Annotated in this window: 98 protein-coding genes, 2 tRNA genes and 2 pseudogenes; 50 read left to right on the top strand and 52 right to left on the bottom strand. The window is 66.1% G+C overall.

Going from position 1 to position 115,010, the window contains the following annotated elements:
* Nucleotides 1-226: 226 nt before the first annotated feature.
* The 6 genes from ACFVJ3_RS29210 to ACFVJ3_RS29185 all read left to right on the top strand — a co-directional run bounded on the left by ACFVJ3_RS29210 (nt 227) and on the right by ACFVJ3_RS29185 (nt 7,040).
* Nucleotides 227-1,522, top strand: coding sequence for a PucR family transcriptional regulator (locus ACFVJ3_RS29210; RefSeq protein ID WP_378455376.1), 1,296 nt, complete (start codon nt 227-229; stop codon nt 1,520-1,522).
* 342 nt (nt 1,523-1,864) lie between these two features.
* The gene (locus tag ACFVJ3_RS29205) at nt 1,865-3,073 is read left to right on the top strand and encodes an NAD(P)/FAD-dependent oxidoreductase (protein WP_378455375.1); all 1,209 of its coding nucleotides are present in this window, start codon (nt 1,865-1,867) and stop codon (nt 3,071-3,073) included.
* Between the two features lie 36 nt (nt 3,074-3,109).
* Nucleotides 3,110-3,430: a 2Fe-2S iron-sulfur cluster-binding protein gene (locus tag ACFVJ3_RS29200; RefSeq protein ID WP_378455374.1), complete on the top strand. Its 321-nt coding sequence runs from the start codon at nt 3,110-3,112 to the stop codon at nt 3,428-3,430.
* Between the two features lie 34 nt (nt 3,431-3,464).
* The gene (locus tag ACFVJ3_RS29195) at nt 3,465-4,670 is read left to right on the top strand and encodes a cytochrome P450 (protein WP_378455373.1); all 1,206 of its coding nucleotides are present in this window, start codon (nt 3,465-3,467) and stop codon (nt 4,668-4,670) included.
* Between the two features lie 49 nt (nt 4,671-4,719).
* Complete coding sequence (locus ACFVJ3_RS29190; protein ID WP_378455372.1) at nt 4,720-5,460, top strand: SDR family oxidoreductase; 741 nt, start codon at nt 4,720-4,722, stop codon at nt 5,458-5,460.
* A gap of 500 nt (nt 5,461-5,960) precedes the next feature.
* Nucleotides 5,961-7,040, top strand: a complete 1,080-nt coding sequence (locus ACFVJ3_RS29185) for an IS110 family transposase (RefSeq protein ID WP_378455371.1) — start codon at nt 5,961-5,963, stop codon at nt 7,038-7,040.
* A 462-nt stretch (nt 7,041-7,502) separates the two neighbouring features.
* Here the strand turns inward: ACFVJ3_RS29185 and ACFVJ3_RS29180 are convergent.
* From ACFVJ3_RS29180 to ACFVJ3_RS29155, 6 genes are all read right to left on the bottom strand, one after another.
* Nucleotides 7,503-7,579: transfer RNA gene (locus ACFVJ3_RS29180), tRNA-Leu, on the bottom strand.
* Between the two features lie 50 nt (nt 7,580-7,629).
* On the bottom strand, nt 7,630-8,574 hold the full coding sequence (locus tag ACFVJ3_RS29175; RefSeq protein WP_378455370.1) for an exopolyphosphatase: 945 nt from the start codon (nt 8,572-8,574) through the stop codon (nt 7,630-7,632).
* Complete coding sequence (locus tag ACFVJ3_RS29170) at nt 8,571-9,125, bottom strand: DUF501 domain-containing protein (RefSeq protein ID WP_378455369.1); 555 nt, start codon at nt 9,123-9,125, stop codon at nt 8,571-8,573. The genes ACFVJ3_RS29175 and ACFVJ3_RS29170 overlap by 4 nt, the downstream gene beginning before the upstream one ends.
* Nucleotides 9,122-9,847, bottom strand: coding sequence for a septum formation initiator family protein (locus ACFVJ3_RS29165; RefSeq protein WP_378455368.1), 726 nt, complete (start codon nt 9,845-9,847; stop codon nt 9,122-9,124). Before ACFVJ3_RS29165 ends, ACFVJ3_RS29170 begins: the two co-directional genes overlap by 4 nt.
* A gap of 33 nt (nt 9,848-9,880) precedes the next feature.
* Nucleotides 9,881-11,167 (bottom strand): phosphopyruvate hydratase, encoded by a 1,287-nt coding sequence (gene eno, locus ACFVJ3_RS29160; protein ID WP_378455367.1) that lies wholly within the window; start codon nt 11,165-11,167, stop codon nt 9,881-9,883.
* 197 nt (nt 11,168-11,364) lie between these two features.
* A complete protein-coding gene (locus ACFVJ3_RS29155) occupies nt 11,365-12,135 on the bottom strand; it encodes a lytic transglycosylase domain-containing protein (RefSeq protein WP_378455366.1) in 771 nt (256 codons plus the stop codon).
* 243 nt (nt 12,136-12,378) lie between these two features.
* On the opposite strand from ACFVJ3_RS29155, the gene efeU reads away from it, so the two are divergent.
* Genes efeU through efeB form a run of 3 tightly spaced genes read left to right on the top strand, consistent with a single transcriptional unit; the run spans nt 12,379 to nt 15,726 of the window.
* On the top strand, nt 12,379-13,287 hold the full coding sequence (gene efeU / locus ACFVJ3_RS29150) for an iron uptake transporter permease EfeU (protein ID WP_378455365.1): 909 nt from the start codon (nt 12,379-12,381) through the stop codon (nt 13,285-13,287).
* Between the two features lie 16 nt (nt 13,288-13,303).
* The gene (gene efeO, locus ACFVJ3_RS29145; RefSeq protein WP_378455364.1) at nt 13,304-14,443 is read left to right on the top strand and encodes an iron uptake system protein EfeO; all 1,140 of its coding nucleotides are present in this window, start codon (nt 13,304-13,306) and stop codon (nt 14,441-14,443) included.
* Between the two features lie 2 nt (nt 14,444-14,445).
* Nucleotides 14,446-15,726: an iron uptake transporter deferrochelatase/peroxidase subunit gene (gene efeB, locus ACFVJ3_RS29140; RefSeq protein ID WP_378455363.1), complete on the top strand. Its 1,281-nt coding sequence runs from the start codon at nt 14,446-14,448 to the stop codon at nt 15,724-15,726.
* Here efeB and ACFVJ3_RS29135 read toward each other — a convergent pair.
* The 24 genes from ACFVJ3_RS29135 to ACFVJ3_RS29020 all read right to left on the bottom strand — a co-directional run bounded on the left by ACFVJ3_RS29135 (nt 15,719) and on the right by ACFVJ3_RS29020 (nt 49,319).
* The gene (locus ACFVJ3_RS29135; RefSeq protein ID WP_378455362.1) at nt 15,719-19,699 is read right to left on the bottom strand and encodes a diguanylate cyclase domain-containing protein; all 3,981 of its coding nucleotides are present in this window, start codon (nt 19,697-19,699) and stop codon (nt 15,719-15,721) included. The genes efeB and ACFVJ3_RS29135 overlap by 8 nt on opposite strands.
* A 362-nt stretch (nt 19,700-20,061) precedes the next feature.
* Nucleotides 20,062-20,895 carry a glycoside hydrolase family 16 protein gene (locus ACFVJ3_RS29130; RefSeq protein WP_378455361.1) on the bottom strand — a complete coding sequence of 278 codons (834 nt, stop codon included), beginning with the start codon at nt 20,893-20,895 and terminating at the stop codon, nt 20,062-20,064.
* 56 nt (nt 20,896-20,951) lie between these two features.
* A complete protein-coding gene (locus ACFVJ3_RS29125) occupies nt 20,952-23,060 on the bottom strand; it encodes a hypothetical protein (protein WP_378455360.1) in 2,109 nt (702 codons plus the stop codon).
* A complete protein-coding gene (locus tag ACFVJ3_RS29120; RefSeq protein WP_378455359.1) occupies nt 23,053-23,850 on the bottom strand; it encodes a glycoside hydrolase family 16 protein in 798 nt (265 codons plus the stop codon). Before ACFVJ3_RS29120 ends, ACFVJ3_RS29125 begins: the two co-directional genes overlap by 8 nt.
* Before the next feature lie 31 nt (nt 23,851-23,881).
* Complete coding sequence (locus ACFVJ3_RS29115; RefSeq protein ID WP_378455358.1) at nt 23,882-24,553, bottom strand: DUF998 domain-containing protein; 672 nt, start codon at nt 24,551-24,553, stop codon at nt 23,882-23,884.
* A gap of 2 nt (nt 24,554-24,555) precedes the next feature.
* A complete protein-coding gene (locus ACFVJ3_RS29110) occupies nt 24,556-25,800 on the bottom strand; it encodes a hypothetical protein (RefSeq protein ID WP_378455357.1) in 1,245 nt (414 codons plus the stop codon).
* A complete protein-coding gene (locus ACFVJ3_RS29105; RefSeq protein ID WP_378455356.1) occupies nt 25,787-27,160 on the bottom strand; it encodes a lipopolysaccharide biosynthesis protein in 1,374 nt (457 codons plus the stop codon). Before ACFVJ3_RS29105 ends, ACFVJ3_RS29110 begins: the two co-directional genes overlap by 14 nt.
* A 2-nt stretch (nt 27,161-27,162) precedes the next feature.
* Nucleotides 27,163-28,956, bottom strand: a complete 1,794-nt coding sequence (locus tag ACFVJ3_RS29100; RefSeq protein ID WP_378455355.1) for an alpha/beta fold hydrolase — start codon at nt 28,954-28,956, stop codon at nt 27,163-27,165.
* On the bottom strand, nt 28,940-30,250 hold the full coding sequence (locus ACFVJ3_RS29095) for a glycosyltransferase family 2 protein (RefSeq protein WP_378455354.1): 1,311 nt from the start codon (nt 30,248-30,250) through the stop codon (nt 28,940-28,942). The genes ACFVJ3_RS29100 and ACFVJ3_RS29095 overlap by 17 nt, the downstream gene beginning before the upstream one ends.
* A complete protein-coding gene (locus tag ACFVJ3_RS29090; RefSeq protein ID WP_378455353.1) occupies nt 30,247-31,197 on the bottom strand; it encodes a glycosyltransferase family 2 protein in 951 nt (316 codons plus the stop codon). Before ACFVJ3_RS29090 ends, ACFVJ3_RS29095 begins: the two co-directional genes overlap by 4 nt.
* Before the next feature lie 6 nt (nt 31,198-31,203).
* On the bottom strand, nt 31,204-32,049 hold the full coding sequence (locus ACFVJ3_RS29085; RefSeq protein WP_378455352.1) for a glycosyltransferase family 2 protein: 846 nt from the start codon (nt 32,047-32,049) through the stop codon (nt 31,204-31,206).
* Between the two features lie 290 nt (nt 32,050-32,339).
* Nucleotides 32,340-33,206: a MazG family protein gene (locus ACFVJ3_RS29080; RefSeq protein WP_378455351.1), complete on the bottom strand. Its 867-nt coding sequence runs from the start codon at nt 33,204-33,206 to the stop codon at nt 32,340-32,342.
* 4 nt (nt 33,207-33,210) lie between these two features.
* Nucleotides 33,211-36,858, bottom strand: coding sequence for a transcription-repair coupling factor (mfd, locus tag ACFVJ3_RS29075; protein WP_378455350.1), 3,648 nt, complete (start codon nt 36,856-36,858; stop codon nt 33,211-33,213).
* Between the two features lie 119 nt (nt 36,859-36,977).
* Nucleotides 36,978-39,413: a glycosyl hydrolase gene (locus tag ACFVJ3_RS29070; RefSeq protein WP_378455349.1), complete on the bottom strand. Its 2,436-nt coding sequence runs from the start codon at nt 39,411-39,413 to the stop codon at nt 36,978-36,980.
* Between the two features lie 32 nt (nt 39,414-39,445).
* Nucleotides 39,446-40,411 carry a DUF1839 family protein gene (locus ACFVJ3_RS29065; RefSeq protein ID WP_378455348.1) on the bottom strand — a complete coding sequence of 322 codons (966 nt, stop codon included), beginning with the start codon at nt 40,409-40,411 and terminating at the stop codon, nt 39,446-39,448.
* Entirely contained in the window at nt 40,408-41,358 is a 951-nt protein-coding gene (locus ACFVJ3_RS29060) for an amino acid--[acyl-carrier-protein] ligase (protein ID WP_378455347.1), read from the bottom strand. The genes ACFVJ3_RS29065 and ACFVJ3_RS29060 overlap by 4 nt, the downstream gene beginning before the upstream one ends.
* Nucleotides 41,355-42,563 (bottom strand): acyl-CoA dehydrogenase family protein, encoded by a 1,209-nt coding sequence (locus ACFVJ3_RS29055; RefSeq protein WP_378455346.1) that lies wholly within the window; start codon nt 42,561-42,563, stop codon nt 41,355-41,357. The genes ACFVJ3_RS29060 and ACFVJ3_RS29055 overlap by 4 nt, the downstream gene beginning before the upstream one ends.
* Entirely contained in the window at nt 42,560-42,802 is a 243-nt protein-coding gene (locus tag ACFVJ3_RS29050; RefSeq protein WP_378455345.1) for an acyl carrier protein, read from the bottom strand. Before ACFVJ3_RS29050 ends, ACFVJ3_RS29055 begins: the two co-directional genes overlap by 4 nt.
* Nucleotides 42,799-43,236 (bottom strand): holo-ACP synthase, encoded by a 438-nt coding sequence (gene acpS / locus ACFVJ3_RS29045; protein WP_378455344.1) that lies wholly within the window; start codon nt 43,234-43,236, stop codon nt 42,799-42,801. Before acpS ends, ACFVJ3_RS29050 begins: the two co-directional genes overlap by 4 nt.
* Before the next feature lie 242 nt (nt 43,237-43,478).
* The gene (locus tag ACFVJ3_RS29040; RefSeq protein WP_378455343.1) at nt 43,479-45,323 is read right to left on the bottom strand and encodes a putative bifunctional diguanylate cyclase/phosphodiesterase; all 1,845 of its coding nucleotides are present in this window, start codon (nt 45,321-45,323) and stop codon (nt 43,479-43,481) included.
* 14 nt (nt 45,324-45,337) lie between these two features.
* Entirely contained in the window at nt 45,338-47,467 is a 2,130-nt protein-coding gene (locus ACFVJ3_RS29035) for an Rv1355c family protein (RefSeq protein ID WP_378455342.1), read from the bottom strand.
* Nucleotides 47,464-48,240 (bottom strand): hypothetical protein, encoded by a 777-nt coding sequence (locus tag ACFVJ3_RS29030; protein WP_378455341.1) that lies wholly within the window; start codon nt 48,238-48,240, stop codon nt 47,464-47,466. The genes ACFVJ3_RS29035 and ACFVJ3_RS29030 overlap by 4 nt, the downstream gene beginning before the upstream one ends.
* A 192-nt stretch (nt 48,241-48,432) precedes the next feature.
* Nucleotides 48,433-48,858, bottom strand: a complete 426-nt coding sequence (locus ACFVJ3_RS29025; RefSeq protein ID WP_378455340.1) for a hypothetical protein — start codon at nt 48,856-48,858, stop codon at nt 48,433-48,435.
* Nucleotides 48,859-48,866: 8 nt separating this feature from the next.
* Nucleotides 48,867-49,319, bottom strand: coding sequence for a GyrI-like domain-containing protein (locus ACFVJ3_RS29020; protein WP_105413235.1), 453 nt, complete (start codon nt 49,317-49,319; stop codon nt 48,867-48,869).
* A 349-nt stretch (nt 49,320-49,668) separates the two neighbouring features.
* On the opposite strand from ACFVJ3_RS29020, the gene ACFVJ3_RS29015 reads away from it, so the two are divergent.
* Genes ACFVJ3_RS29015 through ACFVJ3_RS29000 form a run of 4 tightly spaced genes read left to right on the top strand, consistent with a single transcriptional unit; the run spans nt 49,669 to nt 53,411 of the window.
* Nucleotides 49,669-50,928 carry a methyltransferase domain-containing protein gene (locus ACFVJ3_RS29015; RefSeq protein WP_378455339.1) on the top strand — a complete coding sequence of 420 codons (1,260 nt, stop codon included), beginning with the start codon at nt 49,669-49,671 and terminating at the stop codon, nt 50,926-50,928.
* The gene (locus ACFVJ3_RS29010) at nt 50,925-51,719 is read left to right on the top strand and encodes a glucose-1-phosphate cytidylyltransferase (RefSeq protein WP_005238822.1); all 795 of its coding nucleotides are present in this window, start codon (nt 50,925-50,927) and stop codon (nt 51,717-51,719) included. Before ACFVJ3_RS29015 ends, ACFVJ3_RS29010 begins: the two co-directional genes overlap by 4 nt.
* Nucleotides 51,719-52,369 carry a PIG-L deacetylase family protein gene (locus tag ACFVJ3_RS29005; RefSeq protein ID WP_378455338.1) on the top strand — a complete coding sequence of 217 codons (651 nt, stop codon included), beginning with the start codon at nt 51,719-51,721 and terminating at the stop codon, nt 52,367-52,369. The genes ACFVJ3_RS29010 and ACFVJ3_RS29005 overlap by 1 nt, the downstream gene beginning before the upstream one ends.
* A 1-nt stretch (nt 52,370) precedes the next feature.
* A complete protein-coding gene (locus ACFVJ3_RS29000) occupies nt 52,371-53,411 on the top strand; it encodes an NAD-dependent epimerase/dehydratase family protein (protein WP_378455337.1) in 1,041 nt (346 codons plus the stop codon).
* A gap of 19 nt (nt 53,412-53,430) precedes the next feature.
* Here ACFVJ3_RS29000 and ACFVJ3_RS28995 read toward each other — a convergent pair whose 3' ends face one another.
* Nucleotides 53,431-54,030, bottom strand: coding sequence for a dTDP-4-dehydrorhamnose 3,5-epimerase family protein (locus tag ACFVJ3_RS28995; protein WP_378455336.1), 600 nt, complete (start codon nt 54,028-54,030; stop codon nt 53,431-53,433).
* Between the two features lie 17 nt (nt 54,031-54,047).
* Here ACFVJ3_RS28995 and ACFVJ3_RS28990 point away from each other — a divergent pair, with 17 nt between their 5' ends.
* Together ACFVJ3_RS28990 and ACFVJ3_RS28985 are read left to right on the top strand one after the other, a co-directional pair.
* The gene (locus tag ACFVJ3_RS28990) at nt 54,048-55,286 is read left to right on the top strand and encodes a transferase (RefSeq protein ID WP_378455335.1); all 1,239 of its coding nucleotides are present in this window, start codon (nt 54,048-54,050) and stop codon (nt 55,284-55,286) included.
* Nucleotides 55,283-56,731: a sugar transferase gene (locus ACFVJ3_RS28985; RefSeq protein WP_378455334.1), complete on the top strand. Its 1,449-nt coding sequence runs from the start codon at nt 55,283-55,285 to the stop codon at nt 56,729-56,731. Before ACFVJ3_RS28990 ends, ACFVJ3_RS28985 begins: the two co-directional genes overlap by 4 nt.
* Before the next feature lie 74 nt (nt 56,732-56,805).
* On the opposite strand, the gene ACFVJ3_RS28980 is transcribed toward ACFVJ3_RS28985, so the two are convergent.
* Nucleotides 56,806-57,654, bottom strand: coding sequence for a glycosyltransferase family 2 protein (locus ACFVJ3_RS28980; protein ID WP_378455333.1), 849 nt, complete (start codon nt 57,652-57,654; stop codon nt 56,806-56,808).
* Nucleotides 57,655-57,955: 301 nt separating this feature from the next.
* On the opposite strand from ACFVJ3_RS28980, the gene ACFVJ3_RS28975 reads away from it, so the two are divergent.
* From ACFVJ3_RS28975 to ACFVJ3_RS28940, 8 genes are read left to right on the top strand one after another with little or no spacing between them, the layout of a single operon-like run.
* A complete protein-coding gene (locus ACFVJ3_RS28975) occupies nt 57,956-59,017 on the top strand; it encodes a glycosyltransferase family 4 protein (protein ID WP_378455379.1) in 1,062 nt (353 codons plus the stop codon).
* Nucleotides 59,014-60,198 carry a glycosyltransferase family 4 protein gene (locus ACFVJ3_RS28970; protein ID WP_378455332.1) on the top strand — a complete coding sequence of 395 codons (1,185 nt, stop codon included), beginning with the start codon at nt 59,014-59,016 and terminating at the stop codon, nt 60,196-60,198. Before ACFVJ3_RS28975 ends, ACFVJ3_RS28970 begins: the two co-directional genes overlap by 4 nt.
* Complete coding sequence (locus tag ACFVJ3_RS28965) at nt 60,191-61,480, top strand: lipopolysaccharide biosynthesis protein (protein WP_378455331.1); 1,290 nt, start codon at nt 60,191-60,193, stop codon at nt 61,478-61,480. Before ACFVJ3_RS28970 ends, ACFVJ3_RS28965 begins: the two co-directional genes overlap by 8 nt.
* Nucleotides 61,477-62,481: a glycosyltransferase gene (locus tag ACFVJ3_RS28960; RefSeq protein WP_378455330.1), complete on the top strand. Its 1,005-nt coding sequence runs from the start codon at nt 61,477-61,479 to the stop codon at nt 62,479-62,481. Before ACFVJ3_RS28965 ends, ACFVJ3_RS28960 begins: the two co-directional genes overlap by 4 nt.
* Nucleotides 62,482-62,505: 24 nt before the next feature.
* Nucleotides 62,506-64,179, top strand: a complete 1,674-nt coding sequence (locus ACFVJ3_RS28955) for a hypothetical protein (RefSeq protein WP_378455329.1) — start codon at nt 62,506-62,508, stop codon at nt 64,177-64,179.
* 5 nt (nt 64,180-64,184) lie between these two features.
* Nucleotides 64,185-65,579: a Wzz/FepE/Etk N-terminal domain-containing protein gene (locus ACFVJ3_RS28950; RefSeq protein WP_378455328.1), complete on the top strand. Its 1,395-nt coding sequence runs from the start codon at nt 64,185-64,187 to the stop codon at nt 65,577-65,579.
* Nucleotides 65,576-66,940, top strand: coding sequence for a glycosyl hydrolase family 28-related protein (locus ACFVJ3_RS28945; protein WP_378455327.1), 1,365 nt, complete (start codon nt 65,576-65,578; stop codon nt 66,938-66,940). The genes ACFVJ3_RS28950 and ACFVJ3_RS28945 overlap by 4 nt, the downstream gene beginning before the upstream one ends.
* 2 nt (nt 66,941-66,942) lie before the next feature.
* A complete protein-coding gene (locus tag ACFVJ3_RS28940; RefSeq protein ID WP_378455326.1) occupies nt 66,943-67,560 on the top strand; it encodes a YdcF family protein in 618 nt (205 codons plus the stop codon).
* Nucleotides 67,561-67,583: 23 nt separating this feature from the next.
* On the opposite strand, the gene ACFVJ3_RS28935 is transcribed toward ACFVJ3_RS28940, so the two are convergent.
* Nucleotides 67,584-68,696, bottom strand: coding sequence for a glycosyltransferase (locus ACFVJ3_RS28935; protein WP_378455325.1), 1,113 nt, complete (start codon nt 68,694-68,696; stop codon nt 67,584-67,586).
* 277 nt (nt 68,697-68,973) lie between these two features.
* Between ACFVJ3_RS28935 and ACFVJ3_RS28930 the strand changes: the two genes are divergently transcribed.
* Nucleotides 68,974-69,672 (top strand): GNAT family N-acetyltransferase, encoded by a 699-nt coding sequence (locus tag ACFVJ3_RS28930; protein ID WP_378455324.1) that lies wholly within the window; start codon nt 68,974-68,976, stop codon nt 69,670-69,672.
* On the opposite strand, the gene ACFVJ3_RS28925 is transcribed toward ACFVJ3_RS28930, so the two are convergent.
* Nucleotides 69,614-71,038, bottom strand: a complete 1,425-nt coding sequence (locus tag ACFVJ3_RS28925; protein WP_378455323.1) for a polysaccharide pyruvyl transferase family protein — start codon at nt 71,036-71,038, stop codon at nt 69,614-69,616. The two genes, ACFVJ3_RS28930 and ACFVJ3_RS28925, sit on opposite strands and share 59 nt — an antisense overlap.
* A 247-nt stretch (nt 71,039-71,285) precedes the next feature.
* On the opposite strand from ACFVJ3_RS28925, the gene ACFVJ3_RS28920 reads away from it, so the two are divergent.
* A complete protein-coding gene (locus ACFVJ3_RS28920) occupies nt 71,286-72,662 on the top strand; it encodes a glutamate-1-semialdehyde 2,1-aminomutase (RefSeq protein ID WP_378455378.1) in 1,377 nt (458 codons plus the stop codon).
* 21 nt (nt 72,663-72,683) lie between these two features.
* On the opposite strand, the gene ACFVJ3_RS28915 is transcribed toward ACFVJ3_RS28920, so the two are convergent.
* The gene (locus ACFVJ3_RS28915) at nt 72,684-73,325 is read right to left on the bottom strand and encodes a ScbR family autoregulator-binding transcription factor (protein ID WP_378455322.1); all 642 of its coding nucleotides are present in this window, start codon (nt 73,323-73,325) and stop codon (nt 72,684-72,686) included.
* Nucleotides 73,326-73,439: 114 nt separating this feature from the next.
* A complete protein-coding gene (locus ACFVJ3_RS28910; RefSeq protein WP_378455377.1) occupies nt 73,440-74,054 on the bottom strand; it encodes a TetR/AcrR family transcriptional regulator in 615 nt (204 codons plus the stop codon).
* A 238-nt stretch (nt 74,055-74,292) separates the two neighbouring features.
* Here ACFVJ3_RS28910 and ACFVJ3_RS28905 point away from each other — a divergent pair.
* The 8 genes from ACFVJ3_RS28905 (at nt 74,293) to ACFVJ3_RS28870 (ending at nt 80,732) form a co-directional block, all read left to right on the top strand.
* Nucleotides 74,293-74,363 (top strand) — tRNA-Gln (locus ACFVJ3_RS28905).
* A 75-nt stretch (nt 74,364-74,438) separates the two neighbouring features.
* Entirely contained in the window at nt 74,439-75,941 is a 1,503-nt protein-coding gene (gene glmU / locus ACFVJ3_RS28900) for a bifunctional UDP-N-acetylglucosamine diphosphorylase/glucosamine-1-phosphate N-acetyltransferase GlmU (protein WP_378455321.1), read from the top strand.
* Nucleotides 75,938-76,918, top strand: a complete 981-nt coding sequence (locus tag ACFVJ3_RS28895) for a ribose-phosphate diphosphokinase (RefSeq protein WP_378455320.1) — start codon at nt 75,938-75,940, stop codon at nt 76,916-76,918. The genes glmU and ACFVJ3_RS28895 overlap by 4 nt, the downstream gene beginning before the upstream one ends.
* Nucleotides 76,919-76,988: 70 nt before the next feature.
* Entirely contained in the window at nt 76,989-77,624 is a 636-nt protein-coding gene (locus ACFVJ3_RS28890; RefSeq protein ID WP_378455319.1) for a DUF2461 domain-containing protein, read from the top strand.
* Between the two features lie 153 nt (nt 77,625-77,777).
* Entirely contained in the window at nt 77,778-78,452 is a 675-nt protein-coding gene (locus ACFVJ3_RS28885) for a hypothetical protein (RefSeq protein WP_378455318.1), read from the top strand.
* A gap of 43 nt (nt 78,453-78,495) precedes the next feature.
* A complete protein-coding gene (locus tag ACFVJ3_RS28880; protein WP_378455317.1) occupies nt 78,496-78,882 on the top strand; it encodes a hypothetical protein in 387 nt (128 codons plus the stop codon).
* Between the two features lie 54 nt (nt 78,883-78,936).
* Entirely contained in the window at nt 78,937-80,157 is a 1,221-nt protein-coding gene (locus ACFVJ3_RS28875; RefSeq protein WP_378455316.1) for a cytochrome P450, read from the top strand.
* Complete coding sequence (locus ACFVJ3_RS28870; RefSeq protein WP_378455315.1) at nt 80,154-80,732, top strand: TetR/AcrR family transcriptional regulator; 579 nt, start codon at nt 80,154-80,156, stop codon at nt 80,730-80,732. Before ACFVJ3_RS28875 ends, ACFVJ3_RS28870 begins: the two co-directional genes overlap by 4 nt.
* A gap of 100 nt (nt 80,733-80,832) precedes the next feature.
* Here ACFVJ3_RS28870 and ACFVJ3_RS28865 read toward each other — a convergent pair whose 3' ends face one another.
* Nucleotides 80,833-81,318 (bottom strand): hypothetical protein, encoded by a 486-nt coding sequence (locus tag ACFVJ3_RS28865; RefSeq protein WP_378455314.1) that lies wholly within the window; start codon nt 81,316-81,318, stop codon nt 80,833-80,835.
* A 144-nt stretch (nt 81,319-81,462) separates the two neighbouring features.
* Between ACFVJ3_RS28865 and ACFVJ3_RS28860 the strand changes: the two genes are divergently transcribed.
* Nucleotides 81,463-82,338 (top strand): cyclase family protein, encoded by an 876-nt coding sequence (locus ACFVJ3_RS28860; RefSeq protein WP_378455313.1) that lies wholly within the window; start codon nt 81,463-81,465, stop codon nt 82,336-82,338.
* A 10-nt stretch (nt 82,339-82,348) separates the two neighbouring features.
* Here the strand turns inward: ACFVJ3_RS28860 and ACFVJ3_RS28855 are convergent, their stop codons facing one another.
* From ACFVJ3_RS28855 to egtA, 5 genes are all read right to left on the bottom strand, one after another.
* On the bottom strand, nt 82,349-83,542 hold the full coding sequence (locus ACFVJ3_RS28855; RefSeq protein ID WP_378455312.1) for a PQQ-dependent sugar dehydrogenase: 1,194 nt from the start codon (nt 83,540-83,542) through the stop codon (nt 82,349-82,351).
* A 73-nt stretch (nt 83,543-83,615) separates the two neighbouring features.
* Complete coding sequence (gene egtD / locus ACFVJ3_RS28850; RefSeq protein WP_378455311.1) at nt 83,616-84,590, bottom strand: L-histidine N(alpha)-methyltransferase; 975 nt, start codon at nt 84,588-84,590, stop codon at nt 83,616-83,618.
* Nucleotides 84,587-85,333 (bottom strand): ergothioneine biosynthesis protein EgtC, encoded by a 747-nt coding sequence (gene egtC, locus ACFVJ3_RS28845; protein WP_378455310.1) that lies wholly within the window; start codon nt 85,331-85,333, stop codon nt 84,587-84,589. The genes egtD and egtC overlap by 4 nt, the downstream gene beginning before the upstream one ends.
* A 1-nt stretch (nt 85,334) precedes the next feature.
* A complete protein-coding gene (gene egtB / locus ACFVJ3_RS28840; protein ID WP_378455309.1) occupies nt 85,335-86,639 on the bottom strand; it encodes an ergothioneine biosynthesis protein EgtB in 1,305 nt (434 codons plus the stop codon).
* Nucleotides 86,639-87,853: an ergothioneine biosynthesis glutamate--cysteine ligase EgtA gene (gene egtA, locus ACFVJ3_RS28835; protein WP_378455308.1), complete on the bottom strand. Its 1,215-nt coding sequence runs from the start codon at nt 87,851-87,853 to the stop codon at nt 86,639-86,641. Before egtA ends, egtB begins: the two co-directional genes overlap by 1 nt.
* A 145-nt stretch (nt 87,854-87,998) precedes the next feature.
* Here egtA and ACFVJ3_RS28830 point away from each other — a divergent pair, with 145 nt between their 5' ends.
* The 3 genes from ACFVJ3_RS28830 (at nt 87,999) to ACFVJ3_RS28820 (ending at nt 91,227) form a co-directional block, all read left to right on the top strand.
* Nucleotides 87,999-89,174 carry an aminotransferase class V-fold PLP-dependent enzyme gene (locus ACFVJ3_RS28830; protein WP_378455307.1) on the top strand — a complete coding sequence of 392 codons (1,176 nt, stop codon included), beginning with the start codon at nt 87,999-88,001 and terminating at the stop codon, nt 89,172-89,174.
* 40 nt (nt 89,175-89,214) lie between these two features.
* Nucleotides 89,215-89,619, top strand: a complete 405-nt coding sequence (locus ACFVJ3_RS28825) for a PPOX class F420-dependent oxidoreductase (RefSeq protein ID WP_378455306.1) — start codon at nt 89,215-89,217, stop codon at nt 89,617-89,619.
* Between the two features lie 135 nt (nt 89,620-89,754).
* Complete coding sequence (locus tag ACFVJ3_RS28820; RefSeq protein WP_378455305.1) at nt 89,755-91,227, top strand: FAD-dependent oxidoreductase; 1,473 nt, start codon at nt 89,755-89,757, stop codon at nt 91,225-91,227.
* 6 nt (nt 91,228-91,233) lie between these two features.
* Here ACFVJ3_RS28820 and ACFVJ3_RS28815 read toward each other — a convergent pair whose 3' ends face one another.
* The 3 genes and pseudogenes from ACFVJ3_RS28815 to ACFVJ3_RS28805 form a co-directional block, all read right to left on the bottom strand.
* Nucleotides 91,234-92,484, bottom strand: coding sequence for a GAF domain-containing protein (locus ACFVJ3_RS28815; protein WP_378455304.1), 1,251 nt, complete (start codon nt 92,482-92,484; stop codon nt 91,234-91,236).
* Nucleotides 92,481-93,401: pseudogene (locus ACFVJ3_RS28810) on the bottom strand (NAD(P)-binding domain-containing protein); the annotation flags it as partial. The pseudogene ACFVJ3_RS28810 and the gene ACFVJ3_RS28815, both read right to left, overlap by 4 nt.
* A gap of 18 nt (nt 93,402-93,419) precedes the next feature.
* A complete protein-coding gene (locus ACFVJ3_RS28805) occupies nt 93,420-94,268 on the bottom strand; it encodes an NAD(P)-binding protein (protein WP_378455303.1) in 849 nt (282 codons plus the stop codon).
* A 334-nt stretch (nt 94,269-94,602) separates the two neighbouring features.
* Between ACFVJ3_RS28805 and ACFVJ3_RS28800 the strand changes: the two genes are divergently transcribed.
* Both ACFVJ3_RS28800 and pth read left to right on the top strand, forming a co-directional pair.
* Nucleotides 94,603-95,229, top strand: coding sequence for a 50S ribosomal protein L25/general stress protein Ctc (locus ACFVJ3_RS28800; protein WP_378455302.1), 627 nt, complete (start codon nt 94,603-94,605; stop codon nt 95,227-95,229).
* A 107-nt stretch (nt 95,230-95,336) separates the two neighbouring features.
* Nucleotides 95,337-95,909, top strand: a complete 573-nt coding sequence (pth, locus tag ACFVJ3_RS28795) for an aminoacyl-tRNA hydrolase (RefSeq protein WP_378455301.1) — start codon at nt 95,337-95,339, stop codon at nt 95,907-95,909.
* Between the two features lie 67 nt (nt 95,910-95,976).
* Here the strand turns inward: pth and ACFVJ3_RS28790 are convergent, their stop codons facing one another.
* Complete coding sequence (locus ACFVJ3_RS28790) at nt 95,977-97,608, bottom strand: fatty acyl-AMP ligase (protein WP_378455300.1); 1,632 nt, start codon at nt 97,606-97,608, stop codon at nt 95,977-95,979.
* A gap of 212 nt (nt 97,609-97,820) precedes the next feature.
* On the opposite strand from ACFVJ3_RS28790, the gene ACFVJ3_RS28785 reads away from it, so the two are divergent.
* Nucleotides 97,821-99,524: a peptide chain release factor 3 gene (locus tag ACFVJ3_RS28785; RefSeq protein ID WP_378455299.1), complete on the top strand. Its 1,704-nt coding sequence runs from the start codon at nt 97,821-97,823 to the stop codon at nt 99,522-99,524.
* Between the two features lie 77 nt (nt 99,525-99,601).
* On the opposite strand, the gene ACFVJ3_RS28780 is transcribed toward ACFVJ3_RS28785, so the two are convergent.
* On the bottom strand, nt 99,602-100,507 hold the full coding sequence (locus ACFVJ3_RS28780; RefSeq protein WP_378455298.1) for a 5-dehydro-4-deoxyglucarate dehydratase: 906 nt from the start codon (nt 100,505-100,507) through the stop codon (nt 99,602-99,604).
* 51 nt (nt 100,508-100,558) lie between these two features.
* Nucleotides 100,559-101,638 carry an ABC transporter ATP-binding protein gene (locus ACFVJ3_RS28775; protein ID WP_378455297.1) on the bottom strand — a complete coding sequence of 360 codons (1,080 nt, stop codon included), beginning with the start codon at nt 101,636-101,638 and terminating at the stop codon, nt 100,559-100,561.
* Nucleotides 101,639-101,811: 173 nt separating this feature from the next.
* Here ACFVJ3_RS28775 and ACFVJ3_RS28770 point away from each other — a divergent pair, with 173 nt between their 5' ends.
* The gene (locus ACFVJ3_RS28770; RefSeq protein WP_378455296.1) at nt 101,812-102,636 is read left to right on the top strand and encodes an NAD-dependent epimerase/dehydratase family protein; all 825 of its coding nucleotides are present in this window, start codon (nt 101,812-101,814) and stop codon (nt 102,634-102,636) included.
* 46 nt (nt 102,637-102,682) lie between these two features.
* Here ACFVJ3_RS28770 and ACFVJ3_RS28765 read toward each other — a convergent pair whose 3' ends face one another.
* Nucleotides 102,683-103,864: a hypothetical protein gene (locus tag ACFVJ3_RS28765; RefSeq protein ID WP_378455295.1), complete on the bottom strand. Its 1,182-nt coding sequence runs from the start codon at nt 103,862-103,864 to the stop codon at nt 102,683-102,685.
* Between the two features lie 56 nt (nt 103,865-103,920).
* On the opposite strand from ACFVJ3_RS28765, the gene ACFVJ3_RS28760 reads away from it, so the two are divergent.
* From ACFVJ3_RS28760 to ACFVJ3_RS28730, 7 genes are all read left to right on the top strand, one after another.
* Nucleotides 103,921-105,006 carry a hypothetical protein gene (locus ACFVJ3_RS28760; protein ID WP_378455294.1) on the top strand — a complete coding sequence of 362 codons (1,086 nt, stop codon included), beginning with the start codon at nt 103,921-103,923 and terminating at the stop codon, nt 105,004-105,006.
* Nucleotides 105,007-105,401: 395 nt separating this feature from the next.
* On the top strand, nt 105,402-106,235 hold the full coding sequence (locus tag ACFVJ3_RS28755; protein ID WP_378455293.1) for a carbohydrate ABC transporter permease: 834 nt from the start codon (nt 105,402-105,404) through the stop codon (nt 106,233-106,235).
* Nucleotides 106,236-106,240: 5 nt separating this feature from the next.
* Nucleotides 106,241-107,122: a carbohydrate ABC transporter permease gene (locus tag ACFVJ3_RS28750; RefSeq protein WP_378455292.1), complete on the top strand. Its 882-nt coding sequence runs from the start codon at nt 106,241-106,243 to the stop codon at nt 107,120-107,122.
* A gap of 26 nt (nt 107,123-107,148) precedes the next feature.
* A complete protein-coding gene (locus ACFVJ3_RS28745; RefSeq protein ID WP_378455291.1) occupies nt 107,149-108,471 on the top strand; it encodes an ABC transporter substrate-binding protein in 1,323 nt (440 codons plus the stop codon).
* Between the two features lie 27 nt (nt 108,472-108,498).
* Nucleotides 108,499-109,659, top strand: coding sequence for an enolase C-terminal domain-like protein (locus ACFVJ3_RS28740; RefSeq protein WP_378455290.1), 1,161 nt, complete (start codon nt 108,499-108,501; stop codon nt 109,657-109,659).
* A 72-nt stretch (nt 109,660-109,731) separates the two neighbouring features.
* Nucleotides 109,732-110,529, top strand: coding sequence for an IclR family transcriptional regulator (locus ACFVJ3_RS28735; protein ID WP_378455289.1), 798 nt, complete (start codon nt 109,732-109,734; stop codon nt 110,527-110,529).
* 156 nt (nt 110,530-110,685) lie between these two features.
* Nucleotides 110,686-111,192 (top strand): hypothetical protein, encoded by a 507-nt coding sequence (locus ACFVJ3_RS28730; protein WP_378455288.1) that lies wholly within the window; start codon nt 110,686-110,688, stop codon nt 111,190-111,192.
* A gap of 19 nt (nt 111,193-111,211) precedes the next feature.
* On the opposite strand, the gene ACFVJ3_RS28725 is transcribed toward ACFVJ3_RS28730, so the two are convergent.
* Genes ACFVJ3_RS28725 through ACFVJ3_RS28715 form a run of 3 tightly spaced genes read right to left on the bottom strand, consistent with a single transcriptional unit; the run spans nt 111,212 to nt 112,854 of the window.
* The gene (locus tag ACFVJ3_RS28725; RefSeq protein ID WP_378455287.1) at nt 111,212-111,889 is read right to left on the bottom strand and encodes a pyridoxal 5'-phosphate synthase; all 678 of its coding nucleotides are present in this window, start codon (nt 111,887-111,889) and stop codon (nt 111,212-111,214) included.
* Nucleotides 111,890-111,917: 28 nt separating this feature from the next.
* Nucleotides 111,918-112,331 carry a VOC family protein gene (locus tag ACFVJ3_RS28720; protein WP_378455286.1) on the bottom strand — a complete coding sequence of 138 codons (414 nt, stop codon included), beginning with the start codon at nt 112,329-112,331 and terminating at the stop codon, nt 111,918-111,920.
* A 46-nt stretch (nt 112,332-112,377) separates the two neighbouring features.
* Nucleotides 112,378-112,854, bottom strand: a complete 477-nt coding sequence (locus ACFVJ3_RS28715) for a nuclear transport factor 2 family protein (RefSeq protein WP_009478940.1) — start codon at nt 112,852-112,854, stop codon at nt 112,378-112,380.
* 429 nt (nt 112,855-113,283) lie between these two features.
* Here ACFVJ3_RS28715 and ACFVJ3_RS28710 point away from each other — a divergent pair.
* Both ACFVJ3_RS28710 and ACFVJ3_RS28705 read left to right on the top strand, forming a co-directional pair.
* Nucleotides 113,284-114,564: pseudogene (locus ACFVJ3_RS28710) on the top strand (acetyl-CoA acetyltransferase); the annotation flags it as partial.
* A gap of 68 nt (nt 114,565-114,632) precedes the next feature.
* Nucleotides 114,633-114,932 carry a transposase domain-containing protein gene (locus ACFVJ3_RS28705; RefSeq protein ID WP_378455285.1) on the top strand — a complete coding sequence of 100 codons (300 nt, stop codon included), beginning with the start codon at nt 114,633-114,635 and terminating at the stop codon, nt 114,930-114,932.
* Nucleotides 114,933-115,010 lie beyond the last annotated feature (78 nt).

Here is a 115,010-nt window from a genome sequence, read left to right as displayed (position 1 = left end):
TGCTTCTCGGTCAACACCTGATATCGATCCATCACCTCTGTCACAGCAAACATGTTGCCGCACGACACCCCAAATCATTGGGAGACACGCCCTAGGGTCGTACTGTGCCGTGCGTCACGTCGAAGAAGTCTTGTTCCACTTCCTTCGTCCTAGCCCGGATTGTGAATCACAGCGGCAAGTGTGCAAATCGCATCGACCTCCGCTGGACCGACAAGAGGTGACAACGTTGGCTGACGGCAGCAAACAGGTTCTTGCGATCGACCTCGAATCGCGAGTAATAGACGTGATCGCACAAATCACATCGACGGCCGACGCACGTCTCGACGAAATCGCCGGAGCGATCGTCAGCCGTCTCATCAGCGAGATCGATTATTTTGCCGCGGACCAGCCAATTCTCGATCAATTGAGCGCCGGAGCGATACACAACTTCGCCATAACGATGAAGATCCTGCGCCATGATGTCGACATCGAGCAGGTCGGACCATCGGCGCCTGCGATCGAAATCGCCAAACTACTCGCACAACGAGACATCCCGATCACAGCCCTCGAGCATGCCTACCGGCTCTACCAGGAGAGCGTCGTTCGGTGGTGCCTGGAAGAGCTCTCCGAAAGAAGCAACAGTGCCGCGGTCACCGCCCGTGCCGCACTCGAAATCAGTACGCTCGTCTCGGCCCACGTGAATCTGATTGCGCAGCAGCTACTGTCGACCTACGAATCCGAGCGCGATGCATGGCGCCTCCGTCGTACCGCGTCTCGGTCTGCTCGCATCCATGACGTTCTGGCCGGACGGACCGTGGATGTCCCTCCCACCGAGAACATCCTTGGCTATCGATTCGGTCAGTACCACCTCGGGGTCATCATATGGACCGACAATTCGCACAGTACCGAGGGCGAGGTAGCGAATCTCGAAGCTGCTGCCACCACAATGGCGGAAGTACTCAGTGCCTGCGCGCAACCTTTGTTCGAGACGCGCAACGGGCACATGGCGCGGGCCTGGATACCATTGGGACGCACAGGGAGTGTAACTCCTGAATGCCTCGAAACACTCACGGACGGGCGGCTAGGGGCAGTCGCAGTGTCAATGGGGAATCCCCGCTACGGCCTCGAGGGTTTTATCCGTACCCACGACGAAGCCAACGCCACGAGGCGCGTCATGCAAGCGTCGCGGATGGCCGGGCTCAAGTTTGTTCAAACAGGAGAATTGGGGGCCGTGGCTCTCATGTGTTCGGATTTGACTGCTACAAGCGCCTGGGTATCCGACCTTCTCGGCCCGCTGGCAGTCGACGATGCCGCCACCGAGCAATCACGGGCAACCCTGCGCGAGTTCTTTCGGGCAGGCGGAAGCTACACCGCTACGGCTGAGGCACTGCACATGCACAAGAACTCGGTTCTTTATCGGATCCGCAAGATCGAGGACGAACTCGGGCGGTCGGTACGTGACCATTGCCTGGATCTCGAGAACGCACTCGAACTCAGCTTCTGGCTCGGCGCAGCCGTACTGAACAAGCCAGAAACTCCCTGAAGCAGCCGATGCAGGTCGATCGAGTAGCGACACATCGCCCATTCCAAAGCTGTGCACCCGTCCGTTGCCACCACGTCCAGTCCGACTGTGCGCTCAGGCCAAAGGCCGGCTCAGAGCCTGTGTCGCACGACCGATGTAATCCACGTCACGTCCGAATAGGCTGAGTGAAGACCGCCGCAGTGCCGCCGGGCCGGTCGAAACACACTGAGACGAAACACTCTTCGGTTTCCAAAGACGTTCGGCGGTCGGCCGGAGAGCAATAATCCCGCCGACGTCACACGATCTCGTCGACACGAATACCCAGCCGTGTGAGTGCATCGACTACAGAAACGGAGGTAAAGGATGAATATTGCCGAACGCTTTTGTGCGCCGCCCCGACTCGTCGTCATCGGCGGGGGAACTGCTGGTGCCGAGGTGGCATTCGCAAGCCGCAGCGCAGGATGGGAGGGCGAGATCGTCATCCTCAGCGATGAACTGTACCCCCCTTACCATCGCCCCCCGCTTTCCAAGGACTTGCTTAGCGCAGAAGCGGCGTTCACCACTCCGGATCCGCTGAAAGGCGAGTCCTTGTATGCGAGAAAAAATATCGATCTGCTTTTGGACACATCCGTCGAGGGTATCGATCGACGAAATCGAACAATAGGCCTGAACGCCGGCCGCAGCCTTTCCTACGACCGTGTCGTGCTGGCGGTCGGTGGCTGCGCACGCGATCTACCGATACTCGCAAGCGCGGGCCGTCGACCGAGCAACGTACACACGCTCCGCACACTGGACGACTGCGCGCGTCTGCGCACCTCGTTCCAAACAGGGCGAGTATTGATGATCGTAGGAGCGGGATACATCGGTTTGGAGGTGGCGGCAGCGGCCGTCAAAGCAGGTCAGCGGGTTATCGTGCTCGAAGCGGCCCCACGTGTATTGGCGCGAGTCACCGCCCCCGTTGTCTCTCAATTCTTCGAACGCGAACACGCCCGACGAGGAGTCGACATTTGCACGTCGACGACGATCGACCGAGTGACATTGGGCTCCGATAACAGAGTCGCTTGCGTCTGGACATCGGACGGGGCCCAACACACCATCGACAATATGGTGATCGGTATAGGACTCGAACCCAACATCGCGATCGCTCAGAACGCCGGACTGAAAGTCGGTAACGGGATCATCGTCGACGGCGCCATGGCGACAAGCGATCCCGACATCCTGGCCGTCGGTGATTGTGTGGACTTCCACAGCGAAATTTACGGTCGGCGCGTGAGGATCGAGTCAGTGGCGAATGCGGTCGAACACGCACGACGAGCGGCCGCCACGCTGACCGGTGGGGTACCGAAACCCCAACAAGTTCCGTGGTTTTGGTCGAACCAGTATGAGCACGGCCTGAAAATCGTAGGACTCTCCACCGGCTACGACGACACCCGTGTCGTCGATGATCCGGACAGTAGCTCATTTGCTGTCGAGTATCTGCGAGAAGGTCGGCTCATCGCCGTCGACGCGATCAATCATCCCGCGGCGTTCCAGTCAGGCAAACGCAGGCTTACCGAGGCCATCTTTGCCTGAGACGTTACCGCTTTGGCGACCATCGAAAGGACGATTATGCCCATTGTGACCTATATATGCCCGGATGGCGAAGTGGAAGCGATCGAGGTGCCAGCGGGGACTTCGATCATGAAAGCTGCAGTGGCCAATGGTATCGAATCCATTGTCGGCGACTGCGGAGGTAGCGCGGCGTGCGCTACGTGCCATGTCTATGTCGAGAGCCCGCTCGAAGAGTTGTCAGCCAAGAGCGACGACGAAGTAGAGATGCTTGCAGACGCAGCATCCGAGGTTCTCCCCAACAGCCGCCTCGGATGCCGAGTGATCATGAGCGACGAATTATCGCCGCTGGTTGTCCGTGTCGCACCCGAGCAATGGTGAACCAGTTCGCTCAACCGAACCCGAAAGGTATGAAATGACTGCAACTATCGATCTCGAGAACGTTCCGACCAACGTGCCGCTGGACCGCATCGTAGATTTCGACATCTTCGCACCGCCCGGAATCGACAACGGTCTCCAGGAGTCGTGGGCGGAACTGCAGAAATCAGATCACAGCTTGATGTGGACGCCGCGCAACGGCGGACATTGGATCGCCATCTCCGGGCAGCTGCTCAAGGAGGTGTTCGAGAACCATGAATCATTCTCGAGCAAGTGCCCCTTCTTGCCGAGGGAAGCAGGTGAGCAGTACAGTTTCATCCCCACGTCCTTGGACCCGCCTGAGCACAAGCCTTATCGGAAGGTGTTGAACGCGGCGGTGGGCACCGCGTCCGTCCGAAGGATCGAAGGCGAAATCCAAACGATCGCAGCAGACTTGATCGACACGCTCGCGGCGAAGGGAGGATGCAACTTCACGAAGGACTTCGCCGAAATCTTCCCGATCGAGGTGTTCCTGCGGTTGGTCGATCTGCCCAGCACAGACGCCGCGCGGTTAAAGTATATCGGTGACCAGATGACTCGTCCCGACGGCACGATGACCATGGCGGAAGCAACCGACCAGTTCTTCGAGTACCTCGGTCCGTTCATCGATGAACGTCGCGCGAATCCGGGGCCCGACGCCATCAGCGCAGTTGTTCAGAGTTCGGTCAACGGAAAGCCTCTTTCACAGGACGAGTGCCTAAAGATCTGCGGGCTGTTGCTGCTTGCAGGCCTGGACACCGTCGTGAACTTTCTCAGCTTCATGATGCAACACTTGGCGGAAAATCCTGCCAATCGTCAAAGGTTGGTGGACAACCCGGAGCTGATCGATCAGGCAACGGAGGAGTTGTTGCGGCGGTATGGCGTTGTGTCCGATGCGCGAATCGTCAACGGAGACACGACTCTCGACGGGGCTTCGCTTCTCGACGGAGACATGGTCGCGGTACCGACAATGCTTTTCGGTATCGATCCGAAGCGAGCGGGGTGCCCGATGGACGTGGATTTCGACCGTAAGGACACCGAACATCTCACGTTCGGACACGGAGTTCATCACTGCGCGGGCTCATACCTGGCACGGTACGAGATCACTACGACGCTTCGCGCGTGGCTTGCTCGTATCCCGAACTTCGAGGTGGTACCAGGCGAGAAGGTCCGGCATCAGTCGGGCATCGTGGGTGCTGTTGTCGGACTTCCACTGCAGTGGTGATGATCTCGGTCATGTGTGGCATGGGCAAGTCATTGAAGAAGGAGTCGAAATGAGAATGCAGGACAAAGTCGCCCTGATTTCCGGCGGGGCACGCGGTATGGGCGCGTCACACGCGCGTGCAATCGTGGCCGCCGGCGGCAAGGTTGTCCTCGGCGACATACTTGCCGATCTCGGAGAAAAGCTCGCTGAGGAATTGGGGCCCGAGAACGCCGCATTTTCGAGGCTGGATGTGACGAAGTACAGTGACTGGGTCGATGCGGTTGAGTTGGCGACGCAGAAGTTCGGAAGACTGAACGTGTTGATCAACAATGCGGGGATTGTCAATATGGGCTCTTTACAGGAGTATCCGACCAAGTCGTGGGACGAGATCATTGCGGTAAACCTGACAGGACAGTTCCTCGGCGTCAAGGCCTCGACGGATGCCCTGATTTCGTCAGCCCCGTCTGCGATCGTGAACATTTCGTCGACTGCAGGTTTTCAAGGTATTGCCGAACTGCACGGGTATACCGCATCGAAGTTCGGAGTGCGCGGACTGACGAAATCTGTGGCGCTGGAGCTGGCACACCAAGGCGTCCGAGCCAACTCGGTGCACCCCGGCACAGTGTCGACGCCGATGAATGCAGACCTCGACGTTGCGGACTTCAATCCGATGAAGAGGATGGGCGATGTAAGCGAAGTGTCCAATCTGATCATCTACCTGGCCAGTGACGAATCCAGTTTCGTGACCGGTGCCGAGTTCGTGATCGACGGTGGTGAGCTGGCAGGCACAGGCCCGCTTGTCGCGAAGTAGGCAACTTCGATAACACATCTACAGCACCGGTGCTGTCGTGAAGACGATCGGTTGGATGGATACTTACCTAATCCGTTGAAATAGATGTGCACCATCGACGCTTGCAGACTGGTTGATTGCCGAGGCACAACACGAATATCTGCGATTATTGCCTTCGCTCCAGCTGCAGAGTCAGACCCCCAGGACGCATGCAGTGGACGCCTATTCAGTCCGCCATGCCCACCTCACCCCACGACGCTCCAGGGCGGGCAGATCAGTCCGCCAGACCACTCCGGTCCAGGTGGTCCCACCGGCGTGTTCGGAGGGCAGTTATTTCGAGTTGTGACATTCTGTGACACCGAAGCGGGTGTTCGAACGTCCACGCACGATCAGCACCACCTCTGACCTGCGGCTTAGACGGTATGAGGGTATGGCTGGGGCCCACGCCACATGTGAACGTGGGTTGCCGACAGGAAACGGGTCCTGGCCGGTAGAGCCACAAGATGTGGAAGGCCCCAGCAATGAATCAGCGTACGAGCGTCGGATTGGATGTGCACGCACGATCGGTCGTCGCGTGCGGCCTCGACGGGCGGACCGGTGAGCTGTTCGAGCGCCGATTGACGCCCGATCATCGCGAGATACTCGAGTGGATCCGGTCGTTGCCGGATCCGGTGAAGGCGACGTACGAGGCCGGGCCCACCGGGTTCGGGCTGGCCCGTTTCCTGGACACGGTTGGCATCGAGTGTCTGGTGGCCGCGCCCTCGAAGCTGCAGCGCCCGTCCGGAGATCGGGTCAAAACCGACGCGCGCGATGCGCGGCATCTGGCGAGATTGCTGCACCTCGATCAGATCACCTCGGTCACGGTGCCGAGCGTGGCGCAGGAGGCCGCCCGGGATCTGGTGCGCGCCCGTGAGGACGTGCGCCGGGATCTGATGTCGGCCCGGCATCGGGTGTCGAAACTTCCTCTGCGGCAGGGGATCGTCTACTACGGCGGGCATGCGTGGACGCACGTGCACGACACCTGGCTGCGCACCCAGCATTTCGATGCACCCGGTCTGCAACTGGCCTACGAGACCGCCTACGACACCATGCTCGCCGCCCTCGACCGGCGCAACCGCTTGGATGCCGCGATCACCCGGATGGCCGCCGACAGCGCCTACACCCCGGTGGTGACCCGGCTCGGGTGCCTGCGCGGGGTGTCCACGTTGACCGCGTTCGGGCTGACGGTCGAGATCGGGGACTGGCACCGGCTGACCGGCCGCTCGATCGGCGCCTACCTGGGACTGGTGCCCACCGAACACTCCTCGGGCACCTCCCGCTCGCAGGGCGCGATCACCAAGACCGGCAACGTGCACGCGCGCCGGTTGCTGATCGAGGCCGCCTGGCACCACCGGCAGCCCTATCGTCCCGGGGTGGATCTGCGGCGCCGCTGGGACAAGGCCTCACCGGCGGCCCGGGCCCGCGGCCAACGGGGCAACCGGCGCCTGCACGAGCGGTGGTCCGGGTTCGACGCCCGCCGCAAGCGTCCCGTACTGGCGAACACCGCCATCGCCCGCGAGCTCGCCGGGTGGTGCTGGTCGTTGGCCGTGCTCGACGACTGACCCACGGGGCCTTCCCCCGTCGCGGCCATTCTGGTCGTTGCTCGTCGGGCGGCAAGGTCGGTTCTCCTCGCTCGCGCTGCGGGGACTCCACCTTGCCCCCGCTCCTCGACGACGACCGATGGGGGCACGGACCAGGGGGACGGCAGGACCCCACGAACGTCCCGGATGATCACACGGTTGGTGACAACAGCGCCTGGGAGTGACCCGCGAGACCACTATGAGTAATCCTCAACTGCGCGTTGGGATCACGCTCGAGCTTAGACCAGCGGTCCACTCCAGCCGAACAACCGTCTTTGCGGCAACCAACCCGCGTATATCAGACTTCGACAACGCGTCGACAACCGACACGCTCGCCACCAAACCACCAGGAGTCATCCGGGGCCACCCGAGGCGGAAGTCCACGACGACGGTCCTGGACGTCCGCCTCCTGCTGCCCTCTTGACAAATCTGCGTCCATATCAGTGGTGCCCCCAGTCGGACTCGAACCGACACTGTGCGGATTTTAAGTCCGCTGCCTCTGCCAATTGGGCTATAGGGGCTACCGGTCGCCGAGGGTGTCGCTCGGCGACCGTGCGCAGATCACCCTAGCTCAGGCGATCGACAATGCGATTCCGTCGAGGATGTCGTGTTCGCTGACGACGAGTTGGTCGATGCCCGCCTTCTTCTCGAATGCGTCGGCCAGCGCCAGGGTCACGATCGCGCCGCCGCCGATGACGTCGACGCGCCCTGGGTGCATCGGGCCGAGCGCGGCCCGCTCGGTGTGGGTCATGGCGATCAGCGAGTTGCAGACCTCCCGCAGCCGGGGCATCGGGATGCGCGACAGATGTACCTGTTCGGCGTCGTATTCGGGCAGTTCTTTGGCGAGCGCGGCGATCGTGGTCATCGTTCCGGCGACACCCACCCAGGTGTGGGCCTGTTCGACGGGGACACGCGCGAACGCCTCGTCCAGACGTTCTTGCGCGAAGGCGCGGGCCTCCTCGACCTGTGCCGGTGTCGGCGGATCGTCGTGGAGGCAGCGCTCCGTGATGCGCACGCATCCGATGTCGGTGGAGAAGGCGGCGTGGACGCCGGATTCGTCGCCCAGCACCACTTCGGTGGAACCGCCTCCGAGGTCCACGACCACGAACGGTCCCTGCGACGGATCGAGTTCCCCGACTGCCCCGTTGAACGACAGCCGTGCTTCCTCGTCGCCGGTGATGACCTCGGCCCCGGCGCCGGGGATGACGGCGCCCAGCACCTCACGGGTCATCGAGAAGAAGTCTTCCCGATTGGACGCGTCGCGGGTGGCGGACGTGGCCACCATGCGGACGGCCGTGGCGCCGGCGTCCGCGATCATTCCGGCATACTCGCTCAACGCAACTCGGGTGCGTTCGATGGCCTCGGGCGCCAGACGTCCGGTGGCGTCCACGCCCTGTCCCAGCCGGACGACGCGCATCTCGCGACGGACGTCGTGCAGTACGCCGTGCTCGTCGACGTCGGCGACGAGCAGACGGATGGAGTTCGTGCCGCAGTCGACGGCGGCGACGCGGGTCACTGCTCGGGACTTTCGATGTCGTCGATGCCGGGCCAGTCCGCGGGAATCGCGGTGCCCCTCAGCTTTCCGCCTGCCGCGGACGCGGCGAGCGCCACCGATTCGTCGCCCAGCGGGTTGACGCCCGGTCCCTTCGCCAGCGAGTGGGCCATCAGCACGTGCAGGCACTTGACGCGCTCGGGCATTCCGCCGCCGGTGAAGTCCGTTCCCAGGGGCTCGATGGCGTCGCGCTCGGCGAGATACGACTGGTGGGCGCGCAGGTACGCGGCCGCGAGTTCCGGGTCCTGCCCGAGACGCTCGGTCATGTCACGCATCACCCCCGCGGACTCCTGCCGGCTGGCCTCCGCGGTCAGTCGCGGATCGGTCAGGTAGTACAGCGTCGGGAACGGTGTTCCGTCCGGAAGTTTGGGCGCGGTCTTCACGACGCCGGGCTTGCCGTCGGGACTGCGGTACGCGATCTCGAGCACTCCACGCGGTTCGCGGCCCAACTGGGCGGCGACGGCGTCGAGGTCTTCCTGCGGCACGGGGCTGGACGGGTCGGACGAAGTGGTCACCCGGTGGGTTCTCCTGGTTCTGGCGGTACGGGCGGCGGCACCACGGGGGGCGCCGGAGCCGGTGCCGGCTGCACCTCGGGCGCGGCCGGCGGTTCTGAAATGGTCTTCCACAGGTCGGAGTACCAGGGGCCTGCCATCTCGGCGTCCTTCTCCTCCGGCTTCTCCGGTTCCTTGTAGTCGCCGGGCAGCTGCACCTGGAACGGGGTGTCGCCGGGCTTCACCCACCGGAGCCGGCCGCGTGCCTGCGCCTCGATGTAGGCGGGGTCGGAGTAGCGCTCCTCGAGTATCCGCAGTTCCTGCAGATCCTTCTCGAGCTGAACCTGCTCCGCCGCAATACGATCCGCTTCACCACGCTGGGTGAGGTAGTTGCGCAGCGGAACTGCGAGGGTGAGCGCGAGAAGCAGCACGACCATCACGAGGACGAGCGCCTGGCCCGTCGACAGCCCGAGGATCGTGTGGTCGGAGCGTGTAATCCGGGCGGCCCCGGTCGCGCCCACCCGTCTCGGGCGGGCGCGACCGGGGAGCACCTTGCCGGTGTCGGCGCCGTCGACGGCGTCCGGCTTGCCGTCGGCCTGGCCCGGCGTCGTCGACTTGGTGGTGCGGGGGCGCCGCGCTCCGCCGGGAGTGCCGTCCGCCCGGTTTCCGCGGGCCCGTTCACCACGCCCGGAGCCCCGGCCGCCCGGACTTGCTCCGGACGACCGCGGCCTGCCGCGCTGTGCCACCTACCCCAACACCCCTTACTCGACTGTCGAACGTCAGCCTTCGAACGCGAACCGCGGGAACGCGACCTCGCCGGCGTAGCGCGCGGCGTCGCCCAGGTTCTCCTCGATGCGCAGCAGCTGGTTGTACTTGGCGACGCGCTCGCTGCGTGCGGGGGCACCGGTCTTGATCTGACCGCTGCCGACGGCGACCGCGAGGTCGGCGATGGTGGTGTCCTCGGTCTCACCGGACCGGTGGCTCATCATCGTCTTGTAGCCGTTGCGGTGCGCGAGGTCGACGGCGTCGAGGGTCTCGGTCAGCGTGCCGATCTGATTGACCTTCACCAGCAGCGCGTTCGCGGCGCCCTTGACGATGCCCTCTTCCAGACGCTCCGGGTTGGTGACGAACAGGTCGTCGCCGACGAGCTGGACCTTGTTGCCGATCTGATCGGTCAGGGCGACCCAGCCGTCCCAGTCGTCCTCGTCCAGCGGGTCTTCGATGGACACGATCGGGTAGGCATCGACCAGCTCGGCGTAGAACGCCGACATCTCGGCCGCGGTCCGGTTGCTGCCCTCGAACTTGTAGCCGGTGCCGTCGGTGTAGAACTCGGTGGCGGCGACGTCGAGTGCGAGCGCCACGTCGGTGCCCAGGACCAGGCCAGTCTTGCCGATCGCGACGCTGATCAGATCCAGTGCTTCCTTGGTGCCCGCGACGTCGGGGGCGAAGCCGCCCTCGTCACCGAGACCGGTGGCCAGGCCCTTCTCCTTCAGCACCGACTTGAGGGCGTGGTAGACCTCGGCGCCCCAGCGCAGCGACTCCTTGAACGTGGCGGCACCGATCGGGGCGACCATGAACTCCTGGACGTCGACACCGGTGTCGGCGTGCGCACCTCCGTTGAGGATGTTCATCATCGGGACGGGAAGGACGTGGGCGTTGGGGCCGCCGACGTAACGGAAGAGTTCCAGACCGGACGACTCGGCGGCCGCGCGGGCCACTGCCAGCGACGCACCCAGGAGCGCGTTGGCGCCCAGACGCGACTTGTCCGGGGTGCCGTCGGCGTCCAGCAGGGCCTGGTCGACGGTCCGCTGCTCGGTGGCGTCGATCCCGATGATGGCCGGGGCGATCTCGCTCAGGACGGCCTCGACGGCCTTCTCGACACCCTTGCCGCCGTACCGGTCACCGCCGTCACGCAGTTCGACGGCCTCGTGCTCACCGGTGGATGCACCCGACGGAACCGCGGCGCGAGCGAAACTTCCGTCGTCGAGCAGCACCTCGACCTCCACCGTGGGGTTACCACGGGAATCGAGGATCTCACGGGCTCCGACCTGCTCAATGATGGCCACTTGCTGATTCTCCTTATATGGGCTTCACAACTGTGCACCGACCGGTCCGATCGTGCCAGGGACACCAGATCGTGCCAGCACACAGCGTAACGGCACACCGAAACCGGCGCGGGATGGCGCGCCCCGCGGACGGCGAGCCGCCCGAACTACACCTACCGATGTGGCGTCGATCACGTCACGAGGGGGTGGCGGAAGGATCACGGGCGAACCCCGACCGAATAGGCGGACGCCCGGTCGCGTACAAGCGTGAGGTACTCCCCCGACAGGTTGTAGGCCATCAGCGCCGACTGCCAGCCCTCCGCAGCGGTGAGGTCGCCGCCGCGCTCACACAGGTAGCGGGCGGCGGTCAACGCCGCGTCGTCGATGTTGTCGGCGTCGGCCACCCCGTCACCGTTCGCGTCGACCCCCCACCGCTTCCACGTCTCGGGAATGAACTGGAGGGGACCCATGGCGCGGTCGTGCACCGGGTCGCCGTCCATCGCCCCGCGGTCGGTGTCCGGGATCTCGGCGACACCCGGTCCCCCGTCGAGGGGGATGCCCCGGATCTCGGGCGTCACCTGACCGGTAGGCCCGACCGTCGAACCGGCGTGGGTGCCGTGCCGGCTCTCCACGCTCGCGATTCCGGCGAGGGTGGTCCACCCGATCCCGCATTGCGGCCTCGTCTCGGCCATCACCGTCGCCGCGTAGCCGTACGCCTCGAGCGCAGTGCTTCCGACGCCGATCGCGTCGGCCAGCCCGGCGGACCATTCGTGCAGCTGATCCGCCGAACGTCCCGGCGCGTTGCTGTCGATCGGCGGGGTGGCCGCCCCCGGCCCGGGTGGGATGCCCTCCGGTATCGCGATCCTCGGTTGCTGCTCCCGCGAGCAGGCGCCGTAGGCGAGAACCACGACAACCGTCGCCGCGAGAAGAGCGAACAGCGGTCCGGGCCATCGGGAACGACGTTTCGGCCGCGCGGGATATCGGTTCACGTCTCCATCATCCACTCGAAATTCGTCGATCCCGGCCACGCGAGACGGCCCCCACACCGCGCGGGGTCACGGCGAGGCAACACACCAAAGGTAAAGGGTTGTAAAAGTGCTGGTGAGGGCTTCTTCGGACAAGGAGGCGCGGTGTATGTTTTCCTCAGGCTAAGGTTCGCCTTGCCTATCGCAAGGTTGCCTACCCAACCTTGCAGACCACTCGGCTCGACCTCGCCTCGCCCAGGAGTGTGCATGTCCGTCCTCGCCGCAGGGACCGCGCCGTCGATCGCCACACAGCTGTTCGGCAGTGGATTGATCGGTCTCCGCGAGGGACTCGAGGCGGGCATAGTCGTGATGATCCTCGCCGCGTTCCTCGTGAAAGCGCAGCGCAAGGACGCCCTCAAATGGGTGTGGCTCGGCGTCGGCATCGCCGTGGTGATGGTGGCGGCCATCTTTCTCGTCATCCACTACGGAACGTCCACCGTCACCGGACTGACCGCGGAGATCATCGCCGGCGTCGCGTCCCTCGTCGCGGTCGCGATCGTCACCGTCATGGTGCTGTGGATGCGGAAAGCCGCGCGAACCATCTCCCACGACCTCAAGGCAGGCATGGAGAAAGCGCTGGTCGCCGGTCCCGTCGCGGTACTCACCCTCGCCTTCTTCGCCGTCGGCCGGGAAGGCGTCGAGACCGCGCTCCTGATGGTCGGGTACGCCGAGAACACGGCGGGCAGCGCCTGGCCGCTCGTCGGGCTCCTGCTCGGCATCGTCGCCGCCGCGGTCCTCACGGTCCTGCTGTACTTCGGTGCCGTCCGGCTCGACTTCGCAAAATTCTTCAAGTACACCGGCGTCTTCCTGATCATCGTCGCCGCCGGAATCCTCGGGTACGGCATCCATGCCCTGCAGATCGGCGGCGTCCTGCCCGGCGGCTCGGCACTCGCCTTCGACATCTCCGGCGGCTACGACGCCTCCAGCTGGTACGGCACCGTCCTGGCCGGCATCTTCAACTTCCGGCCCGACCCGACCGTCCTCCAGGCCGTCGCCTGGGTCGTATACGTCGTCGTGGTCCTGTTCCTGTTCCTCCGGCCGGTCTCCGCACCCACACCCGCCCCCGCGGCACCCGAGCGCACCGCCTCTCCCACCCCCGACGAGACCGTTTCATGAAAGGCAACTTCCGCCCATGAAGACCACGCGCCGCACTACCTTCGCCCTCGCCTCGGTCGCCGTACTGCCGCTGGCGCTCGCCGGCTGCACCGAGAAGTCGACCGCGAGCACGGACGACATCACCGTCACCGCGAGCGACGACACGTGTGACGTCAGCACCGACTCCGGGACCACCGGCAACAGCACGTTCCAGGTCACCAACAACGGCACCAAGGTCACCGAGTTCTACGTGTTCGCCGAGGGCGACCGGGCGATGGGTGAGGTCGAGAATATCGGTCCCGGCCTCACCCGCCAGCTCATCGTGTCGTTGCCCGACGCGGGCACCTATCAACTCGCGTGCAAGCCCGGCATGGTCGGCAACGGCATCCGCCAGGACTTCACCGTCACCGGCGACTCGATGAGCGCATCCGACGAGAGCGGACAGCTCGCCGAGGCCGCCGACGGCTACCGCCGCTACATCCGCAGTCAGGTCGTCGCCCTGCAGGACACCACGCAGCAGTTCGTCGACGCCGTCAAGTCGGGCAACATCGATCAGGCCAAGGCACTCTTCCCCGTCTCCCGCACCTACTACGAGCGCATCGAGCCCGAGGCGGAGAGCTTCGGCGAGCTCGACCCCAAGCTCGACCTGCGGGAGGCCGACCTCGAACCCGGGCAGGAATGGACGGGCTTCCACAGGCTCGAGAAGGATCTGTGGGTCACCGGTCCCCAGCCCGACACCAACGCAATCGCCGACCAACTCGTCGTCGACGTCCAGTACCTCGCCGACCAGGTGAACGCCGAGGACTACACGATCGACCCCACCAAGATCGCCGGCGACGCGCAGGGGCTGCTCGACGAGATCTCGACGTCGAAGATCACCGGTGAGGAAGACATCTTCTCGCACACCGACCTGTGGGACTTCCAGGCCAACGTCGACGGCTCGCAGGCCGCGGTCGCCGCACTGCAACCGATCATCGAAGAACGCAATCCCGAACTGGCCGCGAACATCACCCAGCGATTCGCGGACCTCGATGCCGAACTCGCCCAGTACCGTCAGGGTGACGGGTTCGTCTTCTACGACACTGTCAACGAACAACAGCGCCAGGAACTGTCGCGCAAGATCGACGCCCTCTCGGCCGAGGTCAGCCAGGTTCAGGGCGTAGTAGCAGGCGCATGATCATGACTGATCCAACCGGTACGACCGACACGACCACCTCGGCGGACGAGCGCAAGGGTATGTCCCGACGACGTCTGTTCGGCGCCGTCGGGGCGGGTGCCGCCCTCGCCGGCGCCGGTGCAGTGGTCGGGCGCGCCACCGCAGCCGAACCGCCGTTCTCGCACGCCGACGTCGTCGCCTTCCGGGGTGAACACCAGGCAGGCATCGTGACGCCGGCGCAGGACCGGATGCACTTCGTGGCGTTCGACGTCACCACGAAGTCCCGTGAGGAACTCGAAGCGCTCCTGAAGAAGTGGACCGAGATGGCCGCGCGGATGACGGCCGGCGAGGAGGCCACCCCGGACGGCGCCATCGGCGACGGCGCCTACGTTCCGCCCAGCGACACCGGTGAGGCGCTCGGCCTGCCCGCGTCCCAGCTGACGCTCACCATCGGGTTCGGGCCCTCACTGTTCGACGACCGGTTCGGCTTCGCGTCCAAGAAGCCCGCCGCGCTCGAAGAGCTTCCGCACTTCCGGGCGGACAACCTGGACCCGGCGCGCAGCGGCGGCGACATCGCGATCCAGGCGTGCGCCAACGACCCGCAGGTGGCCGTGCACGCCATCCGCAACCTGGCGCGCGTCGCGTTCGGGACAGCCTCGGTCCGCTGGTCACAGCTGGGGTTCGGCCGCACCTCGTCGACGTCGACCACTCAGGACACGCCGCGAAACCTGTTCGGGTTCAAGGACGGAACGAACAACATCAAGGCCGAGGAACCCGGTGTCCTCGACCAGCACGTGTGGGTGGCGTCCGGCGACGACCAGGCGTGGATGGGCGGCGGCGCGTACCTCGTGGCGCGGCGGATCCGCATGCTCATCGAACAGTGGGACCGCACCGTGCTCGGCGAGCAGGAACGAGTGATCGGCCGGTCCAAAGGCACCGGCGCTCCCCTGAGCGGCAAGGCGGAGTTCGACGAACTCGACTTCGATTCCAAGAAGGGTCACGACCCGGTGATCGACGTCGACGCGCACGTGCGGCTCGCGTCCGCTCAGGAACTCGGCGGCATCCAGATCCTGCGTCGCGGATACAACTTCACGGACGGCTCCGACGGCTTCGGCCACCTCGACGCCGGACTCTTCTTCATCGCCTACTGCCGCAACCCGCAGGAACAGTTCGTGCCGATGCAGCTCAACCTGTCGAGGACCGACGCGATGAACGAGTACATCCAGCACGTCGGTTCCGCCCTCTTCGCCTGCCCACCCGGCCTCGCCGAGGGGCAGTACTGGGGTCAGGGCCTGTTCACGTAGCGGTAGGTCCGCCGATCGACCGAAGGTCGAGTTGTTCGGCGGGTAGCGGGCGGCCGTGGTAATGCCCTTGGGTGACGTCGCAGCCGTATCGACGCAGGGCCCGTAAGGTGTCCTCGTCTTCGACGCCTTCGGCGACCAGCGACGCACCGAGACTGTGCGCGAGCTCCACTGTCGAGCGCACAATCGCGACCGATCGAGGATCGCTGGCAAGGCGCGCGACGAAGACACGGTCGATCTTGAGCTCATCGACAGCCAGGTCCTGCAGGTAGGCCAGGGAAGACCACCCGGTGCCGTAGTCGTCGATCGACAATCCGATTCCCAGTGCCTGCAGCGCCTCGACCACCGTCCTCGCATGCACGTAGTCGGTCATCAGAACGCTTTCGGTGATCTCCAGGATGAGTGCGTCGGCGGGTAGTCGAAAGTCCTTCAGGAGTCGGTCGATCTCGGCAACCAGGTCTGCGTCGAGCAGATTCGTGACCGACAGGTTCACCGCGACGGTCAGCGATATCCCGCGATCGAGCCAGCTGCGCGCCTGACCCAAAGCAACCTGCAGCACTCTCGTCGTCAGTGGGCGCATCAGTCCCGACTGTTCGGCACGAGGAAGGAACTGATCCGGCAGGAGTAAGCCGTGACGGGGGTGCTCCCATCGAACGAGCGCCTCGACGCTGTGCACCTGCTCGTCGCACGCACTGACCTTGGGTTGGTAGTAGCACGTGAGCTCGTCGCCGGCGATCGCCGTGCGCAACTCCTCGATGGACTGCCTCTCGTCGATGCTGCGTTGGTGCTCGGCGGCGTCGTACACCGCGAGCGCGCGGCGGTCGGACTTGGCGCGATACATCGCTACTCCGGCGCGCTGCAGCAAGTCCTGGGGGTTGGTGCAATGTTGTGGGCAGAGGGCGATCCCGATGCTCGCCTCGACGTGCACGGTGATCTCATCGAGGTGGAACGGCTCGCGCAACGCTTCGAGGAGACGACCAGCCAGTGCACAGGCGGTCGTGATGTCGATCTCTGCCGGGAGCAGAACAGCGAACGCGTCGCCGCCGAGTCGGGCGGGCAGATCCCCCGGCCGCACCGACCGGGACAGCCGGTCCGCGACCTGGCACAGCAATTGATCGCCCACGTACCGTCCGAAGGAGTCGTTGATCTCCTTGAAGCGGTCCAGATCCATCAGCAGCATGCCCGGACCCGGACGGTGGGTGTGTCCGATCGGCTGTGCCACCTGGTCGAAGTATGCGGCCGTCAACGCGGCCATTATCGCCCGCCGGTTTGCCAGGTTCGTGAGGTCATCGGTCCTCGCCTGGCGGTGGCTGTCGGCCAGGACGACGACTTCCCGGAACGTCACCGCGAATCGGGCCGCGACCGCGACCAGGCTGAGCGCGGCCAGAACCACCGCGAGCCGCGGTAGCCGCGCATCGTGGTCGAGCACCAGGAGGCCCACCGCCGCCGCGGTGCACACCAGTGGTGGGACCCAGATCGCCAGTCCGGGCAGCTGACCGGACCGCCGTCGACCGGGGGCCCGCCAACTGGCCACGGCCACCAGCAACACCGCGGCGTGCGGGAGCGCATCGATCCACGTGCCTTCGACGTAGCCGTCAGCACTTCGGAACAGGTAGATCGTGTCGGCCACCGCAAAAAGCATGAACCCCGCAACCAGCAACACCCACCGCTGCTCGGCACGCCAACCCAGCACCGCGAGCGCCCCGACGGCGAGCGCCAGGAGCAGCACGTCTCCCACCGGGTACGCCAACCCGACGATCACCGCTGCGGGCGATCCGCTCGCCACCGACTCGATCGGACCGAATGCGAGGGCCGCTGCCAGCGCCGCCAGCGTCAACCCGGCGGTGAGGGCGTCCAACCAGATCTCGGCCGGTAGTCGCCGCGCTCGCGCGCGCAGGAGCAACACCAGCCCGATGTAGACGAGTGGGTAGAGCGCCAATTTCAGCGGATCGGCCACCGATGGGGACTGCCCCTCAGGCACCCACGACATCGCCACGACATCGCCCACACACCAGCTTGTCAGCCCCAGCGCGATCAGCCACCACGCCCGGCGCTCGGCCGGCACACACCATGCGCGAGCGGCGACCACGAGGGCGGCCGACAGCGCCAGTCCGTCGTAGAGCGCCTCGAGCAGCACGATCCAGCCCGCCTGATCACCTACCGCGATCGAGATCCCGTACAGGACCGCACCGATCAGCAGAACCCCGGGCACCGCCATCACACCGCACCGTGACCGACCGGGTGGCGACACCCAGCCGGCCCGAAACGGCCGTGTTCGGCTGTGTGCATACGTCAATCCAGTCGGGTCGCCCCACCCCGAGAGAGCCTGGTCTGTTACGGGTCCCACGGCTCGCGGCACGGTCTCGACCACCCCGGGACCGGTGTCGATGGTGCGGGGAGTGGGGCGGTCGACGTAGGGTCGCCGGTCGATCTCGTCGAAGCCGGCCGAATTCGGCATGAAACTGCGAAGGCAGCCGCCGCCGCAGCGTTTGGCCGCGTACATTGCCAAATCTGCCTGTTTGAGCAGGCTCTCGGTCGTGGCGTCGGGGACCTCGGATGTGGCGATGGTCAGCCCGATGCTGGGACGGATGGAGAGCGCGACACCGTCGATGACGAACGGCAGGATGAATGCCTCCAGCACCCGATCTGCGGCCGACAAGGCGTCCTCGACGCTCCCTTCGACCAGTGCCGCGAACTCGTCACCTCCGAGCCTGGCCACGGTGTCGGTGCTCCGCACGCACCCGGTGAGCCGTTCGGCGACGCGGATCAACAGTTCGTCCCCGGCGGGATGGCCGAGGCTGTCGTTGACTGTCTTGAAATCGTCGAGGTCCACACACAGCACCACGATCGGTGTCAGTTCCCGCCGCTGGCGCTGCACTGCCTGGTCGAGCCGGTCGAGAAACAGCGCACGGTTCGCCAGTCCGGTCAGCCGGTCGCGAAAGGCCTGCCGGGCCACGGTCAGCAACAGCCGCCGGTTCTCGGCCAATACGATGAACTGCCGTGCCAGCAAGGCGAATACCAGGACCATGATCGCAACGGGAATCGGGCCCGAGCCCAGGCTGGGCAGCTCCCGCTGCAGGCCGACGGCGACGGCCAGCAACAACGGAATGTACGGCAACCACAACCGTGCCCGGGACGGAATCTGCACCGGAACCGGTTCGGGTGACGGTTCGCGGGTGCTCGACCGGGCCGCCAGCCCAATCGCGACGAAGGCGGTCACCCAGCCCAGGTCGGTCACACCGCCGTTGTGATAGGTGCCGAGCGCGGTCAGGTAGGAGACGGCGCTGGCAGACAACGCCATCAGGATGATCCCGATGCACAGCAGGCCCAGGGTCAGGCGTTGCCCGGCCCGCGCCCGGGTCAGCACCACAATCGCCATCGTCGCAATCATCAGGTCCGCGACAGGATATGCGAGGGACAACACGAGGGCGAGCGGGGTGTCGCTCCCCGCGCGGTACACGCTGCCGAGAACGCTCACCCACGACACCACGAACAGTGAACCGGCCACGATGATTCCGTCCAGAATCAGCCGGGTACGGGACTGTCCGCGGTCACCGGCCGGGAACAGCAACAGCGCCGCGCACGCGCCGACCGGAAACAGCAGGTACGCCGCAGCCGCCGAGGAGGGGAACGGTATCTGATCACTTTTTTGGCGCACCACGTAGTAGCACCAGATGGCTTGGCCGACCGACCAGGCCGCCAGCCCACCCGCCAGCGCCAGCCAGCTGTTGCGCCCCATCCCCCGCCCTACCCAGGCAGCCCAGGCGGCGCACCCGGTGGCGAGCACGGCGAACACCAGCAAGCCCACGTCGGCGATCACGATCGTCGTAAACGCTTCACCCCATGCCCGCCACAGACCCAGCACGAACAGCAGCGCCGGGACGATGAATACGACCGCGATCGCCCACAGACCGCCTCTCCACACGACCTCGGCACTCGACGAGGTCCCCACCCGCTCGGCTGTCCGATGTCCCATCGTCACCACCCGAACTGCCGCCGGCCATCACTACATAGTTGGATTCAAAGTTTCCAGAGATCCATCTTTGCACGACGTGCATACTGAAATATAGTCCATAAACAGACCTAAGGTATGTTTATGCGTCTCCGTAAGGCACGCGCAAACTAGGTGCGCGGATCCTGGTGCGCGGCTACCGGCCCACGAGTTTCCGGATCCACCGGGAGAACGGTCGCCGGAAACGCGGGCACTCACACAGTGCGCAGGACGTACCCGCGCGGTAATGCTCGTGGGCGGAGAAGGGGTGGCCGCAGCGGCACTCGGAGTTCGATACGGCCATGAAACCGATTCTATTCACACCGGAAACGTCGGCGTCCGGGGCGTCACTGGGAGAATCTCACCCAGTCGACCAGCATGGTGGCCGGGAAGCGTGTCGACGGGGTGACCGGGCCGGGCCAGTTTCCGCCGACAGCCACGTCGAGCAGCAGATACGCCGGCGCGTCGAACACCCAGCGTTCCTCCGGTCTCAGGTCCGCCGTGGTGACCGTGCCGACGATGTTCCCGTCGATGCCCACCGAGATGCGGCCGGGAGCCTTGATCAGCGCGTAGTCGTGGAACCCTGCGCTGAGATTCGCGCCGATCGAGCCGTCCGTCGAGCGTTCCCAGTGCCCACCGTTCACGGTCGGCCCGTGCACACCCGCGTGGTAACGGGAACCGTCCCCGATCACCTCTAGGATGTCGACCTCGCCGCAGGCCGGCCACCCCACACTGTTGATGTTGCTGCCGAGCGTCCAGAACGCCGGATGGATCCCGGGACCGGACGGCACCTGGATCCGCGCCTCCACCACGCCGTACGTGAAGTCGAACTTTCCGCGCGTCACGAGACGAGCGGAGGTGAAACCGGCACCGTTTCTGCGTGCCTCGACGACGAGACGCCCGTTGCCGTCGAGTCGCGAGTTCTGCCGGGAATCGGTGTACACCTGCTTCTCGTTGTTACCCCAACCGCCGCCCCCGAGGTCGTAGCCCCAGAACAGTGGATTGGGCGCCGCACCTGTGGGTCCGTCGAATTCGTCGCTGCCGATCATCGTGTATCCGGGGTAAGCGGTCCGGACGCTTCCGGGTGCGGCGACGGCCACGGCCGGGGTGAGGGACAGTGCGCACAGCGCCATCGAGCACGTCAACGCAATCTCGAACATCGTCGAGCGCATCCGCTGCATGAGCAGATGCTAGGCGTCGCCGGCCCCCGGTCGTGACCGAACGCGTGATGCGGCCGCTACCTGCGCGGCCCCGTGTATCGGAAAATGGTGTTGTTCTCGTCCTGCGAGTACACCGACCAGTCGGGGCTGAACCTCATCTGGTCCTCGAAATTCTCGACGGACCCGTCCGCAAGATAGCCGTAATAGCGGATGGCCGCGGTGCCCTGCGTGTTGAAGGCGAGATACGTGTCGCCGTCGCGTTCCGCCGCATCGGCGGTGAGCATCTCGATCTGGCCGCCGTGCGGGAAGCCCTCCAGCAGGTCCGGGGGAAACGCCAGCAAGGGTTGATCGAAATCCTTGTCGACCACGGCGAACTTGATGTAGTCGGCGCTCACCCGCGTCGGGAGACCGGCGGGATACAGCGACATGATCGTCGTCGGCGCGGTCTCGCTCGCGAGGATGTCCTGCGCGAACGTCACCTGGGACTGATACCCGACGACCAGCGACCACAGCCCGAAATAGCCTTGCAGGCCCGCGAACGTGACGTACGCCAACCCGCCGGCGAGCCCGACCGGGACGACTCGGCGGAGCAATCCGGATCGGAACCGGACCGTGAGCGCGTCCACGAGGATCGGGGCGATCAGAATCGCACAGCCGGGCACGGCGTAGAGATAAACCCGGAAGATCGCCTCACCGCCGTAGCTCTGACCGGCCAGCAACGCGAACGAGCTGAACGCCATGACGGTCGCGACCCAGGCGGGGCGCTTCGTGCGCCAGAGCAGGATCGCGCAGATCACCGCGAGCAGGATGATGCCCGCGGACAGGGAACGGCACACCGTGGACGTGAAGATCTTCCCGAACGTACCGACGGCGGTCACGTTGCTGGTGGCGTTGTCGACCGGGTTGAAACCGGACAGCAGCCCGTACGGTGCCACGATGTCCAGCCGGGGAACGAGATAGGCGACAAGGATCGCGAAGTAGGGAATGGGGAGCCACCACGGACGGATCTTCCGCGTCACCGCCAGGGCCACCGTCACGCCGAACAACCAGTACGGGGTCAGCTGATGGGTGGGCACCAGAGCGGCGAAGACGAGGATCGACAGGTACGCCGCAGAGCGGTGTTCCGTCGACACCACGAGCAGTGCCACCACACCCAGCGCCATGACGAGGGCGATGGCCTGCGGCGAGAAGTAGTCCTGCCCCACCCAGTTGACGAGTTCCGCCACCATCGCGGCCGTCAGCGCGACCCGCATGCCGAACCCGAGGAGCCGGGCGATAGTGGCGATCACGACCGCGAGCAGTATGTGGATCACCGGCGCGAACCAGTGGGCGATCGACATCATGTCCGCGGACGTGATGTCGCCGAACCACGCGAATGCGGTGAAGAAGCCCGGCCACTCGCCGTAGATGTCGACGCCTTTGGGCGGCAGTGTCTGGAACTGCTGGATGTAGTCGACCACGCCGAGGTGTTTGTACGTCCACCCGTAGATGGGGACGTCGGTGATGAACGTGGGGGTGAGGCGTTCGACCGCGATCACGCCGAGCACGGCGGCCGCCGCGGTTCCGATCCGGTTCTCGCGCAGCGCCCAGACGAACGCGCCGAGCATCATCAGCGCGCACACCACCACGCCCGGCCCACTGCCGACGAACAGCAGACCGAACTGGGAGTACGCAGTCGAGCCGAGCCCGAAGAGGACCACCACCCACACGGCGAGGGCCACGGCAACGAGGATCAGAGGCCGGTTGCGGAGGGCAGTATGCCACCACTGCGACAGACGGAACGACACCTGGCGCACGGTCATCGCGCGAACCGGCTCGGCGCCGGTGTCGTGCCACCGATGCCGCAGCGCGGACGCGACGACGGCCACGACCATCACCAGCAGCAGACCCGTCGCGGGCCATCGGTAGAACCAGGCCAGGACGGTCGTGGCCGCAGTCACCACGGACAGCCCGAGGACGGGGACCGCCGCGACGGCTGCGGCGACCGGTAGCCGCAACCACGTCACGACCCCGAGACCCGGTCCGATCAACACGAACACCGTCAGCAGCACCGCACTCACCGACGACGGAAGCGGCGCCAGGGACGCCAGCCCCGCGACCGCCGAGGCCAACGCGGCGACGTCGTAGTACCGGGCCAGCTCCGGAGCCCTCGAGTCGAGGCGCTCCGCAGCGAGGAGATCACTCATCGGTCACCCTCACCCAGTCGACGAGCATCGCGGCAGGGAACGTCGTGTCGGCGCCGACGTCGCCCGGCCACCCTCCCCCGACGGCGACATTCAGCAACAGGGAGAACGGTTTGTCGAACACCCACTCCTGCCCCGAGGCCAGGTCGGCACGCGAGAACTCGCCCGTCACCGCGTCGTCGATGCCGAACGTGATCCGGTCCGGCGACCGCTCCACCCAGTAGTCGCGGAAGTCGTCCGACATGGTGCCGCTGCCTTCGGCTTTCAGCTCCCAGGGTGTGCCGTCGGCGGACGGGCCGTGCAGCCCGCTGTGGAAGAACGACGCGTCGTTGATCGTCTCGATCACGTCGATCTCCCCCGACTGCGGCCAGCCCACCCGGTTGACGTCCGTGCCCATCAACCAGAACGCCGGATGCAAGCCCTGCCCACCCGGCAGCTTGATGCGTGCCTCGGCCCGGCCGTACTGGAACGCGAAGCGGTCCAGGGTGATCAGCCGGGCAGACGTGTAACCCGATCCGCCGCCGCGCGCTTCGATCACGAGGTTGCCGTCGCCGTCGAGCCGGGAGTTGACGGGATCGTCGGTGTAGACCTGGGCCTCGTCGTTACCCCAGCCTCCTCCCCCGACTGCGTGCCCCCAGTAGCGGGGGTCCGGCGAGGTTCCGGCGGGCCCGACGAAATCGTCGAACATGAGCACCGACTCGCCCTTCCTCGATGCCTGAGCGACATCACTCGACGCGTACCACCCGGTGGCGCCGATGCAGACGAGCGCGAGGAACACCGTTGCCGCGGACACGGCGCGGGTCCTGCGTGGACGGTTCAGCGGCCTATGCACCGGCACTGTCTCCGACCCGGACGACAGCCGAACGTCGAACCGACTGCAGCTGCGTCACGAGGTGGACGCACACGACGAACCCGAGGGTCGCCGAGTACGCCGCGACACGTTCGATACCACCGACGCCGAGACCGAGGTCCCAGGAGTAGGTGAAGCAGAAGTACCCCACCAATCCGAGTACCCCCAGTGCGAGGGCGACGTACGTTGCCGGTCCGGATAGCTGAGGCCAGACGGTGAGTGCCGTCGTCAGTGTGAAGAGACTGCCGAAGATGAGGAACAGCGTGGCGCCGAGCGAATGCACTTCCCAGTGTGTGTTCGACGGCGCGAGACCGACCACTATTCCGCCGATCCCGGCCACCGCCAGGAAGACGACAGGGGCCGGCGGCAGCACCCGATCGATGCGGTACCAGAGGACGGCGGCAACCATGTAGGCGAGTCCGGTCACCACGAACGCCGCGTCCATCAGCAGTGACGTCTTGCTGCACGGCGCGTTTCCGTCCGCGCCGCAGAACGGGACACCGAGGTCGCTGATGAAGTTGGCGGAGTAGCTGTAGTGACCGCGCCACGTGCCGGCGACGAGGAATTCGACGACGAAGAACTGCAGTACGGCAACGGTGAGGTACAGCGGAGTCCGCTTCGAAGATTCGAGGACGTGTGAGGGCATGGTCAGAAGATCCTTCGAGACAGTAGAGACAGTGGGTCGCACAGCGCGTCCGCGAGCGCGGTGCGGACTAGTTCGGGGTCGAAGACGTTGTCGTGCAGCGACGCCGACACGTCCAGGTCGGGACCACGACGCACCAGGTTGAAGACGATCGATGCAGGGTCGGCCGGTTCGCTCAGCGCGGTGACGAGACGCCGGCCGGGCTCGTCGGTCCAGTCGAGATCGGCCAGCAGTGCGGCCTCTCCCATGTCGGAGTACACGAGCCTCGCCCGGGGGTCCGCCGCGACGTGAGTGGCCCGCGCGTGCGCAACACCGGCACGCTCGCGCCTGCGGAACTTGGCGGTGCTGAGCGCGAGCGAGGCGAGCGGCCGGCCCGACTCCGTGGCCTGCGCGAGCGCCGCACTCATCTCGGCGGCATCACCCGGGTCCGACAGTGAGAACCGCACCAGGGCAGCGAAATTGCCGTTCACCGTGGCGGCCTCCGGGAGGTACCGGCGGCAGTCGAAGAGGACGTCGACCTTGTCGTCGATCGCCAGGCCACGACTGCGCACTGCCCGCGAGACGGCCGCGAACAGCAACGACGACACCGACGCGCCGGGCATTTCCCGATCCCGCCAGCGACGCAGTTCTGCGGTGGTCCCGGACGCTGTGGACGCGATGACCGCGGTGGGCGCGCCGTGCCACGGCACCACCACCGCGGCCGATCCGGAACCCTGTGCGGCAGCGGGCAGGGATTCGAGGAGCCGCGCGACACGTGTGGGGGACGACGCGAAGGTCCGGGTCAGGGCGCGTGCGAGCGGCAGCGCGCTGTCACGTGTCCGCGCCCATTCCGGAACCGGCGTCCCGGTGCGTCCACCGGCGACGGCACGGACGAGAGACAGTGCGAGCCTGCCGTCGCCGAGTCCGTGCGAGATGTCGAGCAGGAGGAAATCGCCCGCGACCGCGACGTTCAGTGGGTGCGCGGACGCACCCGAACGTGCCAACCGGGTCAGCAACTGCGGCACCTCCTCCCGGGTACAGGGTCCGAGTTCTCGTACCTGTCCGAGGAAGTCCTGCGGTCGGTGCTCCCACCGGTGTGACCCGGTGGTCGGGACGACGCCGATCGGGGTGTGCCGCCCGCCCGCGTGCGCGAGCAGCGTCAGCGTGTCCCGGATCTCGCCGATGCTCGGAAGTCGGACGGGACCGATCGCGGTGATCATCCGGCTCCCGCTGCGCATCAGGTCGCGGGAACTCGCTCTATGCGTCGACATCGGACAACTGCCACATCGGTTTCGGGTTCACGCTCTTCTTCGCCAGCCACCGCTCCCACTTGGAGCGGTTCTGGAGTCGGCGGAGCCAGGAGATGAGTGGTCCTGCGAGGATCACGGCGGTGAGCGCCTCCGCGGCGAGATACGCCCAGCCCACACCCGCGACCCCGATCGATGCGCTGAGTACCAGGCTGCCGACGATGATGACCACCGTGGCCAGGCACTGGGTGACGACGGCGAGGGTCAGCCGGCGGTACACCCGCGCGAGACCGTCGTAGACGGCGCCGATGACGGTGAGGGGCACGAACACCGCGGCGAGATGGAGCAGAGGCGTTCCTTCCGCACGGTATTCGTCGCCGATGAATCCGAGCGCGGGCGGCGCGACGAAGGCCAGGCCGAGCCCGCCCACCACCGCGACCACGGTAATGGTGCGGACGAACCGGCGGGACAGGCTGACGATCTTGTCCGGGTGCGCGGCGGCCTCGGCCACGAACGGGCCCACCATGAGGTTCACCATGATGTAGAGGGCGCTGACGATCGACCAGGTCACTGCGAAGTAGGCGTTCGCCGCGGTGCCGACCCGGGTGACGACGATCAGCGGGACGACGAGCGGGGCGATGGCCCCCAGCGCCGAAATGCCGTACGAGGAACCGAAGTACACTCCGAGTTCCTTGTTGGAGGGCAGCGCGGGTGACTGCCGGTATCGAGGGTCGGACCGGATGCGCAGACCCATCGACGTCAACACGACCACAACGGCGATCGCTGCGGTGGCCCCCCAGGACGCGACGATGGCGAGCGCCGACCCCGACGCCGCGAGCACCACGACCGCGAGCAGTTTGGCCAGCGCGTGGAAGACGTTCTTCGACGCCGCCCAGCGGGCCACGCCCAGCCCGGAGACGGTCTGGTCCTGTAGGGCGAAGAGGGCGAGGACGACGACGAACACCGGATAGATCGCGATTTCCAGGTTGTTCTCGAACAGAGTGTCCCGTGGACCGAGGACGATGAGCCCGACGGCCGACACGAAGGCCAGCGTGGCCACGGCGGCGAAACCCTTGACCAGCAACGGTCCCGCGCGGTGGCCCGCCACGGGCAGGAAGCGCTCGAACATCGAGCCGAGGCTGAGATTCGACAGCGTCGACAGCATGATCGCCGTCGAGATGAGAGCGGACGCCACGCCCACCTGATCGGCGGGGAACAATCGCGCCGACGCGCCCCAGAAGGCGAGGCCGAGTCCACCGGTGACGACACTCGACAGCATCAGTGCCATCGAGTTGAGCTGCAGATTCCGCCCCGCGGAGCGCGGTGGCTGCTCGGCACGGCGCTTCGCGCGTAGTTGCGACTGCGTCGCTGTCGGGGATCCCATGACTACCCGACCAACTCCGGCCGGGAAGCGTCACGGGCGTCGTCGACGCGGTCCACGGTCAGTTCACCGAGCGCGGTGGCGAGGACGTCCCGCAGGACCCTGTCCCGCAGGGCGGTGCTGTACAGCGAGTGATCGCCGGACGGATACGTCACCAGGCGTCCGTTCCATCCGGCGCGCCGGAGCCGGCGAAGGCTGCGCTCTCCGTGGTTCTCGACGAACGCGGCGTAGTCGATCGGTGAGAGGAGGACGGTGGTGTGCACGCCACGGTCGTTCAGCGGAGCGAGCATGACCTCCGGCACCTGCAGCAACCCGGCCCGGCCCAGCCATAACCAGCAGCGGTACGGCATCCACACTCGCAGGTACTTTTTGGCCGTCGCCGCGTGCCGGTGGAGCAGCGCGAGCGCTGCACCCTTCAGGGAACCCCGGTCGGCGTTCATCGTCGACTGCTTCACGAACGCTTTGCGAGTAATGGTCCAGTCCGCCATGTTGACCAGGACCACCGCCCGGACGGGACACCGGAGGGCGGCGTAACTCGAATTCCACGCCCCCGAACACATCCCTGCGAGCACAACCGATTCGGGCTGCGCACCGCTGACGGAAAGGATGTCGACGGAGTCGTCCCGGGATTCGTCCGTGTAGATGGTGGTGCATTCGCCGTGCTGCACCATGCCGGTGTCGCCGGTGCCGCGACGGTCGAAGCGAACGCTGGCGATCCCGTGGGCCGCGAGTTCGCGTGCCGTCTCGGTCCACAGCCGGACCGGTCCGACGCGGTGCTCGTTGGCGGTGCCGTGGAAAATCACCGTCGGTGCCGCAGGGTTGTTCGCCGCACCCCGCTCGGCCGCGACGGACGTGCGGATCGTGAAGAGTTCGGACACTCCCGCGAAGCCCAGAGTCTCGGTGATCTGCCTGCCGTCGAGGGTCCCATCCACGACGGCGGTGGTGCGGAGATCGAGTGCGGCACCGGTGTGGTGGTCGCCGAAGGACGCGGACATCCAATCGGCGATCCGGTCGATGTCGCCGAACGGGAGCCGGACCACGAAGTCTGCCGGCTCGAGGAACGATTCGTAGTCGTGAACTGTGAAGTTCTCGGCGTTCCAGGCCGCGACGGCCTCACGCATCCCGACGGAATCGACCTCGCTCTCCCGCAACGCCATCAGGACCTTCGCGCCCGGCGGCGGGGTGGCCGCTCGCAGACTCATCACCGACAGGGCCGTAGCCGCGGCCGGGGCGAGCACCGCACCGATGAGGGTGACCCGCGGATCGTCCGCGTCCTCGGGGCCGACCACCATCTGGTGGAGCGCGGTCTGCTTGCGCAGGTAGGCGCGGCCGCGCACCACCGGATCCCACAAGGTGACGGCCCGCACCGGACCGCACGTCGCGGCGACCTGCGCGGCGAGCAGGGCGCCGACCCGGAGGCCGACCAGCCCGATGTCCGTGATGCCGCAGCTGCGCACGTAGTCGACAGCCGTCCGGATGCTGTCGAGCCATCCGGCGACCGCGTCGGAATCGTCCTGGGCGCCCGGCGAGTCACCGGTGCCGCGGTAGTCGAACCGCAACACCAGGAGCCCCCGAGCCCGCAATTGCTGGGCGAGGTACACCATTCCGCGATACGAGTCGACCTGTTCCTTCCCGATCGGCGGGCAGAGAACGACGGCACCGCGGCAGCGGCCGTCGGCAGGAAGGTCGACGACGCCGAACAGCGGCGCATCCTCCGGTCCGAACCAGGTGGCGAACCGGGTGCCGTCGGCGCGGCCGCCCCGGGAGGCGGAGCCGGCAAGATCAGGATGGGCCGTCATAGGTCATCCCTCTCATCGGTGCCGGATCCCGGCCCTCCACTCGGGCCTTCAGATAGGCGAACGGGCCACGCGCGATGGACCGCAGCTCGGTGGCCCCGATGCCCACGGGGAGTTCGCCGGCGAGGCCGTGCGGTGGGGTCGCGACGTGGGACATCTTGCGCGACAGATGGAGAAAGGTCGGCGCCTGCCGCACCGCGATCCGTAGGGCGAGCCAGGCGGTGCGCGGGTCGAGGGCGATCTTGGCGAGCCAGGCTCCGAGCCCCAGACCATAGCCGCGGGCCTGGACGGCGAGTGCCTCGTTGTCCGCCCGGTGCCGATGCCACACGACCGCCGCGGGCCGGTAGGCCAGCTGCCGCCCGGAGTGCAGCACCCGGAAGAACATGTCGAGGTCTTCGCCGCCGTCGGTGGGGGCGCCCGCCCCGAGTGCCTCGTCGAAACCGCCGAGCTCGAACACTGCCCGCCGGTCGACGGCGAAATTCGCTCCGGTTCCGTAGACACCTACCTGGAACGGGAAGAGCGGCACGTCGGCGGGCGGGTGCGCGAGGTCGAACAACCGTGGGACACAGGAACTCGCCCAACCCACCCGCTGATCGAAGTACGCCTGCGCGGGTGTGCGGATCTCACCGCTCGGGACGATTCCGCACACGCACGCCACCGCATTCCCGGCGCAAAAGCCGGCGACGAGTTCGGTGAGCCAGTGCCGGTCGACGACGACGTCGTCGTCGGTGAAGGCGACGATCTCCGTGTTCGCCGCGCGGACGCCCGCATTGCGCGCCCTCGACAGGCCCGGTCGGGGCTCGGTCACGACGCGCACCCGGGGATCACCGAGTTCGGCGACGTACCGCTGCGTGGCATCCGTGCGGGATGCGTTGTCGACCACGATCACCTCGTAGTCGGGATGGTCGAGCGACAGGATCGATTCCAGGGCGACCTTCAGGCTGTCGACCCGGTCGCGGGTGCACACCACCACCGTGACGGAGGGTCGGGATTCGGTAGCGGCCACGGCGCTGTCCCGCACCACCTCCGGCGCGAGTTCGGCCAGTGCGCGGCGCAGTTCGCCGGGTTCGAGTCTGCCGTCCTCGACGTCCACCTCGACGAACCCCAGCAGGGCGCGGTCTTCCCGCACGAGCAACCGGGCACGCCGATAGCCCTCGGCCCGGTCCAGCCGGTACTCGGTGTCCTCCCGCACGGGACCGCGCAGTTCGCCGACCCAGACGGCCCCGTCCCACGTCGGTGCCTCGTCACTCACGAGAGCGGGCGCCAGGTCGATCCTGCGGTCCACGGTTCCGGTCATGCCGTCACCCGCTTCGATCGCAGCCCGGCGAGACCTCGGGCGTAGCCGGCGGTGGTCACGAGAAGTCCGGCGACCACGGCACCGGCGCGGGCCAGCCCACCGTTCCGGGGGGACGCGATCCCGACCACGACGGCGCGCGGGAGAACGCGCGCCGTGTACGCGCGTTCGCTGCTGAGCGCGTCGCCTGCGCCGACGAGATCGGACACCAACGCCTTCGACATGCCCTCGTGGAAGCACCGCGAGAGGAAGTATCGGAAGGTGGTGCGGTCGTCGCTGACTCGGTGCGCCACCTTCATCGCGGGGTCGAACAGCAGCCGCGCAGTGGGCTGGTGGGCGCGGATCCGGATGCAGAGTTCGGTCTCCTCGCATCCGACCGGTGTCTTCCCGACCCGGCCGATCCCGTCGCTGAACCCGTCGACGGCGTCGAACACCGTGCGCCGCAGAGACATGTTGCAGCCGATGAAGTTCCGCACCGGCTCGATACGTGTCGGTTGGCCGACATAGCTGCAGCCGACCACCCAGTCGAACTCGGCGGGCATCCACACCGGGCGGGCCGCGGGCCACACGGGACTGGCGAATCCCCCCACACCGAGCACGTCGGGATCGGAGTAGTGGGCGGCGGACACGCGGTACCAGTCGGGTTCGGCGCGCGCATCGTCGTCGAGGAACGCGATCATGTCGCCGCGCGCCGCGTGCACGCCCGTGTTGCGGGCTCCGGACAGCCCCTTCGACCCGGAGTTACGCAGCACGGTCACCCGGGTCTCCCCGGCGAAGTGCCGTTCGGCACGCGCGAACAGCTCCTCGGAGTGGTCGATCACCACCAGGACCTCGAGCACCGGCACGTTCTGGGTGAGCACCGAGTCGACTGCGGCACACAGGTCGGTCCACCGTTCGGTGGTGTAGGCACAGATCACGACGGAGCAGGACACGAGGGTGGACACCGTCATGGTTGCTCAGCCTCGCGAGACGGGGGCCGGGGACAGGTCCGGGGCGGGGGTGCGCTGTTCGCTCCTGATGGTGCGCAGCACCCGGAGCCCGTCACGGACCGCGTTGAGATTGCTCTCGCCGTGGATGCGGTCCTGTTCGAAACTCGGCACCTCGGTGATCTTCAGGCCCGCGTTGGCGACCCGCACGTTGATGAGTGTCTCGATCTCGAAGCCGTCGCCCCATTGCGCGTCGGTCGCGTCGACGGACGGCAATGCCATCACGGGGACGTGGTGGCGCCAGAAAGCGTTGTAGCCGTAGCACAAATCGCTGAACGAGGCCCCGAACTTGAGGTTGACGATGGCGTTCAGCGCCTTGTTTCCGAGCTTTCTGCTGAACGTGATGTCCGAGCTGCCTCCGCCGGCGGCGAAGCGGGTTCCCTTCGCGAAGTCCGCACCTGCCACGAGAGCCCCGACGAAGAGCGGGATCTCGGCCGGGTCGGTGGATCCGTCGGCGTCGATCATCACGATGATGTCCGACGTGGAGGCGAGGAAACCGCAGGCCAAGGCATTGCCCTTGCCTTTTCGGCTTTGTGTCACGACCGTGGCGTCCGGCCAGAGGCTCCTGGCCACCTCGACCGTGTCGTCGACGGAATGTCCGTCGACGAAGACGATCTCGTCGATGTCGGCCGGCATCCGCGCGGCAACGTGCGGGAGGTTCTTGGCTTCGTTCATGGCAGGTACGACGACCGTGACCGTCGGCCGCTGCGACCCGTCCCCGTCGTTGCGACCGTTGTCTTCGCCTCTGCGTTGGTCGACGCCCACGACGTCGGTACCGTCGGAGGGTTCCAGGCGATCAGGCGTGTACAGGCTCATTTGTCCGTCTTTCCTCGTCGGGCGAATGGCCCGGCAGCATCACAGTCGTCCCATGCGAGCACTGACCACCCCTTGTCTGGAGCGGTGTCCTCACCACGTGCAGCGGTGCAAAGGAAGCAGAGACCGTTCGAACCCCCGCAGTTCAGAAAACTTCAATGTTTTCGACCATCGGTCTTCTTTGCAGGGGTAAACCTATCTCAAGTTTGTTTCTCGCGCATCAGTTAGCGCGAAGTGATTTAAAACTCAGTTACATTTCGGCAAACCGAAACGATCGCGCGGAACGGCCGCCCTCACGACGGCCAGTGACCCGACCAGTCCGCTGCTCCGAGCGAGGACTTCCCCTGTGCACGGGCCGCATCCTCGGCTGCCCGGATCCGGGTGATGAACGCGTGCGTCGCTGCCCGGAGTCTCGTCTCGGCGTCCGCCTCAGCTACCAGCCCGGACTCGAGTTCGACTGGCACGAGTTCGGGCGGCAGGCCTGCCTTGCTCGCGCGGGCGATCACCTTCGCCGCGAGGGACGCCGCGGGCTGACTCATCGCGACGCCGTCGAGGCAGGAACTCCGCGCCTTCTCCGCCGCTTTTCGGATCTCCCATGCGTGTTCCTGCTCCACGATGTCGATCGGCCCGACGACGTCTTCCCCGAGGTGGGGACTGCGGTGCACAAGCTTGGCCACCAGGGTCGCGGCCACGTCGTCCACGTCGAAATTGCCCGACGCCGAGGCGATGCGCGAATGGAACAGGACCTGCAGCAGCAGGTCTCCGAGCTCTTCACGCAGATCACCGGGTTCGGACGACTCGATCGCGTCGAGAACCTCGTACGTCTCCTCGACGAGGTAGTGCGACAGGGTGCGGTGCGTCTGTGTCACTTCCCAGCCGCCGTAACTCCACAGTCGGTCCATCACCTCGGCGGCCTCGACGAGGTTGTCGCCCGGGACCTTCGGGGCCGCGATGACGCGCGACCCCGACGCCATCCACTCGCGCACGGTGGGGTGGTCGGGATCGGTACTGACCAGGACGGCGGCCCCGGGTGCCTCGGTCAGCAACCCCCGGACGTCCTCGGGTACCTCGTCGGTGAACTCCACGCCGTCACCGATCACCCCGACGGCCTCCATCGGGATCGTCGTGGGCCGCAACGGGTCGAGCAGGACCACCGTCATCGGGTCAGGCCTCCATCACCACGGACCCGGCGGCCTTGCCGTCCAGCGCGAGCACGAAATCGGCGATGTACTGCAGCAACTCCACATCGCGCACCCGCTCCGCGCCGATTCCGCCCGAACCCGCCCGGGGCAGCGGCAGCTGCACCATCCCGGTGGTGGCACGGTACTGCGCGCTCGGGTAGATCCGCTTGAGACGCAACTGCTTCGAGTCGGGTAGGACCATCGGCGCGATCTTCAGCTGCGTGCCGACCACGGCGATTTCCTCGAGTCCGTACTCGCGGGCCAGCAGGCGCAGCTTGGCCACCGAGACCAGTCGGCGGACCTCCTCGGGGAGCGGTCCGTACCGGTCGACGAGTTCATCGACCACGGCTGTGATGCCGTCGAGTTCGGTGGCCGCCGCGAGCTTGCGGTACCCCTCGAGCCGGAGACGGTCGCTGGTGACGTAGTCGGGAGGGATGTGCGCGTCGACGGGCAGGTCGATACGGACCTCCTTCGGTGCGTCCTCCGTCGTGATCGGCTTGCCGTCGGCCGCTGCCCGGAAGGCCTCGACCGCCTCCCCCACGAGCCGCACGTACAGGTCGAACCCGACACCCGCGACGTGACCGGACTGCTCGGCGCCCAGCACGTTTCCGGCGCCGCGGATCTCGAGGTCCTTCATCGCGACCGCCATGCCCGCGCCGAGGTCGGAGTTCTGTGAGATGGTCGCGAGGCGGTCGTAGGCCGTCTCGGTGAGCGGCTTCTCCGGCGGGTACAGGAAGTACGCGTAGCCGCGTTCCCGGCTACGCCCGACGCGACCGCGCAACTGGTGCAGCTGCGACAGGCCGAGGGAATCGGCGCGTTCGACGATGAGCGTGTTGGCGTTGGAGATGTCGAGACCCGTCTCGATGATGGTGGTGCACACCAGCACGTCGTAGTCGCGTTCCCAGAAGCCCTGCACGGTCCGTTCCAGGGTGTCCTCGTTCATCTGCCCGTGCGCCACCGCGACCCTCGCCTCGGGGACGAGGTCGCGGATCCTCTGGGCGGCCTTGTCGATCGAGCTGACCCGGTTGTGGACGTAGAACACCTGCCCGTCGCGGAGCAGTTCCCGTCGGATGGCCGCGGCCACCTGCTTGTCGGCGTACGCGCCGACGTAGGTGAGGATCGGGTGCCGCTCCTCCGGCGGCGTGAGGATCGTGGACATCTCGCGGATGCCCGCCATGCTCATCTCGAGCGTTCGCGGGATCGGCGTCGCCGACATCGTGAGAACGTCCACGTGGGTGCGCAGCGCCTTGATGTGCTCCTTGTGTTCCACACCGAAGCGCTGTTCCTCGTCGACGACGACGAGGCCCAGGTCCTTCCATCTGATCCCGGTCTGCAGCAGCCGGTGCGTGCCGACCACGACGTCGATCTCGCCGTCGGCCATGGCCGCGATGATCTCCTTGGAGTCCCCCGCATCCGTGAAGCGGGAGAGCCCGCGCACCGTCACCGGGAACGCCGCCATGCGCTCGGTGAACGTCTGCAGGTGCTGCTGAGCGAGGAGTGTCGTCGGCACCAGGACCGCCACCTGCTTGCCGTCCTGCACGGCCTTGAACGCCGCCCGCACCGCGATCTCCGTCTTGCCGTAGCCGACGTCGCCGATGACGACGCGGTCCATCGGGACCGCCTTCTCCATGTCGGCCTTGACCTCGCTGATGACCGTCAGCTGGTCGTGGGTCTCGGTGAACGCGAAGGCGTCCTCCATCTCCTTCTGCCACGGGGTGTCCGGGCCGAACGCATGACCGGGTGCGGCCTGCCGCGCCGCGTACAGCTGGACGAGTTCACCGGCGATCTCACGAACCGCCTTGCGCGCCTTGCGTTTGGTGTTCGCCCAGTCGGAACCGCCGAGCTTGCTGAGCGCGGGCAGCTCGCCGCCGACGTACCGCGACAGCTGGTCGAGCGACTCCATCGGGACGAACAGACGGTCGCCCGGGTGTCCGCGCTTGCTGGCGGCGTACTCGATCACGAGATACTCGCGCCGGGCACCGCCGATGGTGCGTTCGACCATCTCGACGAATCGTCCGATGCCGTGCTGGTCGTGCACCACCATGTCCCCGGCGGTCAGCGCCAGCGGATCCACCTGGTTGCGGCGCTTCGCCGGCAGCCTCTTGCCGTCGCCGACCGCGGCCACCCGGTTGCCGGTGAGATCGGCCTCCGTGACGATGACGAGTCCGGCAGTGGAGTCGTCGCCGGGGAAGACCAGGCCGTCGTGGAGCGAACCGCGCAGCACCCCGACCTGGCCCCGCGGGGGCTCCGAACCGGGCGCGAGTTCCGCCGCGGGCACCTCGGCTTCGCGCAGACGCTCGAGCACACGATGCGCGGTGCCGGCGCCTGCGACCACGATGACGGCCCGGCCGCCGGTGGTGACGTGGGCGCGCAGGCTCACGAACAGTTCCGACAGCAGGTCGTCGGAACCGCGGACCTGCGGTGCCGGCGTGACCGCCAGCTCCAGTTCCTCGCCGTTGCCGGACGCAAGCGGGCTCAGTGTCCACCACGGCAGACCCGTGGTCTCCGCTGATTCACGGACCTGGCTGAGCGAGCGGTACGCGGAGGCGCCGAGGTCGATGCCGTCGCCCTTCAACACCGAGGTGTCGAGCGGGGCGGCGCCGCCGATCGACGCCGCCGTCCACGATGCCTCGAGGAACTCCTGACCGGTGCGCACCAGATCGGTGGCACGCGTCCGGATCTTCTCCGGATCGCACAGCAGCACGTGTGCGCTCTCGGGCAGCACGTCGGTGAGCAACTGGAGCTGTCCCGGCCGCAGCACGGGCAGCAGTGCCTCCATGCCCTCCACCGGGATGCCGGCCGACATCTTGTCGAGCATTTCGACGAGCGCGGCGTCGGCCTGGTTGTCGACCGCGAGCTGCGCGGCGCGGTCGCGGACGTCCTCGGTGAGGAGCAGTTCGCGGCACGGCGGGGCGATCACGGCGTCGATGTCGAGTTCGGCCAGCGACCTCTGGTCCGCGACGGAGAACGCGCGCAGTTCGGTGACCTCGTCGCCCCAGAACTCGACGCGCACGGGATGATCCGCGGTGGGTGAGAACAGGTCCAGGATGCCGCCGCGGACGGCGAACTCGCCGCGCTTGCCCACCATGTCGACGCGCGTGTACGCCATCTCGACGAGCCGCTGCATCAGCCCGTCGAAGTCGTGCTCGACGCCCACGCGCAGCGTGACGGGTTCGATCTCACCGAGACCCGGCGCCATGGGCTGCACCAGCGAACGGACCGTGGTGACGATGACCTGGAGCGGGGCACCGTACGAGCGGTCGTCCGGCCGCGCGAGTCTGCGGAGCACCTCCACGCGGCGACCGACCGTGTCGGCGCTCGGCGACAGCCGTTCGTGCGGCAGCGTCTCCCACGACGGGAACTGCGCGACGGCGTCGCCGATCATCTCCTGCAGTTCGGCGGTGAGGTCGTCGGCCTCGCGACCGGTCGCGGTGACCAGCAGCAGATGGGTGCGCTCGGCGAGGGCCGCGGCCACGAACGGCCGGGCGGATACGGGCGCGACGATGTCGAGGTGATGGCGTCCGAGAGCCTCGGTCACCTGCGCGATGACTGCGTCGCCCAGCGCGATCTTCGCCAGACCGGCGAGCGGGGTGTCGGACGAGGGCTCGGCAGCGATGAGCGGGGAAGACAACGACGCACTCCTGAGCAGTGATGACGAACTGCCGGCGAACAGCTCGGGCCGGGACGAGCGGCCAGTTGCGGACTGAGCCAGCCTAGTCGATATCGCACACGGACGGACCGGGGTCCGTATCAGGTGGAGGCCTGCACCACCGGTGCGACGGTCATCGAGTTCAGCGCCCGCACGTGGCCGGTCACCGCGTCCGCCGTCCCGGTCCTGCGCACCGGCACGATCCGTGCTCCGCCGGGTGGCAGGTGGAACCAGGAGTCCGCCGGCTCGAAGCCGCGGAGTTCGAGGTGGACGTACTGCGCAGCGCCGTCGGTCCCGACGTCGACGACCCAGTCGCCGGACGGCGCCTGTCGCGCCACCGCCGTCAGGCCGACGGTCCGTTCGAGGGCGCGCGCCGGTCCGCCGACGAGGTGAACGGACTCGGCGACGACGCCGTCCTCGCTCGACAGCGTGACGGTCACGCTCTCGTAGCCGCGCGGGCCGAAGCGGTGGACGTGGGTCGCGTCGGTGAAGCGGCCGAGCAGCGTGTCGAGCGACCACCGGCGGGCCTCGTGCCCGGCGACGGTCGCCGGTTCGGTGACGTCGAACGCCAGGGCACCCGTGCGGGTGTGCACCTGCACCCGCAACTCCCCCACGACGTTGTGGTCGGTGTCGTTGACCGCGTCGATCCGCAGTCCGTCCAACCCGTCCTCGGCGAGGAGGACCGCTACCGGCAGCGACAACCGCCGCATCACGAACCACGGCGCCTTCGGCCTGCCGTCGGTGTCGAGCAGCCCCCACCCGGCGCCGGGTTCGAGGTCGCGGAGCGCGAGCACCAGGGCGCCGTCGCATCCCGAATCGGGCCGTCGCCAGTAACCGAGAGTCGCCGCGAACGCCTCGCAGACGGCGGCCCGACCGAGGGCGAGGTACCGCTCGGGGTCGCTCCACCGGACCGTCGACGGCTCCTCGCCGAACAGCGTCCGCACGTAGTGATCGCGGACGTCCTCGAAGTCCCAGGACGCCCCGTTGTCCCGGGGAACGGCCGCCTTCCACCGTGGATGGTGGCCGGCCGCCGCGAGGCTGCCGAATTCGGCCTCGATCGCCGCGTCCGACGGGGGAATCGAGAACGCGAGGCATTCGGCGGCGAACCGCACCCCGGCCTGGCGGACGTCGGACGGCGGAAGCCGATAGCCCCCGACACCGAAGTAGTGCGCGACACCCGTCCCCACGTGGGTCGCGAGCGCGTCGTCGCCCGGCGGCGAGGTCGGTGACGACGACACCGGCACCACCCCCGGCGCCGTCTTACCGACCACCGCCGGAATCACGTCGTGCACCGCCATCATGTGCGGCAGCGGGAGTCCGAGCATCGCCGGTTGCTGTTCGGTCTCGCTGCCTCCGCTGAACACGGTGAGCGCGGGGTTACCGGACAGCGGCCGCAGCACCGCCTCGACCTCCGTGGTCAGCAGGTCCAGGAACGGCTGGTCGTCGGGCGGGTCGAACGTCGACAGCATGGCGTCCTGCCACACCATGACCCCGAGTTCGGCGCAGTCGTTCCAGAATGCGGCGTCCTCGTACACCGCGGTGCCCGGCACGCGGACCATGTTGAGGCCGGCCTCGACCACCCGCTCGAGAGTGGCCCGCGTCTGATCCCGGCCACCCAGCCCGACCGGATCCACCGGCGTCCAGACGGCGCCTCGGCAGTACACGTCGACCCCGTTGACCGACAGCCGGAATCCGCCGTCGCCGCGCGCCGCGCGCACGGTGCGGAATCCGACCGCACCCAGGTCGACGACGTGCTCCCCCAGGACGACGCTCAGCGGATACGTCACGGGGATGCCGTGGGTGTGGGGCCACCACAACCGGACGTCGGGGACGCGCAGGTGGGCGCGGACATCCTGCGCGCCGGACCCGGAGTCCACGGCCGTCGCGTCCACGGTGAGGTCGCCGAGCCGCACGACCGGTGCCGGTCCGGCCGAACGATGCACGCGCACGGCGAGGTCCAGCACGCCCGTGCCGTCCTCCACGGCGGTGACCACGTGACGATCCGACAGGACAGGCGCGGCGCGGTCGTGCAGCCGCACCGCCCGCCACGGACCCACCGGGGCCGGCACACCACCGAAGACCGGGGCGCGGCCGAGCAGGCTCGTGCGGATCCAGCGCAGGCCCTGCGCGCTCACCAGCGACGACCGCCAGCGTCCGCGAGGCCGCCGGTTGCGCAGCGCGGCATCGAGCGACGGGAAACGGATCGCCAGCGTGACCGTGCCGGGGCAAGAGGCGAGTTCGACCGAGGCCGGCACGAACATCGACTCCGAAGTCAGGACGAGGTCGGCGCCGGCCCACACCTCCGCGTGCGAGGCGAGGCCGTCGAACTCGAGCCGCCACGGTCCCGGGCCGCCGCCGGACACGTCGGTGACGAACCACCAGTCCATCGCGTCGGTCCTCGCGGCCCGCGCCGCCTCGGCACCGTCGGTCGCCCGGATCGCGCCTGCCGCGGTACCCGGCACCTGCGCGGAATACCACGGACCCGGCGCGCCCGCCAGGCCCGAAGGTTCGGTGACCGATCCCGGTTCCGTTGCCACGCAACGCCACCGAGCGTCGGCGAGAAGATCCACTACGCGCGTCCGACCACTCGCGCCACGCCTTCCACCGACCGTTCCCACGCCTCGGCCATGCAGTCGAGTTGCGCCGACGGGTCGACATTGCGTCCGCGAGCGGCCCGGGCCATCTGGAACTGCACGCTCTTCGCGCCCTGGGCTACCGCCCGGAAGCCCGGCGCGAACGCCGCCGCCCCCGCGAACCCGTTGTGCTCGAGGTACTCGCACACGTCGGCGGCCAGTTCCGCGGTGGCACCGCACTGCCGTAACACCCCGAACGTCCACAGGTGGAACGTGTCGATGCCCGCGCCGCGGATCCAGGGCACGTCGGCGACTACCCGCTCACCGAGGTCGCGCACCGGATTTCCGTCCGGTCGCGTGGCGAGATGATGGCGCAGTACCGCCTCGAAGCGCGCCGGCCGGTACCCCTGATCCCCGTCGAACCTGACCTGCTCCACGTAGGGGGTGAAGGTCGCCGATCCGGAGACATCGAGCCCGAACAACCCGCGAAAGTCGTCACCGGACAGCCGGTGATACCCGCTGTTGTGGAAATACTCGAGCACACCGGCCTCCCGGTCGATGTAGTTCGCGACGATCGTCGTCTTGGTGTGACTCTCGCGGTAACCGGTGCCCACCGTGTCCGGGAGCCAGTGCCCATCCACCTCGACGGTCGACAGCATTCCCGCCGCGAGATTGTCCTCGACGTGGTCGAGGACGCGGCGCCAGACGTTCATCTCCCCCACGTCGATCCCGTACAGCGCGAACAGGTCCTCCGGCTTGAACTTCAGAAACGTCCACTGCGATCCGTCGAACCGGGCTCCGAATGCGCACGCGGCGGCGGGCACCGGATCGAGCCCGAGCGAGTGGAGTACCTCCACCCACAGGTCGAGGTAGCAGTTGGTCTCGGTCCAGGTCCGCTCGTCGGAGTGGATGGAATGCGGTTCGTACCCGTCCGGCGAGATGTCGATCAGCCGGGATGTCACAGCGACATCCGGGATTTCACCGCACTCGGCCAGCGCGACGGGTCCATGCCGTGAGTCCGCAGCATCGCGAGTGCGATGCGTTCCATCCCGAATCCCACGCACGCACTGTGGGCGACGTCGCCGTCCGCGGTGTCGATGTCGAACGTGACACCGAAGTGGTCCTGATGGCAGTTGCACGAGACGACGGCGGTCCCCTCGTCGAGATCGCCGTACAGGCGCACCGTGAGCTCGGTCTTGAGGTTCTCCTCGCGCTGGTTGGCGGCGAGCATGCGTCCGACCCTGCCGAAGAACGGGTCGTTAGCGACCACCGGCTTGGCGTCCAGCCGCAGGTCGGACAGCACCTCGAGCCCGCGCTCGATCCACGAATCACGGTGGGTCGCGGCCTGGTCCGCCGTGCCGATCCGCACGAACTCGTGCATCCGGAACGCCTGCATGCGGGCGGGATCGAACGCCGGCTCGTGCCGGAAGCAGTAGCCGTACACGTCCAGCAGCGCACCGCCGTCCGGCAGCACACCCGTGAACATCGGGTACGCGGGGTGGCATGCCGCCGACACCAGCATCGTGTCCGTCGGTTCGAGCCACTTGTCCCAGCTCTCGCCGTCGGCTCGCGCCGCCAGCAGTTGGGCGTGTTCGGCATTGGTGCCGGTGAACGTGTTGATCGCACCGGTCAGATCGGGGAACGACGCGATGTAGTCGGTGCGCTCGAAACTGGTGCGCGGGAACATCGGAGGAAACCGGAATCGGGCCGCGGACGCGCCCGGCCCTGCTGCCCGCACGACCGCGTCGATACCGTCGACGATATCCTCGAACAACCCCGACCGTCCGTAGAGGCCTGCGACGGACGTGTCCACCAGGAGTCCGGTCTCCAGCAGTTCCGTCCGGAACGCACGCCGGGCCCGCTCGAGCTCGCTCGTCTCTTCCCGCTCCACCGCTGTATCCGTGCTCATATCGTCCCCCGGTATGCCGTGGCCATCTGCGCCGAGTTGGCCATGATTCGATCGTTGTTGACCATGACGGCCGCTCCGTGCGCATCGCGCAGGTGCCGGCCGAGCGAGTACTCCGTGTCTTCCCGGTAGCCGGCGATCCCGCAGATCAGCAGGGCCCTGCCGACGAGGTCGACAACCAGGGTCGACGCCGTCACCTTCAGGTTGTTCATCGCCAGCGAATAGCCCACTCCGCCCGCGACTTCGGCCTCCGGCGAACCGGCGGGCGCCGCATCGGCGTCGTCGAACCGGCGGGCCGCCGCGAACACGACGTCCGAGAACTGCTGGTGCACAGCGGCCGCCTCGGCGAGACGCGACGCCGAGGGCGAGGCCACGCCCGGCTGCTTTCGCGCAGCCGCTCGCACGTACCGGCGCGCCTTCTCCACCGCCGCGTCGGCGATGCCGAGCCACACGGCCGACCACACCGAGTGCGACACCGGGAGCATCGTCGCCGCCGAGATCTCCGCGTACGGATCGGCGACGACGAGATCGGGAGTGGTGGTGGCACGCAGCACGAAACCGGGACTGCAGGTTCCGCGCAATCCCAGCGTGTTCCACTCACCGGTGCGCTCGAGCGTCACGTCGGCACGCCGGCAGATGACGAGCACCTGGTCGCTCGGCGGGCTGTCGGGGGTACGCCGCGCGGTCGCGAGTATCGCGTCGGCGTACTCGCCGTAGGAGATCACGGGGGCGTTCTTGACCAGCGACACCACCCCGCCGGACTGCTCCACCGCGCACGTGCTGCGCCGGACGTCGCCCCCGATGCCCAGTTCCGTCGTCGCCGATGCCAGCAGATACTGACCGGCGACCGCGTCACGCAGGAAGGCGGAGACGCCGTCGCCACCCGGATGTCGTACGAGCGAGAGGATCTGGGTCTGGTGCATCGCGAACACCATCGCCGTCGCGGCGCAGTGGCGCCCGAGTGTCCGGGCGATCGTGCACAGTTCGCGAAGCGTCGCGCCTTCGCCACCCAGTTCCGGGGGCACGGCACACGAGAGCAACCGCTGGTCCCGGAGCGCGTCGATCGCTTCCTGCGGAAAACGCGCGTCCCTATCGACGTCGACGGCCCAGCGCGCGGCCACCTCGGCCACGACCCTCTCGGCTCGCGCCGCCGGTCCCCACGACTGCGCGGACTCGATCCCGGTGTCGCTCGCGAGGGCGATGCTCATGCCACTCCGAGTTCGACGAGTGCGCCCCGAATGGAATCCACACTCGCGAACGTGCTCTTGCGCAGCAGCTCGTCAGGGAATTCGATGTCGAACGAATCCTCCAGCGCCAGCATGACATTGACGCTCGCGTGCGACGTCAAACCCAGTTCGTAGAGATCGGCGCCGACGGCGATGCTCGCGGCATCGATGGACAACCGGGCGTGGTCGCCGAGAACCTTGCGGATGGCCTGCTCGCTCATGGGTGGCGTTCTCCTTGGTGATGGGGTGGTGTGCCGAGCCGGGACGCGGTGACCATGGCGATCGCGACGTCGGCCTCGTGCGAGATCGAGACGTGGAATCCGCCGAGCCCCTGCCGCTCGGCGAGGGCCGACGCGTTGCCGGACAGGTGCACTCCGCATCCGCCCCAGCTCTCGCGCCGGATCTCGATGGACTGCCACGGCAAGGCAACGTCCCCGGGTCGCAACACCTTGACCACGGCTTCCTTGGCCGCGAACCGGGCGGCCAGCCGTTGGGCCCGCGCAGGTCCCTTGCAGGTTTCCAGTTCGTGGGGTGTGAAGATTCTCGTCAGATAACGGTCGCCGAATCGCTCGACGCTATTTCTCACGTGCCCGACCGTCATCACGTCGCACCCGATCCGGGACTCGGGTATCGACCCGACAGAACCACCAGACATCGATCCCCCTGCTCCAGTCTCCGACAGTCCCACCTTGCCGCGTCGACAGCTACCCTCAGCGACTCTCCAGCAAACCCTTCGAGAAGTTACCGCACAACGGCATTTCAAGACAAGAGGTACTGCGGTGTGGGTATAAACATACCCCGAGCCTGTAACGTTGTCTTTGCGACGCGATGAAGTAGCAAATCCGGTGCGAGCGCTTCCTCTGACAACTCGCTGCCGCGCCGTGCAAGGGAGGCGAGCTACAGCCCGACCTCAATGGCTCCGGCCACCAGCAACTTGCCGATCTTCTCCGCCGAGACCGGGCGGCTGAACAGGAAGCCCTGAGCCCGATGGCATCCCATCTCGACGAGTTGCCGGGCCGACTCGACGTTCTCGACGCCCTCCGCGACCAATTCCAGGCCGAACGATTCGGCGAGACCGATGATGGACTTCACGATCGCCCGATCCTCGGGGTTGGTGTCCAGGTTCATCACGAAACCCTTGTCGATCTTCAGCGTCCCCACCGGCAGCGCCTTGAGGTGGCTCAGGGAGCTGAACCCGGTGCCGAAGTCGTCGATCGCGACCTCCACGTCCATCGCGTGCAGTCCTTCGAGCGCTTCACGCGTCCAGGTCAGATCACTGAGCACTGCGTTCTCGGTGATCTCCAGGCACAGCGCGCCCTTCCGAAGGTCGAACTCCGTCAGCGCGCTCGCGACGACGTCGAGAAAATCCAGTCCGGCCAACTGCCCCGGCGAGACGTTGACGCGAAGATCCAGGTCCAGTTCGGGAACCTGCGACCGCCAGTCGGCCCACTGTCGGCAGGCCTTCCGGATGACCCATCGCCCGAGCTCGCCCGCCACATTCGTCGCCTCGGCGACGTCGATGAACGACGCCGGCTGCAGTAACCCGAGTAGCGGGTGATTCCACCGCACCAGGGCCTCCACCCCGATGATCCGGCCGGTCCGCAGGTCTACCTCGGGCTGGTACTCGAGGAACAGCGACTCGTCCGCGATGGCCGCACGCAGGCTGAGCTCGATCATGTTGCGTTTCTCGCTCTCCTCCTGCATCTCGTCCGTGAAAACGCTGATCGCGTTACCGCCCTTGGTCTTCGCGACCATGACGGCCTGGTCGGCCTGGCTGAGGAGCGAACTGGTGGTGGCCTTGCCCGGAATTCCGACCGCGACGCCGATACTGACACTGCGGCTGACCACCTCGCGGCCGAGACGCACTCGTTCGGTCACCACGTCGCGGATGTGCTGCGCCCGGACCTCCGCCTCCTCCAGGCCCACCGATCCGCCGAGTACGAGCACGAATTCGTCGCCGCCCAGCCTGGAGACGAGGTCGTCGGTCTCGCTGGTCGATCTGAGCCGGTCCGCGATAGTCGAGATGAACCCGTCACCGGCTCCGTGACCGAAAAAATCGTTGAGAGGCTTCAACCGGTCCAGGTCGAGGAACAGGATCGCGACCGGCCCGGGTTCGGACTCGGCGAGGCGAGTGTCCAGGTGGTGGTAGAGCGCGCGCCGGTTGCTGAGTCCGGTGAGGGAATCGTGGTCGGCCGAGTAGCGCAACTGCTCCTCGACGACGATGCGCGCCTGGACCTGGGCGAGCAGGGCGGCGATCGCCTTGAGGACGTCGACCTCCGGCGGCGTCCAGTCGCGGTCGCCGAACTTGATGAATCCGAGCGTGCCCGTCGTCGTGTCACCGGACAACAGCGGAACGGCCGCGAGCGACACCTGCGGCACTCCGGACGCCTCGCGGACCCGCTCGTTGTAATCCGGACCGGACACCTCCGGCCGGAAGATGGCCACTTCCTTCTGGTGCTCGATCTGGGCGAACGTCGAGTCGGCGTCCTTGAAATAGACGACGCCGAGCGGGTCGGGGTCGGGGATAAAGGGGCGGAGCGGGTACTCCGCGACCAGGACCGTCGCCGCGATCTCGTGGTCGGTGAACCGGAGGAAGCTGGTGTCGACCTCGAAGTGCTCCACGAGATCCTGCAACACGCGGGTGGCCACGGGCTTGAACGAGACCGCATCGACAGGCGTGAGCCGGGACGCCACGGTTGTCACCAGGGTCTCGAGCTTTTCCGTTTGCTTCTCGGTGGTCACTGGCCCTCCTGTCCTTACGATATCCGCCTGCGAACCCGGTCGGCGAGGCGCTCGCTCCGAACCGACGGGCCCGGCGCATGGCTGAGCCGTAACACCATGGCGAGCGCTTCACCTGCCTTTGCTCCGACGACGTCGAACAGCTCCTCCCGCAGCCTCTCCAATGGTGCCGCATACCGTGGTGAGAGTTGTTCGAGTTCCGCACTTTCCACACCGTAGAGAAACACCGGTGAAATCGGCTGGACGGCGAGCCCGAGCGCCTGGGCGTGAATCCACACACTCTCGGTCGCCTCACCTCCGCGCACGTAGTCTCGAGGGGTGCTGCCCGGAATCGCGACGACCGCGACAGCCGAACTCGACGCGACGCGGTCCGCGGTGGACTTGCCCAGCGCGCGTCCCGCGTCCTGTGCGCCGAGTCGTTCCATGACGTCGGGTCTCCGCAGCAGCGCGAGGGTCGACAGTTCCGCCGAATCGAGTTCCAGTGCGCGAACGTCGATGCCGGTCTCGACCGAATCCAGCGGCGGCCACCGCAACTCCCCGATCATCTCGCGGTGCAGGGTTGGTGTGAGGAATCGGATGCGGTCCGACTCCGCGAGAATCGCGCCGATCGTCGCGATGCCGTCCCGGTCGGTCACCAGGCAGAGGCGTGCGCCCTCGCGCGATGCCGCCTCCGCGAGAAGTCCCGCCTGCGTGTCGTCCAACGGCCGGGGCACGCCCGGCCTGCGGTTGGTGGTCCGGTCGAGCATGTGCTCGTAGCGGTCGGTGAGTTCCCGGTCGTTCCCGCTGCCGAACGTCATCGTGGCGACGGGAAGTCCCGGATCGCCGTCGTGGACCGTCACGGCACCGAGCAGTCCGGCGGCGGACGCGGCGATCCGGGCGTTGTGCAGTGCGGCGCCGACCGCGACACAACTGCCGCGGTACCCGACGTCCATGGCCGTCGTGTGCTCCGGGGCCACGGAGATGGTCAGCCCCGCGTCGTCCGCCGCGATCGTCCACGGCTGGACGTTGCCGCCGGAGGGCGCACGGGACGCGGCATGCACGACGGCGTCGACGGCGTCGTGCGGCACCGCTGCGGCCGCCGCACGATCCGGTGCACGCTCCGGCAGATCGTGCGGTCTCGGCGGATCGGTGAGGGCATCGAGATGCTGATCCAGATCCATACGGCACCGACCCGACGCGAGTGGCTGTCCGAGCCCGATGCGCCGCACCGCCGCCGCGACCTCCGCGCCGCCGAGCAGCACCTCGCCCCCGAGCTGAGGCCACGTGGAGATGGTTTCGTCCACCTCCACCAACGACGCCGCCATCGTCGCCGACAGCTGTCCCGCGTCGAGAATGCGAAGTACGAGCGGAATCTTGTCCCGCGAGCCGAGCCCCGCCAGCGACTCCACGTCGACGTCACCGATCACTCCGTGAAAGACGGGTCGATCGGGTTCGAGGTCGAATCGCTCGACGTCCAGCAGACCCCGGTCACTGGTCGCCATCAGCACCGGCAATCCCCTCCGCCTGGCCTCCCGTCGCAGGGACACCTTGACGTCGAGGGAGTCGCATTCGTCGATCACCACGTCGGTGCCGTCCAGGAATTCGGCCACCGACTCGACGTCGAGACCGCCCTCCCACAACGTCACAGTGACGTAGGGGTCGATCTCCGCGATACGGCGGGCGGCCACCACGGCTTTGTTCACGCCGAGGTCCAGAACGGTGCCGGGAACCCGGTTCAGGTTGGACAGTTCGAGGGTGTCGAAGTCCGCGAGCCGCAGGCCGCCGCACGCACCTTCCAGCGTGAGGGCCACCGCGACCGCGTGACCGACGCTCAGACCGACGATCCCCACGGTCACATCCCTGAGGCGTTCCTGCTCCTGCGCGGTGATCTTGGTCCGATTCCGGTCCAGCCGCAGCAGCCGGAACGATGCGGGGCCGAGGAGACGCACCACGGTCCGTCGCCACGAGTAGTACGCCCACACCGGAGCTTCGTCCAACACGCCGGGTTCCGGCGCGGGCACGAGGGAACGGAGGCTGTCGAACTGTTGGTCGAGCCGATCGACGAAGACCACCGCGGGGTCGCGGCGGAGACGGTCCAGTACCGCCGCGTCCCCGGAGTGGTCCTCGTCGAGCAGCAGGGCGGTGTAGTCACCGCGGGTTTCGTTCACGAGACGCTCCGCATCGACCGGACGACGTTTCCTCCCGTCCCCGTCGCGATGCCTGCCGACGGCGTCGGTCGGGACGTCGTGAGTAACAGCTGGGCCAGCTGCATGGATTCGGCGCGGCCCCTGCGCCTACTCCGATCCCACCACATCAGCCGCGTCTCGTAGCGGTCATCCGGATAGGGCACCGGAGCAATGTGGTCGGCCACCACCCCACCGGTGGTCCGCCACGTGTCCAGGACGTGGGATGCGGCGGTCGCGAGCATGAACTGGACGCCGAGCAGATCCATCGAGTAGGTGGCGAAACGGCCCAGTGCGCCGACGAGTTCACCCCGCCGGGCGGCCGTGTCCGCCACCCACGCCCCCTTCGCCTCCACGACACCGAACGGCAGCCGGTCCTCGATCATCCGGCGGACGGCGGGAGCTCCGGGATCGGTTCCCCATTCCGTGATCGCATGGGCCTGATCAGCGACAAGATACGGACCCTGGGCGCGGACGCCGGCTGCGACCGAACCGTTCGGATCGATGGCAACGAAGAACAGCGCGGTGGTGTCGCCGGCCTGAATCCGGCGGTACTCGAGCGCCTTCTCGGCGCCGTACTTGCGATAGCCCGCGACCGCTCCCTCGAGATACTCTTCCCAGAGCGCCGGCTCGTCGGACGGCCGAGCGATGACGAAGCGACACTCCGCCCGCGGATCCCACACACTCAGAGTTCGATCGAGTATGGTATCGGGCGACCGTGTATCGATCTGCGGACGCGACAGCTGTTCAACTGGCATTGGCTTTCCCATCGGAGTCGGTGCGGCAATTCCGGGGACTCACGGGTTACGTAAAGACCCCAAGAACTGGACACACGAACCCGGTCACAGCCCCGCGGCTACCCATTTTCCGCGTTTACACCAGATTTGTCACCTGTGATGCCATAAATGGGCCCAAAAACAAACTTCAGGTCGGTAATTGTCGACCTGCAATTAGTTGAGGGAAATGAACAGCTCGACGCTGCTCGGTGCGCGGAAGACCTCGACCTCCTCCGCATAGGCGCGCTCGATGCGCCCTTCCTTCTCAGCCAGCTCGGCCTGAATCCACACGTCTTCGATCGGGTCGGACGACCGCCCGTCAGGTGTGAATTTGGCAAAAAAGCCGGCCGGGACGCGCACCAGCACGTCACCGATCTCGAGATGACCGAGGTCGATACACCGATACCCGATCACAGCGGTCCAACCCAGATCCGGGACCGCAACGTAGACGGTGATCAGCTCCTCGGTGCCTCGTTGCTGGATGCGCTCACGGGTGAACTTCATCAGGTCGGTCGAGTGCGCCGACGAACTGAGTTCCGTGCGCGGCAGAACAAGCCCACCGAAGTCGGCGGACTCACGCTTGACGATCTCGAAACTCATTGTGGCCCCTACCTCGTGGCGGGTGGCACTATTGCCACATACAAATCGATCCCGAAGGCGTGCGGGTAGAACTCGAAGTCACCGGTGTAGGAGCGTTGAATCTGCTGCGATTCCTCCGCATCACGAATCTGCCCCCAGAGCGCGTCGAAGAGGTCGGGGAAGGTTCCGACCGAGGAGAACTTCGCATACGTTCCCGCAGGAATCCGCGACACCAGATGCCCGCGTCCGACCTGATCGATCGAAGAGCACTCGTAGCCCACGATTTGCGTGTAATACGAATTGATCTCGGGAGCATGGTCGACATAGGCAGAGGCCAACGGCCTGTCCACGTTCTGCGCGAGAAGGGTGGACCACGTCTTTTCGAGATCCTTGTCGCGCGCTTTTCCCAGCGCCCTCTTCGGACTGCGGACGGCCAGTCCGGCGACCAGTGTCTCTTCGCGTTCGACTATGACGAACGGCATCGGGCACCCTCCGATGTCATCGGCACATTGGGCTTTCAATGGCAATTGTTGCTCGCCCGCCTTTAATTTGGGGGACGAGATATCACCATACCTCGTCCGGTATCCGCGGTCTGCGTCCTTAGTCGCGAAAACCTCCACGTCTAAGGATTCACCCATTTGACCGAGTCCTTACGAGTTGTCCAATAAAAGGGCAGCGATCCTTTATTTGGGAATTTAACATACTCAAAGTTGGTTTTGACCCTTGCAAGACGACCTCGAGTGTGGTTTATTGGACGGATCGAGACCTTGGGTGTGACGCAACTAACACACAGAGCGACCTCCAGATCTCGGTGACGAGGGGAGACTGCCCGTGCGCTGCCGACTGTGCGATTCCGATCGCTTGCGAAGCGTCCTGGATCTGGGGGCGACGCCGCCGTGCGAGCTCTTCTTGACCGAGCAGGGTCTGGACGCCCCCGAGACGAACTATCCGCTGCACCTGCGCATCTGCGAGGAATGCCTCCTGCTTCAGGTTCCGGCCCTGATTTCTCCGGAGGACACCTTCACCGACTATGCCTACTACTCCTCCTACTCGGATTCATGGGTGGAGCACGCACGGCAGTTCGTCCGCTCCTCCGTGTCGCGACTCGGCCTCGACGCGAGATCGTTGATCGTCGAGGTGGCGAGTAATGACGGTTATCTGCTGCAGCACGCGGTCGACGCCGGGATCCGCTGCGTCGGAATCGAACCGTCGCACAACGTCGGCGCGGCCGCACGTGAACGAGGTGTTCCCACTCTCACGGCATTTCTCGACGAGGAACTCGCCGCCGACGTCCGCGCCGAGCACGGTCCGGCCGACCTCGTGGTCGCGAACAACGTGTATGCGCACATCCCCGACCTCCGCGGGTTCACTCGCGCGCTGCGTACCCTCGTCGCCGACGACGGCCGGCTGAGTATCGAGGTGCACCACGCCCTCAATCTGATCGTCCACGCGCAATTCGACACGGTCTATCACGAGCACTTTCAGTACTACACACTCCTCTCGGCCATGCGTGCGCTTGCCACGGCGGGCCTCTCGGTCGTCGATGTGGAACTTCTGGAGACACACGGCGGCTCGATCCGGATCTGGGCACGTCCCGACACCGCCGGCGCAGTGCCCACCCCGCGCGTTACCGAGGTGTTGAAACAGGAGGACGACGCCGGACTGCACAATGTCGACGGATACACCCGACTCGAAATACAGGCGCGAGTTGCTCGACAAGAATTGCTCGGGTTCCTTCTCGACTGCCGGGCCCAGAACAGGACCGTCGTCGGCTACGGCGCTCCGGGCAAGGGAAACACCCTGTTGAACTACTGCGGAATTCGCCCCGATCTACTCGAATACACGGTCGACCGCAATCCGTACAAGCACGGCCGGTACACGCCGGGCACCCGGATCCCGATTCTCGATCCCCGACAGATCGAGAAAGATCGGCCGGACGTCGTCCTCGCCCTGCCCTGGAATCTCGAGGCGGAGCTGACCGAACAACTGCGCTACATCAGCGAGTGGGGCGGAGAGCTCGTGTATCCACTCCCCTCCCTGCACAGAGCGACATTCCAACCCGACAGCGTGGCAAGGAGGCTCACGACATGAAAGTTGTCCTGTTCTGCGGCGGATACGGCCTACGCATGCGCAACGACCACAACGACGTGATCCCGAAACCTATGCAGATGGTCGGACCACGTCCGCTGCTATGGCATGTAATGCACTACTACGCTCATTTCGGCCATACAGAGTTCATTCTCTGCCTCGGGTACGGGGCGGAGGCAATCAAAGACTACTTCCTCGACTACCGCGAAGCGGAATCCAACGACTTCGTTTTGCGTGCGAGCAAGATCGAGCTGCTGAATTCCGACATCAGCGACTGGTCGATCACGTTCGTCGATACCGGTCTGGAGTCTGCGATCGGCGAGCGTCTGCGACGCGTTCGACAGCACCTCGGCGAAGACGAGTACTTTCTCGCGAACTATGCAGACGTGCTCACCGACGCCCCCCTCGACGATGTCATCACAAAGTTCCACGAGTCGGGCGCGGCCGCATCCATGCTCGTCGTCACGCCGCAGTCGTCGTTCCACTGCGTCAACGTGGCCGAGAACGGCGAGGTCAAGGAGATCATCCCAGTCAGCCGGCTGCCCATCTGGGAGAACGGCGGATACTTCGTCCTCAGTCGGGAGATCTTCGATCTCCTTCCCCCTGGCGGCGATCTCGTGGCCGATGTGTGTGAACGTCTTGCCGGTGAAGGCCGTTTGTTCGGGTACCGCCATGAGGGGTTCTGGAAGCCGGCGGACACTTTCAAGGAACGCGCCGAACTCGATTCGAACTACTCGCAAGGCATCCATCCGTGGATGGTGTGGGAGCCGTCGCAGCCCGCACACAGCGCGTGATGATCAGCCTCAACACACCGGGGCTCCGCGAAGTGGCGGTGCTCGGTGCGCACTGTGACGACGTTGCGATCGGGCTCGGAGGTACCCTTCTCACACTTGCTGCCAGCACTCCCGGTCTTCGCGTCCGGGCGCTCGTGCTGGCAGGCGCCGACGCCCGACGCGAGATAGAGGAGCGTCATGCGTTGGCGGCATTGTGTCCCGCCGCAGACCTCGAGCTCACGGTTCTCGACGTTCCGGACGGGTACGCACCGGCATATTGGGAGCCGATCAAGAAGGCAGTCGAGGCCTTCGGGCGCGATTGCCATCCTGACGTGGTGTTCGCTCCGCAACGAGCCGACGCACACCAGGATCACCGAATGCTGGCGGAGCTGGTTCCGACGGTATTCCGTGACCACCTGATCCTGGGGTACGAGATCCTCAAGTGGGAGAACGACACACCTCGGCCGTCGATCTACCACCCGCTCACCCGCGCTGTTGCGACGGAAAAGGCGCGGATACTGCTGAAGCACTACCCCTCCCAAACCACCCACGACTGGTTCGACGAAGACTCCTTTCTCGGGCTGTCGCGGCTGAGGGGTGTGCAGAGCAGACAACCGCACGCGGAGGCGTTCGTCCTCGAAAAGGCGACCATCCGATTCGGAAGGACCTGACATGCGAGTGCTCCTTACCGGCCACCAGGGATACCTGGGTTCGGTCATGGTTCCGGTATTGCAAACGCGTGGGCACGACGTCGTGGGTCTCGATTCCGGGCTCTTCGCCGGATGCGTACTCGGTCCTGCACCCGTCGACCCTCCCTCTTTCGATATTGACCTGCGGGACGTGACTGAGCAGCATCTGGGCGGCTTCGATGCCGTGATTCACCTCGCTGCGCTGTCGAACGACCCTCTGGGGTCTCTCGCACCGGACATCACGTATGAAATCAATCATCGCGCGTCCGTCCGGCTGGCTCGCCTGGCGAAGCAAGCCGGTGTCCGGCGATTTCTGTATGCCTCGACATGCTCCGTATACGGTTCGGCCGGTAACGAGTTGGTGACGGAGTCCGCACCACTGCGTCCGCTCACGCCATACGCCGAGAGCAAGGTGCTCGTCGAGGAAGACGTAGCCGCACTCGCCGACTCCGGGTTCTCACCGGTTTTCCTGCGCAACGCGACCGCCTTCGGATTCTCCCCCCGGCTGCGTGCCGACATCGTCCTCAACAACCTGGTCGGCACCGCGATGCTGACGGGCACAGTGCGAGTCTTGTCGGACGGCACGCCATGGCGTCCGCTGGTACATGCCCAAGACATCGCCACCGCGTTCGCGTGTGCACTCACCGCGCCGGTCGATCGGATCCACTGCGTCGCCTACAACGTCGGTACCGAGACCAACAATGTGACTGTGGCACAAATCGCCGAGGCCGCCGCCGCGGCGGTCCCCGACTCACAGGTCCTCATTACGGGAGAAACAGGCTCGGACCCGCGGTCCTACCGCGTCGACTTCTCTGCCATCCGCACGGCATTCGAGGATTTCGTGCCGCGATGGAGCATCGTCGACGGAGCGGCCGAATTGTACGACCGGTGTACCCGCTGGGGCCTCACGGACGTGCTCTTCACGCAGCGCTTCACCCGACTCGCCCATCTTCAGCAACTCGAGCGCGCCGGTGTACTCGATGAGTCCCTGCGGTTCCAGCGAGTTGGAGCAGGCCATGAATGACAGGAACTGTCAGGAACGATCACAACCGTTCGAGCAACGCCGTCCAACTCCCCGCCGTGGCGTCACGTTCACTGATCAGCGATACCGGAAGCGGCCACGATATCGCGAGGGACGGGTCGTCGTGGGCGACCGCGATGTCAGCCGTCGGATCGTGCTCGAGATTGATTCGATAGCACACATCCGCGACCTCCGTGAGTGCCTGGAATCCGTGCAGGAACCCCGGCGGAACATAGAGATGTGCGAAGTCCACATCATCAAGCCTGAATGCCTGCTTCTCACCGAACGTCGGCGACGCCCTGCGAATATCGACCAGGACATCGTAAATTGCGCCATGAGCACACCGGACCAGTTTCGCCTCACCGGGATTCGCGCGTCCGTGCATGCCCCGTACCACGCCGCGCCACGACCGGGACTGCGAATCCTGCAGGAAGTCGGCGGCCAGGATTCCGGTCGCTCCCACATGTTCATCGAACTGGCCGGCTTCGAACGTGCGAGTGAAGAGACCTCTGTCGTCGCGATAGGGCAGGGGCCGGAATACCCGGACGTCCGTCAATTCGGTGGTTTCAATGTGCACGCTGCAATTCTTGCGCACAAGGGCCGGGTCGGTCACCGATTCCATCGCACCGAGGTTCCGACATGATGGCCTGTCGGGGCTGTGGTGTCGCCGTGTTCGATCGAGTACTCGATCTCGGTTCGATGCCCGCGGCCGACTTCTTCCCTCCGGCCGGTAGTCCGGTCACCCCGGCCGAATCGGCGCATCGCCTGACAATGGCGTTGTGTCGAGAGTGCGGTCTGGCTCAGCTCGTCGACGACGACACGGTGCCGGAGGAGCCACGTGGCGTCGAACCAGAGGCTTTGAGAAAGCAAGCATGCACAGCTGTTCGTGCCGTCGCCGATGCCGGGTACCTCCCGGGCGACACGGTCACCGAGTTCGGCAGTCCACACGGCGGAACATGGTTGCCGCTGCTCACCGCGCGGGGGTTCCGTGTCGCGACGGACCGGCACACGGCCTCTGTGGTGATCGATTGCTTCGGGATCATGCACGAACCTGACCAGCGGGCGGCCTTCGCCGGGCGAGCAGCGGCACTCGACGCCGACGGCATCGTGCTCATCCAATTTCATTCCCTTACTGCGATTGTGAAGCATCAGCAGTGGACGGCACTACGGCACGGCCACTTCGCATACTATTCCTTGACCTCACTCCGCCGGTTGCTGGCCGACGCAGGACTTCACCTCACACAGGCATGGGTATTCGACCTTTATGGCGGCACGGTCCTGGCGGCCGCGCGCCGTTCGCCGTGCGCACCACCGACACCCCGTGTCCATCGCATACTTGCCGATGAGCACATGACCGGAGTCACGAACCCTGTCACTGTGCAATCCTTACAACTCGCCGCGGACACGGATGCGACCGCCTTCCGCGACTGGCTGACAGCGATGGCACGGCGGCATTGTCGAGTGTTTGCCTACGGCGCCGCATCTCGGGCCGTACCACTGTTCGCCCACGCGGGCGTCGACCGGCGCCTTGTCGCGGCCGTCGCCGATGCATCCACCGCCAAACAAGGGCGGCGAATGCCCGGCACCGATGTACCGATCATCTCGCCTGAGCGACTACTTCGCGCTCAGCCGGACAAGGTTGTGCTCACGCTGCCGGATTTGCTTCCCGAAGTATCGCAGCGCTATCCGGAACTCTCCGGACGATGGGTCCTTCCATCTGAGACGCGATGCGTTCCCGCTCCAGCGCTCATCCGCACGCGGAGTCGGGAACGCGTGGCGTCGAGACACCGTGAGACCTACGCGGACACGCCGACAACCCGAGACGGCCGGCTCGATTCGCGTTCAGCCGCCAGCAACCGAGATGAAGTACAGCCATGACCACCAGCACCCGTCGGATATTGCGAATCGGACCCTTGTATCCACGACCTCCCCTGACACGCGCGGTCCGCCACTCCGCAGACATCGTTCCGGATTCACTGCAGGCTCCCAGCCGGCCCCTGTCGAGAAAGCGTGCACGGACCTACCTGCTCCCGCTCGCTGTGGACTTCATCGTGCTGTCGGTCGTGTGTTCAGTGACACGGATCGATCGCCCCGCGGAGTCCGCAGCGATAATCGTCGCGATCCTGGCGCTCACAGGTGCGTACCGACCCCACCTGACGCTCTCGCTACTCGACACCCTGCCCCGACTTGCACTCGCGAGCACGCTGGCGGCAATGGGTACCGCGGTGATCTTGACCCCGAACGGCACATTGGTGGGCACGGTGAAGCTGGCAGCAGTGACCCTCGTGGCCGTCGTACTGTCCCGCAACGTTACCTATGCGGTCGAACGTTTCTTCAGACGGAAGCTCCTCGGCGGTCGTCGAACGGTGATCATCGGCGGAGGTCCGGTCGCGAAGATACTGGCGGACAGCATTGTCGCGGAGCCCTCGTGTGGACTGCAGTTGATCGGACTTCTCGACGACTCCTTACACGCCGAGACCGCGCACAATGGGAACGTACCGATCACCCCGCTGCGAGGTAACCTGTGCGAGTACCTCACGACTCACCACATCGACACAGCGGTACTCGCCTTTCCCCACGCCGTCGATGGCGCGGTCATCCACGCGTTGCGTGAATGCGACCGCATCGACTGCGAGATCTTCGTTGTTCCCCGACTGTGGGAGATGACTGCGGTCACCAGCGACATGGAACGTATCGGTGCCGTCCCATTGAAGAAGTTTCGCCGAGCGGCACACCGATCGTTCCTGTGGCGGGTGAAGTTATGGATGGACCGAGTCCTCAGCGCGGCAATGCTTGTAGCGTTGGCCCCGACTCTCCTTGCGATCGCTGTCGCGGTGTATCTTTCGGACCGATCAGCACCGGTTTTGTTCAGACAGAAGCGAGTCGGCTTGGACGACCGGGTATACGAACTTCTCAAGTTCCGAACGATGAACCCAGCAAGCGACCACGAATCCGCTACTCACTGGTGCATTGCACATGACGCCAGGATCGGGCGCCTCGGTCGGATCCTACGGGCGACTTCGCTCGACGAATTGCCTCAGCTGTGGAATGTCATTCGGGGAGACATGACACTCGTCGGCCCGAGGCCTGAACGCCCCCACTTCGTCGACAAGTTCCGGACCACGGTTCCGAACTATGAAGCGCGCCATCGCGTGCCGACGGGAATAACGGGATGGGCCGCGGTCAACGGTCTACGCGGCGACACGTCGATCGGAAATCGCACCCGCTTCGACAACTACTACATCGAGAATTGGAGCATGTGGTTCGATGTCAAGGTGCTACTACTGACGGTAGTGGCGGTAGTCAGACTCGGAGGAAAGTAATCAGCTACAGATGTGCGGTGGCGCAATTCCGCCGGATACGCAATTCCGCCGGATAGTCGGCACCCACGGCCGACTCAGCAGTCGACTTGCAACCGGGTCCTTCGCGACAGAACGGTGCGGGATCGCACGGTGAGCCGCTCGACCGCCGCCCTCATCAGTCGCACGTCACCCGCGAGAACATCTGCGCGACAGATGAACTCGGGGTAATCACGAGCAATTCGGTGATGGAAGCGAAGCATGTCCGACAACTTGCTGACTGTCGATGTTTGACTGCACATGTTGAACGTGGAGTCCCGCCACGCAGCCACGCGCTCGGGCATACCGAAGAACATCCCGAAGGCTGTCACTCGCGCGAACAGATCCACGTCCATGGGGAAAACGAGATCACCGCGAAATCCCCCCACACGATCGAAATGCTCTCGCCTGAACATCGCGGCCGCCGTTGGCCCGAAGTCGGCCGGCCCTCGTCGGACAATTGTCCTCATCAGAGTGCGCGGAGCATGAAGTCCCTCCAAGCCGGGAATCCCCAGTCGTGACTCCCGCAGCACCCCGTCCTCGTCGATCACGTCGAACTTCGCGGAGCTGAGAGTTATTGCAGGATCAGCCATTACACGCATCTGCATCTCGAGCGATCCCGGCATCAGGACATCATCTGCACAGACGACTTTCACCAGTCGCCCGGTCGAGAATCCCACTACCCTGTTCCAGTTGGCGCCGATCGGCAGAACGACGTCGTTGCGAAAGACTCGCACCCGTGAGTCACTGAACGAGTGCGCGATCGATTGAGTGGCGTCCTCGCTCGAATTGTCGAGAACGACCAGATCGATTTCGACATCCTGGTCGAGGATCGATCGCAACGTCTCTTCGAGAGTGTTGGCGGCGTTATATGCCGGAACGCAGACGGAAACCGTGGCAGCAGCCATCGCTATTCTCCCACCAAACCCTCGACGCGAGCGACGATCATGATCCTCTTTGTGCACCAATGCTTCCTGGCGACAGGACTGCCTCAAATTCTATCACGCCGCACGGCTCGAGACATCGACGTGAACGGGCATTGCGAAAGTCTCGCAACGACATCGCGCGTCCGTGTGCAGCAATGTAGAGTTTAATTGTCCGGTACCGAATGGGCCGGCGTGACAGCGCAATAGCAACGACAGCCGGCGCGACATGAACTTTACGGTGAGTAGTCCACAACTCGACAACACTCGGTCTCTTCGACTCCATATGACGGGGGCGGAGTGGTTCACGTCGGGACCTGGCGGATTGAACCGATACTTCACCGACTTGTTTTCCACACTGAATCAACTCCCGGGCGTCGACGTTTCCGCTGCAGCGTTCGGTAAGCCCGAGCGGGGCGGGCGTTCGTGGGGCCCGGTCGGTGCATCGACGTTGAGCCGCGCATACACGGCCTTCCGCGACACCAGCGCTCTACCGCCGGACGCGGTCATCGACCGCCATTTCTGCCTCTATGGACGCTCGGCGATCGGCGCGCATGGCAAACATCCCCTGGTTGTGCACTTTCACGGGCCCTGGGCAGCCGAAAGTCGCATGGTGGGGGCCAGTGAGATGGTTGCGCGGTCGAAGTACTGGATCGAACGGCTCCGCTACGCCGGCGCAGATCGCTTCGTCGTACTGTCCAAGCACTTCCGAAATCTGCTCGTCGACAGCTACCAGGTTCCAGAAGGCAAGATCAGGGTTATTCCTCCTGGTGTCGATCTCGACCGCTTTCGCCCATCGGACTCTCCCTCGGCGTCATGCACCATCCTCTGTGTTCGACGCCTCGAGAGGAGGATGGGTATCCATGTTCTGCTCCGGTCATGGCGAGCAGTCATCGCTGCTCATCCCGACGCCCGACTCGTGATAGTCGGTACTGGTACCGAAGAATCGGCCCTCCGGGTCCAAGCTGCCGAGGCTGGCTACCGGGACTCGATCACGTTCGAGGGCAACGCCACCGACGGACGACTGGCTCAGTTGTACGGACAGGCAGCGCTGACCATCGTCCCATCCGTCGCACTGGAAGGGTTCGGGCTTATCGCGCTCGAATCCCTGGCCGCCGGGCGCGCCCCGATCGTGACCGAGTGCGGCGGATTACCGGACTCCGTGCAGGAACTCGACCCTTCCTTGATCGTTCCCACCGGCGACGCCGATTTGCTCGGAGACCGGATCGTCCGTGCTCTGGACGGACAAGTTCCCGGGCCCGAGCAGTGCCGTGCTCACGCCGAAACGTTCTCCTGGGACGCCGCCTCGCAGCAGCACATCTCGATGTACGAGGAACTGGTCTCATGACGAAGGCCCTCTTCATCACACACACAGCCGCACCCTCTGGTGCAGAGTTGGCAACACTTCGATTGGCAATCGCTCTGCGCGACAATAGGCCAGGTGACTCCAGGAGTCGGGGAATCGATGTCGCGGTGGTCTGTGCGCAGGGCGGGCCGATTGTCGATCGCATGCGCGAGGCAGGTGTGGAAACCATCGTTTTGCCAAGCACTTTCGATAGTCGTGCCATGACTGTCCGAAGCAGGAGCCTGCGCCGACTGATCGTGGGATTCATCGGACTCGCCAAGATCGGATGGTCGGCCGGTGCAACCGCGAGGGCGACAGGGGCGACAGTTCTTGTCGCAGAAAGCACCAAGGCACTGGTCATCGGCGCTGTCGCTGCGCGACGCACAAGGATCCCACTCGTCTGGCAGGTGCACGACAGGATATCCGCCGAGTACTTCGGAGGGCTCCTCTCGAGCGTCGTTCGCGGACTCGGCTGGGTGTTCAGCCGAGGTTACATCGCCAATAGCAGATCGACGTTGAGTACACTGATCACCTGGCACAGGGCAACGCTCGTCGCCTACCCTGGAATCCAACCGCGCAGTCTCGCCGATCACGTAGGCCAACGTCGCCCATCCGAGACTGTTGTCGTCGCCGTCGGACGCTTGACGCCTTGGAAAGGGCAGGACGTATTCCTGCGCGCGCTGGCCGATACGACTGTTCGACCTGAGTGCGTCTACCTCGTCGGAGGGACATTCTTCGACGAGGAAGCTTTTCGTGAAAGCCTGGAGCGCCTCGCATGTGAACTCGACCTTCCAGTCATCTTTACGGGACACGTCGATCACCCCGACGCCTACATGCGGCAGGCCGACATTCTGGTGCACTGCTCCGTCATCCCGGAACCGTTCGGTCAGGTCGTGGTTGAGGGGATGAACGCGGGCTGCGCGGTGATCGCCTCGGGCCCCGGCGGCCCAACCGAGATCGTCGAGTCCGGGATCAACGGGCTACTCGTCGACGGCGGTGATCAGGAGCAACTGACAACGGCGCTGAACACACTGATCGGAGACCGCGAGCTTCGTCGACGCCTCTCGGCAGCGGGTCGCCGGCGTGCAGCTCATTTCGACATAGCCGAGTCCGCTCGCGACATAGCATCATTTCTCGACACCGTGACTGCCACGCCGAAACGTAAGCGAGCAGCACATGCATGACGATCGCAAAGAAAACCACATCGTCACTGTCGTGCGTGACATCGCTTTCGTAAGCTTCGGGAAGTACGGCCAGTATGTGATCACGGTAGTAACGCTTCCGTTGATCGCGCGAGTTCTCGGAACCGAAGGACTGGGGCTTCTCGCGATCGGAATGTCCTCCTACTTCATCGGATCCCTGCTCGTCGATCTCGGAATCACCCAGTTTCTCGCCGCTATGGTCCACAGCGCAGATATCAATCAGCTCCGCGGAAACTATCTCGTGATCCGAGCGGCCATCCTCGGGACCATAGGTGCCACATTGCTCGCCAGCCTCGTCCTCGGCGTCGATGTCCATGTTCACATGATCCTGCTCGGGTTGTTCGCCGGTGGCTTCTGGTCCATCTCCGAAGATTGGGTTCTCATAGGGCAAGGTCGATTCGGAGCGTCGATGGCGTATCAGGGCATCGGCCGAGTCGCATATCTCGTGCTCCTGATGTCGTTGCTCCCACGCCTACCCCATCCCTCTGTCGCCCTCCTCTGCTTACTCGTGTCGTCCACACTGACCGTCGCACTGACATGGAGGGACTCTTTCAAGAAGTTCGGCCGCCCATGTCGTCCTCACAAAGTGATGACCATCCTCCGAATGGGAGCACCCGTCCTCACCTCACGTTTGCTCGTGGCAAGCTACGGGCAGGGCGCTGCCGCGGTGTACTCCTCGGTGCTCGATGCGGTGTCCATCGGCCTGTATTCTGCCGGAGATCGGCTGGTGCGAGCCATACAGTCCTTGCTCGACCCAATAGGATTCGCCCTACTGCCACGCATGGCCCGCCACAGCAACGACGACCAGTTCTGGCGACGCGCAACCCAGGCCCTGATCGTATGTCTTTGCGCTGCCGGAGTTGCGACTGTCGCGGTATGGATTGCGGCGCCGACTCTGATCAACCTCATCTTCGGAAGCGATTTTTCCGAGGCGATTCCGCTCCTGCGAGTCGAGGTGCTCATACTTCCCGCGACCGCCTTGACGTCATTTGTCACCACGGCGGTCTTACCCGTCAAGCAGGACACGAGCGGCGTCTTGATCGGTGCAACCGTCGGAACCGGCGTCGCAGCCGCTGCGTTGTTCGTTGCTGCACTGACCCAATCGGTGTGGGCCCTCGTTTACGGCACATTGTGCTGCGAGTTCTCCGTGGCGCTGTGGTACGTCGTCCGGATGCGGCAACTCGCCGGTCGCGAACGGAAAGAACGCAATGCCGACGGCACCGTCACAGAGGTCGCGCTGGTTCACAAGGAGAATCGGCTATGAAGATCCTGTATGTCGGCGACGACTGGGTCGGAAGCAACGCTCGATCGCTCGCCAACGGCTTCCGGCAGGCGGGACACGACGTCGTCGTTGTCGACTCGACGTCCGTGTCACTTCCTACGCGGCTGTCACCTCCGTGGATATATGCGAAGGCTACTCACCGGCGTGCGTCCTGGAGCATCGAAGCCGTTCATTCGCGCATCGATGCCATCGCTGCCGAATTCAGACCCGACATGGTGTTCGGATTCAAGGCCGTCTTCCTTGACCAACGACGCCTCCTCGGCGTCCCGGCCCAGTTCCATGTTCACTACAGCCCCGACGACACCTCGAACCCCTACAACACGTCACCCGGCTACCTGGAACTCGAGAACCAATGGGACCTCGTCGTCACGACCAAGCGCCACAACGTTCCTGAGTTACTCGAACGTGGCGCGCGCGCCGTCAAGTTCGTTCTCAGCGCATACGACCCTGCGTGGCACCACCTCTCGGCGCGGCGCGACTCCCGGCAATACATCGTCGGCTTCATCGGAGCCTGCCGTCCCGATCGTCGCGATCGCTTGATCTCGTTGGCACGAAAGTACGGCGGGAAGATGCTCGTTCGAGGGCCTGGCTGGCGCCGAGTGCCCGAGTTGCAGATCACCCACGCCGACGTCGCAGGTCCGGTGTACGGAGAGCATTTCGCCTCGGAGATCGCGTCCGTGACGGCGAACCTCGTTCTGCTCAACTCCGACAACCGGGACACGCACACCTGCAGAAGTTTCGAAGTGCCCGCCTCCGGCGGACTCTTCGTGGGTGAAAGGACAAGCGAACATGCGGAACTCCTCGAGGAGGGCACGGAATGTCTCTTGTTTTCGAACGAGAACGAGTTGAACGAGATCGTGGAATGGTGCGTGAACAGTCCCGGCCAGGCGGAGAGAATTGCCGAATCGGGTTTCCGGCGGATCGTGGAGGGTAGACACCGGTATGTGGATCGTGCCCGAGAGATCGTCGATGAAATCGGCTGACAATCGAGAATCGGAACGCGAACTATGAACAACCCCGAGTTCCAGATATTGCTCGTCATAGGAGCACTGGCGACGATCGTCGTCGCCGCTGCATACGTTCACGGAATCGCACGCGTCTTCCTCATCGCGCAGGCGGCCTACTGGAGCCTGTCCTACGTCGCGCGGCCGATCGTCCTTCTACTGGTGCGGCCGCAACCACGGTTCGGCGACAGCATCGCCGATCCGCGACTGGCCACGATCGGATACGACCACGGGATCGCGATGGTCCTGCGACCCGTCGTGTTCGGGCTGTGGGTGTATGCGATCATCGTTGTGGCGTATGCGGTCTGGATCCGGCATCGTCCAGGACGTGACCGTGACGCACGCGTTTCAGTCCGTTCCGCCGGCGACGCGAATCTGATTCCTACACTCTGGACCATTTACGCGATCGGTGTACTCGGGCGAGTCGTGTCGTATACAACAGGTTCCACCGCCTCGGCCGGACAAACGCAGAGCCCGAACCCGATACTCAGCTTCGTGACGCTGATGGCGGTGATCGGCGCCCTCGGGCTGATCGTCTTCTACCGGCCGGCCAATCCCAGGGTGACTGTTGCGGTTATCGGTGCGCTCACTGTCATGGAGTTGATGTGGACTGTCGCAATCGAATCGAAGACACCGATCATGGGCGCCGCGCTCGCGATTGCAGTCCGTTTCGCGCTCACCGGATGGTCCAGGGGCAAGGTCGCCGCGATCGCGGCGATCTCGGTTCTGGGAATAGCAGCGTTCGGCTGGCTGCAGGCCATCAAGGCATCCGCTCTCGCGCGAGCGCAGTCCGAGGTGCTCGATGCGAACTATCCCGCAGCCATGCAGCCCTTCCTCAGCATCTTGCGCAGATTCGATCTTCTCGAGGCTGCGACGGACAGCTACTACCTGGGCGGACGGCCTTGGCTCACCCTGTCGGACGTCGCACACCATGCGCTCATCAGCATGGTGCCGGAACAGTTGCTCGGGACCGCGAAGTTCCAGTCCGGGACCGCGTGGGCAATCGAAGTCCGTGGGTCGTCTGTCGACATGACGAGGGTGTCCGTCTCACTGGCCGAGGGAAACATCAACGAGGGTTTCGTGCTCGGCGGGTATCCCGGGGTCGCCGTCGGCGTTATCTTCACTTTCGCGTTGGTGTTGGCCGGAGTGCGTGCGTTGCATTCATGGCACATCATCCCGATCTCGATGGGTCTCATGCTGATCGAGGTACCCGTCTTCTTCGAGCGAGGAATTCTGGGCAGCATGGAACTCCTCGGAAAGTCACTTCAGGTGGCCATTCTGGTCTGGATTGTCTACCTGCTCGTCGGAGAATACCGAAGACGCACTGAAGCGTCTTCGAAACAGAAACCGCAGGAACCGCCACACACACTCGTCGGCGCGGCGCGGTCGAAAGGTTGGAGTGGTCCGTCGATCTCGCCGATCGGCCTGCCCGCGCAGTCGGCGATCACCTCGCCGTTCACGGTCGGGCCACCGAGAACGCGCGCAGGTCCCGTCTTCTTCGAGCGGGGAATTCTGGGCAGCATGGATCTCCTCGGGAAGTCACTTCAGGTGGCCATTCTGGTCTGGATTGTCTACCTGCTCGTCGGAGAGCACCGAAGACGCACTGAAGCGTCTTCGAAACAGAAACCGCAGGAACCGCCACACACACTCGTCGGCGCGGCGCGGTCGAAAGGTTGAAGGACATGCGATTGATCGACTATTGGCACATAGCTCGCCGCCGCTGGATACTCATCTCGGCGATAACGCTTCTCTGTGTGGCGGGCGCTGCCGGCTACAGCTCCATGCAACCGACCACATATCAATCGACCAGCCGACTGTATGTGACTATGGCAACCGGAACGTCGGTGAACGACGTTTACCAGGGTGGTCTTGCCGCCCAGCAGCGAGTGACGTCATATGTAAACCTCGCCGCGAGTTCCAACGTCGCTCAACGCGTCGTCGACCAACTCGGGTTGCCGATGTCTGCCGGCGAGCTGCAGGGCAAGATCACGGCCTCATTCCCCCCGGCCACCGCGCTGCTGGACGTCACGGTCACCGATTCGACCGCCGAGGGTGCCGTCATGTTGACCGACGCCGTGGTAGCTCAGTTCCGAAGGCTGATAGACGAATTGGAGACCATCCAGACCGACGCGGCTCCTGCTGCGAGGGTTTCGGTCGTCGATCCGGCCACAGATCCCACCGCGATCAATGGACCCAACTCGCGGCGGCTGCTCGGTATCGGCCTTCTCGCCGGATTGGCGCTCGGCTGTTTGGCGGCGCTCGTGAAGGACCGCATGGACCGCACGATCCGGACATCGCATGAACTCGGTGAAATTCTGCCGGTCCCCGTTCTCGCCATTCTCGATGTCGGGGAACCCGGTGCCATCGGGGAGGCTCGGCGACTGCGCACTCGATTGATCCAGGCGGGTGGTGGCGACAGTGGGATGACAGTGATGCTCACAAGTTTGTCGGCACGTTCACAACCGGATGTCTCGGTCATGCTCGCGAAGTCATTCGCCGACAGCGGTCGGCGGGTCGTGTTGATCGATGCGGATACAACGGGAAGTGGCATTTCCAACCATCTTCCCGTGTCCGACTCGGGCCTCGCAGACCTCCTGCGCACGACTTCGTCCCCCGTCGAGGAGTTGTCTACTTGCGCTGACACCGGGATCAGCGTGCTGGCCCTCGGATCTGTCGACGATCAAACAAGTGATCTGCTCGCATCCGAGCGCCTCACTCAGATCGTATCCGCACTCCGTAGCGACTTCGACTACGTCGTCATCGACGCCGCCCCGGTCGGATCTGCCGCCGACGCACTTACGCTCTCCGGGCGCTGCGACGGCACAGTCGCTGTCGTCGAAATGGGGAGATCCACGTCGCCGCAGGTACTCGGCGCACTGGCGACGTTCGATCAAGGTGGATCCCGGCTGCTCGGAGCCGTAGCAATATCGAAGAAGCACGCCAACTGGCTTCGCAAGATCTTCCGCCGGCCGAACAGCGGACCAATCCGAACACGGAGTACCGACACGGAACCGCAGAAGGAGGAACCCGCGATCGTCCTCGATGCAACGGCAGACACACTCGAGGCGGACCGGTGACCGACGATGTCCTGAATCGGCGGCGGTTGCTGGCTCGTTCACTGGGTGTCGCTGCAGCACTACCGCTGGCGGCTGCCGCGTGTTCGTCATCGGCCGAAAAACCGACTGTCGAGTTCACCTCGCCACACGTCTCCGATGTCCCCTCCGCGCGCAACGTCCGGGATTTCGGGGCTGTCGGCGACGGCAAGGCCGACGACACAACGGCGATCGCCACCGCTTGTGCGGTCGGCGACGGGCCCCTAGTTCTCTACCTGCCCGCCGGTGCATACCGCGTCACCGCATGGCCCGAACTGCCCGACTACGCCGCTGTCATTGGGGACGGCAGCGACGTCACAACCATCGGTTACGCCGGGGACGGACCACTGATCGCACTTCGAGGAAAGCATCGGGTGAGTTTCAAGCGCCTGGGAATCTACGTGACCGGCGCAACCGGCGCGGCCGTGTCCCTGTCCGAATGCTTCAGATGCTCGTTCGATTCCGTCGTACTCCGCGGCGGACACGTCAGTAACAACTATCCCGAGTTCGCACAGCAGCGAGGGGTCATACTCGACCAGAACACGGGTGGCACTGCTTTCATCAATTGCGATGTCAACAACTTCGGAATCGGGCTCACGACCAGATGCATTCAGAACTACGTCACCTCCTCGAAGTTCACGAGCAATTACGTCGGAGTCCTTGGGACGGGAAATGATCATAGTGCCGGGCTGTCAATGGTCAACGTCGAGTTCGTATCCGACACCGATCCGAACACTACGGACAAGCACGTGTTGATCGACGGAGCGGCAAACGATTGGTGGTTGACAAATGTATGGTTCGAGGGCGCCGACATCGCCCTGTCGATCGGGAATCGCGATCGTGGTGGGCCCGCACAATTCGGCCTGGTCAACTGCAAGGTCGCAGCACGCTCGGTGTGTATGGACCTGGTGTATTGCCGCCAGCCCTACCTTGCCAACGTCCAGTTCGATTCGGATACCCAGAGGCCGGCAATCGAAGTCCGCGTCGATTCCGAGGGGTGTCCGGATGGCACCGCTGTCAATCTGCTCTCCAGCACAACTTCCGACATCGATCCGAAATCGTTTCCTGAAGGGTGGAGCGTGACTGGTCGCGGACAGGTCAGTGGAATTACCTTCGTGGGAACAGTGATAATGCGAGCAGGCGTAGGTAGCGCCGACCTCCTGCAGGCGCAATCCCCGGATGGTGCAGTACTTTCCGCAGTCCTGCCGACCGGGGAGTGGCTCGTCGACCGAGCGGACGGCGGAGTCGTACTCAAGGATTCGGCCGACAACTACTGGAGACTCACGGTCTCGACCGATGGCAGCGTGAAGACCTCACCGCTCGGCAGGCGCCGACCGACGGGCTAGGCATGCGCCGCTCGCCTCGCGACCCCGAACCACGCTCGGGCCGACGCCCTGAATGTGCGCATTCTCCAATGGCACCGGCCTTGTTCAAGCGTGCACTGTGGATGCTCGTCATCCTCCTCTCAGCTGTCGCCGCAATTACGGCGGCAGGATGGCCTGTCTATGTGCGCCCGCAGATCGACCCGCTGAGAAGGGCAGACGCAATTGTGGTTCTCGGCGGAACTCCGTACGAGCGATTCGACGTCGGCGTCGAATTGGCCGAGCGCGGATACGCACCTCAACTCGTCATCTCGAACTCCGTCGGGCGTGGCGACAGGACGATGGACAAATACTGCCAAGGCCACTCCGACTTCGTGGTGAGTTGCTTCGAGCCCGATCCGTGGACCACCAGAGGGGAAGCACAGGAGATAGGGCGCCGCGCCACCCAGCAAGGGTGGCATCACATCATCGTCGTGACCTTCACGCCCCACATTTCGCGGGCGAGGTACATCGTCGAAAAGTGCTTCGACGGCGAACTGACCATGGTCGCAAGCCCGAGCCCGTCCGGGCTACTCTTCTGGGCCGGAATGTACATCCGTCAATCCGCCGGGTACCTGAACGCCTTCACCGAGCGAGGGTGCTGAGATACCAATCGCCAGGCACTCAGTCACGACGCCAGCACGCCATCGACGACCGCCTGCATTCTGCGCCGAAAGATGCTTCGAGAGAACAGCTCGGCGTGTTGGCGTATTGCGGCCTCATCATAGGCTGAGCCGTCGAACGCGCGTATCGAGGTCACGAAACCAGCCACTATCTCTTCGTCGACATCGCCGGTGACGAATTGGCCCGTCACGTGTGGCACCACGCTGTCGAGTGCACCACCTCTGCCGAGGGCAATCACCGGCGTTCCGCAGGCCATGGCTTCCACCGGGACTATGCCGAAATCCTCTACGCCAGGCATGAGCAGCGCACGAGTCCGGCGCAGCAGATTCAACAGCTGCGCATGCGACACGTGCCCAAGGAAGACAACCTTGGGCCCCGCTATACTGCGGCAATACTCGAGGCTGCGGCCGTCCCCCGTAACCACGAGGGGGACCCCCGCGGCATTCGCGGCGAGAATTGCCAAATCGGGCCTCTTGTAAGGCACAAGACGCCCTGCGACCAAGAAGAAGTCCTCCCTGCGGGTACCGGGGTCGGGCGTGAAGGCATCGGTGTCGACGGGCGGATGAACCACGACCGCATCGCGGCCCCACCACTTCCTGATGCGCTGCGCGACGGTAGTCGAATTCGCGACTAGTTTAGTCAACAGCGGAGCCGCAGCGAGCTCGGCACGTCGAGCTGTCGACGCGAGCATCGCCAGTGCCGCAGCGCCGGCTCTCCCGCCTGCCTCACCCTCACGGAGCGATGCGTCCCACGCCCAGCGCGCCGGGCTGTGCACATACGCGATTGTGGCGGCGGAAGTCGAGAACACGGCCTGGGTCGCAAATGCGTGATGACTGATGATCACTGCGGCAGCATCTCCGATATCCATTCGCCGGAAGGCATTCGGCATCAACGGCAGCAACGGCGCATAGGAGCGTTCGCCACCGAGTCGGTACAACTGATTGAGCCAAGTAGTCTCCGGCGCCGTCCGCAGTCCCGACGGAATCCCTTCCGGACGCGCGATCGGAACAAGAACGCGCGCATCCGGCCATTGTGCCGACAACTGTTCGACAACATGCTCCGAACCGGCGACTTCGGTGAATCGCTCATGGACGAGCGCGACGCGGGGAGGGGTCATCGAGCATCCCGTTGGACGATGCCTGCGGAGGGAATCACGGTACACACCTTCCACTCGGATCTGCCCGTCGACCAACACCGCCGACAATACCAGCAAGACGTCAGCAGAAAGTCGCATTCATGCAGGTAGCAGCACCTTTATCCAGGTTTGAATCATCTGCCTTCCCCCATGTTTTCGGGACCTCGGTTCGGGTAGGCTTACTCCAAGCTCTCCACCGTCGTCGTCTGGCGTGGCAGATCGACTGCTTCAGTCAGGCTTGCTGGCCAGAGGTGAAAGCATGAAGCCTCCACGATCATTGGTGGTTCTCGTCGCGGCCGGCAAGCTTTATACGAGGCCCCTCAGGCATCGAATCGGATCCCACGGTGTACCCAGCGCTGGAATCCGGCTTGGCCCTGTGATGTCGGCCGAGCAAAGCGTTGCTCTTCGCTCGCCCAGGCTTTCGGATGCCTCGGCTTGGCAAACCCTACGGTTGCGGGATCAGCACTTGATCGAGCCGTTCTGGGTGTCGTCCCCGAAACCCTGGGTGCAACGCCACACCGAAGGCGCCTGGGTAGACGAATTTCTCCACATGCGTAGGGAGGCCCGCGCAGGCCGCGCACTACCGCTGGTAATCGAGGTTGAAGGCCGATTCGCCGGTCAGTTCAACGTTGAGCACATCGATTGCGGAGCAAAGAGCGCAGAGGTCGGCGTATGGATCGATTCTTCGCTCACCGGACAGGGCCTCGCGCTCGCAGCTGCGAACCTCCTCGCGGAGTATGTGTTCGACATACTCGGATTGCGCCGCGTCACCGCTCCCGTGTGCGTCGACAACCGGCAGGCCACCCGGCTCGTGCAACAGGCCGGGATGCAGAGAGAGGGCACGATGGCCAGCTACCTTGACGTCGGCGGCCGCCGCAAAGATCACGACCTGTGGGCAATTACTTCGACGATGTGGGCGGCCAAGTCGGCCCGGGATTCGAATTCGACCGCGCCGTGACGTCACTTTTGACAAGCTGTGCAGCCCGGTCGAACGCGGCTCTGCTCGCTTCGATCTGACTCACCGCCCGACCCAGCAAACCAACCCTCAGCTCCGGAGCGCGCAACCATGTGCTGCGCATCGCACGGCGAAGTCGGTCGTCGACCTCTTCCCCGTCCAGCCTTATCAACTCGACTCCGGCGTCGAACATCGCGGCCAGGCCCTCGAACTTGTCGTCGTAATACCGCGAGGTCGACAGCCCGACGACAGGGATTCCTTGAGACAGGGCGAAGACTGCTACGTGGTAGGCACCTGTGACGATTATCCGGCATCGGCCGATCCGCCGCGAGAGTGATTGCGCGCTGGCGAAACGACCTAGCGGCGGTACCACGTCGGGGAACCCGGTAAGGAGTGGCATCGTCGAGCGACGGTCTTCGGAGTCGTACTCGGACACGATCAGCGGCACCAGTCCGGCACCGGATTCGGCGGCCACGTCCCGAACGGCGCGACCCAACACGTCCTGCACCTCGGCTCCGACCGGAGAGTATTCCGCGACTCTGAGACAGACGCCGATGTCCGTGCCGAGGTCCCCGCGCCGAGTCGAATAGCCGAGTTCTACCGCGTCGTCCCCGGTAACCGCGACGCGTTCGGGCGGAACACCGAGGGAATGCAAGAGTTCTGGGCCCCGCAGTCCTTCGCGCAGCGCGATGAAATCGACCCGGGGAAGCACGCGGGCGGCGTGTTCCAGCACCCCGGGATCGTGAATCGGGCCAATCCCCTGCCCGACCATCGCGGTAGGAATTCGATGATTCGTTGCGTACTCGAGTAAATCGAGTGTGCGCTCTGTCTGGAACCGGTCGATATCGGTAAGGTACCCACCACCGATCGCGAGCACCAAAGATGCGCCGTCGATGGCATTCGGCAGCCGTCCACCGTCACGACTCAGCAGCAACCGTTCCGAATTCGTTGTCCTCGCGTCGGACTCATTGTTTGCACCTTCACCCTCGCCCCTGCGAAGGACGACGCGACGTGCCCGCCGCACGACAGACGCGGGTGCGGCCGCCGCGGCTTCCCATCCCCTGAGGAACGGCCCCGCCGCCTCGGGGCCGAAACGGCCAGCCAGTCCACCCCAACCACGCCTTCTCGGCCAATCGCCGCCTCGCTGATACCGAATCGGCTCCGCGTTCGGCTCATAGGCTTTCAACAGTGACGATCTGTCGGTGAGGACACCGATTTTGGCGTTGGGCCATCGCTCTGTAATCCTGCGCACTGTGACGTTGAGAATCGCCAGGTCACCTTTGTTGTTCAGCCAGTATTCGCCGTTTTCCAGGAGGACACGGATGTTGGATCCGCCGACCGGCGTCGCGCGGGATTCGCGATTCTCCATATCGGCCCCTTCGGCCACTCATTCGCGCGAGGAGGTCACCGCCCCCCGAGCATGTAGCACCATGTCAGCCCTGACCGAAGGGGCAGGTAGAGGTCGATTTGACGATACCGCAACCCTTTCCTCAACACCACGGTCCGCGCCCGCTACTTCGAGACCACGTCCAGCATTTGGTTGACCCCTTTCCCCCGTTCAGCACAACAATCGACCTACTGGGTGACACAATTACGTCGCGATGCATCTCCGAGCCATGGAGGTCGCCATGCCCCTCACGGACAACGCCGTCGGTCGCTCCTTTTCTCGCTCGAACGAGCTGCAGGCACGGCTGAACAAACTTGTACCGGGCGGCGCGCACACCTATGCGCGCGGTCCCGACCAGTACCCGGACTTCATGGCGCCGGTACTTGTTCGTGGGAAGGGCGCCCGCGTATGGGATGTGGATGGGAACAGCTTCGTCGAATACGGTATGGGACTCCGGTCCGTGACACTGGGCCACGGATACCCCCCCGTTGTCGACGCCGTGTGTGCGGCCATCTCCCGCGGTACGAACTTCAGCCGTCCAACTGAACTCGAATTGCACGCGGCCGAGGACTTTCTCCGAATCGTTCCCGGCGCAGACATGGTGAAGTTTGCCAAGAACGGGTCCGACGCCACCACTGCGGCGGTCCGCCTCGCGCGGGCAGTTACGGGACGAGAGCTGGTGGCGGTCTGCGATCAACCGTTCTTCTCCGTGGACGACTGGTTCATCGGCACAACCGCAATGAACAACGGCGTTCCCTCCGATGTCGCCGCAAAGACACGCGGCTTCCGATTCAATGATCTCGATTCACTTGTCTCGGTGTTCGACGAGGATCCACACCGGGTGGCCTGCGTCGTCATGGAGGCAGCCACCGCTACAGCTGAGCCGACACCCGGATACCTCGACGCAGTTCGGTCGCTCTGCGACGAGCGCGGAGCCCTTCTCATCTTCGATGAGATGATCACGGGATTCCGGTGGTCGCAGGGCGGCGCACAAACGGAATACGCGGTCACACCCGACTTGTCGTGCTGGGGTAAGGCGATGGGTAACGGCTTCCCGATTTCAGCCCTCGCGGGTAAACGCGAGTACATGGAGTTCGGCGGCCTGAACACGGACCACGACCGGGTATTCCTCCTATCCACCACCCACGGTCCCGAATGCGGAGCGCTCGCGGCTTTCCGCGCAGTCGTACACGCCTACGCGACCGAGGATCCGATTTCGCGCATGGAGCAGTCCGGTAGGCGCATCGCTGAGGGAGTCGGCGCAGCCGCTGCAGATATGGGGATTGCGGACTACGTCCAGGTGATCGGCCGGCCCTCATGCCTGATTTTCGTCACGCGCGACCTGGACCGTCAGCCATCGCAGGAATTCCGGACGCTCTTCCTGCAAGAACTCTTGTCCGGTGGCGTTCTGTGCCAATCGTTTGTCACGTCTGCCGCACACTGCTCGGCTGACGTCGATCTCACTCTGGAAGTGATCCATCGCGCTCTCGAAATCTACCGTAGGGCAATTGAATCCGGCGGCGTGGCCGGATTCCTCCGCGGGCGCCCTGTCGCCCCCGCCCTGCGCCGCTATGCGGCACCCCGCCGGATCGATACATCGGACTGATCGTGCAGCCGCAGGGACGGCTCAGCGCAGCAGGCGCCGCGATGCGAACTGGCGGAAATAGACGAGCTTCGACGGCTCGACCAGTCCGGGAAGAATGAAGTACCAGACCCGTTCCATCCGACGCGGAAGGTCCTCGAAGGCGCCGGTCGCGGTCGCGACCACATGGGCCCCCAGCAGCGACCCGAGCAGGAACGTGGACAGAGTTCCCGTCGAGACGTCGTCTTCCGCGACGACGTCACCCTCCTCGACCGCACGTGCGACGAGTCGTTCGAAACCCTGCTGCCACGAGGCCACCACGTTGCCGTGCGTCCCCTGGTAGTCGCCGATCTCGTGCTGCAGTCGCAACATCGCCGCGACGATCGGATCGGAACTCGCCGCCTCGATCGCCACATAGGACAGGGCGACGAGCGCTTCCATCGCCGGCGTCGGCCCGTCACTGACGGACGTCATTCCGGCCGTGAGCCGGATCTGCCCCTCGTCGATGACACCGCGGGCCAGGTCTTCCTTGGAACTGAAGTGGAAATACAACGCGCCTTTGGTCACACCGGACTGCTCGATGATCTCGTTGAGACCCGCGTTCGCGTAGCCGAGCCGCAAGAACACGTCGGCCGCCGCCATGAGGACCGAAGCCCGAGTTACCTCTGCTCGAACCTGTCTAGCCATCGACTGCCTCCCGAACAACCCCCCCGACGGGGCGCGCAAACTCCAGCGAACCCTAGCACTTGACAGGCGCAGCCCTAGGGAAGTTGAACCGCGAGTCCGAAAACGAGAACGCGTTCACCGAGGCGTCGTGCGGGGCCGATCGGTGCCCAGCTGCGGATCCGCCTCGAGATTGGTCAATCCGTTCCAGCACAGGTTGACCAGATGCGCGGCGACGACCTCCTTCGGCGGCGTCCGCTCGTCCAGCCACCATGTCGCGGTGGTGGACACCATTCCGACCAGCGCCTGCGCGTACAGCAACGCCAGATCAGGATTGAAACCGCGCCGCGAGAAGTCGCCGGCGAGGATGTGCCCGACCTGACCGATGGCCTCGTTGAGAAGACTCGAGTACGTTCCGTCCGGTGCCGCCACCGGAGAGTCGCGGACGAGGATGCGGAATCCGTCGGTGTGCTCCTCCACATAGGTCAGCAGCGCCAGTGCCACCCGCTCGACCCGGATCCGGGAGCGGTTCTGCTTCAACGAGGACGTCACCATCTCCAGCAACCTCGACATCTCCCGATCCACGACCACGGCATAGAGGCCCTCCTTGCCTCCGAAGTGTTCGTAGACGACAGGCTTGGAGACGTGCGCCCGCTGTGCGATCTCCTCGATCGACGTCGCCTCGTAGCCTCGCTCGGCGAACAGGGCACGACCGATCTCGATCAACTGCTCCCGGCGTTGCGTACCGGTCATCCGGGTGCGGACCACCCTCTCGGGGGTCGCGTCCACGTCCGTGGCTCGGGGCACCGGAGCACCATCCTTTCCTGACACTCGCGACGACGAAGTGTCGCGGGCAGCGCAGAAACACTGCAGGTAGCACCCACTCTATCGGGACGACCGAGACAAATTTCCGCAGCGGTTCGACGGGCGGCGGGTCGGCATGCGAGGATTCTCTCGCGCAAACGGGCGTGACACCCCGTGTGTGTGGCAATCCGCCGTAGTGTAATGGCAGCACCTCTGATTTTGGTTCAGATAGTTCAGGTTCGAGTCCTGGCGGCGGAGCAGAAGCCTGCGGAGCGATTCCCGCAGGTGGGGCTGTCGAGAACAGCAAGAGCAGAACGACCCAGAGGGAGCTTCATGCCAGTGCAGACCGCCGTGGTCGTCCTCGCCGCCGGCGCGGGAACTCGGATGCGGTCGAAGACCCCCAAGGTGTTGCACGCCCTGGGCGGACGCACGATGCTGGCGCATTCCCTGTACGCCGCCGCGGAGGTCGATCCGACGCACCTCGTCACCGTCGTCGGTCACGACAAGGAACGCGTCGGCGCCGCTGTCAGCGCGCTCGAGACCCAACTGGGCCGCCCGATCGCGATCGCCGTCCAGGACGAGCAGAACGGCACCGGGCACGCTGTCGAATGCGGCCTGTCCGCTCTGCCCGCCGATTTCCGCGGGACCGTGCTGGTCACAGCCGCGGACGTCCCGCTGCTCGACGGCCGCACTCTGCACGCTCTCGTCGATGAGCATCGCAGCGAACCCACGCCCGCGGCGGTCACGGTGCTGACGTTCACCGCTCCGGAGCCCACGGGCTACGGGCGGATCGTCAGACTGCCCCACGACGGTGAAATCGCCGAGATCGTGGAAGAGGCCGACGCCACCGAAGAGCAGGCGGCCATCACCGAGGTCAACGCAGGTGTGTACGCATTCGACGCCGAGTTCCTGCGCTCCGCGCTCGGGCAGCTCAACGCGAACAACGCGCAGGGCGAGCTCTACCTGACCGACGTCGTCAAGATCGCACGCGAGGCCGGTGCACCCGTCTTCGCCGCCCACCTGTCCGACTCCGCGAAGGTCGCAGGCGCCAACGATCGCGTCCAGCTGTCGAGGCTGGCCACCGAACTCAACCGCCGCACCGTCGAGAACTGGATGCGGGCCGGGGTCACCGTCGTCGATCCGTCGACCACCTGGATCGACGTCGGCGTCACTCTCGCTCGCGACGTCACCATCCATCCGGGAGTGCAACTGCTCGGCACCACCGCCGTGGGCGAGGACGCCGTGATCGGTCCCGACACCACGCTCACCGACGTGTCGGTCGGCGAAGGCGCCAGCGTGGTGCGTACCCATGGCTCGGACTCGACGATCGGCGCAGGCGCCACCGTCGGCCCGTTCTCCTATCTGCGTCCCGGCACCGTCCTCGGTGCGTCCGGCAAGCTCGGCGCATTCGTCGAGACGAAGAACGCCGACATCGGGGCGCACTCCAAAGTTCCTCACCTGACCTACGTGGGCGACGCCACCATCGGCGAGTACAGCAACATCGGTGCGTCGAGCGTGTTCGTCAATTACGACGGCGTCGCCAAGAGCCGTACGGTGGTGGGGTCGCACGTCCGGACCGGATCGGACACCATGTTCGTCGCTCCGGTACAGGTCGGTGACGGTGCTTACACCGGCGCCGGCACGGTGCTGCGTTTCGACGTACCACCGGGGGCACTCGCGGTCTCCGGCGGGAAGCAGCGCAATATTGACGGCTGGGTGCAACGAAATCGGCCCGGCACCGCCGCCGCCGAGGCGGCGTCCGCCGCGGGACTGCACCACAGTTCAGATCTGCACGAAACCGAGAAGCAAGATTTAAAGGATGGCATAGAGCAGTGACCGCGAATTGGATCGACAACCAGAAGAACCTCATGCTTTTTTCTGGTCGCGCGCATCCGGAGCTGGCCGAACAGGTAGCGAAGGAACTCGACGTGCGGGTCACCCCGCAGACTGCCCGTGACTTCGCGAACGGCGAGATCTTCGTCCGTTTCGAGGAGTCGGTCCGCGGCTCCGACGCCTTCGTGCTGCAGAGCCACCCGGCCCCGCTGAACACGTGGGTGATGGAACAGCTGATCATGATCGACGCGCTCAAGCGCGGATCGGCCAAGCGCATCACCGCGGTCCTGCCGTTCTACCCGTACGCACGCCAGGACAAGAAGCACCGCGGCCGTGAGCCCATCTCGGCTCGCCTGATCGCCGACCTCCTCAAGACGGCCGGCGCCGACCGCATCATCACGGTCGACCTCCACACCGACCAGATCCAGGGCTTCTTCGACGGCCCCGTCGACCACATGCACGCCCAGGGTCAGCTCGCCGAATACATCCGCGGCAACTACGGCACCGAGAACATCGCCGTCGTCTCCCCCGACTCCGGTCGTGTCCGGGTCGCCGAGAAGTGGGCTGACACCCTCGGTGGCGCGCCGCTGGCGTTCATCCACAAGACGCGCGACCCGCTGGTGCCCAACCAGGTGAAGTCCAACCGCGTCGTCGGTGACGTCGAAGGCCACACCTGCATCCTGATCGACGACATGATCGACACCGGTGGAACCATCGCCGGCGCCGTGAAGATCCTCAAGGAGGCCGGCGCGGGCGACGTCATCATCGCCGCCACCCACGGTGTCCTGTCCGATCCGGCGGCCGAGCGCCTCGCCGCGTGTGGTGCCAAGGAAGTCATCGTCACCAACACGCTCCCGATCGAAGAGTCGAAGAAGTTCCCGACCCTCACGGTCCTGTCCATTGCACCGCTGCTGGCTCGCACCATCAAGGAAGTTTTCGAGAACGGCTCGGTCACGTCGCTGTTCAACGGCAACGCCTAGGCGCTCCGCACCCGTGCGCCTTTCTGGTTGCTCCAGCTACCAGAAAGGCGCACAGGCGTAGCCTGTCCCTGTGTTCACCGGGATCCCCACCGCTGCTCTCGACTTCTACGAGGACCTCGAGGCAGACAACAGCAAGAGCTTCTGGACCGCGCACAAATCCGTCTACGACGAGTCCGTGCGCGTACCCATGACCGCCCTGCTCGCGGAACTCGAATCGGAGTTCGGCGCGGGCAAGGTGTTTCGCCCCTACCGCGACGTCCGGTTCTCGAAGGACAAGACGCCCTATAAGACCCATCAGGGCGGATTCGTCGAAACCCGCCCCGGGGTGGGCTTCTACGTGCAGATCGATGCCGCCGGGTTGTTCGTCGCGGGCGGCTTCTACTCGCATACCCCGCTCCAGGTCGGGCGTTTCCGTGACGCCGTCGACGACGACCGCAGGGGCCGCGAACTCGTCCGGCTCGTGAAGAAGGTCCGGTCGTCGGGATTCGAGATCGGCGGCGACACACTCAAGACCCGTCCCCGCGGTGTCGCGGAGGACCACCCGCGACTCGACCTGATGCGTCACAAGTCGCTCACTGCCAGCCGGAGCTACCTCTCCCCCGACTGGATCGAAACTCCCCGTGCCGCTGACGAAGTGCGCACCGCGTGGCGTTCGATGCGACCGCTCGTCGACTGGCTGACCACTGTCATCGGCGCCGGAGAATGAAACTTACCGGTCGGGAAATGATGTGTGGCACACAGCGTTTGCGCAGCACTTCGAGCGCCTCGGCATGATCTTCGTCACGCTGGGCCGCAGAACCGCAGGTCGTACTTACGGCGATGTGACTCGCACGCCCGAATTCCCCTACTGTGGCTCGTCGTGATCGACGCGCAGACTCTCTCCGGCCCTATCGATATCGCTGCAATTCGAAACGTCCGGCGTTGGTCGCCGGGGGCGTGCGTGTGGTGCGGAGACGACAACGCCGTCGAGATGTTCCGCAACGAACCTCGCTGTGGCACTTGCCGCGAGAAGGAATCGGTCATCGACGAGGCCCGCCGCTTCCTGGGCATGTACGGTCTGCGTCCGCTCGGCGGCACATTGCAGTCCGACGACGACGAAGAGCGCGAGCACCGGATCAACGCCCGCGATGCCCGCCGGGAACTCAACGAGATGAAGCTCGCGGAACTCCCTGACCCGGCGGCCGTCCGCAAGGCACTGCGCCCCCGAGCAGCGAGCGTGGTGTCGGAGCCGCGCAGCACCGCGCATTCCGGAACGTCGTCCGCGACCACTTCGAGCCGTCCGAGCACGTCCCGCACGTCCGCCTCGCCGCCGGTCGCTCCGGTGCGGACCGACGCCGTCGATGTCGCCGCACTGGAAACCCGGGTCACGGGCCTGCTCGATCAGCTCTCGGCCATCGACGCCCAGATGAACCTCATCGGCGAGCCGGCCGGCCTCGCCGCGCGTGCTCGAATCAGCGACCTCGAGAAGCAGCGCGCCACGGTGCTCCGCACTCTCGCGGCCCTGGAGAAGGCCCGGATCGCGGCCGGCCAGTAGGCCATACTTTTCGGGCTGCGGCCGGGTGATACTCTCGCCCTTCATGCAGCCCGCCTCCTCACCCACCGCGCTCGTCATCGACGCGAAGAAGCCGCCGATGGGCCCGATGCTGGTGACGCCCAACGCCCGAATCAACGGCTATCCCGTGCCGCTTCGGTGGGGCCACAACGTCATTCCGGCACCTCCCGGTGTGCATCACATCCAGATCTCCGTCCCCTGGATCGTGGAGCAGGGCAAAGCGCAGATCACCGTCGACAACCGGTACCACCCGGCTCCCCCGGTGTACTACGCGTCGCCGTTCAGCAGTTTCAGCAAGGGCGCCATCGGCCATCGGCCGGTGAAGAACCCGGGGCTACTCGGGTTGCTGCTGATCCTCACACCGGTACTCGTGCTGATCCTCGCCGTCGTGGCGTTCGCCCTGTTCGGCTAGAGAGGTCGCCGCCACACCATTGACACAATAAGCAATGTGTCTCACCATCGATACATGACCGCATATGTGTCGAGCATCTCGTTCGTGCCGAGGTCCGGACAATCGTGGCGTGCCCCGTGGCAGATGTACGCAGGCCTGCGCGACCACGACCCCGTCCATCACGTCGTCCCCGAGGGCGCGCCCGGCAACGACTACTGGGTGTTGTCCCGGCACGCCGACGTCTACGCGGCGGCCCGGGACGCCGAGACGTTCTCCTCCGCCGCCGGCCTCACCACGACATACGGCGAGCTGGAGAAGATCGGCCTGCAGGACAATCCGCCGCTGGTGATGCTCGACCCGCCCGACCACACCGCGTTCCGCCGTCTCGTGTCGAAGGGGTTCACCCCACGGCAGGTCACCGCCGTCGAGCCGGACGTCCGGGCGTTCGTGGTGGAGCGCATCGAACGACTGCGGGAGGCAGGTGAGGGCGATGTGGTGAAGGAACTGTTCAAGCCGCTGCCGAGCATGGTCGTCGCCCACTACCTCGGCGTCCCCGACGAGGACCGGGCGCAGTTCGACGGGTGGACCGAGGCCATCGTCGCGGCCAATGCGCAGGGCGACACGCTGCAGGCGACGGGTGCGGTCACCGAACTGATGGGCTACTTCACCGGACTGATCGAGCGGCGGCGCACCGACCCCGGAGACGACACGATCTCGCACCTCGTCGCGGGCGGGATGGGAGCCGACGGCGACATCACCGGGCTGCTCTCCATCCTCGGTTTCGCGTTCACGATGGTCACCGGCGGCAACGACACCACCACCGGGATGCTCGGCGGCGCAGTCCAGTTGCTCACCGAGCACCGGGATCAGCGCCGCGACCTGATCGAACATCCGGAGCTCGTCGGTGACGCCGTCGAGGAATTGCTCCGGCTCACCACCCCCGTCCAGGGCCTCGCCCGCACGGTGACCCGCGACGTCGAGATCGACGGCACCGTCGTTCCCGAGAGACGGAAGGTACTCCTGCTGTACGGCTCCGCTAACCGCGATCCGCGCCGGTTCGGACCGGATGCCGAGGTCCTGGACGTGCGTCGCAGTCCGAAGCAGATCCTCACCTTCAGCCATGGGGCCCACCACTGCCTCGGTGCGGCCGCGGCACGGATGCAGGCGCGGATCGCGCTCGAGGAACTGCTCGCCCGCTGCCCCGACTTCACCGTCGACATCGACGCCGTCGTCTATGCGGACGGCAATTACGTGCGCCGCCCGACGAGCGTCCCGTTCCGGGTGCGTGAAGCATGACCGCCGACTGGATGCGGGACGAACGCCCCCGCCTCGCCGCCGAGCGGATCCTCGACGTCGCGGCCCAGCTGTACGTCGAGAACAGCATCGCCGCCGTCGGTATGGCCGAGGTCGCCCGGGCGGCCGGATGTTCCCGGGCCACGTTGTACCGCTACTTCGACAGCAGGCAGTCGCTGCAGCTGGCGTTCGTTCACCGCGAGGCCCGGCGCATCGGCGCGCTGGTCGCGGAGGAGGTGTCCGCGGCCGGTGACCCGAAGGATGTGATCGTGGAGGCGATGCTGGCCGCGATCCGGCTGGTGCGTGCCGACCCGACTCTGGCCGCCTGGTTCCAGCTCGGCGACTCCGGCCTCGCCGCGCAGATCGCGCACTCGTCGGACGTCATCGAATCGCTGGGCACCGCCTTCCTGGGGCAGGCGGGGTTCTCCGGAGAGGAGTCGTCCCGGAAGGCACGGTGGCTCGTCCGGATCATCGTCTCCCTGCTCACCGTCCCGGGCGTCGACGACACCGACGAACGCACCATGCTCGAGCGGTTCGTCGCACCGGCACTCGCCGAGCACGACTCCGGACGCGCCTGACACGTGCCGCCGCCCGGACGAACGGGACGCTCGTTCGATCTGACGCAACGAGCCTCCCGTTCGTCCGGCGGCGGAGCAGCGCGGGAGCCGGGAAGAGGGCTCAGGGGACGAAGAAGTACCCCACGCCCGGAACGATCGTGGCCGAGGATTCGCCGAGGACGGTCGCCGTCACGTGCCCCGACCCTGTGGGCACGTCGACGACCGGTTCTCTGCCGGGCACTCCGAAACTGCCCGACGGAACGGTCACCGTTCCGGTCGCCCCCGTGCTGAGATTGAGCCACCGCACCGTGGTGGCGGAGGTGTACGTCGTGCAGTTCGCTCCCGGGGTGAACGCCGGGCACATGCTCGTCGCCGACAGCCGCGCGACGCCCGGTCCCGGACTCGCGCCGGTGGATGCGGCGAGCGACACCGTGGCGAAGGGAAACGGGTCACCGATGACCCCGGTGAACGGGACCTGGAACGCCGTCGTGGTCACCGACACCGGATCCGGTACGGCGGCGGCGATGCCGGCGGACGCGGTGGTGAGCGCCACCGCTGCGGCGCAGGTGCCGACGATCGTGCCGAGACGTCTGTTCCTCGTTGCCATGGTCAACCCTTCGTCACGTCGTGGAATCATGTTCCGGCTCTTCGACTGTATCGATCGACCCCGTCGCACGTGCGCACTCCGGGATACCGGCACGGCGAACCCTATGATGTAGCGAACCGCGACCGACCAGCGAAGGAGCCGCGTATGTGCTCGCCCCGCATCATGACTCACGTCTACGGAACCATCGAGAAACGCGGCGCCCCGATGAGTCGACGGTCGTTGTTCGGAGCGGTGGGCGCGGCAGGACTGGCGGCAGCGGTCGCACCGGCGACGGCATCAGCTGCCCCGACATCGGAGGCGTCGATCGTCGATCTCACCCATGTGCTCACTCCCACGTTTCCCGTGTGGCCCGGCGCCCAGCAGTTCGCGATGCGGACGGTGGCGCGGATCGGTGACGCTCCGATTCTGCTCGGCTCCGTCGGGATCGGCGCTCCCAGTGTGTTCTACAAGAACGAACTCCGCTACGACGAGCACACCGGCACGCACGTCGACGCGCCGGCGCATGCGAGAGTGAACGGCCTCACCGTCGAGCAGATTCCGCCCCGCGACCTGGTGGTACCCCTCGCGGTCGTGGACATCTCGGTGCGGGCCCGAGCCGACAACGACACGCTGCTCACCCGGCAGGACCTCCTCGACTGGGAGTCCGATCACGGTCCACTCCCCGACCGCTGCATGGTGGCGATGAACTCGGGATGGGACAGCCGCGCCGCTCAGCCCGCGACGTTCACCAATCAGGACAACACGGGTGTGCAGCACACACCCGGATTCGACCCGGACGCCGTCGAGTTCCTCGTCCGGGAACGCGACATCGTCGCGTTGGGATCGGACACCATCAGTGTCGACGCGGGGCGTAGCACCACGTACGGAGCGCATCTCGCGGCGCTCGGCGCCGGGAAGTACGCGGTGGAAGCTCTCGCGAATCTGTCGCAGGTTCCGCCGTCCGGCGCAACCGTCATGGTCGGCGCCCCCACCCACGCCGGAGGATCCGGCGGCCCCTGCCGGACCCTCGCGTGGTTCTGACGTGTGAAGGTCAGCCTTGCGGGGTGACGCGGAGAACCTGGTCGGCGGAACCGTTGTCCGTGGTGACGAGCAGCGAACCGTCGGCGGTCGGGGTGACCGACCGGAGTCGACCGTACTGGTTCTGCAGGCCGAACGTCTGCGCCGTCACCGACTGCCCGTCCGCGGCGAGACGCAGGAAGATCAGTTGCTTCGTCTTGAGGCCGCCCATGACGAGTGCGCCGTCCCACGGTCCCCAGCCGGGGCCGGTCACGAAGGCGGCACTTCCGGTTGCGAGGGTCGTGCTGCCCGAACTCCACGCCGCGGCAACGGCTCCGGGGACGCGCGACGGATCCGTCATCGGCACGGATTCGTCGTAGATGCCGGGGATCCGATCGGGCTTGTAGCCGTAGTTCCCTCCTGCGACCAGGAGGTTCACCTCGTCGTCGCGGGTCGTTCCCTGATCCACGGCGTAGATGCGGCCCGTTCCGGGCTGTTGCGCGAGACCCTGCGCGTTCCGGTGCCCCAGGGTGTAGACGGGGCTCGCCGGGTCCGGATTTCCGGCTGCGGGGGTGCCGTCGGTGTTGATGTGGAGGGTCTTGCCGCCCAGCGAGTTCGGATCCTGTGACACGGCCGGCTGCGCCGTGTCGCCGGTGCCGATGAACAGGGTGCCGTCGGCGGCCGTCAGTATCCGGCAACCGCCGTGACGTCCCTCGTTGACGGGGATTCCGGTCAGAATTGCGGCACCGCGGGTCAGCGTCGTCCAGCCGGCGTCGACGGTCCACGACTGGATCCGGATGTCGGTGACGCCACCACCCTGGAATCCCTGGCACGTGTACAGGGTGCGTGCGTTCGCGAAATTGCTCGCGAGGGCGATACCCATCAACCCGGTCTCGGACTGCGCGTACAGATCCGAGAGATCGGCGGTGACCGGGCCGGTGCTTCCGTCCGCACGCCGAACGAAGAACCCGCCCGACCGCTGGCCGGTGAGGACCGCGCCGTCCGGGGCCTGCACCGCGTCCCACGGATGGTCGAGCCCGTCGAGAACCGGAGTGACCGTCAGCGCCGGAAGGGTGTCCTCCGTGGGAATTCCCGGGCCGTCGCTACCCGAACCGAGGCTTCCGGTGTCGAACGGGAAGGGCAGCGGCTGAGCGGAGACCTGCGCGGCGGGGAGGCCGATCACGGACGCGGTGGCGAGAGCGAGGACAGCGAGCTTCGAATGACGCACAAGTTCTCCTCGGGTCGATTGCGCTCTACGCGGTCACTATAAGCGCGATCGTGCCCGAAGTTGATCTTGTCGGTCAGTTCCGCGCGGCGCACACCAGCGCGAAGCGGTCGTCGGGATCGGTCCAGGTGCGGTCGACGTCGAATCCCGCCTCCGCCAACTCCCGTCGGATGCCGTCGAGGGTGAACTTGGCCGAGATCTCCGTCCGCAGCTGCTCCCCCGCGGTGAACTCCACGTCCAGATCCAGCTCGCCCACGCGGACCGACATCGCACGCTCGGCCTCGAGCCGCATCTCGATCCACTCGTTGTCGGCGTCCCACAGCGCGACGTGCCGGAACTCGTCCACCGGGAAGTCGGCGTCGAGCTGCGTGTTGAGCACCTGCAGCACGTTGCGATTGAACTGGGCTGTCACCCCGGCGGCGTCGGCGTATGCGGGGACGAGGACGGCGGGAGCGATCACCAGTCCGACCCCGAGGAGGAGGTGCTCCCCCGGTTCGAGGACGTCGGCGATTCCTGAGAGGAACTCCGCCCGCTCGGCGGGCACCATGTTTCCGAGGGTGCCACCGAGGAACGCGATCGTGCGGCGGCCACCACGTGGAAGGTGGTGCAGCGACTCGGTGAAGTCGCTGACGACGCCGCGCACGGTCAGATTCGGGAACTCCACGCCGATCTGCTCCGCAGCACCCTCGAGCGCGGACACCGACACGTCCTGCGGTACGTACGTATGGAGACTTCCGTGCCGGGTGCCGGCGCCCAGCAGGAGCCGTGTCTTCTCCGACGACCCGGAACCGAGTTCCACGAGGATCTCGGGCGCCGCGACCTCGGCGATCTCCCCCGAATAACGTCTGAGCAGTTCCCGTTCCGTACGCGTGGGGAAATATTCGGGCAACGCGGTGATCTGCTCGAACAGCTCGCTCCCGCGGGCGTCGTAAAAGTATTTGGGAGGCAGCCACTTCGGGTTCGACATGAGCCCGACGGTGGCGTCCTTGCGCAGAGCGGCCTTGAGCTGCTCGGGCTGCAGGTACACCTCGAGTGTCGGTGTGGTGGTCATCGTGCTCCCATCTCGAGCGGGGTGACGATCAGGTGTCCGGGGCGTGCGCTGACGAAGTGACGGTCCGGAATCGATTGCCATGCGGGGTTGTCGTCGTAGGGTTCGGACATCACGATGGCCCGCTCGTCGTCGACGAACGCCGACAGCGAGTGATGCCAGGTGGTGGCCCACAGTTCGCTGCCGTTGCCCAGCAGCAGGTTCAATCGCGAGTTCGGGGCCGCAGCGACCACGGCCTGCACGAGCGCACTCATCGCCTTCTCGGGGTCCTGCTCGCCGAGCGCCCGACGCAGGAGCAGCCACAACGCGGCCGAGTCGGTCGGTGCCTCGAGTTGCAGCAGATCGCTCACGGGCAGCTCAGCGGCGAGCGCACCGAGCGACTCCGGCCACCCGCGCACCACCCCGTTGTGGCTGAAAGCCCAGGTCTCGTCGGAGAACGGTGCACACGCCGTGTGTTGCACCGGCATACCGACCGTGGCCGAACGCGTCGCGGCCACGACCGCCCGGGAGCGGTTGTTCGGCAACGTCTCTCGCACTACGGGGTCGGACCAGAGCGGCTGGGCACTGCGGTAACGGGAGAATCCGTCCGTGCCCCACCACCCCACACCGAATCCGTCGGCGTTGATGGTTCCGCCACCCCTCATGTCGCGTGGCGCGTAGGACTGGCGCAGCAGCGAGTTCTCGCCGCGACTCAGCAGGTCGCCCACTGACTGTTCCGGTCCCAGATAGCCCAGGTGTCGGCACATCTCAGCGGTCGTCCCCCGGAAGGTCCCGAGCACAGCGGAATCCGGAGAAGATCTGCCTGCGGATCGGGTGGTCCCAGTTGCGGAACGTCCCACGGCACGCCACCGGATCGGTGCCGAACGAACCGCCGCGCAGCACGCGGTAGTCGCCGCCGTAGAACACCTCCGAGTACTCGCGGTACGGGAACGCCGAGAAACCGGGATAGGGATCGAAGGGCGACGACGTCCACTCCCACACGTCGCCGATCAGCTGATGGACGCCGAGCGGGGACGCCCCCGACGGGTACGACCCGATCACCGCGGGACCGAGGTGGCGCTGCCCGAGGTTGGCGAGCGAAGAGTCGGGTTCGGTATCACCCCAGGGGAATCGGCGCGACCGGCCGGTGAACGGGTCCCACCGCGCGGCCTTCTCCCATTCGGCTTCGGTCGGAAGCCTCTTGCCGTCCCAGCGTGCGAATGCCTCGGCCTCGAAGAAGCAGACGTGCACGACCGGTTCCTGGAGATGGATCGGCTCGGTCACCCCGAACCTCCGGCGCCACCACGTTCCGCAGCCGTCGTTCTCCCAGAACTGTGGAGCATCCAACCCCGCTTCGACGCGGTGCGCCCATCCCCGCTCACTCCACAATTCGGGCCGCGCGTAACCACCGTCGTCCATGAACTCGACGTAGCGGCCGTTGGTGACGGGGGCGGCGTCGATCACGAACGCCGGAACGTGCACGGGGTGCGCGGACCTCTCGTTGTCGAGCGCCCACGGATCGTCCGACGTTCCCATCGTGAATTCGCCGGAGGGAATGACCACTTCGTCCTCGTCCATCGCCCCGCCGATACGCGGCGCGCTCTCCGCGGTCAGTACTGCTGCACCGGAGCGCAGTTGATGGGTGGCGAGCATCGTTTCGGCATGCTGCTGCTCGTGCTGTGCGATCATGCCGAACGCGAATCCGTTCTCCTCGAGTAGCCGGCCCCGGAACGTGCTGCGGTCGAGCACGTCCCACGCCCTGTCTCGAACAGTACGTATGTATCGCCTGGCCTCGTCCGGGTTCAGCAGCGGCAGGGACGGCCGGGAGTTCCTCGAATTTTTGAATGCGTCGTACAACTCGTCGATGTCGCGGCGGACCGGTTCCCGGCCCCCGACGTCCCGCACGAGCCACAACTCTTCCTGATTGCCGATGTGCGCGAGATCCCACACGAGCGGGCTCATCAACGGGGAATGCTGTGCGACGAGGTCCTCCCCGTCCACACAGTCCGTCAACCCGGCGGTGCGCTCCCGCGCCCGTGTCAACACCGTCTCGATCTTCTCGCGGGTACCCATCAGCGTTCCTCGCTCGGGGTCTGGCCCCGGCAACATCGTTCGGCGGCGGCGTCGAGCAGTCTGACGAATTCGGGGTCGGGCGAGTAAGCCGCCGCCAGCGACAGCAGAGCTGTTGCCGCGGCGCGCAGTTCGAGGTCGGCCAGGCCGAACTCGGCCGCGTCCCGCCAGCGTTCGGCGGTGGGCAGCGCCGCGTCGAGCGCCTCGGCCATGGCACCCGGACCCGACAGCAGCGCGTCGATCGCCGCGATGGGAACCCGCCACTGGTCGCCCGGTTGCGCGTCGAGATAGCGCACCTCGAGATGACCGGCCGCACGAACGGGCGGAAACAGGGTCGTGAGGTGATAGTCGAGGTCGGCGGGCGTCGGGCGTCCGATCACATCGTCCAGTGCGCCGTCGACCCAGTCCGCGAAAGTTGCACCGTCGGGCGCTGTCCAGTCCGTTCCGTCGTTGCGGATGCACAGCAACGGCACGTCCAGCACCCACCCCGCATAGTCTGCGCTGCGCGGGGTTCCGATGGTGCGCGGCGAATCGAGTTCGAGCCACGTTCGCATCCGCTGCGACGCCCACTGCCCGTCGGGTACCCCGTAGAGCCGCGGCGAACACGCGAAGGCCGCGATCAATGCGGGTCCGATGGCATGTAGCAGGTGCCACCGCTTCTCCACCGCAACCGGATCGGCCCCGGCGTCCACGCTGATCTGCGTTGCGGCGGTGTTGCACATCATCAGCTTCCCGAAGGGCCCGATGCCGGTGAAGCGGGATTCCATGGCGCAGTACCGCGGCGATTGGAGGAGACGCTGCGCGGGCCGGCGGGTGTCCGCGGCCTCGGACGACATGAGGATCGATCGGGACGACAACAGGTCCGCGAGAACCGCCTGATCGGCGGCGAGATAGTCGCACAATTCGCGTGCGGAGTAATAGGGGGCGCTGGACAGTTCGATCTGTCCGCCGGGTTCGACCGTGACGGCGCTGCCGCCTGGAAGGGGCTGAGCAGGAGAAGAGGGATCGATGGTTCTGGGGGTGTGCGGCCCGAGAGCTTCGGCGAGAGCGGCGAGGTCGGGGCGCACGTATTCCGGCAGTTGCGCGGTCAGCCACTCCAATTCCGCGCCGATCAGCTGCGGCGGCCCCAGTTTGAAGCACACACCACCCAGGTACGCCTCCGCCGCCGGCCGCGACGTGAAACACGTTGTCTCGACGGACTGAACTGCTGTAGCCATTCGACCCTCCCCTTCGGGCGCCGCCTGAACGTCGTTATCGACATTAGAGCGCCTCGGCCGTCGATGCACGCCCCATCGGCATACTTTTCGAGAACCTGCACAGGTACGTTCGAGTCCATTCACCGCGAAAAGGGAGGTATCGGACATGCTCGACCTCGAGCAGGCGCGACGGGACACCCCGGGCTGCCTCGACAAGGTGTTCCTGGACAGTGCGGGCTCCTCGCTTCCGCCGACGCCGGTCCTGGACGCCGTGTTCGCGCACCTGCGCCGGGAGGCCGACGTGGGCGGCTACGTCGCGGCCGCCGAACGGGCCGACGATCTCGCCGCCGTGAAGTCGTCCCTCGGCCGGCTGATCGGAGCGAGCGCCGACAGCATCGCCCTGGTGGACAGCGCCACCACCGCCTGGAACGACTTCTTCCATGCCGTCCCGCTCCGGTCCGGCGACCGCGTGCTGATCTCGGAGGTGGAGTACGCCAGCAACGCCATCGCCGTCCTGCAGCGGGCCCGGTCCGTGGGCGCGACGGTCGACGTGATCCCCAGCGACCCCGCGGGCCAGATCGACGTCGCCGCCCTGGAGACGCTCCTCGACGACAGGGTTCGTCTCGTGTCCCTCGTGCACGTGCCCACCAACGGCGGCCTGGTCAACCCCGTCCGTGAGGTGACGGAGCTGGCACACTCGTACGGCGCGCTGGTGCTGCTCGACGCGTGCCAGTCCGTCGGTCAGATTGCCCTCGACGTGGGCGAACTGGGCGTCGACGCCCTGTCCGCCACGGGCCGCAAATGGCTCCGGGCACCGCGGGGCACCGGCTTCCTGTACGTCCGGCCGGAACTGGCAGCGACCCTCGAGCCTGCCGCCCTCGACCTCCACAGCGCGGAGTGGACCGCGGCCGACGCGTACCGGCTCGCGACCGATGCCAGCCGGTTCGAATTCTGGGAATGCGACGTCGCCGCACGCCTCGGACTCGGGGTGGCCGCCGACTACCTCCTCGACCTCGGGATGGACGAGGTCGAGGCAGCCGTTGCGGCCGGGGCCGAGCACCTCCGGTCGGGGCTCGCGGCGATCCCCGGTGTCACCGTGCGCGACCTCGGCGCCCGCCGCTGCGGAATCGTCTCGTTCACCGTCGACGGGTTCGATCCCGGCGACGTCCGGAAGCAGCTGGCCGCCCGCAACGTCACCGTCACAGCCAGCCTGCGCGGATCGACGCTGCTGGACATGAGCGCCCGCGGACTGGACGCGGTGGTGCGGGCGTCGCCGCACTATTTCTGCTCCCCGGACGACCTCGACCGGTTCCTCGCGGAGGTGCGGACACTCGCGAATTAGCGCAGTAGGCTGGAACTCACCCGAGAACCAGGACTTCGCGATGACGGACCAGGGATCACCGGCGTTGCCACGCTTCGCCGCGGAGAAGGTCGTGCAGCTGCAGACGCGCAAACGCGACGGCTCATGGGTGGACACTCCCGTGAACCTCGCCGTGAAGGGCGATCGGGCGTATTTCCGCACCCCGGGCCGGGCGTCCAAGAACAAGCGGCTGCGCAATTTTCCCGACGTCCGAATCCGCCCGTGCACGTGGTCCGGCAAGCCGACGGGCCCACGGGCGCAGGCCACGGCGCGACTGCTGTCCGGTGAGGAGGCGCGGACCGCGGGCGCCATCATCGATGAGAAGTATCCCGTGGTGCAGCGGATCGGGGTGCATCTCGCGCACCGGCTGGCACGCACTCCGACACTGCACTACGAGCTGTCCGGCGTCACCGACATGCCCGGCTAGCCGGGCGTTCGCCGACCTCCGGGCGCGGCGTCCCACTCACCGGGAGATCAACCGAATCGGGTTTTGTAACAGGTTACAGTTTGAGGGTAACCCACGTCACACTCCGCCTGTGACCGCCCGAGAGGACTTCCACCAATGGTCGACGCCATACCGATCCGCCCCCGGTCCGCAGCAACGGTCGCCGAATGGGACTACGAGGCCGACGTCGTGGTCGCGGGTTACGGCATCGCCGGTGTGTCCGCCTCCATCGAGGCGGCGCGGGCGGGTGCCGACGTCCTGGTCCTCGAACGCACCAGCGGTTGGGGCGGGGCCGCCGCACTCGCCGGGGGCTTCATCTACCTCGGCGGCGGAACGCCGCTGCAGAAGGCGTGCGGGTTCGACGACTCCCCCGAGAACATGAAGACGTTCATGATGGCGGCGCTCGGCCCGGGTGCCGACGAGGAGAAGATCACCGACTACTGCGACGGCAGCGTCGAGCACTACAACTGGCTCGTCGACTGCGGCGTCCCGTTCAAGGAGAGCTTCTGGGGCGAACCCGGCTGGGAACCCCCCTTCGACGACGGCCTGATGTACTCCGGCGGCGAGAACGCGGCGCCCTTCAACGAGATCGCGACCCCCGCCCCGCGCGGCCACGTTCCGCAGATGGACGGCAAGCGGACCGGCGAGAAGGGCGGCGGCTACATGCTCATGAAGCCGCTCGTCGAGACCGCCGAAAAGCTCGGGGTCCGAGCCGAATACGACATGCGCGTCCAGACTCTCGTCACGGACGACACCGGTCGCGTCGTCGGGATCGTCGCCAAGCAGTACGGCAGGGAGGTGGCCGTGCGGGCGCGCCGCGGCGTCGTCCTCGCCACCGGCAGCTTCGCCTACAACGACAAGATGATCGAGGCCCACGCGCCGCGGCTCATCGGCCGCCCCGGCGCCGCCATCGAGGAGCACGACGGACGGTCGATCCTCATGGCGCAGGCCCTCGGCGCCGATCTCGCCCACATGGACGCCACCGAGGTCGCGTTCGTCTGCGACCCCCAGTTGATCGTCCGCGGCATCCTCGTCAACGGCCGGGGGCAGCGCTACGTTCCGGAGGACACGTACTCCGGGCGGATCGGCCAGATGACCCTGTTCCACCAGGACAACCAGGCGTTCCTCATCATCGACGAGGCGTCCTACGAGGAGGGCGCGGCCGCCACCACGGCCACGCCGTTCCTGCGCGTGCAACCGAAGTGGGCGGCGGAGACCGTCGAGGAACTCGAATCCGACATGGGCCTGCCCACCGGCGCACTGCAGTCGACCGTCGAGGTGTACAACAAGCACGCCGCCGAAGGATCGGACCCGCTGCTGCACAAGAAGTCCGAGTGGGTCAAGCCGATCGGCTCCCCCGTCGCGGCACTCGACCTGCGCGGGTTCACCCTCGGTTTCACTCTCGGCGGCCTGCGGACGACCGTGAACTCCGAGGTACTGCACGTCTCCGGCGAACCGATCCCCGGCCTCTTCGCGGCAGGACGGTGCACGTCCGGCGTGTGCGCGGGTGGCTACGCCAGCGGCACCTCCCTCGGCGACGGCAGCTTCTACGGCCGCCGCGCCGGCATCAGCGCGGCGAAGCAGGCCTGACCGGACCTACCCGACGAGCCGGACCGTCACACCGGTCGCGAACCGGTAGGGCTGGGTTCTCAGGACCGCGCCGAGACTCTTGCGCAGACGCGAGACCTCGGCGCGGACCGCCACCACGTGGTCGCGGTCGCCGAACAACGATTCGCTGAGCGAGGCGGCGTCGACCCCCGCCGTTCCCGCGACCGACAGCACCCGCAGGATCTGGGCATGCCGGGGCGAGAGCGCCCGCGTCCAGTTGACGTCGCCCCGGACCGTCACGTGCGGCGCGTCACCGAGGTCGAGTTCCAGTTCGATGGCCGCCCCGTCGACGCGCCTGCGCACCAGCCAGCCGTCGCCGAGCGGTTCGGGCACGCACAGCCCGAGCCCCGGGACGAGTAGTGGCCGGTCGAGGCTCGGCGGCGCGACCCGCTCCGGCGCGGCGATGCCACTCGCCTCCGCGACCCACCCGTGCTTGTCGACGACAAGCGCCGGACCACCCGCCGACGCCAGCAGCGGCGCCGCGCGGCCGCGCAGCTTGTCCAGTTGCGCCGTGTGCTCACGCCACAGTGTCGCCTCGGCCAGACGCACCGCGGTGCGGACGAGCGCGACCGTGGTCGGGTGAATGGACATCGCCGACCCACTGATGTCGACCACGCCGAGGATCTCTCCGGTGCGCGGATCGTGAACCGGCGACCCGGTGCACGACCAGCCGTGATGCGAGGGCGCATAGTGCTCGGCCGAGAACAGTTGCACCGCAGCATCTTCGATCAGCGCCGTGCCGATCGCGTTGGTCCCGACTGCCTGCTCCGCCCAGCGCGCACCCTCAGTGAACCCGAGGGCGTCGGCCGCCTTCCGGACTCCGCGGGAACCTTCCCGCCACAACAGGACACCGTCGGCGTCGGCGATGACAACGATGAAGTTCGCATCGTCCGCGACCTGCGTCAACGTGCTGCGCAGTTCCGGGAGCACGGTGCGCAGCGCCGTCCGGGTTCGCCGCGCCTCGATCTCGGAGAAGTCGGCGGGCTCCACGTCCGCGCAGTGGTCCGGGCTCACTCCGCCCGCCTGCAGACGGGACCACGACCGCGCCACCACGCCCCGTGGAAGCGCGGGCGGCTGCTGCCCGGACAGCACGGCGTCGTGGACCCGGCTGAGCAGCCGCGCATGTCGCGGCAGATCCACACCGGTTGCCACTGCGGTCAGCCGGTCGGCGGTCGGACGTTCAGCGCTCACATCGCCGAGGCTACCCCCGGCGTTGTGAGCCACACCACTGTACGTCATCGGATCGGCTGCAACCCTTCCTCCTGGGCCTTGATCTGGAAGGCCAGATACTTCGAGTAGTGCCGCGACTGATGCAGGTTGCCGGCCATGAACCAGAAACCCGGATGACCGGACCGGCGCCACACCGTGCGCAACTCGCCCTCCTGGTCGAGGCCCCACACGTCCTGGCAGCGGTCCGCGACCGCGTCGCCGAGGAACTTGCGGGCACTCTCACGCATGTTCTTGTAACCGGTCGCGAGAACCACCACGTCCACCGGGATCTCGGTGCCGTCGGCGAACACGACCCCGTCCGGCGTGAAGTGATCGATCTCGGTTCCCTGCTTCACCGTCACCTCTCCGCTCGCGATCAGCTCGGATGCGCCCACGTCGATGTAGTAGCCGCCGCCGCGCCGCAGGTATTTCATGAATAGACCGCTGCCGTCCTCGCCGAAATCGAGCTTGAATCCGGCCTTCCGCAGTCCGTCGAGCATCTCCGCGTCCTTCTCGGCGATGGCCTCCGTCGCCCCGGCGTGGATTCCCGCGAGCAACGGGTACGGAAGCGACGCGAAGATCAGGTCGGCGTCCTGCACCGCGGGCCCACCCTCCTCGTACACGCCGCCGAACAGTCCGGGGATGCCGTGCTTGCTGCTCATCACATACGTGGACGAGCGCTGCAAAATGGTCACGTCCGCACCCTGCTCGTTGAGCTCCTGGGCGATATCGTGACCCGAGTTGCAGCAGCCGACGACGAGCGCCTTCTTGCCCTGCATCTCCCGGCCGCCGACGAACCAGCTCGAATGCTCGATGGTTCCCTCGAACGTGTCGGCACCCGCGATCTGCGGAAAGTTCGGCACCCCACTCATTCCCGTGGCGAGGACGACGTGCCGGGGATGCAGTGTGCGGGTGGAGCCGTCGTCGCGGGCGACGGTGACGGTCCATTCGCCGGTGGCGTCGTCCTAGCTGCCGCCGGTGAACTCGGTTCCCGTCCATACGTTGAGTTCCATTGCGTCGGAATAGAATTCGAACCAGCTCGCGAGCTTGTCCTTGGGCGTGAACACCGGCCAATGGTCGGGGAAGTTCAGGTACGGCAGGTGGTCGTACCAGACCGGGTCGTGCAGGACCAGCGAGTGGTAACGCTTGCGCCAGCTGTCGCCGATCCGATCGTTTCGCTCCACCAGCAGGGTGTCGACTCCGAGCTGCCCGAGGCGGGCGGCGAGGGCCAGACCACCCTGGCCGGCGCCGACGATCACGACGGCCGGCTGCTCGGTCTCGAACTCGCCCTTGGCGGTTCGCCGGTCGAGCCAGTTGATCCTGCCTCGGTGGGCGCCGTGTTTCGTGCCCTGAACCCGCCGATGGCCCTTCTTCTCCTCGTGACCCTTGATCTCCTCCATCGCGCTGATCAATGTCCAGGCACGCCACTCGCCGTCGTCGTCGCGCCTCAGCCGGACGAAACCGCGGCTGCGCGCCAGGGTCGTCTCGAACGTGAAGAAGGCCTGGATCCAGTCGCCTTCCGGATCGGCCACCACCTCGGCCGGGTGCGCGGGCGAAAGGACGAGGTGGCGCGGCTCGTGCACCGGAACCGAATCCGCGAAGCGCGTCTCGATGTCCGCGCGACCGTGTGCGGTGTGCAGGTCCCAGGTGAACGACAGTAGGTCGCGCCACCAACCGTCGACCAGGAAGTGCTCCGCGGCCCCTGGCACGTCGCCCCGTTCGAGGGCGGCACCGAATCCGGCCACCCAGCGCCGGGCGATGTCTCCCGGCTGCGGGATGACGGTGTCGATGGGGGTGTCGAGTGTGGCGGTCATGATGTCCTCCGTCGTCGGAAATCGAGAAGTTCGATACCTCTGTGATACGGCTCACAAGGATGGGGCGGCAGGGTTGCACCGGATTGCACCGGCCCCACCTCGACGTCGCGCAGCCCGCCCGACGACACCCGATTAGCAGGTCAGCGGGCCATCCGGTAGAGTTCCATAAGTTGTCTCGGCGAGGGTGAACCAGAAGTTCCAATTGGCTGGCTCACCGTGATCGACGCGGCGACGGCTCTGCTCGAGCGTTTCGCTCCTGGCCGTCGCGTGTTCGTCCCTCGTCGACTCGAACCGCCCGCCAGTTACCACCGTGAGTTGTAGGAGCCGTTTCACCATGTCTGACGAAAATCGCCTCGTAGCCGCCGTGCGCACCGAGTTCGGCAAGGGCGCCGCCCGCCGCGCGCGCCGCGACGGCCAGGTCCCCGCGGTCCTGTACGGCCACGGTGAGGACCCCCGCCACCTGAACGTGCCCTCCCGCGACTTCGCCGCCATCCTGCGCGCGCACGGCACCAACGCCATCCTCACCCTCGACATCGAGGGCAAGGAGCAGGTCGCGCTCACCAAGTCGGTCGTGGTTCACCCGATCCGCAACTACATCGAGCACGCCGACCTCCTCGTCATCAAGAAGGGCGAGAAGGTCACCGTCGACGTTCCCGTCGTCGTCACCGGTGAGGCCGCTTCCGGCACCCTGGTCGCCCAGGACGCTGCCACCATCTCCCTCGAGGCCGACGCGCTGCACATCCCCGAGCAGATCGAGGTCTCGGTCGAGGGCCTCGAGGTCGGCACCCAGATCCTGGCCAACCAGCTCGAGCTGCCCAAGGGTTCCACCCTGCAGGCCGACGAAGAACTGCTCATCGTCAACGTCGTCGCAGCCCCGACCGCTGCCGACCTCGAAGAGGAGACCGGCGAAGCCGCGGCCGAGCCCGCCGAGGCTCCGGCCGCAGAGGGCGCCGAGAGCTGATCCTCTCGCAACCGCACTGATGTCGGCGGCGCGTCGTCCCGGATTATCCGGGGTGACGCGCCGCTGTCGTCTGACAAGACCCCCTCACGCACGGAAGGACCCTGTCGGTGAGTGAAGACACCGCCCTGGTGGTGGGTCTGGGCAACCCCGGACCGCAGTACGAGAAGACCCGGCACAACGTCGGCTTCATGGTGGCCGGCGTGCTGTCCGCTCGAATGGGTGGCAAGTTCAGCGCGCACAAGAAGAGCGGCGCCGAGATCGTCCAGGGAAGACTCGAGGGCCGTCCGACGATCCTCGCCAAACCGCGGTCGTTCATGAACCTGTCCGGTTCCGCAGTCGCCGGGCTCGCCCGGTTCTTCTCCGTCGATCCGGGCAATATCGTGGTCATCCACGACGAACTCGACCTCGACTTCGGGACCATTCGCCTCAAACAGGGCGGCGGCGAGGGCGGACACAACGGGCTGCGGTCCATCTCGAGTGCGCTCGGCACCAAGGACTATCTGCGCGCCCGCGTCGGGATCGGCCGTCCCCCCGGACGGATGGATCCGGCGTCGTACGTGCTGAAGCCGTTCTCCTCGGTGGAACGCAAGGAACTCGACCTCGTCTGCGAAGAATCGGCCGACGCCGTCGAACTGGTCCTGCGCGTCGGGCTCGAGGCCGCGCAGAACCGCCTGCATTAAGGCGCTTCGCGCCCGTGCGCCTTTCTGGTTGTCCCAGCTACCAAAAAGGCGCACGGGCCCGGAGGGCCTAGCTGACCAGATTCGCCGACGTGGCGCGGCGGAGTTTGCCCGACGACGTCTTGGGGATGCTGCCGGGGCCGAGTACGGCGACGGTGCGGGGTCGCACGCCGACCTCGGAGAACACGGCGTGCACGACCTCGTGCTCGATGCGCTTGACGACTTCGGGGTCCTGGTAGTCGTTGGTCTCCACCGCGACAGCGAAACTTTCCCGTTTCTGTCCCGCGTCGAGGCGGACGGCCACCGCATTACCGGGACGTACTCCGGCGACGGTGCCCGCGGCCCGCTCGATGTCCGTCGGGTAGATGTTGCGGCCACCCATGATGATGACGTCCTTGACGCGGCCGCACACGACGACGAGGCCCTCTTCGGTGAAGTAGCCGACGTCGCCGGTGTTCAGCCAGCCGTCCGCGTCCTGCGCGGGCTTGTGCCCGTCGAGCGTGATGTAGCCGGGTGTGACCGCCTTGCCGCGGACCTCGATGATGCCGACACCGCGGGTCGGAAGCAGCTCACCCTCGCTGTCGACGACGCGCCCCTCGAGGTTGGGCACCATCTTTCCCAGGGTGGCGAGGGCACGCGCGTTCGGCTTGCTCGACGGGACGGCACGCTGCATCGCCTCGAGGAGATCCGGGTCAACGCGGTCGAGGACCTGGCCCTGGTCCGGGTCCGGAATGGAGACGGCGAGGGTGGTCTCGGCCATGCCGTAGACGGGGGCGAGTGCGGACGGGTTCAGACCGAATCGGGCGCCGGCCTCGGCGAGCGCGTTCATCGTGTCGGGGTCGACCGGCTCGGCGCCGTTCCACATGTACCGGACGGTGCTGAGGTCGACGGCGCCGTCGTCCGCCTGCTTGAGGCGGCGGGCGAGCAGCGAGTACGCGAAGTTGGGTGCGGCCGTCACCGTGCCCTTGTACTTCCCCATCAGTTCCGCCCACAGCAGCGGTGTGCGGAGGAAGTCCATCGGGGTGATGCTCACGACCTCCGCGCCGACCTGCATCGGCACGCTGAGGAACCCGACCATCCCCATGTCGTGGAACAGCGGCAGCCAGCTGATCATCACGTCGTCCTCGATGGAGAACTTGATGCGGTCGATCATGGCGTAGGCGTTGGTGTAGAAGTTCTCGTGCGTGATCTGCACGGCCTTGGGCGAACCGGTGGAACCGGACGTGAGCTGCTGCAGCGCGATGTCGCTCTCGAACGTCTCGACCGGGTCGATCTCCGCGCCCCCGTTCAGCTCGGCCACCGTCACCACGGTGATGCCGCGCTCCTCCAGCAGCGGCTTGGCGGCGTCGAACGGCGCACCGAGGATGACGGCCTTCGCCTGAATCATGTTGATGACGGTCTCGGTGTCCATGGCCCACACCGCCAGGTCGGTCCGCGGCGTCGGCTGATGCAGCATGGTGACGGACGCGCCGCGCATCCAGGTGCCCTGGCAGGAGGGTGCGATGTCGACGGGCTGACCGGCGAGGATGCCGATGGCGTCGCCGTGGCCGATACCCGCCTCGGCGAGGGCGCCGGCCATGCGGCGCGCGGCCTTGTGGATCTCCCCCCACGGCTGCCGCAGCGGCGCGTCGGGCTCACCCGTGTTGAGACCACGGGTGCTGCTTTCCGCGGTCGCGTACATCTCGTCGGTGAACTTGCTCACAGTCTTCCTCCTGCACATACGGGTGTCCGAACGCAGAAACGGTGAACTCCGGAGCGCCCCGACGACTCACCCATATAAATCACCCATTGGCCTCCGATCGTTACTTCTCCCTGGATGTGACTGTGCTGCGAGTTCGTCCTCGGCACCCGAGTAACCTGGTATGCGGCCACACGGCCTTCCTGCACGCATTCCGTCCCCCGAGAGGTTCTTCGTTGACTACCCCGTCCGACTCGGCCGACACCATTCCAGCCGAGGCGGCGTCTGTCGCCACGTCCGGCTCACCGGAGGGGAAATCCGAGAAGGGTGTCCGTGCAGAGGCGTCGCGTCGCCGCACGTTCGCCGTGATCTCGCATCCCGACGCCGGTAAGTCGACGCTGACGGAGGCTCTCGCGCTCCACGCGAAGGTCATCTCCGAAGCGGGTGCGGTCCACGGCAAAGCCGGCCGCAAGTCGACGGTGTCCGACTGGATGGAGATGGAGAAGGCCCGCGGCATCTCGGTCAGCTCCACTGCCCTGCAGTTCAACTACCGCTCCACCGAGGCGTCGGCGGACGAGCCCGTCGACAACGTGATCAACCTGGTGGACACCCCAGGTCACTCCGACTTCTCGGAGGACACGTACCGCGTTCTGACCGCGGTCGACGCCGCCGTCATGCTGATCGACGCCGCGAAGGGCCTCGAACCGCAGACGCTGAAGCTGTTCCAGGTGTGCCGTCACCGCGGAATCCCGGTGATCACCGTCATCAACAAGTGGGACCGGCCGGGCCAGACGCCGCTCGAGCTTCTCGACGAGATCCACGAACGCATCGGCCTCACCCCCACTCCCCTGTACTGGCCCGTCGGGATCGCCGGCGACTTCCGGGGCCTGCTGCGGCGCGGCGAGGACGGTGCCGCGCGGGAGTACATCCGGTTCACGCGTACGGCGGGTGGCGCGAAGATCGCCCCCGAAGAGGTCATGGATGCGGACGCCGCCCTCGCGAAGGAGGGCTCCGAATGGGAGACCGCCGCGGAGGAGAGCGAGCTGCTGTCGGCCACCGGTCAGGACCACGACCAGGAGTTGTTCCTCGGCGGCCAGACGTCGCCGGTGATCTTCGCGTCGGCGATGCTCAACTTCGGTGTCCGCCAGATCCTCGACACGCTCGTCGAGCTGGCGCCGCCGCCGCGCTCCCGGGAGGACCTCGAAGGCCACCCGCGCGAGGTCACCGACCCGTTCAGCGCGGTCGTCTTCAAGGTGCAGGCCGGCATGGACACCGCGCACCGCGACCGGCTGGCGTTCATGCGCATCGTGTCGGGCGTGTTCGAGCGTGGCATGGTGGTCACCCACGCCCAGACCGGCAAGCCGTTCACGACGAAGTACGCGCAGACCGTGTTCGGTCGCGAGCGTTCGACCGTGGAGTCGGCGTACCCGGGCGACGTGGTCGGACTGGTCAACGCCACCGCGCTCGCCCCCGGCCACACCTTGTTCTTCGAGAAGAAGGTGGAGTTCCCGCCGATCCCGTCGTTCGCGCCGGAGCACTTCTCCATCCTGCGGGCCGAGAGCGCGGGCAAGTACAAGCAGTTCCGGCGGGCCGTGGATCAGCTCGATTCCGAGGGTGTCGTGCAGATCCTCCGCAACGACCTGCGCGGCGACGCCTCCCCGGTCATGGCGGCCGTCGGCCCGATGCAGTTCGAGGTGGTCGCGGCGCGGATGAAGGCCGAGTTCAACGTCGAGGCCCGGATGGAACCCCTGGGCTACGCGTTGGCGCGGCGCACCGACGCCGAGTCGGCCGACGAGCTGAACCGTCAGCGCGGCGTCGAGGTGTTCACCCGCTCGGACGGGGTGATGCTCGCGCTGGTCAGCGACAAGTGGCGCCTGCAGTACATCCAGAAGGAGCTGCCCGACCTCACGCTCGAGCCTCTCGTGGCCGCCGCCGACTAGCGTCCGTGAGGCGCTGACGAAAGTTCCCGGTCTCGACCCATCGACGGGGTCCGCACCCCGTCGATGGATCGAAGACGCTACTGCGCCAGCACCTTCCGCCCCGCGGCCACGATCTGCTCCAATTCGTGCCGGTGCTGGGCGCTGGCGTCGACGAGCGGCGCTCGCACCGAGCCGGCGTCGAGGCCGGTGAACGAAACCCCCGCCTTCACCAGAGCGACCGCGTATCCGGGGGTGGTGTCGCGAAGCCGAACCAGAGGATGGAAGAACTCGCGGTTGAGCGAGTCGACCAGCTCGGTGTCGTCCTCCTCCAGCGCCCGGTAATAGGCGAGAGACACGTCCGGAGCGAATGCGAACGTCGCGGACGAATAGAGCGTGACGCCGATGCTGCGGTAGGCCCGCTGCGAGACCTCGGCGGTCGGGAGCCCGTTGAAGAACTGAAATTCTTTGTCGCCGAGAGAATCACGCAGAGTACGCACGATTCGTGACGTCAGGTCGAGGTCACCGACGCCGTCCTTGAACCCGACGACCTTCGGCAGTCGCGCGACCGCGAGAGCACTCTGCTCGGTGAACTGGCCGTTCGCGCGGTGGTAGACGATGACCGGGAGGTCACTCGCCTCCGACACCTGCTTCACGTACTCCACCAGGCCCTGGGCCGGCGCTCCGACGAGGTAGGGCGGCAGGAGCAGGATGCCGTCCGCTCCCGCATCCTCGGCGATGGCCACGAATTCCTTGGCGACGGGGAGGGCTCCACCGGCGCCGGCGAAGACCGGGACACGGCCCTTCGTGGCCGTGACCACCGTTTCCACCACGGACCGGAGCTCGGCCGCCGACAGCGCGTGGAACTCGCCGGTGCCGCACGCGGCAAACACTCCACCCGGTCCGGCCGCGACACCGGATTCGATGTGCTGTGCCAGGGCGGGAAGATCGACGTCGCCGTTGCTGTCGAACGGGGTGACAGGGAAGAAGAGAACTCCGTCAAGCATGGTTGACTCCTTGGGTCATGGTCGGGTTTTCGTCGGAGAACTGAGTCGCGCTCAGTCGACGAGTCGTTCACCGGTGACGGTGGAGAACAGGTGGGTGCGCTCTGCCGCATACGACAGGGTGATCACCTCTCCGCGCTTCGGCGGGATGCGACCGTCGGCACGAACGACGATGGGCTGCTTGCGCCCGTGGATGTCCGCCTGGCCGTAGACGTACGCGTCGGCGCCGAGTTCTTCGACGACGTCGATGGTGACGTCGAGCCCGCTACCGGTGGTGATCACGAGATCCTCCGGACGCACACCGAGCGTGACCGAGCTTTCGCCGATGCCGACAATCGCACCACGCGGGACGGGGACCACGGCGCCACCGAAGCTGACACCGCCGTCGACGAGGGGAAGTTCGAGCAGGTTCATCGCGGGCGAGCCGATGAAACCGGCGACGAAGACGTTGTTCGGGTGCTCGTACATGCGGCGCGGAGTGTCGCACTGTTGGAGTACTCCGTCTTTCAGGACGGCGACGCGGTCACCCATCGTCATGGCCTCGACCTGATCGTGCGTCACGTAGACGGTGGTGGTGGCGAGACGACGCTGCAGCGCCGAGATCTGCGCGCGGGTCTGCACGCGGAGCTTGGCGTCGAGGTTGGACAGGGGCTCGTCCATCAGAAACACCTGCGGCTTGCGAACGATGGCGCGCCCCATGGCAACTCGCTGCCGCTGGCCACCCGAGAGGGCCTTGGGCTTACGGTCGAGGAACTTGGTGAGGTCGAGGATCCTGGCGGCATCCTGGACACGTCGCTTGATCTCCGCCTTGTCCTCGCCGGCGATGCGGAGGCCGAAGCCCATGTTCTCGCCCACCGTCATGTGCGGGTAGAGCGCGTAGTTCTGGAAGACCATGGCGATGTCACGGTCCTTCGGCTGGAACTCGGTGACATCGTTGCCGCCGATGGCGATCGTGCCCCTGTCCACGTCTTCGAGTCCCGCGAGCATGCGCAGGGACGTCGACTTGCCGCAGCCGGACGGTCCGACGAGGACGAGGAACTCGCCGTCCTCGATGTCGAGGTCCAGGTGATCGACCGCGGCCTTGTCGCCGCCGGGGAACAACTTGGTGACGCCTTGGAATGCGACTGTTGCCATGATGGTGGGTGGTCCCTTCACCGGCAGGAACGTGCCGGACGATCCGAGTGGGAGTGTGAAGCAAACGATTCGTTCACATACGTGAATCTTCGTCAAGATAGTGACTTCGTTTCGAAGTATGTACTACCGTGATGTGCATTACAAGGCTCACTCCCAGAGAGGTACGAGAAGACATGACCGACACCGCCTCGCGTCTGCTGATCACCGGCGCCGCAGGAAACATGGGCAAGATGCTGCGCCCCTTGCTCCGCAAGCCCGGCCGCACCCTGCGCCTGTTCGACATCGCCGACATCACCGACATCGACCCCGACCACGAGGAGTTCGTCCAGGGTTCGGTCACCGACCGCGCGGCCGTGGCTGCTGCGGTCGACGGCGTCGACGCCGTACTTCACCTGGGCGGACTCAGCACCGAGGACTCGTGGGAGAACATTCTGTCCGTCAACGTGGACGGCACCCAGGCGGTGTTCGAGGCCGCCGTCGCACACGGCGTGACGCGCGTGATCGCAGCGTCGAGCAACCACGCCGTCGGCTTCTGGACGCACGCGGAAGCCGGCTCGAACCCGCTGCCCGGCGACGTCTCGCCGCGTCCGGACGGGTTCTACGGCTGGAGCAAGGCAGCAGTCGAGGCGCTCGGCCGGCTGTACCACGATCGCTTCGGCATCGACGTCGTCAACCTGCGGATCGGCTCGAGCTTCGACCGGCCGCCCAACTATCGCGGCCTCGCGTCCTGGATGTCACCGGCCGACACCGCGCGCCTGATCGAGGCCGCACTGTCCGACTCCGCCAAGGGATTTCACACCGTGTGGGGCATCTCGCGGAACACTCGCAGCTGGTGGTCCGCAGCAGAGGGCGCAGCGATCGGGTACGAACCCCAGGACGACGCAGAGGTCTTCGCCGACGAGTTCCTGGCCGACCACGAATGGACGTTCGACGACCCGATCCTCCAGCGGGTCGGCGGCGCGTTCTGCGACCACCCGCTCGGACAACGGATGCGCTGATTGCCATCCGGGGTGGGCACCAGCGATGGTGCCCACCCCGGGTGCGTCAGACGGAGTAGTCGCCGACGATGCGCCCCAACGCGTCGAGCTGCACCTTGTTGACCAACCCGAGGTGATACAGGTGCAGCTCATTGGCTCCGGCCGCGACCGTGGCCGCGACATGGCTGCTCACGTCGTCGAGATTCTTCGGTGGCAACACCGACACATAGGCGCCGACGTCGACGGCCTCCCCGACGATCGCACGGGTGTCCTTCGTGACGGCGACGGTTTCGGCCGTCCCCGGCCAGGCCGAGACGAGTACGGCGTCGACGTCTCCCGAAGCAGCCGAGGTCAGCGCAGGCGACGGCCCGGTCTTCCAGGGGTTCGGGTGGCAATGCAGCGTGACGCGGGCCGACGGGATCTCCGCACGCACGGCGCCGAGCACCGCACCCCGGAGAGCGTCGGCGTCCGCGTGGCGCACCGACAGCGCCGCGTCGGCCTCCGCCTCGCCGAGGATGTCGGTGATCGCGGCGTCCGGAGCGAGCGTCCCCATGGACAGCGCATCCACGCCGGAACGCAGCTTCGCGATCATCTTGTCCGGATCGACACCGCGCTCCGCCCACAGTGCGCGTTCCCGTTCGGTGCAGCTGATCGACATCAACGTGTCGCCGATGCCCGGAAATGCGCCATCGGTCTTCTCGTGCGGGCCGACGTGGGCGATCCCCAGCTGTCCGCATGCTTCGATCGACACACCGTGGAGGTCGACACCGCGCACCGCCTCCGCCGCCAGGGTGCGGGCGTACCGGACGATGTCGGGATGCCCGGGCGCGAGCGCGTACGGGTAGCGGTCGCCGAAGCAGTTGACGACGGTGACATCGGGATGCGCGTGCCCCAGAACGGTGCTGTGGGACAGAACGATCCATGCGTTCACGCGGATGCCCGCGTCGATCAGGATTCGAGCCGCATCGGCGAACGCATCCTCGGATCCGCCCCACGTCGCTGCCCTGGCCGTGACCACGTTCCCGTCCCACGCGCCAGGTCGGACGGGGCGGTACAGCGCGGCGTGATGCGCGTCGACCACCTTGTGGGCCGGATGCAACGGGGTCGCCGCGCGGGTCGAGTGATAGCTGGCGGCGAGCGAGATCTCGGCGACTCCGAGCGTGCGCGCTCGGTCGACGAAGTGCGGATCACCGAGCACGTCCCACGGATAGGCGTGCGCGACGATGCGATCGACAGTTCTTCCGGACATGCGGTTCCCCTCAACGGTTCGAGTACAGAGTTCGATAGACAAGACGGAGTTCACACATGGGAACACACCTTTCGGCCGGCTGTCCACGACCGACCCCGGCCGACCCGCCTCGCGACGCCGTTCGCGAGGCTCTCGGCGTAACGGACGAACTGGCGGCGGGCACACCCGACGTGACGTACGGCAGGTCGTGGATTCGACACGGTGTCGCCGGTCGCGCACTCACCTGGGCGGCCGGTGACGACGGTCCGGACACCGCGGGCTGGCTCCTCCGCCCCAGCCACGCGGGCGAGAACACGGCTCGCCCTGCAGTCCTGCTGATGCACGCGCACGACGGCGTCAAGTTCTACGGCAAGGAAAAGGTGGCCGACGGTCCCGACGGAGCCTCACCGGGCGTCCCCGAACTCCGGACCAGCGGTTACGAAAGTAGGTCGGTCGCAACAGGACTCGTGCACGCAGGTTTCGTCGTCCTCGTCCACGACGTGTTCCCCTGGGGCAGCCGGCGCGTGCCCTGGCCGGAACTCCCGGGCCGAGCCACAGCAGCCGGATACGCCGCATTCCCACCTGGTCCGGACACTCCCGAGATCCGTCGGCGCCGATACGACGCGGCAGCCCGCGAGCACGAACACGGCCTTGCCAAAGTCGCCGCCCTGACAGGCACCTCGCTCGCCGGCAAAGTCGTCGCCGAGGACCTTCGGGCGCTGAACGTGCTCCTCACGACCGAAGGCGTCGATCCGAACCGGGTCGCCGCCGCGGGATTCTCGGGCGGCGGCGCTCGCGTCGCACATCTGCTGGCGTGTTCGACACGCCTGCGAGCAGGGGTGATCACCGCGATGATGAGCACTTTCGCGGATGTCGCGGACGGCAGAGCAGACGATACGACGTGGCTGATGATCACTCCGGGCCTGCCGGCGGTGTGCGACTGGCCCGAGATCGCCGCATGCCATGCGCCGCGGCCGCTGCTGGTTCAGTTCGCGCTGGACGACTCCCACTTCAGCCGGCAGGGAATGCGCGACTCCGAGGCCGTGCTGCGTCGGGCGTACGACGGGTCCGAGGCGCTCACCACGCAGTGGTCTGCAGGCGGACACCGGTTTTCGGCCGAAATGCAGGTCGAGGCCGCCGAGTGGCTCGTCCGCAATGTCTAGGCGAACACTCTTGACAGACCCTTGTGACTGCCGTCATAGTGAGTTCGACAATTCACATAGAGGACGTGAGTTCACATACATGAACGAGACGCGCAGACGCCGCCACCGGAACCCAATCCACACACCGGGTATCTCAGGCAGGCCGGAGGGCGCTTCGTTCCCACCACCTTCCACGCTGACGAGCCACCCCCGTGATCTCGCCTCGGCAGCAGTAGCCACAATCCCCTGACCCGCCGGCGCGACCGGCACCGAACTTCGGAGCGTGCACCATGGTCACCACCACCTCCCCCCGGCCAGGAGGGCAGTCCGCGCCGGCGGCGCCGGCCTCTCACGGTCGAACCCGTCGCAGACCGGCCTGGCGCAGAGCCTGTGCCCCATACATCCTGATCGCACCGGTGGTCATCCTGCTGACCGTCTTCATCTTCTACCCGGTCGGTAGCGTCTTCTACTACAGCCTGCAGTACTACAACCCCACGACGCCGTGGGACAACGGCTTCGCCGGCCTCGACAACTTCCGGCTGATGTTCGCCGACTCCCTCTTCTGGACCAGCCTGGTCACCACGGCGAAATGGGTCGGATTCCAGGTCGTGTTCCAGTTGGTCCTCGGACTCGGGCTCGCCTTGCTGGTCAACGAGGTGTTCCGGGGCCGTGGCCTGGCACGCGCCCTCGTGTTCTCCCCCTGGGCGGTGTCCGGTGTCCTCACCACCGGCATCTGGCTGCTGATCTACAACCCGTCGACCGGCCTCTTCAAGCTTCTCGGAAACATGGGAATCGGCGACGGCACCGCCGCTCCCATCGCCGATCCGGACACCGCGTTCTGGGCGACGGGCGTCGCGGAACTGTGGCGCGGTGTGCCGTTCTTCGCCATTCTCATCCTGGCCGAGCTGCAGAGCGCCCCCAAGGACCTGTACGAGGCCGCCAACGTGGACGGTGCCAACCGCTGGCAGCGCTTTCGCTTCGTCACCCTTCCGCACCTCAAGGCCGTCATCATCCTGTCGACTCTGCTGCGCGGTGTGTGGGAGTTCAACAACGTCGATCTGCTGTACACCCTCACGGCCGGCGGCCCGGCCGACGTCACCACGACACTGCCGCTGTACGTCTCACAGCTCGCAACCACTGCCCAGGACTTCGGATACGGCTCGGCACTCACCACGGTCGCATTCGTGATCCTGCTGTTCTGCTCGATCCTCTACTTGCGCCTGAGCAAGTTCAACAGTGAGAAGGTCTGACCGTCGTGACCACCACCACCGATCGTCCCGCCGTTGCGCTGTCCGAGCCGGACACCTCCGGGAAGCTGCGCCTACACAGGAAGAAGCCGCGCCTGTTCAGCGTCGGACTGCCACTCGCGCTGTACCTGCTGTTCACTCTCGTCCCGTTCTACTGGATGATCGTGTTCGCCTTCCGGCCCGCCGGATCGAATTCGATGCTCCCCTGGCCCATCACGTTCGAGCACTTCGACACCGTGTGGAACACCCTCGGCTTCAGCTTCTTCTTCAAGAACAGCCTCATCGTTGCCGCGTTGTCCCTCGTTCTGACCACGTTCGTCGCACTGGCCACCGGATATGCGTTGGCCCGCTTCAAGTTCCGCGCCAAGATCCCGTTGGTGATGGCACTGCTCTGCAGCCAGTTCGTGCCCGGCGCCATGCTGCTCATCCCCCTGTTCCAGGTGTTCCGCGAGATGAACCTCGTCAACAACCTGACCGGCCTCATCGTCGCCGACACCGTGTTCCAGCTTCCACTCGCCGCCATGCTGATGGCAGGTTTCATCGCGCAGATCCCGGTGGAGCTGGAAGAAGCCGCAATGGTCGACGGCTGCTCACGCCTGCGCGCGTTCCGCATCATCATGCTGCCGCTGCTGCGGCCCGGCCTGATCGCCGTCGGATCGTTCGCCTTCATCGGCAGCTGGAACAACTTCCTGTTCGGCCTGATGTTCATCAGTAGCCAGGACAAGTTCACTCTGCCGGTCGGACTCAGCTACACCATCGGCTCCTACAACGTCGACTTCGGAGTTCTCGCCGCCGGCGGTCTGATCGCCGCGGTGCCGGTCGTCGCCGTCTTCGCCGTCATCCAGAAGTACCTCGTCCAGGGCTTGAGCGCCGGCGCGGTCAAGGGCTGATCATGACTTTCGAAAAGAGGATCCACATGAACCGGCGAACGCTCCTGCGTTCCACCCTGGTAGGCGCGGCGGCCATGCTCGTGCTCGCCTCCTGCAGTTCCGAAACCTCCCTGCCCGACGGAGCACTCGGCGACCCGAACAACGCCCGGCTCACCTTCTGGGACAACAACGCCGGACCGGACCGCACTCCGCTGTACGAGGAGCTGATCCGGCGGTTCGAGGCCGCCAACCCCGGCATCGACATCGAATACGTGGGCCTGCCGTCGGACAGCGCCCAGCAGAAGTATCAGACCGCGCTCGCCGGCGGCTCGGCGCCCGATCTCGGGATCGTCTCGACCGCCTACCTGGCCCCGCTCGTCGCCCAGAACGCCGTCATCTCACTCGACGACTTCGTGGCGGCGTCACCGCAGCACGACGAATACGACGCCGGAATTCTCGAGTCGGCACGTGAATCCGGCGGCGGCGAGCACCTGTACGGTCTCCCCTACACCAGCAACAACGCCACCCTCTGGTACCGCACCGACTGGTTCGCCGAAGCCGGGATCGAACCCCCCGACACGTACGACGAGTTCTACGAGGCCGCAAAGACTCTGACCGACAAGGACGACGGCCGTTACGGATTCACCATCCGCGGTGGCGCCGGATCGATCTACCCGCTGCTGCAGTACATGTTCGCCAGCACCGGTATCGAGAACTTCTTCGAAGACGGCGAGTCGACGCTGAACCGTCCCGAGATGGTCGACGCCATCGAACGCTTCGCAGCTCTCTACGACGTCGACACCCCGACCGCCGACGTGAACAACGGCTTCCCGCAGATGGTCGCGAGCTTCGGCGGCGGCTCGGTGGCCATGATGCAGCACAACCTCGGCTCGCTGAGCAACCACGAGAAGGCTCTCGGCGACAAGGCCGGAGCTGTGGCGCTGCCGCGTAACGAAGACGGAAAGCGCACTGTCATGACGGACCCGTTCCCGTCGTACACCGTGTTCAAGAGCAGCACGAATCAGGCCGCGGCGTGGAAGTTCGTCGAGTTCATGACGTCCCAGGAATCGCAGGCGTACTGGAACGAGCGCGTCGGACAGATCCCGGTCAACAAGACCGCTCGTTCGGCTCCCGAGTTCGCGAACATGCCGTCGGTGCAGGCTGCGCTCGCGGCACTGGACGACCCGGAAACCGTACTGGTCACCCCTCCGGACTACCTCCCCGACTTCGGGAAGATCGTTCAGGTGCAGATGCTCGGCCAGTGGCAGAAGGTGCTCATCGGGCAGCTCAGCGCACAGGATTTCGCTGACGACTTCGCCGAGAAACTCGATCGTTCCATGGCCAAGTACATCGCCCGCCAGGGCAAGTAGAAGATTTCGAACAGGAAGCGAATCATCATGTCCAGCGTGATCACAGAAGTCGCCGTGCAGGTTTTCAAGACCGAGGCACGCACCTCGGTCGACTCGTACGGTCATCGCCATCCCGGCCCGTCCGTGCCTGCGACGGGGGCGCTCCTGCGGATCACCGATTCCGACGGCGTCAGCGGTTACGTTCTGGGCAAGCCGAACTACCTTCGGCAGGATCAGGTGGAGCAGCACTTCCGGCCTGTCCTGATCGGCTCCGATCCGCTGGCACGCGAGGCGATGGACAAGAAGTTCGCGATTCGTCAGCGAACCCGGGCGGTCGAACTTCCCGAGCACAGCTGCAGCTACCTGGACCAGGCATTGTGGGACCTGGTGGGCAACAGATTCGACACGCCGGTGTGGAAGCTGCTCGGCGGCGCGCGCACCGAGATCAAGGCGTATGCCAGCACCATGTGCGGCGACGACATCGAAGGCGGCCTCGCCACCCCGGAGGATTACGCGAACTTCGCGGTCGCGCTGAAGAGGCAGGGCTACCAGGGCATCAAGCTGCACACCTGGATGCCTCCGCTGCCGGGCTCCCCGAATCTGACCCGGGACATCGACGCGTGTGCCGCCGTGCGCGATGCCGTCGGCGAGAACTTTTCGCTGATGCTCGACGGGTACCACTGGTACTCGCGCACCGACGCTCTGAAGCTCGGTCGCGAGTTGGACCGGCTGAAGTTCGATTGGTTCGAGGAGCCGATGGACGAGTTCTCGCTGCGCTCGTACAAGTGGCTCGCCGACCAGATCGACACCCCGGTGATCGGACCCGAGACCACCCCGGGCCGGCACCGATCTCGTGCCGACTGGATTGCGAACGAGGCGTGCGACATCCTGCGCGTCGGGGCCATGAACGGTGGTGGCATCACACCGGCCCTGAAGACGATGCACATGGCCGAGGGCTTCGGACTCGAGTGCGAGATCCACGGCAACGGCGCCCCCAACCTCGCACTCGTCGGAGCAGGCAACAACGTCCAGTGGTACGAGCGCGGTCTGCTGCACCCGCACGTGGATTACGACTGGGTGCCGCCGCACCTGAATTCCATCGTCGATCCCGTCGACGAGAACGGCATGGTGGCGATGCCGCAGAGGCCGGGCCTCGGCGAGGACATCGATCTCGCGTACATCGAGGCCAACCTCGTTGCGGAGTACTGAATGCGCCACGTCGCCGGCACCGAACACGCGTCAGTAGGTGATATCGCGTTCAGAATGAGAGATAGTGTCTTCATGGTGACAGAAGACATGCGTGGGGCACCGCCGGAAACCCAACCGGTCAAATCTGCCGAACGCACCATCCACATCCTCGAGACGCTCGCCGCATCGCCGACGCGTATGAGCCTCGGCGAGTTGCAGGAAGCGTGCAAGTATCCGCGCTCGAGCCTCCACGCTCTCCTGCGCACGCTCAAGGATCTGCGGTGGATCGAAGCCGACGAGTCGGGGTCGCGCTACGGCATCGGCACCCATGCGCTGCTCGCCGGCACGTCGTACCTCGACAAGGATTCGGTCGTCTCGCGGGCAGCAGCGGTGCTCGAGGCGCTCCGGTCGGAAGTGAGCCATACCGTCCACTTCGCGCGGCGCGACGAGGCCAGCGTCATCTACCTCGCCAGCCGCGGTTCGAAGGTCGAGGTTCGGCGCATGCATCGCGTCGGCCGCAAACTGCCGTGTCACGTCACCGCACTCGGCCAGGCCCTGCTCGCCGAACTCACCACCGGTGAGGTCCGGGAGATTCTTCCCGCGAAACTCGAACGATTCACCGAGAACACCATCGTCGACATCGACGACCTCGTCACCGAACTCGGCGAGGTGCGCAACCGCGGGTGGGCCCTCGAACGAGAACAGGGGACGGTCGGTGTGGTGTGCATTGCGACCGTCGTGCCCTACCGAATCCCCGCCACCGACGCCCTCAGTGTGTCCATGCCCGCCGAGGTCGCGTCGTACCCGGGTGAGCTGGAGCGGATCGCCGGCGTGCTCACGAAGCACGCGTCCGCCTGGGCCCGGGAATTGAGGGCCGAAGGGGTGCGATGACGTGACGGAACCGATGGGCCCGAGACCGACCGGGGCCGCGTCGTGCGCCGTCGAGGTGTGCGGCCCGCCGGACCCTCCTGGTAGCTTTCAGATCGAATCGAGCACACTGACGGGCTTTGCGCGGTACCCGTTTGGCCACGAGCAGGAAGCGACACGATGGAGAACGGCATTTCCACCAATGGATCGGGAAGCAACGGCTCCGCCGGCACGAGCCCGGCGTCGGCGTCCCCTTTCGCTGAACCGAGCACCGGCGGGCTGACCGGCCGCAACGGCAACGGCAAGTCCACGACCAGCTCCGCCGAGACATTCACCTTCCCGCTGCCGACGCGCAGCTCGGGTTCGCACAGCACCGAGGAGCCGTCCGAAGCCTCCGACACGACGGCGCCGCCCGAGGCTCGTGGGCGCACCGTCATGCGACGCAACGCGATGGGAGTGGCAGCCGTGCGAGTCGCGGGCCGTCTTGCACACACCGAACTGATCGAGGAGCACCTCGCGTCGGCGAGCAGTCACTCGGCCGATCCCACCGTGGACGCCGACGAACTGCTGGCACTGCTCGGCGAGTACCTCGTCGCGGCCGGGTTCGAGCGCCCCGAGATCCACGCGAAGCTGAATGGCCAGTCGATCGTCGTCGACCTGCGCTCGCCGTCCGCGACCGCACGCTGACCCCCGCCCCCGGGCGCGGTCACGGCCACAGCACCTCGCGGAGCCACCGGTCGGACTCGCGGCGGTAGAACTGGCGCACATGCCTGCGCCCGGCGTCCGCCTGCCAGAACTCGACACTGTCGGGGACGATGCACCATGCCCGCCAGGTTCCCGACACGAAGTCGGGGTCGGCCTCGATGCGGGCCACCGCCGCCGCGACAGCGCGTTCGTATTCGGCGGGATCGTCCAGGACCTCACTCTGACGACTGGCGGCGGCCACGGCCCGCGCGGTGACCGACCGTTCGCGGAAGTCGCGGGCGGAGAGTGCCGGATCGCCCTCGACGACGGACCCGCGCACCCGCACCTGCCGGCCCTGTTCTCGCCAGTAGAACGACAGTGCCGCAACTGTATTCGCGGCCAGCGCACGACCCTTCGGTGAGCGCGTGTCACCCGAGAACCAGAAGCCCTGCTCCGTGACGTCCTTGAGGAGCAGGAAACGCGCGTCCGGATTGCCTTCGGCATCGACGGTCGACAGCGCGGCTGCGTGCGGTTCCGGAACACCGGCCGCTACGGCCTGCGTGATCCAGTCGAGAAACAGCGCGATCGGCGACTCCGGAAGCGTATCGACGGGCGGAGGCGTCTCGCCGCCGAGTGCGGGCAGGGCGCGAATCCATGCGCGGGTGTCCGGAAACGACGAACGGTCGGGTGATGTCGGCATGTGCCGACAGTAGCCGCGGCCCGAATCTTCAGGCCGGCGCGGCCGGATCCGTCGGCCCCACCAGCATCCAGCGGTGACCGAACGGATCGATGAGTGTCGCGTTGCGGTGTCCGTGGCCCTCCGAGATCCACCGTTCCACGGTGCCACCGGCGTCGCGGGCACCCACCAGGACGGCATCGGGGTCGTCGACGGACAACATCAGGCTCACGGACGTCGAACCGGATTCCGGCGCGGTCAGGCCCATCTCGGGGAATTCCTCGGCGAGATAGATCATGCCGGTCGGCAACCTCAGTTCCGCGTGACCGACTCGCCCGTCGTCCATGACGATCGGCTCACCCACCACCTCGGCGCCGAACACCTTGGAATACCACTCGATGGCCTCGACACCCCGCCGCACCGTCAGGTACGGCAGCGCGCCGGGAACGGGTACTTCCGGAGCCATCGTCACCTCCCAGTGTCCGCGGTGCGTCGAGTCCCAGTGTGCTCCCTCAGGCAGACGCTGGAGGTTGCAACATCGCCCACTTGTTGGAGGTGAGCCGGAAACTCGGGAAATCGGAGAGCGCCGCAACCGATTCCCAGGTGCGTTCGTAGCCGGTGTGCGTGATCCGCCAGTTGCCGTCGGGGCACCGAAGATAACGATCGTGATAATAGGCAGACCCGCGCAACAGCATGCCGTCCTCGGGAATCAGGGTGGTGTCCGCGAGAAACCACACCCCTACCGCGGTATCACCGGTGACGGTGATCTCGGGTTGTCCGCACTGGTGTTCGGTGATGACGTGGGTCCCGAGAGTGTTCTCGAGGAAGGACACGAATGAGTCACGGGAATCGAACGTGAGGTATTCGCTGTACGTCGCCGTGACGTCCGGGACCATCGTGTCGGCGAACTCCACCCACGACTTCGTGTCGAGCGCACGTGAGTAACGGTGCTTGAGCTGCTCGATCTGTTTGATTGCTTCGAGATCCATGACCCCCGCCTCCTGTGCAGCGAACATGCAAGCCCTGGACTGCAGATTAGTCGGATAATCTGCAGGTTCGCCTTGGTTTCCCCCGTTTTGCCCGGATCATGCATATTCAGGCCGTGATCCGGGACACGAAAAGGTTACGAAATGACTGCATGGCCTGCGCAACCGCACACTGTCGACAATACTTTAGGCTAGCCTCACCTGATGAGGATCCCGGCCGGCAGACCCCCGCCGGCCCGAGGATTCCACACACGCGAACGTCGATGCTCGGATTCTCCTGCTGCACAGCATTTTTGGATATCCGGTGCACCGCCCTTCGAGTCGAAGGGCCCACAATGCCGGACGCCGGACGGGATTGCTGTGACCCCGAATCCACAGGTATCTCGTCCGGCGCTATCGTGACGCTGACGTGGTCACGCGAGAGGGGAATCCATGGATCCGACCCGCTTACCGGTGATCGTCGGAGTCGGCGACATCCGCTCCGGCCGTGCGGGCGATCCGGCAGCCCCGCGCGAACCGCTCGACCTGATCACCGACGCCGCGGGTGCCGCTCTCGCCGACAGCGGCTCCGCGACCCTCGGCTTCCGGATCGACGCGATCCATGCGGTGAAGACCGTCAGCTGGTCGTACGACGACCTTCCCGAACTGCTGGCCGCCCGGTTGAATCTGCCGTCACCACGATCGAGCACGTCCCCGATCGGCGGCCACTGGCCCGCGGCGCTCCTCGACCGCATCGGCGACGACATCGCCGCGGGCCGGTCGTCGGCTGCGCTCCTCGTCGGCGGTGAGGCGCAGGCGACCATGACGGCGCTCCGGAAGTCGGGCACCGATCCCGCGACGCTGGGCTGGGCGTCGGCGCCGGGCGGTCCCCCCGCCTTCGACCCGGCGGATCTCGGGAGTCCCGCGATGCAGCGCGCAGGCCTGATCGTTCCGACCCGGGTGTACCCGTTGTTCGAGAACCGGGTCGCCCACGAGTCGGGCCTCGGCCCCGACGCGTCGCTGGCGGACTCGGCCCGGATGTATTCGGCCTTCTCCGAACTGGCGGCGAAGAACCCGGCGTCGTGGACGTCCGAGGTGTATTCCGCCGAGGAGATCGCCACGGTGAGTCCGGGCAACCGGATGGTGTGCGAGCCGTACCCGTTGATGCTCAACGCCATGCCGTTCGTCGATCAGGCCGCCGCGGTGCTGGTGTGCTCCCTGGCCGTCGCGCGGGACCACGGCGTTCCGGAGGACCGCAGGGTGTACCTGTGGGGCGGCGCGGGTGCCACCGATCCCGTGGACGTACTGAGCCGCAACGGTTTCGGCACGTCCCCGGCGATGACGGACGCGGTGCGCCGAGCACTGGCGCGGGCCTCGATCGACGCCTCGGCACTCGACATCGTCGACGCGTACAGCTGCTTCCCGGTGGTGCCGAAGCTTCTGACCCGCACGCTCGGCCTGCCCGCAAGCATCGTGCCGAGCGTGACGGGCGGCCACTCCTTCTTCGGCGGTCCCCTCAACAGTTACACGCTGCACTCGATCGCCGAGGTCACCCGAAGACTGCGGGAGGGCGCGGGACCGGCCCTGATCCACGGCAACGGCGGCTATCTGACGTACCAGCACGTCGTGTTGCTGGCGGGCGCCCCGCACCCGGGCGGATACGTCGGCGATCCGGAACCGTCGCAACTCGCGTCGGAGGCGCCGGAAGTCGTCACCGGATACGAAGGACTAGCCGCAAAGCCGTGTAGTTAGCGGGGACGGCTGGCGGTCAAGAATGCGGGTCTTGGGCGTGTCGTGCGCGAATGGGTAGCGGAGCTCCGGTAGAAGAGGGCGTCCTCCAAGACATCCTCGACCCAGGAGCTCCGCTGACTACCGATTCTGTCATCACACGTGTCGTCACCGTCGCGGGAGGCCGGTTCGCCCCGGGTCATCTCGGGGAGCTGACCCGAATCGTGGGCTTCGACATGGTCGACGCCGCATTGGCCGAGACCGGCAAGGTCCAGGCCCGGGTACGTGATCTGCCCTCGCGGGTGGTGGTCTACCTGCTGCTGGCCGCCGGGCTGTTCGCCGAGGTGGGGTTCGGGCGGTGTGGCAGCGGATGATCGCCGGACTCGACGGGCTCGCGGTGGCCACCCCGACCGCCGGAGCGCTGGCCCAGGCCCGACGCCGGATCGGCCCGG

The sequence above is a fragment of the Rhodococcus sp. NPDC127593 genome, assembly GCF_042671975.1.
In the GTDB taxonomy this organism is placed as follows: Bacteria; Actinomycetota; Actinomycetes; order Mycobacteriales; family Mycobacteriaceae; genus Rhodococcus_F.
Note: the sequence above shows the minus strand (reverse complement) of the source record. Positions and strands in the feature narration are given on the sequence as shown.

Excerpts from the sequence above, each read along its gene's own strand:
- ACFVJ3_RS29205 (WP_378455375.1), top strand. The coding sequence starts at position 1,865 with ATGAATATTGCCGAACGCTTTTGTGCGCCGCCCCGACTCGTCGTCATC.
- ACFVJ3_RS29200 (WP_378455374.1), top strand. The coding sequence starts at position 3,110 with ATGCCCATTGTGACCTATATATGCCCGGATGGCGAAGTGGAAGCGATC.
- ACFVJ3_RS29195 (WP_378455373.1), top strand. The coding sequence starts at position 3,465 with ATGACTGCAACTATCGATCTCGAGAACGTTCCGACCAACGTGCCGCTG.
- ACFVJ3_RS29190 (WP_378455372.1), top strand. The coding sequence starts at position 4,720 with ATGAGAATGCAGGACAAAGTCGCCCTGATTTCCGGCGGGGCACGCGGT.
- ACFVJ3_RS29185 (WP_378455371.1), top strand. The coding sequence starts at position 5,961 with ATGAATCAGCGTACGAGCGTCGGATTGGATGTGCACGCACGATCGGTC.
- efeU (WP_378455365.1), top strand. The coding sequence starts at position 12,379 with ATGTCCGTCCTCGCCGCAGGGACCGCGCCGTCGATCGCCACACAGCTG.
- efeO (WP_378455364.1), top strand. The coding sequence starts at position 13,304 with ATGAAGACCACGCGCCGCACTACCTTCGCCCTCGCCTCGGTCGCCGTA.
- efeB (WP_378455363.1), top strand. The coding sequence starts at position 14,446 with ATGACTGATCCAACCGGTACGACCGACACGACCACCTCGGCGGACGAG.
- ACFVJ3_RS29135 (WP_378455362.1), bottom strand. The coding sequence starts at position 19,699 with ATGGGACATCGGACAGCCGAGCGGGTGGGGACCTCGTCGAGTGCCGAG.
- ACFVJ3_RS29130 (WP_378455361.1), bottom strand. The coding sequence starts at position 20,895 with ATGCAGCGGATGCGCTCGACGATGTTCGAGATTGCGTTGACGTGCTCG.
- ACFVJ3_RS29125 (WP_378455360.1), bottom strand. The coding sequence starts at position 23,060 with ATGAGTGATCTCCTCGCTGCGGAGCGCCTCGACTCGAGGGCTCCGGAG.
- ACFVJ3_RS29115 (WP_378455358.1), bottom strand. The coding sequence starts at position 24,553 with ATGCCCTCACACGTCCTCGAATCTTCGAAGCGGACTCCGCTGTACCTC.
- ACFVJ3_RS29110 (WP_378455357.1), bottom strand. The coding sequence starts at position 25,800 with ATGTCGACGCATAGAGCGAGTTCCCGCGACCTGATGCGCAGCGGGAGC.
- ACFVJ3_RS29105 (WP_378455356.1), bottom strand. The coding sequence starts at position 27,160 with ATGGGATCCCCGACAGCGACGCAGTCGCAACTACGCGCGAAGCGCCGT.
- ACFVJ3_RS29100 (WP_378455355.1), bottom strand. The coding sequence starts at position 28,956 with ATGACGGCCCATCCTGATCTTGCCGGCTCCGCCTCCCGGGGCGGCCGC.
- ACFVJ3_RS29095 (WP_378455354.1), bottom strand. The coding sequence starts at position 30,250 with ATGACCGGAACCGTGGACCGCAGGATCGACCTGGCGCCCGCTCTCGTG.
- ACFVJ3_RS29090 (WP_378455353.1), bottom strand. The coding sequence starts at position 31,197 with ATGACGGTGTCCACCCTCGTGTCCTGCTCCGTCGTGATCTGTGCCTAC.
- ACFVJ3_RS29085 (WP_378455352.1), bottom strand. The coding sequence starts at position 32,049 with ATGAGCCTGTACACGCCTGATCGCCTGGAACCCTCCGACGGTACCGAC.
- ACFVJ3_RS29080 (WP_378455351.1), bottom strand. The coding sequence starts at position 33,206 with ATGACGGTGGTCCTGCTCGACCCGTTGCGGCCCACGACGATCCCGATG.
- ACFVJ3_RS29060 (WP_378455347.1), bottom strand. The coding sequence starts at position 41,358 with ATGAGCACGGATACAGCGGTGGAGCGGGAAGAGACGAGCGAGCTCGAG.
- ACFVJ3_RS29055 (WP_378455346.1), bottom strand. The coding sequence starts at position 42,563 with ATGAGCATCGCCCTCGCGAGCGACACCGGGATCGAGTCCGCGCAGTCG.
- ACFVJ3_RS29050 (WP_378455345.1), bottom strand. The coding sequence starts at position 42,802 with ATGAGCGAGCAGGCCATCCGCAAGGTTCTCGGCGACCACGCCCGGTTG.
- acpS (WP_378455344.1), bottom strand. The coding sequence starts at position 43,236 with ATGTCTGGTGGTTCTGTCGGGTCGATACCCGAGTCCCGGATCGGGTGC.
- ACFVJ3_RS29030 (WP_378455341.1), bottom strand. The coding sequence starts at position 48,240 with ATGCCAGTTGAACAGCTGTCGCGTCCGCAGATCGATACACGGTCGCCC.
- ACFVJ3_RS29025 (WP_378455340.1), bottom strand. The coding sequence starts at position 48,858 with ATGAGTTTCGAGATCGTCAAGCGTGAGTCCGCCGACTTCGGTGGGCTT.
- ACFVJ3_RS29020 (WP_105413235.1), bottom strand. The coding sequence starts at position 49,319 with ATGCCGTTCGTCATAGTCGAACGCGAAGAGACACTGGTCGCCGGACTG.
- ACFVJ3_RS29010 (WP_005238822.1), top strand. The coding sequence starts at position 50,925 with ATGAAAGTTGTCCTGTTCTGCGGCGGATACGGCCTACGCATGCGCAAC.
- ACFVJ3_RS29005 (WP_378455338.1), top strand. The coding sequence starts at position 51,719 with ATGATCAGCCTCAACACACCGGGGCTCCGCGAAGTGGCGGTGCTCGGT.
- ACFVJ3_RS29000 (WP_378455337.1), top strand. The coding sequence starts at position 52,371 with ATGCGAGTGCTCCTTACCGGCCACCAGGGATACCTGGGTTCGGTCATG.
- ACFVJ3_RS28995 (WP_378455336.1), bottom strand. The coding sequence starts at position 54,030 with ATGGAATCGGTGACCGACCCGGCCCTTGTGCGCAAGAATTGCAGCGTG.
- ACFVJ3_RS28990 (WP_378455335.1), top strand. The coding sequence starts at position 54,048 with ATGATGGCCTGTCGGGGCTGTGGTGTCGCCGTGTTCGATCGAGTACTC.
- ACFVJ3_RS28985 (WP_378455334.1), top strand. The coding sequence starts at position 55,283 with ATGACCACCAGCACCCGTCGGATATTGCGAATCGGACCCTTGTATCCA.
- ACFVJ3_RS28980 (WP_378455333.1), bottom strand. The coding sequence starts at position 57,654 with ATGGCTGCTGCCACGGTTTCCGTCTGCGTTCCGGCATATAACGCCGCC.
- ACFVJ3_RS28975 (WP_378455379.1), top strand. The coding sequence starts at position 57,956 with ATGACGGGGGCGGAGTGGTTCACGTCGGGACCTGGCGGATTGAACCGA.
- ACFVJ3_RS28970 (WP_378455332.1), top strand. The coding sequence starts at position 59,014 with ATGACGAAGGCCCTCTTCATCACACACACAGCCGCACCCTCTGGTGCA.
- ACFVJ3_RS28965 (WP_378455331.1), top strand. The coding sequence starts at position 60,191 with ATGCATGACGATCGCAAAGAAAACCACATCGTCACTGTCGTGCGTGAC.
- ACFVJ3_RS28960 (WP_378455330.1), top strand. The coding sequence starts at position 61,477 with ATGAAGATCCTGTATGTCGGCGACGACTGGGTCGGAAGCAACGCTCGA.
- ACFVJ3_RS28955 (WP_378455329.1), top strand. The coding sequence starts at position 62,506 with ATGAACAACCCCGAGTTCCAGATATTGCTCGTCATAGGAGCACTGGCG.
- ACFVJ3_RS28950 (WP_378455328.1), top strand. The coding sequence starts at position 64,185 with ATGCGATTGATCGACTATTGGCACATAGCTCGCCGCCGCTGGATACTC.
- ACFVJ3_RS28940 (WP_378455326.1), top strand. The coding sequence starts at position 66,943 with ATGCGCCGCTCGCCTCGCGACCCCGAACCACGCTCGGGCCGACGCCCT.
- ACFVJ3_RS28935 (WP_378455325.1), bottom strand. The coding sequence starts at position 68,696 with ATGACCCCTCCCCGCGTCGCGCTCGTCCATGAGCGATTCACCGAAGTC.
- ACFVJ3_RS28930 (WP_378455324.1), top strand. The coding sequence starts at position 68,974 with ATGAAGCCTCCACGATCATTGGTGGTTCTCGTCGCGGCCGGCAAGCTT.
- ACFVJ3_RS28925 (WP_378455323.1), bottom strand. The coding sequence starts at position 71,038 with ATGGAGAATCGCGAATCCCGCGCGACGCCGGTCGGCGGATCCAACATC.
- ACFVJ3_RS28920 (WP_378455378.1), top strand. The coding sequence starts at position 71,286 with ATGGAGGTCGCCATGCCCCTCACGGACAACGCCGTCGGTCGCTCCTTT.
- ACFVJ3_RS28915 (WP_378455322.1), bottom strand. The coding sequence starts at position 73,325 with ATGGCTAGACAGGTTCGAGCAGAGGTAACTCGGGCTTCGGTCCTCATG.
- ACFVJ3_RS28910 (WP_378455377.1), bottom strand. The coding sequence starts at position 74,054 with ATGACCGGTACGCAACGCCGGGAGCAGTTGATCGAGATCGGTCGTGCC.
- glmU (WP_378455321.1), top strand. The coding sequence starts at position 74,439 with ATGCCAGTGCAGACCGCCGTGGTCGTCCTCGCCGCCGGCGCGGGAACT.
- ACFVJ3_RS28880 (WP_378455317.1), top strand. The coding sequence starts at position 78,496 with ATGCAGCCCGCCTCCTCACCCACCGCGCTCGTCATCGACGCGAAGAAG.
- ACFVJ3_RS28875 (WP_378455316.1), top strand. The coding sequence starts at position 78,937 with ATGACCGCATATGTGTCGAGCATCTCGTTCGTGCCGAGGTCCGGACAA.
- ACFVJ3_RS28870 (WP_378455315.1), top strand. The coding sequence starts at position 80,154 with ATGACCGCCGACTGGATGCGGGACGAACGCCCCCGCCTCGCCGCCGAG.
- ACFVJ3_RS28865 (WP_378455314.1), bottom strand. The coding sequence starts at position 81,318 with ATGGCAACGAGGAACAGACGTCTCGGCACGATCGTCGGCACCTGCGCC.
- ACFVJ3_RS28860 (WP_378455313.1), top strand. The coding sequence starts at position 81,463 with ATGTGCTCGCCCCGCATCATGACTCACGTCTACGGAACCATCGAGAAA.
- egtD (WP_378455311.1), bottom strand. The coding sequence starts at position 84,590 with ATGACCACCACACCGACACTCGAGGTGTACCTGCAGCCCGAGCAGCTC.
- egtC (WP_378455310.1), bottom strand. The coding sequence starts at position 85,333 with ATGTGCCGACACCTGGGCTATCTGGGACCGGAACAGTCAGTGGGCGAC.
- egtB (WP_378455309.1), bottom strand. The coding sequence starts at position 86,639 with ATGGGTACCCGCGAGAAGATCGAGACGGTGTTGACACGGGCGCGGGAG.
- egtA (WP_378455308.1), bottom strand. The coding sequence starts at position 87,853 with ATGGCTACAGCAGTTCAGTCCGTCGAGACAACGTGTTTCACGTCGCGG.
- ACFVJ3_RS28830 (WP_378455307.1), top strand. The coding sequence starts at position 87,999 with ATGCTCGACCTCGAGCAGGCGCGACGGGACACCCCGGGCTGCCTCGAC.
- ACFVJ3_RS28825 (WP_378455306.1), top strand. The coding sequence starts at position 89,215 with ATGACGGACCAGGGATCACCGGCGTTGCCACGCTTCGCCGCGGAGAAG.
- ACFVJ3_RS28820 (WP_378455305.1), top strand. The coding sequence starts at position 89,755 with ATGGTCGACGCCATACCGATCCGCCCCCGGTCCGCAGCAACGGTCGCC.
- ACFVJ3_RS28815 (WP_378455304.1), bottom strand. The coding sequence starts at position 92,484 with ATGACGTACAGTGGTGTGGCTCACAACGCCGGGGGTAGCCTCGGCGAT.
- ACFVJ3_RS28805 (WP_378455303.1), bottom strand. The coding sequence starts at position 94,268 with ATGACCGCCACACTCGACACCCCCATCGACACCGTCATCCCGCAGCCG.
- ACFVJ3_RS28800 (WP_378455302.1), top strand. The coding sequence starts at position 94,603 with ATGTCTGACGAAAATCGCCTCGTAGCCGCCGTGCGCACCGAGTTCGGC.
- ACFVJ3_RS28780 (WP_378455298.1), bottom strand. The coding sequence starts at position 100,507 with ATGCTTGACGGAGTTCTCTTCTTCCCTGTCACCCCGTTCGACAGCAAC.
- ACFVJ3_RS28775 (WP_378455297.1), bottom strand. The coding sequence starts at position 101,638 with ATGGCAACAGTCGCATTCCAAGGCGTCACCAAGTTGTTCCCCGGCGGC.
- ACFVJ3_RS28770 (WP_378455296.1), top strand. The coding sequence starts at position 101,812 with ATGACCGACACCGCCTCGCGTCTGCTGATCACCGGCGCCGCAGGAAAC.
- ACFVJ3_RS28765 (WP_378455295.1), bottom strand. The coding sequence starts at position 103,864 with ATGTCCGGAAGAACTGTCGATCGCATCGTCGCGCACGCCTATCCGTGG.
- ACFVJ3_RS28760 (WP_378455294.1), top strand. The coding sequence starts at position 103,921 with ATGGGAACACACCTTTCGGCCGGCTGTCCACGACCGACCCCGGCCGAC.
- ACFVJ3_RS28745 (WP_378455291.1), top strand. The coding sequence starts at position 107,149 with ATGAACCGGCGAACGCTCCTGCGTTCCACCCTGGTAGGCGCGGCGGCC.
- ACFVJ3_RS28740 (WP_378455290.1), top strand. The coding sequence starts at position 108,499 with ATGTCCAGCGTGATCACAGAAGTCGCCGTGCAGGTTTTCAAGACCGAG.
- ACFVJ3_RS28735 (WP_378455289.1), top strand. The coding sequence starts at position 109,732 with ATGGTGACAGAAGACATGCGTGGGGCACCGCCGGAAACCCAACCGGTC.
- ACFVJ3_RS28730 (WP_378455288.1), top strand. The coding sequence starts at position 110,686 with ATGGAGAACGGCATTTCCACCAATGGATCGGGAAGCAACGGCTCCGCC.
- ACFVJ3_RS28725 (WP_378455287.1), bottom strand. The coding sequence starts at position 111,889 with ATGCCGACATCACCCGACCGTTCGTCGTTTCCGGACACCCGCGCATGG.
- ACFVJ3_RS28720 (WP_378455286.1), bottom strand. The coding sequence starts at position 112,331 with ATGGCTCCGGAAGTACCCGTTCCCGGCGCGCTGCCGTACCTGACGGTG.
- ACFVJ3_RS28715 (WP_009478940.1), bottom strand. The coding sequence starts at position 112,854 with ATGGATCTCGAAGCAATCAAACAGATCGAGCAGCTCAAGCACCGTTAC.
- ACFVJ3_RS28705 (WP_378455285.1), top strand. The coding sequence starts at position 114,633 with ATGGGTAGCGGAGCTCCGGTAGAAGAGGGCGTCCTCCAAGACATCCTC.